The 115,343-nt window shown below is 40.6% G+C and carries 87 protein-coding genes and 1 tRNA gene (1 of these 88 running past the window's edge); 40 read left to right on the forward strand and 48 right to left on the reverse strand.

From position 1 onward, the window contains the following. Positions 1-663, forward strand: a 663-nt coding sequence (locus HNP77_RS00005) for an IS3 family transposase (protein ID WP_184651109.1), incomplete at its 5' end; no start/stop codon positions are given. Positions 664-717: 54 nt separating this feature from the next. Here HNP77_RS00005 and HNP77_RS00010 read toward each other — a convergent pair. After that, a complete protein-coding gene (locus HNP77_RS00010) occupies positions 718-1,260 on the reverse strand; it encodes a hypothetical protein (RefSeq protein ID WP_184651110.1) in 543 nt (180 codons plus the stop codon). A gap of 174 nt (positions 1,261-1,434) precedes the next feature. After that, complete coding sequence (locus HNP77_RS00015) at positions 1,435-2,208, reverse strand: Rpn family recombination-promoting nuclease/putative transposase (protein WP_343042518.1); 774 nt, start codon at positions 2,206-2,208, stop codon at positions 1,435-1,437. A 126-nt stretch (positions 2,209-2,334) separates the two neighbouring features. On the opposite strand from HNP77_RS00015, the gene HNP77_RS00020 reads away from it, so the two are divergent. Next, entirely contained in the window at positions 2,335-2,685 is a 351-nt protein-coding gene (locus HNP77_RS00020) for a heavy-metal-associated domain-containing protein (protein ID WP_184651112.1), read from the forward strand. Positions 2,686-2,826: 141 nt separating this feature from the next. On the opposite strand, the gene HNP77_RS00025 is transcribed toward HNP77_RS00020, so the two are convergent. The 3 genes from HNP77_RS00025 to HNP77_RS00035 all read right to left on the reverse strand — a co-directional run bounded on the left by HNP77_RS00025 (position 2,827) and on the right by HNP77_RS00035 (position 7,469). Beyond that, the gene (locus HNP77_RS00025) at positions 2,827-3,501 is read right to left on the reverse strand and encodes an ATPase domain-containing protein (RefSeq protein ID WP_184651113.1); all 675 of its coding nucleotides are present in this window, start codon (positions 3,499-3,501) and stop codon (positions 2,827-2,829) included. 384 nt (positions 3,502-3,885) lie between these two features. Beyond that, complete coding sequence (gene fusA / locus HNP77_RS00030) at positions 3,886-5,982, reverse strand: elongation factor G (protein WP_184651114.1); 2,097 nt, start codon at positions 5,980-5,982, stop codon at positions 3,886-3,888. Between the two features lie 167 nt (positions 5,983-6,149). Continuing rightward, complete coding sequence (locus tag HNP77_RS00035; RefSeq protein WP_184651115.1) at positions 6,150-7,469, reverse strand: hypothetical protein; 1,320 nt, start codon at positions 7,467-7,469, stop codon at positions 6,150-6,152. A 112-nt stretch (positions 7,470-7,581) separates the two neighbouring features. On the opposite strand from HNP77_RS00035, the gene HNP77_RS00040 reads away from it, so the two are divergent. The 9 genes from HNP77_RS00040 (at position 7,582) to HNP77_RS00080 (ending at position 23,624) form a co-directional block, all read left to right on the forward strand. Further along, on the forward strand, positions 7,582-10,512 hold the full coding sequence (locus HNP77_RS00040) for a glycoside hydrolase family 3 protein (protein ID WP_184651116.1): 2,931 nt from the start codon (positions 7,582-7,584) through the stop codon (positions 10,510-10,512). Between the two features lie 99 nt (positions 10,513-10,611). Continuing rightward, positions 10,612-11,760, forward strand: coding sequence for a glycoside hydrolase family 5 protein (locus HNP77_RS00045; protein ID WP_184651117.1), 1,149 nt, complete (start codon positions 10,612-10,614; stop codon positions 11,758-11,760). Between the two features lie 8 nt (positions 11,761-11,768). Further along, a complete protein-coding gene (locus HNP77_RS00050) occupies positions 11,769-13,112 on the forward strand; it encodes a glycoside hydrolase family 5 protein (RefSeq protein ID WP_184651118.1) in 1,344 nt (447 codons plus the stop codon). A 31-nt stretch (positions 13,113-13,143) separates the two neighbouring features. Continuing rightward, positions 13,144-14,496 carry a glycoside hydrolase family 5 protein gene (locus tag HNP77_RS00055; RefSeq protein WP_184651119.1) on the forward strand — a complete coding sequence of 451 codons (1,353 nt, stop codon included), beginning with the start codon at positions 13,144-13,146 and terminating at the stop codon, positions 14,494-14,496. A 51-nt stretch (positions 14,497-14,547) separates the two neighbouring features. After that, positions 14,548-15,654, forward strand: a complete 1,107-nt coding sequence (locus HNP77_RS00060) for a glycoside hydrolase family 5 protein (protein ID WP_184651120.1) — start codon at positions 14,548-14,550, stop codon at positions 15,652-15,654. 18 nt (positions 15,655-15,672) lie between these two features. Then, positions 15,673-17,814, forward strand: coding sequence for a beta-glucosidase family protein (locus HNP77_RS00065; RefSeq protein WP_184651121.1), 2,142 nt, complete (start codon positions 15,673-15,675; stop codon positions 17,812-17,814). Further along, positions 17,804-20,158, forward strand: a complete 2,355-nt coding sequence (locus HNP77_RS00070; RefSeq protein ID WP_184651122.1) for a glycoside hydrolase family 95 protein — start codon at positions 17,804-17,806, stop codon at positions 20,156-20,158. Before HNP77_RS00065 ends, HNP77_RS00070 begins: the two co-directional genes overlap by 11 nt. Positions 20,159-20,214: 56 nt before the next feature. Next, complete coding sequence (locus HNP77_RS00075; RefSeq protein ID WP_184651123.1) at positions 20,215-22,683, forward strand: glycoside hydrolase family 94 protein; 2,469 nt, start codon at positions 20,215-20,217, stop codon at positions 22,681-22,683. 101 nt (positions 22,684-22,784) lie between these two features. After that, positions 22,785-23,624 (forward strand): alpha/beta hydrolase, encoded by an 840-nt coding sequence (locus tag HNP77_RS00080; protein ID WP_184651124.1) that lies wholly within the window; start codon positions 22,785-22,787, stop codon positions 23,622-23,624. Positions 23,625-23,781: 157 nt separating this feature from the next. Here the strand turns inward: HNP77_RS00080 and HNP77_RS00085 are convergent, their stop codons facing one another. The 8 genes from HNP77_RS00085 to HNP77_RS00120 all read right to left on the reverse strand — a co-directional run bounded on the left by HNP77_RS00085 (position 23,782) and on the right by HNP77_RS00120 (position 34,232). Continuing rightward, positions 23,782-25,155: a citrate/2-methylcitrate synthase gene (locus tag HNP77_RS00085; RefSeq protein WP_184651125.1), complete on the reverse strand. Its 1,374-nt coding sequence runs from the start codon at positions 25,153-25,155 to the stop codon at positions 23,782-23,784. Between the two features lie 237 nt (positions 25,156-25,392). Continuing rightward, a complete protein-coding gene (locus tag HNP77_RS00090; protein WP_246428830.1) occupies positions 25,393-26,259 on the reverse strand; it encodes a M15 family metallopeptidase in 867 nt (288 codons plus the stop codon). Beyond that, positions 26,249-26,584: an STAS domain-containing protein gene (locus HNP77_RS00095; RefSeq protein WP_184651126.1), complete on the reverse strand. Its 336-nt coding sequence runs from the start codon at positions 26,582-26,584 to the stop codon at positions 26,249-26,251. Before HNP77_RS00095 ends, HNP77_RS00090 begins: the two co-directional genes overlap by 11 nt. Continuing rightward, on the reverse strand, positions 26,584-28,767 hold the full coding sequence (locus HNP77_RS00100; RefSeq protein WP_184651127.1) for a PP2C family protein-serine/threonine phosphatase: 2,184 nt from the start codon (positions 28,765-28,767) through the stop codon (positions 26,584-26,586). The genes HNP77_RS00095 and HNP77_RS00100 overlap by 1 nt, the downstream gene beginning before the upstream one ends. 1 nt (position 28,768) lies before the next feature. After that, positions 28,769-30,172 (reverse strand): PP2C family protein-serine/threonine phosphatase, encoded by a 1,404-nt coding sequence (locus HNP77_RS00105; RefSeq protein ID WP_184651128.1) that lies wholly within the window; start codon positions 30,170-30,172, stop codon positions 28,769-28,771. A 93-nt stretch (positions 30,173-30,265) separates the two neighbouring features. Next, positions 30,266-31,405 (reverse strand): molecular chaperone DnaJ, encoded by a 1,140-nt coding sequence (dnaJ, locus tag HNP77_RS00110; protein ID WP_184651129.1) that lies wholly within the window; start codon positions 31,403-31,405, stop codon positions 30,266-30,268. Positions 31,406-31,572: 167 nt separating this feature from the next. After that, positions 31,573-33,528: a molecular chaperone DnaK gene (gene dnaK, locus HNP77_RS00115; RefSeq protein ID WP_184651130.1), complete on the reverse strand. Its 1,956-nt coding sequence runs from the start codon at positions 33,526-33,528 to the stop codon at positions 31,573-31,575. Between the two features lie 74 nt (positions 33,529-33,602). Further along, complete coding sequence (locus HNP77_RS00120) at positions 33,603-34,232, reverse strand: nucleotide exchange factor GrpE (protein WP_184651131.1); 630 nt, start codon at positions 34,230-34,232, stop codon at positions 33,603-33,605. Between the two features lie 134 nt (positions 34,233-34,366). Here HNP77_RS00120 and flgB point away from each other — a divergent pair, with 134 nt between their 5' ends. The 8 genes from flgB (at position 34,367) to fliJ (ending at position 41,446) form a co-directional block, all read left to right on the forward strand. Further along, positions 34,367-34,798 carry a flagellar basal body rod protein FlgB gene (flgB, locus tag HNP77_RS00125; RefSeq protein WP_184651967.1) on the forward strand — a complete coding sequence of 144 codons (432 nt, stop codon included), beginning with the start codon at positions 34,367-34,369 and terminating at the stop codon, positions 34,796-34,798. 38 nt (positions 34,799-34,836) lie between these two features. Beyond that, positions 34,837-35,298 carry a flagellar basal body rod protein FlgC gene (gene flgC, locus HNP77_RS00130; RefSeq protein WP_184651132.1) on the forward strand — a complete coding sequence of 154 codons (462 nt, stop codon included), beginning with the start codon at positions 34,837-34,839 and terminating at the stop codon, positions 35,296-35,298. Between the two features lie 30 nt (positions 35,299-35,328). After that, on the forward strand, positions 35,329-35,667 hold the full coding sequence (fliE, locus tag HNP77_RS00135) for a flagellar hook-basal body complex protein FliE (protein ID WP_184651133.1): 339 nt from the start codon (positions 35,329-35,331) through the stop codon (positions 35,665-35,667). 179 nt (positions 35,668-35,846) lie between these two features. Further along, positions 35,847-37,550 (forward strand): flagellar basal-body MS-ring/collar protein FliF, encoded by a 1,704-nt coding sequence (gene fliF / locus HNP77_RS00140; protein ID WP_184651134.1) that lies wholly within the window; start codon positions 35,847-35,849, stop codon positions 37,548-37,550. Between the two features lie 3 nt (positions 37,551-37,553). After that, complete coding sequence (gene fliG / locus HNP77_RS00145) at positions 37,554-38,618, forward strand: flagellar motor switch protein FliG (protein WP_184651135.1); 1,065 nt, start codon at positions 37,554-37,556, stop codon at positions 38,616-38,618. A gap of 109 nt (positions 38,619-38,727) precedes the next feature. Continuing rightward, complete coding sequence (gene fliH / locus HNP77_RS00150; protein ID WP_184651136.1) at positions 38,728-39,660, forward strand: flagellar assembly protein FliH; 933 nt, start codon at positions 38,728-38,730, stop codon at positions 39,658-39,660. A gap of 2 nt (positions 39,661-39,662) precedes the next feature. Next, positions 39,663-41,018 carry a FliI/YscN family ATPase gene (locus HNP77_RS00155; RefSeq protein ID WP_184651137.1) on the forward strand — a complete coding sequence of 452 codons (1,356 nt, stop codon included), beginning with the start codon at positions 39,663-39,665 and terminating at the stop codon, positions 41,016-41,018. Beyond that, positions 41,015-41,446, forward strand: coding sequence for a flagellar export protein FliJ (gene fliJ / locus HNP77_RS00160; protein ID WP_184651138.1), 432 nt, complete (start codon positions 41,015-41,017; stop codon positions 41,444-41,446). Before HNP77_RS00155 ends, fliJ begins: the two co-directional genes overlap by 4 nt. 259 nt (positions 41,447-41,705) lie before the next feature. Here fliJ and HNP77_RS00165 read toward each other — a convergent pair whose 3' ends face one another. The 3 genes from HNP77_RS00165 to pflB all read right to left on the reverse strand — a co-directional run bounded on the left by HNP77_RS00165 (position 41,706) and on the right by pflB (position 48,032). Then, positions 41,706-43,358, reverse strand: a complete 1,653-nt coding sequence (locus tag HNP77_RS00165) for a nucleoside kinase (RefSeq protein WP_184651139.1) — start codon at positions 43,356-43,358, stop codon at positions 41,706-41,708. 60 nt (positions 43,359-43,418) lie between these two features. Continuing rightward, positions 43,419-45,464 carry a PP2C family protein-serine/threonine phosphatase gene (locus HNP77_RS00170; RefSeq protein WP_184651140.1) on the reverse strand — a complete coding sequence of 682 codons (2,046 nt, stop codon included), beginning with the start codon at positions 45,462-45,464 and terminating at the stop codon, positions 43,419-43,421. A 210-nt stretch (positions 45,465-45,674) separates the two neighbouring features. Further along, the gene (gene pflB, locus HNP77_RS00175; RefSeq protein WP_184651141.1) at positions 45,675-48,032 is read right to left on the reverse strand and encodes a formate C-acetyltransferase; all 2,358 of its coding nucleotides are present in this window, start codon (positions 48,030-48,032) and stop codon (positions 45,675-45,677) included. Positions 48,033-48,284: 252 nt separating this feature from the next. Between pflB and HNP77_RS00180 the strand changes: the two genes are divergently transcribed. From HNP77_RS00180 to HNP77_RS00190, 3 genes are all read left to right on the forward strand, one after another. Further along, a complete protein-coding gene (locus HNP77_RS00180) occupies positions 48,285-49,751 on the forward strand; it encodes a monomeric [FeFe] hydrogenase (protein WP_184651142.1) in 1,467 nt (488 codons plus the stop codon). Between the two features lie 42 nt (positions 49,752-49,793). Continuing rightward, a complete protein-coding gene (locus HNP77_RS00185; protein WP_184651143.1) occupies positions 49,794-51,902 on the forward strand; it encodes a lipase family protein in 2,109 nt (702 codons plus the stop codon). A 506-nt stretch (positions 51,903-52,408) separates the two neighbouring features. Then, positions 52,409-53,221, forward strand: a complete 813-nt coding sequence (locus tag HNP77_RS00190) for an Rpn family recombination-promoting nuclease/putative transposase (protein ID WP_184651144.1) — start codon at positions 52,409-52,411, stop codon at positions 53,219-53,221. A 121-nt stretch (positions 53,222-53,342) separates the two neighbouring features. Here the strand turns inward: HNP77_RS00190 and HNP77_RS00195 are convergent, their stop codons facing one another. Both HNP77_RS00195 and HNP77_RS00200 read right to left on the reverse strand, forming a co-directional pair. Further along, positions 53,343-54,401: a hypothetical protein gene (locus HNP77_RS00195; RefSeq protein WP_184651145.1), complete on the reverse strand. Its 1,059-nt coding sequence runs from the start codon at positions 54,399-54,401 to the stop codon at positions 53,343-53,345. 647 nt (positions 54,402-55,048) lie between these two features. After that, positions 55,049-56,167 (reverse strand): DUF362 domain-containing protein, encoded by a 1,119-nt coding sequence (locus HNP77_RS00200; protein WP_184651146.1) that lies wholly within the window; start codon positions 56,165-56,167, stop codon positions 55,049-55,051. Between the two features lie 110 nt (positions 56,168-56,277). Between HNP77_RS00200 and HNP77_RS00205 the strand changes: the two genes are divergently transcribed. The 15 genes from HNP77_RS00205 to argH all read left to right on the forward strand — a co-directional run bounded on the left by HNP77_RS00205 (position 56,278) and on the right by argH (position 75,015). After that, entirely contained in the window at positions 56,278-57,051 is a 774-nt protein-coding gene (locus tag HNP77_RS00205) for a pseudouridine synthase (RefSeq protein ID WP_184651147.1), read from the forward strand. A gap of 54 nt (positions 57,052-57,105) precedes the next feature. After that, complete coding sequence (locus HNP77_RS00210; protein ID WP_184651148.1) at positions 57,106-58,785, forward strand: formate--tetrahydrofolate ligase; 1,680 nt, start codon at positions 57,106-57,108, stop codon at positions 58,783-58,785. A gap of 36 nt (positions 58,786-58,821) precedes the next feature. Beyond that, complete coding sequence (gene thrH / locus HNP77_RS00215; protein WP_184651968.1) at positions 58,822-59,421, forward strand: bifunctional phosphoserine phosphatase/homoserine phosphotransferase ThrH; 600 nt, start codon at positions 58,822-58,824, stop codon at positions 59,419-59,421. A gap of 13 nt (positions 59,422-59,434) precedes the next feature. After that, positions 59,435-61,030 carry a citramalate synthase gene (gene cimA / locus HNP77_RS00220; RefSeq protein ID WP_184651149.1) on the forward strand — a complete coding sequence of 532 codons (1,596 nt, stop codon included), beginning with the start codon at positions 59,435-59,437 and terminating at the stop codon, positions 61,028-61,030. Between the two features lie 234 nt (positions 61,031-61,264). After that, positions 61,265-61,570, forward strand: a complete 306-nt coding sequence (locus HNP77_RS00225; protein WP_184651150.1) for a hypothetical protein — start codon at positions 61,265-61,267, stop codon at positions 61,568-61,570. Continuing rightward, positions 61,492-62,445: a hypothetical protein gene (locus HNP77_RS00230; RefSeq protein ID WP_184651151.1), complete on the forward strand. Its 954-nt coding sequence runs from the start codon at positions 61,492-61,494 to the stop codon at positions 62,443-62,445. Before HNP77_RS00225 ends, HNP77_RS00230 begins: the two co-directional genes overlap by 79 nt. A gap of 220 nt (positions 62,446-62,665) precedes the next feature. Beyond that, complete coding sequence (locus tag HNP77_RS00235) at positions 62,666-64,771, forward strand: hypothetical protein (RefSeq protein WP_184651152.1); 2,106 nt, start codon at positions 62,666-62,668, stop codon at positions 64,769-64,771. Positions 64,772-64,785: 14 nt separating this feature from the next. Beyond that, on the forward strand, positions 64,786-66,015 hold the full coding sequence (locus tag HNP77_RS00240) for a hypothetical protein (RefSeq protein ID WP_184651153.1): 1,230 nt from the start codon (positions 64,786-64,788) through the stop codon (positions 66,013-66,015). Positions 66,016-66,134: 119 nt separating this feature from the next. After that, entirely contained in the window at positions 66,135-67,826 is a 1,692-nt protein-coding gene (gene ilvD, locus HNP77_RS00245) for a dihydroxy-acid dehydratase (RefSeq protein WP_184651154.1), read from the forward strand. Positions 67,827-68,363: 537 nt separating this feature from the next. After that, entirely contained in the window at positions 68,364-69,233 is an 870-nt protein-coding gene (locus HNP77_RS00250) for a YitT family protein (RefSeq protein ID WP_184651155.1), read from the forward strand. 86 nt (positions 69,234-69,319) lie between these two features. Then, positions 69,320-70,246: a hypothetical protein gene (locus HNP77_RS00255; RefSeq protein WP_184651156.1), complete on the forward strand. Its 927-nt coding sequence runs from the start codon at positions 69,320-69,322 to the stop codon at positions 70,244-70,246. Between the two features lie 2 nt (positions 70,247-70,248). Then, complete coding sequence (locus HNP77_RS00260; protein WP_184651157.1) at positions 70,249-71,259, forward strand: GGDEF domain-containing protein; 1,011 nt, start codon at positions 70,249-70,251, stop codon at positions 71,257-71,259. A gap of 141 nt (positions 71,260-71,400) precedes the next feature. Then, positions 71,401-73,134, forward strand: coding sequence for a biosynthetic-type acetolactate synthase large subunit (ilvB, locus tag HNP77_RS00265; RefSeq protein WP_184651158.1), 1,734 nt, complete (start codon positions 71,401-71,403; stop codon positions 73,132-73,134). A 75-nt stretch (positions 73,135-73,209) separates the two neighbouring features. Continuing rightward, positions 73,210-73,584, forward strand: a complete 375-nt coding sequence (locus HNP77_RS00270) for a metal-dependent transcriptional regulator (protein WP_184651159.1) — start codon at positions 73,210-73,212, stop codon at positions 73,582-73,584. A 3-nt stretch (positions 73,585-73,587) separates the two neighbouring features. Further along, positions 73,588-75,015 (forward strand): argininosuccinate lyase, encoded by a 1,428-nt coding sequence (gene argH / locus HNP77_RS00275; RefSeq protein ID WP_184651160.1) that lies wholly within the window; start codon positions 73,588-73,590, stop codon positions 75,013-75,015. A 116-nt stretch (positions 75,016-75,131) separates the two neighbouring features. On the opposite strand, the gene pflA is transcribed toward argH, so the two are convergent. From pflA to HNP77_RS00315, 8 genes are all read right to left on the reverse strand, one after another. Then, the gene (gene pflA, locus HNP77_RS00280; protein ID WP_184651161.1) at positions 75,132-75,881 is read right to left on the reverse strand and encodes a pyruvate formate-lyase-activating protein; all 750 of its coding nucleotides are present in this window, start codon (positions 75,879-75,881) and stop codon (positions 75,132-75,134) included. 71 nt (positions 75,882-75,952) lie between these two features. Continuing rightward, a complete protein-coding gene (locus HNP77_RS00285; protein WP_184651162.1) occupies positions 75,953-76,960 on the reverse strand; it encodes a TRAP transporter substrate-binding protein in 1,008 nt (335 codons plus the stop codon). A gap of 523 nt (positions 76,961-77,483) precedes the next feature. Further along, positions 77,484-78,695 carry a S1C family serine protease gene (locus tag HNP77_RS00290; RefSeq protein WP_184651163.1) on the reverse strand — a complete coding sequence of 404 codons (1,212 nt, stop codon included), beginning with the start codon at positions 78,693-78,695 and terminating at the stop codon, positions 77,484-77,486. Positions 78,696-78,793: 98 nt separating this feature from the next. After that, positions 78,794-80,416: a PEGA domain-containing protein gene (locus tag HNP77_RS00295; RefSeq protein WP_184651164.1), complete on the reverse strand. Its 1,623-nt coding sequence runs from the start codon at positions 80,414-80,416 to the stop codon at positions 78,794-78,796. 31 nt (positions 80,417-80,447) lie between these two features. Next, entirely contained in the window at positions 80,448-81,158 is a 711-nt protein-coding gene (locus tag HNP77_RS00300) for a JAB domain-containing protein (protein ID WP_184651165.1), read from the reverse strand. Positions 81,159-81,228: 70 nt separating this feature from the next. After that, positions 81,229-82,491: a DNA/RNA non-specific endonuclease gene (locus HNP77_RS00305; protein ID WP_184651166.1), complete on the reverse strand. Its 1,263-nt coding sequence runs from the start codon at positions 82,489-82,491 to the stop codon at positions 81,229-81,231. 14 nt (positions 82,492-82,505) lie between these two features. After that, positions 82,506-83,660: a DNA/RNA non-specific endonuclease gene (locus tag HNP77_RS00310; protein ID WP_184651167.1), complete on the reverse strand. Its 1,155-nt coding sequence runs from the start codon at positions 83,658-83,660 to the stop codon at positions 82,506-82,508. Positions 83,661-84,019: 359 nt separating this feature from the next. Further along, on the reverse strand, positions 84,020-84,880 hold the full coding sequence (locus HNP77_RS00315) for an Rpn family recombination-promoting nuclease/putative transposase (RefSeq protein ID WP_184651168.1): 861 nt from the start codon (positions 84,878-84,880) through the stop codon (positions 84,020-84,022). Between the two features lie 239 nt (positions 84,881-85,119). Between HNP77_RS00315 and HNP77_RS00320 the strand changes: the two genes are divergently transcribed. Then, entirely contained in the window at positions 85,120-87,771 is a 2,652-nt protein-coding gene (locus HNP77_RS00320) for a hypothetical protein (RefSeq protein WP_184651169.1), read from the forward strand. A 96-nt stretch (positions 87,772-87,867) separates the two neighbouring features. Here HNP77_RS00320 and HNP77_RS00325 read toward each other — a convergent pair whose 3' ends face one another. The 11 genes from HNP77_RS00325 to HNP77_RS00375 form a co-directional block, all read right to left on the reverse strand. Then, positions 87,868-88,155, reverse strand: coding sequence for a hypothetical protein (locus tag HNP77_RS00325; protein WP_184651170.1), 288 nt, complete (start codon positions 88,153-88,155; stop codon positions 87,868-87,870). A 34-nt stretch (positions 88,156-88,189) separates the two neighbouring features. After that, positions 88,190-89,077 carry an Rpn family recombination-promoting nuclease/putative transposase gene (locus HNP77_RS00330; protein ID WP_184651171.1) on the reverse strand — a complete coding sequence of 296 codons (888 nt, stop codon included), beginning with the start codon at positions 89,075-89,077 and terminating at the stop codon, positions 88,190-88,192. 396 nt (positions 89,078-89,473) lie between these two features. Next, positions 89,474-90,079, reverse strand: coding sequence for an Rpn family recombination-promoting nuclease/putative transposase (locus HNP77_RS00335; RefSeq protein WP_184651969.1), 606 nt, complete (start codon positions 90,077-90,079; stop codon positions 89,474-89,476). Between the two features lie 13 nt (positions 90,080-90,092). Next, positions 90,093-91,706 (reverse strand): bifunctional metallophosphatase/5'-nucleotidase, encoded by a 1,614-nt coding sequence (locus HNP77_RS00340; RefSeq protein WP_184651172.1) that lies wholly within the window; start codon positions 91,704-91,706, stop codon positions 90,093-90,095. A gap of 23 nt (positions 91,707-91,729) precedes the next feature. Continuing rightward, positions 91,730-93,601 carry a hypothetical protein gene (locus tag HNP77_RS00345; protein WP_184651173.1) on the reverse strand — a complete coding sequence of 624 codons (1,872 nt, stop codon included), beginning with the start codon at positions 93,599-93,601 and terminating at the stop codon, positions 91,730-91,732. Positions 93,602-93,620: 19 nt separating this feature from the next. Then, on the reverse strand, positions 93,621-95,354 hold the full coding sequence (locus tag HNP77_RS00350) for a lamin tail domain-containing protein (RefSeq protein WP_184651174.1): 1,734 nt from the start codon (positions 95,352-95,354) through the stop codon (positions 93,621-93,623). A 12-nt stretch (positions 95,355-95,366) separates the two neighbouring features. Then, positions 95,367-98,288 (reverse strand): carboxypeptidase regulatory-like domain-containing protein, encoded by a 2,922-nt coding sequence (locus HNP77_RS00355; protein ID WP_184651175.1) that lies wholly within the window; start codon positions 98,286-98,288, stop codon positions 95,367-95,369. A 122-nt stretch (positions 98,289-98,410) separates the two neighbouring features. Next, positions 98,411-100,342, reverse strand: a complete 1,932-nt coding sequence (locus HNP77_RS00360; protein WP_184651176.1) for an ABC-F family ATP-binding cassette domain-containing protein — start codon at positions 100,340-100,342, stop codon at positions 98,411-98,413. 2 nt (positions 100,343-100,344) lie between these two features. Then, the gene (locus HNP77_RS00365) at positions 100,345-101,694 is read right to left on the reverse strand and encodes an SH3 domain-containing protein (protein WP_184651177.1); all 1,350 of its coding nucleotides are present in this window, start codon (positions 101,692-101,694) and stop codon (positions 100,345-100,347) included. A 3-nt stretch (positions 101,695-101,697) separates the two neighbouring features. Further along, on the reverse strand, positions 101,698-102,960 hold the full coding sequence (gene fabF, locus HNP77_RS00370; protein ID WP_184651178.1) for a beta-ketoacyl-ACP synthase II: 1,263 nt from the start codon (positions 102,958-102,960) through the stop codon (positions 101,698-101,700). 37 nt (positions 102,961-102,997) lie between these two features. After that, positions 102,998-104,134, reverse strand: coding sequence for an MraY family glycosyltransferase (locus HNP77_RS00375; RefSeq protein ID WP_184651179.1), 1,137 nt, complete (start codon positions 104,132-104,134; stop codon positions 102,998-103,000). Positions 104,135-104,335: 201 nt separating this feature from the next. Between HNP77_RS00375 and HNP77_RS00380 the strand changes: the two genes are divergently transcribed. Together HNP77_RS00380 and HNP77_RS00385 are read left to right on the forward strand one after the other, a co-directional pair. Beyond that, positions 104,336-106,420, forward strand: coding sequence for a methyl-accepting chemotaxis protein (locus tag HNP77_RS00380; RefSeq protein ID WP_184651180.1), 2,085 nt, complete (start codon positions 104,336-104,338; stop codon positions 106,418-106,420). Positions 106,421-106,691: 271 nt separating this feature from the next. Next, entirely contained in the window at positions 106,692-108,776 is a 2,085-nt protein-coding gene (locus HNP77_RS00385; protein ID WP_184651181.1) for a methyl-accepting chemotaxis protein, read from the forward strand. A gap of 246 nt (positions 108,777-109,022) precedes the next feature. Here the strand turns inward: HNP77_RS00385 and HNP77_RS00390 are convergent, their stop codons facing one another. The 11 genes from HNP77_RS00390 to trmD all read right to left on the reverse strand — a co-directional run. Next, positions 109,023-109,751, reverse strand: a complete 729-nt coding sequence (locus HNP77_RS00390) for a hypothetical protein (RefSeq protein ID WP_184651182.1) — start codon at positions 109,749-109,751, stop codon at positions 109,023-109,025. A 21-nt stretch (positions 109,752-109,772) separates the two neighbouring features. Continuing rightward, entirely contained in the window at positions 109,773-110,492 is a 720-nt protein-coding gene (locus tag HNP77_RS00395) for a hypothetical protein (protein ID WP_184651183.1), read from the reverse strand. A gap of 1,063 nt (positions 110,493-111,555) precedes the next feature. Next, positions 111,556-111,641: transfer RNA gene (locus tag HNP77_RS00400), tRNA-Leu, on the reverse strand. Between the two features lie 64 nt (positions 111,642-111,705). Beyond that, positions 111,706-112,218, reverse strand: a complete 513-nt coding sequence (locus tag HNP77_RS00405; protein ID WP_184651184.1) for a hypothetical protein — start codon at positions 112,216-112,218, stop codon at positions 111,706-111,708. A gap of 35 nt (positions 112,219-112,253) precedes the next feature. Beyond that, complete coding sequence (locus HNP77_RS00410; protein WP_184651185.1) at positions 112,254-112,433, reverse strand: hypothetical protein; 180 nt, start codon at positions 112,431-112,433, stop codon at positions 112,254-112,256. 3 nt (positions 112,434-112,436) lie between these two features. After that, positions 112,437-112,796 (reverse strand): YraN family protein, encoded by a 360-nt coding sequence (locus HNP77_RS00415; protein WP_184651186.1) that lies wholly within the window; start codon positions 112,794-112,796, stop codon positions 112,437-112,439. A gap of 14 nt (positions 112,797-112,810) precedes the next feature. Then, entirely contained in the window at positions 112,811-113,089 is a 279-nt protein-coding gene (locus tag HNP77_RS00420) for a phosphohydrolase (protein ID WP_184651187.1), read from the reverse strand. Between the two features lie 11 nt (positions 113,090-113,100). Continuing rightward, positions 113,101-113,355: an EscU/YscU/HrcU family type III secretion system export apparatus switch protein gene (locus HNP77_RS00425; RefSeq protein WP_184651188.1), complete on the reverse strand. Its 255-nt coding sequence runs from the start codon at positions 113,353-113,355 to the stop codon at positions 113,101-113,103. After that, positions 113,355-114,404 carry a hypothetical protein gene (locus HNP77_RS00430; protein ID WP_184651189.1) on the reverse strand — a complete coding sequence of 350 codons (1,050 nt, stop codon included), beginning with the start codon at positions 114,402-114,404 and terminating at the stop codon, positions 113,355-113,357. The genes HNP77_RS00425 and HNP77_RS00430 overlap by 1 nt, the downstream gene beginning before the upstream one ends. A gap of 20 nt (positions 114,405-114,424) precedes the next feature. Beyond that, on the reverse strand, positions 114,425-114,889 hold the full coding sequence (gene rplS / locus HNP77_RS00435; RefSeq protein ID WP_184651190.1) for a 50S ribosomal protein L19: 465 nt from the start codon (positions 114,887-114,889) through the stop codon (positions 114,425-114,427). Position 114,890: 1 nt separating this feature from the next. Then, positions 114,891-115,343, reverse strand: the 3' portion of a protein-coding gene (trmD, locus tag HNP77_RS00440) for a tRNA (guanosine(37)-N1)-methyltransferase TrmD (protein WP_184651191.1). It continues 354 nt past the right edge of the window; 453 of the gene's 807 nt are visible here — the last part of the coding sequence; the start codon falls outside the window, past its right edge — the gene reads right to left on this strand; its stop codon occupies positions 114,891-114,893.

The following is a 115,343-nucleotide window of genomic DNA, read 5'->3' on the forward strand; positions in this document are numbered from 1 at the left end:
AGGGAATTAATTAACCGTGGAAGAGTTGTAAATCATAAACGTGTACAAAGAATTATGCATACTATGAATTTAATGGGAAAAAGAGCAAAAGAAAAGTATCATTCTTACAAAGGAAAAGTTGGTAAAGTAGCTGAGAATATAATTAACAGAGATTTTAATGCAACTGCACCTTTTCAAAAATGGACAACTGATATATCCCAATTTAGTTTTTCTTGGGGTAAATGCTATCTTTCTCCCATTCTTGATATGTATTCAAATGAAATTATCGCTTATGATTTATCATTAAGTCCAAATATGAATCAGATAAAAAGAATGTTAAATAAAGCTTTTGATAAATTTTCAAAAGTCGATGGGCTTATTTTTCATTCTGATCAGGGATGGCAGTATCAACATAGAGCCTTCAGGACAGCCTTGTCTGATCATGGAATTATTCAATCCATGTCCCGGAAAGGCAACTGCTATGATAACTGCATTATGGAAACATTTTTTGGAAGATTAAAAAATGAGTTGTATTATGGACATGAAAAAGATTTTAAATCTTTTTATGAATTTTCAGATGCCATTGATGAATATATAGATTATTATAACAACAAGAGAATTCAGGTTAAAACAAAATGGATGCCTCCTGTAAAATTCAGGGAAGCATCCATTCCTTCTTCCTAGTTCATAATATGTGTCCAGAATTATGGGTACATATCAAAAGCAGTCCTCTTTATTTTAAATAAACTTTACAGCTGTAGGAATAAGTTTGTTAGCACTACTGTTATAAGTCCAAGCTTCAATCATGTAATGTGCTGATGTTTCAATATTAAATACAAAAGCAGTTTTTTGATTTGATGGTCTTCCTGCAGCAAAACTACTACTTTGATATTGTGTAGTACCATCAGACATTTTTGTAATTCTTACAGCACAAAGTCCATTTGTGTCATTAGTTATACTTACAGTAGTAGCATTCGCATCTTTTACTGCAGCAAAGTCCGTTGCACCTGATATATTATTATTAACATAATCAGCAACTGCTTTAACTGACGGAATAATGTCATCATTGTTTTTGTTATCATCATCGATTCCTGAAGCTTTTGAACTAGTATTAAGTTTTCCTGCTAACGCAGTACTTACAGCTGCACAAGATGGAACTTTATCTGTGTCAGAAGTTACAGTTGATGTAATTTCTGTTTTATTTTGATGGAAAAAATATGAATACGCTTGAAATAATTTATAGATTATTTCAAGCGTATCGTCATTTTTAAATAAAGTCAAATTTTACATAAGTCTGTTTTATTTTATAGTTTACATTGATTTTTTATGTATGACTTAGCATAAAAAAAGAGCGCCGTCGCAACGCCGCTCTCGTAAGAAACACAAAATAACGTGTTCTCCAATCTGATTAAAATATAATGCAGAAAGTTGATGTTATCTATCTTCACTCTTGTTTTAATTCAAAACAGGAACCATCTGTGTAATTTTCTTAACTTCTTCAACAGGAAGTTTTAAAATATCTGCAATCTGTTCAACAGTTAATGCTTTTGCATCAAGCATCTTTCGGATGATATCAGCTTTTCCTCTGTTCTCAATTCTCTCTACAACATCGCACATAGTAACACCTCCTTTATTCTTGAAGTTACCTTCATCATAAGCCGTTTCAAAAGAATTGTCACCTGTTAATGCAGTAAACAATTTCATTAATGAATCTGCATGCAGGAGTTCCCCGCTTGTAGGTATGTAATCTTTGTTCAAACGTTTTGTCTGAAAATACTTAGCAACAAATTTAAAATCGCTCTTAAATAGACTTATTGTTTCATCGTCAAGCCAGGCAATATCAAATACGTTAATTTTATAATCACTTACGAACGGTTTTAATTCTTTTGGAACATCAAAACATTCATATAAAGACTTTGGAGCAGTCCATTTTGAATCAGTTCCAAAATATAAAACAAGAGTTGCGACAGGATATCTTTTTGTATTTGATTTATCCAGAAACTCCTGTTTGTATGATGCACCGTCATAGCTAATAATACGTAACGGCATATCAGAATCCTGTCTTGTCTGATTTTCAAAACCTAGAATAGAAATACGGATTTCCCCATTCTTCCAGATTTTAGAAACATCTCGTTCCTGTTCATGAAGCTCACCGTCTGCCTTGACTCGACGTATTGTAATTAAATAGATTTTCGGGGCGGGCCCGAAAAAGACATTTTTTGAACTTATTGGTCATCCCCCTGTTATAGCGGGGGTAGTACTCCTGCTTTCTGACAATAAACCTTTCTCAATAAGGTTAAGTTTTATTGTAAAATTCAACGGGCACGGGTATATTGGTTTTCAGGAGATAAAAAGATGGGAACTTATGTTATATGTGCTGTGCTTGCTGTAATTGTAATATTTGCCGTAAAAAGCGGACTGTCTCATTTTAAGGGTGAGGGAGGATGCTGCGGTGGCGGCGGCGGTTCAATAATAGTTCAGAAAAAACTTAATGGACCTGTAATTCTTAAAAAGAGTTTTATCATAAAGGGAATGAAATGTGATAACTGCAGGATAAGGGCACAGAATGCTCTTAATGAAATAGAAGGGGTTCTTGCAAAAGTGAATCTAAAAAAAGGCCGTGCAGATATATCCTGTGACCGTAAGGTTGATGATGAAGTGATTAAGGCTGCAGTAGAAAAATGCGGTTACAGTGTGTCTGAATAAAAAAAGGACTGTCCTGAAGTGAAAAATGAAGTGCACCCCTAAAGTGATATGTACCCCTTTTACTGGACAAAAGTAAAAGGGGTACATATCAAAGCTGGACAAATAAAGTTCAGTTTTAGAGGTGCATTTTTTATGTCCTTATTATTTTGCAGTAATAAGAAGTGTTTTTGGATCAAGTTTGAGGCTTGCTTCAACATTAGTCAGTTTGCCCATTTTAAGAATGGACATGAGGGTAGTAGAAGCTTTTGAATAAAGATGAATTACTCCTGCAAAGTAAGGAAGAATTGCTTTAGGAGCCTGTTCTTCAAGTTTATCTCCTTCTACAGTAGAAGAAATCCATACCTTTGTTTTTGTTGCTTTTGCATAGCTTGCTACAGCCTGAATGTCTGCTTCTTTTGCCTTTGCAAAGTCAACTCCGTCAATAACAACACCTGATACGGCAATTCCTCCAGCCTTAAGGGCATTAAGGGTGTTTACAACTTTCTCAAGGTTAAAGTTATCCTGATTGAAGTTAAGGATTGTTCTGTTGCGTACAATCTGGTCTTTTGCTTCTGCAGAGATTGTTTTTTTCTTTGAGATTTCATTAAGAATGCCGTCATACCATACGATTACGTTAGATGAATGCTGGTCAAAAGAAACATGTACGAGCTGTTTACCGTTAAGCAGTGTGTCCATTCCAAACTGAACAAGAACAGCTGTTTTTCCAAGACCTTTTTTTGCAGTTATAAGGCCAAGTTCTCCGGCTTTAAGGCCTCCGTTTGTAACTGCATCAAATGCACGAACCGGACTTTTTTCAAATAATTCCTGCTTTGCCATAATTAGTTTCTCCTTGTTTTTGTGATTTTAACTATCACCGGATGAACGGACTGCTCGCTGCCGGTAACATAAGTTTTTAACTTTCGGCAATCTCTAAAAACTAAAAGCCTTTAGAGATTCTCTTACTGATAAGTTTAACACGGTTCTTCTTAAAATACAAATTAAATAGTCGAGTCAAGGCACGCTAACGCTAAAAGCCTTGACAGCGCCGTTTTTCGGTTTTGTAATAAACCTTCAATACGTCGAGTCAAGGCACGCTTACGCTTAAAGCCTTGACAGCGCCGTTTTTCGGTTTTTGTAATAAATCTTCAATAAAAAAGCCGGCTTAAGAAGAACTGCTCCTCAAGCCGGCCTGTAAAAACTGAATTATCTAATCAGTAAAGATTATTTCTGTTCAGCCTTTCTCTTTTCCTGATACTGTTTGATGAGTGTTTCAGAAACATTATTAGGAACTTTTGCATATTTTTCGAATTCCATTGTGAATTCTGCCTTACCCTGTGTTGAAGAGCGGAGAATTGTAGAGAATCCGAACATTTCTGAAAGCGGTACTTCAGCGTTAACTGTAGATGTTCCGTTTTCATCAGTTGAATCAATGATAACACCACGGCGCTGGTTGATAAGACCAAACATGTTACCCTGGAATTCTGTAGGACCTGCAATCTGAACTTTCATGATTGGTTCAAGAATTGCCGGCTTAGCTTTTGCATAACCTTCACGGAATGCACCGATAGCTGCAGTCTGGAAAGCGATATCTGAAGAGTCTACAGGGTGATACTGACCATCGTTGATAGTGCAGCGAACACCTACTACAGGAGCACCGATAAGTGAACCCTTTTCCATAGCTCTCCTGAATCCCTTGTCACAAGAAGGAATGTATTCGTTAGGAATAGCACCACCCTTGATTGAGTCAACGAATTCGTAATCTTTATCAGCGATTGGTTCCATAAATCCGGCAACACGACCGTACTGTCCTGAACCACCAGTCTGCTTTTTGTGTGTGTAGTTGAAGTCTGCACGAGCTGTAATTGACTCGCGGTAAGCTACTTCTGGCTGAGAAACTTCTACTTCACATTTGTATTCACGCTTCATGCGTTCAACGTATACTTCAAGGTGAAGTTCACCCATACCCTTGATGATTGTCTGATTTGATTCAGGATCAACGTAGGTCTGGAATGTAGGGTCTTCTTTTGTAAAGCGGTTAAGAGCTTTAGCCATGTTAGCAGCATCCTGCTTGTTCTTAGGAGTAATAGCCTGAGAAATAACAGGGTTTGGAACGTACATAGAAGTCATGGCAATGTTAAGTCCGCCGCCACAGAATGTATCACCTGAAGCACAGTCAATACCGAAGAGGGCGATGATGTCACCAGGCATACCTTCGTTAATATCTTCCATTGAAGCAGAGTTCATGCGGACAATACGACCAACCTTGAACTTTTTCTGTGCACGTACGTTGAAGAGTTCATCACCCTTACAGATTTTACCCTGATAGATGCGGACATATGTGAGCTGTCCGAACTGACCGTCATCGAGTTTGAATGCAAGAGCAACACATGGTTTGTTTTCAACGTTGAAGAGCTCAACTTCAGCTTCGTTGTTATCACGGTCAAGACCGTAGTTGTGAACTTCAGTTGGATTTGGAAGGTAGCGCTCTACTGCATCGAGAAGCGGCTGGATACCTTTGTTTACGTGAGCTGAACCGAGGAATACACCTACAAACTGTTCAGCAAGAGTTCCCTTACGGATAGCAGCGATGAGCTTGTCTTCAGGAATGTTGTCATATCCGTTCTCAAGGATAAGTTCCATAAGTTCATCATCAAAGTTAGAAGCTGCATCAAGAAGTTCTTCACGGTATTTTTTAGCATCATCTGCAAGGTGTGCAGGGATTTCTGCATAGCGGAGTTCTTCTCCGTTTGGACCGTCGAAGTAAACTGCTTTCATTGAAACAAGGTCAACTACACCTTCAAGTTTATCTTCAAGACCGATAGGAAGTTCCATCATGTGTGAGTTAAGACCGAGTTTTTCACGGAGCTGTCCGCAAACACGGATAGGATTAGCACCCTGGCGGTCACATTTGTTGACGAATGCAACGCGTGGTACATGATAACGCTTAAGCTGGCGGTCTACAGTGATAGACTGAGACTGAACACCTGCAACGGCACAAAGAATCATAATAGCACCGTCAAGAACGCGGAGTGAGCGTTCAACTTCTACTGTGAAGTCTACGTGACCTGGAGTGTCGATAAGGTTGATTGTGATGTCCTTCCACTGAACCTGTGTAGCAGCTGACTGAATTGTGATACCGCGTTCACGTTCCAGGTCCATGTTATCCATTACAGCACCGACACCGTCCTTACCACGTACTTCGTGAATCTGGTGAATCTTGTTACAGTAGAACAAAATACGTTCTGAAGTTGTTGTCTTACCAGAGTCAATGTGGGCACTGATACCGATATTACGTACTTTAGTAATATCAAAAGCCATATTGTTTACCTCTCTAAAAAAGTTTGCGATAGTAATTTGACGAATTATATAGAAAAATGCGCTTAAATTCAACCGTTTTCGTAAAGTTGGAAAAGAAAAGTAAATAATTCAAAGATTTTCAAGGAAATGAAAAAATACTAAAAAAATAATTTTTTTCATGGAATGAATTACAGGTTCAGGGTCAGGGAAAGTTTGCCGGAATACTTTATTCTTTTAGAGGAAAAGGCAAACTGAATGTATGAAGAGAATTTTGTTTTATCTCCATCAGATTTTTCAAAGTCAGCAGAAAATCCTGAAGAAGAAATAAAAGGAAGGGGAGATTTTAAGGAATGGCTTATGGAAAATTTTTGCCGGCTTCCTGCGGTTTTATATTGAAAGGAAAAAGAATTTTTTATCCTGGATATGGGAATACCGGCGGTCAGCCGGTATGACTGTCCCGGGGTAAAATAAAAGCCGGTGCTGATTTTTTTTAAGTAGCAGATTATGGCACATTTCAGGTTTGCTTCGAATAAGGAGAAAGAGGACAGTTTTTTCATTTCCGGGAAAGTTTTTTCAACTACAATTCCTGAATTGAACCAGCAGTGTTTCAGATACACTTTGTACTGAGGATTTATTTTAAGCTGAAATTCAGTGTGCGGCATTAATCCGCCGGCACTTATTAAATCAGCATCGGCTAAAAAGATAACTGTATTCAAAGTGAAGTTTTCCAGCAGCAGGGAATTTGTCAGTCTTAATGATGACCTGATTCCTCCGAAGGGATTTTCGTAAAAAGCGCAGGCTGCAGAACTTCTCCAGACAGGAGCGGTAAAATTAAAAAGAAGTTCTCCTGCTGAATAAAAATCGTATTTATATGGTAGTTTTTTGAAATACCACTGAGAGGTTGTTTTCTGTCCGTGCTTAAAAATTCCTCCGGTAAATCCTGTTTCAAGAGAACCGGTATGGGGCAGTGAAAAAGTTTTGTTTATGTTGAAAAATAATTCTTTTTCCGGAATTACTGCTGCCTGAACTTCCGGAAAGTATTTTGTTTTTACGCCGGGCTCTATTGTGACTGCTGCAGAAAAATCTGCAGGGCTTCCTGTAAAACCTGGAAGGGCAGGAGAAGTCCCCTGTGGCAGCAGAAGGGCACTTTTTAATGGAGAAAGAGACTGGGGAAGAGGTGATTTCAGTCGAGAGCGGGCTGCAGAGTATTTTAGTGTCCCTGCAAATATTTCTGTATTAAATGGAAAACATTTTGTATTCAGGTGAACTTGAGTTCCATACCGGCATTTCTGAAAATCAGTGTTACCGGTAGATAACGTCAGGTCAAGCAGGCTGGTGTTCAGTCTTACTCCTGAGTCATACTTTATTTTTATTTCATCAGAGTTCACAGTTTTAGAAGCAGAAAGGCCAGACCAAATGTTAAGGTTCTGGAAAACTTTTGGCTGTGGAAATGTGTTCTGTGTAAAAATAAAAAATACTGCAGGTAAAAAATAATCATGTAATCTCACATATATATATTTGAACTGAATTTTCAAAAACTACACAATTCAATAAAAAAAATAATGATTTTGTATAAATTTTTATATTGTAAAATCAAAACCGGCATTGTAAAAAGAAATTATGTGCAGGTTCAAATTTAATGATAAAAATCTTGATGATGAAAAGCGGCTTGATGATTTGATGGACAGACTTACAGTTGAGGAAAAAACAGGTTTTATTCCAACCTGGAATCAGGCTGTTGAACGTCTGGGAATTTCTGAATATGGAATAGGAGGAGAAGGTGCCCATGGTTTTGTAAGCAGGGAAGAATGTTCAACAACTTTTCCTCAGACTATTGCTCTGGCTTCTACATGGAACAGGGAGCTTTTAGAAAAAATAGGAAGTATCATTTCTCTGGAAGCAAGGGCTTTTTATAATACTCATGACAGAAAAGGCGGATTGTGTCTATGGTTTCCTACAATAGATATGGAACGTAATCCTATGTGGGGGAGAACGGAAGAAGGTTATGGAGAAGATCCCTATTTGACCGGAGAACTTGCATCTTCAATTATTAGGGGATGTCAGGCAGAAACAGACGGCAGGGTAAAAGCTACATGTGCTCCAAAACATTTTTTCGCAAATAATAATGAAAAGGACAGATGCACATGTTCATGTTCGGTAACTCCAAGAAATATGCATGAATATTTTTTAGAGCCCTTTGAGAGAGTTTTTAAAAAGGCTGCTCCCTATTCAGTTATGACTTCATATAACAGTGTTAATGGAATTCCTATGATACAGAATCCCATGTTAAAAAAAATCATAATAGAAAAATGCGGACTTGGAAAAAGAGGACATGCTGTCTGCGACGGAGGAGATTTTTCTCAGAATGTAGAACTTCATCATTATTATGAAAGTCATGAAAAAACGTTGCAGGCTGCATTTAGAAATGGAGCAGATGCAATGACTGATAATCCTGAACTTGTCTGCAGTACCATAAAATCTGCACTTGATAAAGGAATGATTTCAGAGAAAGAACTTGATGAGCATGTAAGGAATATCCTCAGGGTAAGAATGAAACTGGGGATGTTTGATGAAAACGGATGTGTTTTTGATGATATCGGAAAGGAATGTATCTGCATGCAATCTTCAGCAGAACTTGCATTTCAGTCATGTGCAGAATCTGTAGTACTTTTAAAAAATGAAAAAAGTGGCGACGGAGAAAAACTTCTTCCCCTGAAGCCAAAGAAAAAAATTGCAGTTATCGGAAATATGGCAGATCGTGTTTATGAAGACTGGTATTCAGGAAAAATGCCTTATTCCGTTTCTGTCCTGGATGCCTTGAAAAGAGATTATGACGGTGAAATTCTTTTCTGTGATTCTGATGACAGAATAAATCTTTATACAGAAGATGGAAGACCTCTTGTTCTTGATGAAAGCAGAATTCTTAAAGCTGGAAGAAAAGGAGAAAAGCCTGCTGATTTTAAAATGGAAGACTGGGGATTTGGAGCAGTAACTTTGTTTAATGAAGATTTCCATTGCTGGCTTCAGACTGTTGATGATATGCCTTCTGATCATCAGCCTGATCTGGATGAAATTGAAGCATTCAGAAAAAACGGCGGTAATGGTCGTCTTGAATGTTCTGCAGAAAAGCTTCTAAGCTGGTTTGTTTCCAGTCTCTTTAATTTTATTCCTTCAGGAAATAAAAATGAATATTATATACGCTCATGGAATTCAACTTCTGTCAGATGTAATGGTTCTGAAATAATTGCAGACGGAAGCGAAGACTCTTCTGAAAGTTCAGAAATTTTTATCGTTAAAACAGTGAGTGACGGAATAGAAAAAGCCTGTGCGTCTGCTTCTGAGTGTGATGAAGTTCTGTATATATGCGGTAACAATCCTGTAATCAACGGCAAGGAAGAAGTAGATAGACCGTCTTTGAAAATGCCAGAAAGAATGTCATATATTTTAAAAAAGGTTCATGAAAAAAATAAACAGATAGTACTGCTTGTAGTTTCTTCTTATCCTTACGCAATGGAAGAAGAAGCTGCTTTGTGTAAAAGTGTTTTATGGTGTGCTCATGGTCTTCAGGAGCAGGGGAATGGTATTGCTGCCGTGCTGTGCGGACAGGTAAGCCCTTCAGGACACTTAACATTGTCATGGTATAAAGATGAAAGACAGACTGCATCTCTGGATGATTATGATGTAATTGGTTCCAGACAGACTTACAGATATTTTGACGGAAATGTTTTATTTCCGTTTGGTTATGGTCTTTCTTATTCAGATGTCAGTTACACTAATGGAAAAATATCGTCTGATAAAATTGATTCTGCCGGAATGGAAGTTTCTTTTGATGCAGAAAATACAGGAAATATGAAAGCTGCTTTTGTTCCTCAGCTTTATATTCATGAAAAAAACTGCCGCATAGAATTTGCTGAAAAAAAACTCTGTGGTTTTGAAAAGATTATTCTGCATCCGGGAGAAAAAAGAAGAATCTCTTTTAAGGTGGATTATGCTGATTTTTCTGTCTATGACGTGGAACTTGAGGAAATGATTGTACAGAAAGGACGGGCCGTACTGACTGTAGGAAACTCATGTGAAGATGGACAGATGATTTTTGAAGCTGACGTGGTACCTGATCATGATGAAGAAAAGATAAAGTATCGTAATTTTGCCAGAAAAGTCTGGGCGTGGAATTTTAATGAAGCTTTTTCTTATATTCTGGATGAAAGACGCGGTCATGACATACCTGCCGTATTTTCTTCCGAAAAAAAATGCAGCATTGTTTATAGAAATGTTTTATTTAAAAAGGGGTGCTATGAGTTCAGAGCCTGTATTTCATCTTCTGCAGCATGTTACTTAAATATCTGGCAGCGCGGAAGAAACACTAAACTTTTGAGTCGTATTTCTCTGCCGAATACCGGAGATGTCTGTGCCGTACCAGGAAAAAAAAGAAGAAGAATCTGGACTGAAATTTGTTCTGAAATATTTTTTATGGAAGAGGTTAATGATATTGTTTTTGAAATAGAGGGTGATGCAGGAATTCACTGGTTTAAATTTAATGAAAGAAAGTGATTGCAAATAAAAAAAGTTTTTTATTGAAAATTCTCATGTTTTTTTTTACGGATTATGACTTTAGCATTCACACTGAGAACTTGTTAATGAAGGTATTACATGAAAAACAGATGTTTAAGATTGTTAATGGGAATGCTTATACCTGCTTTTTTTTCCTGCGGAGAGATGAAGCAGCTGACATCTTCTGCGGATACTGTAGATTTTGATATGACCTTTACTGATATTACAGCAACGGATGCCGTAAAAGAAATGGGGAACGGCTGGAATTTAGGAAATACCCTTGAAGCAACCGGCGGAGAAACTGCATGGGGGGCGCCTGTTACTACTTATAAAATGCTTCAGGGGGTTAAAAACTGTGGATTTGACAGTGTCAGAGTTCCGGTAGCATGGTATACGAATGGAGTTACGAGTGTTAATAAGAATAAAGGCAATTACAAGATTACATCTGCATGGATGAATCGTGTTGATGAAATAGTTTCTTATGTCCTTGCCAGTGACATGTACTGCATAATAAACATTCACTGGGACGGTAACTGGTGGGAAGATTTTTATTCTGATAATGAAGAAGAAAGAGAAACTGCTGCAGAAATTTATTCTTCACTGTGGACTCAGATTGCTGAACATTATAAGGATTATCCGGAAAAGCTTATTTTTGAAAATGCCAATGAGGAACTCAAGGGAAATTCTGACTGGCAGTATGAAGTTTCAAATGTAGATATAAACCAGACTTTTGTTGATTTGATTCGTTCATCCGGCGGAAACAACGACAGACGTGTTCTTTTAATAGCCGGGATAAATACGGATATTGATAAAACCTGTGACAGCCGCTTTAAGATGCCTTCTGATACAATAGAAAATCATCTCATGCTTTCAGTTCACTATTATACTCCGTGGACTTACTGCGGAATGTGGGAAGATGCTGACTGGGGATCCGTTCAGTGGGACTGGGGTAGCGAAGAAGATTACGCTCTGATGGAAACTCAGCTTGCAAAGATGGAAAAGTTTACTTCTGCAGGTGTTCCTGTCGTGTTTGGAGAATTCTCTACCTGTGAAAGTGATACTATTGCTCCTCATGTAAAAGACGGCTGGGATAAGTTCCTTCAGAATTTTGTAGATTTGTGCCGGCTTAACGGTCAGATGTGTCCTATGGTCTGGGACATTCAGTGTGCCTATCCCTGGTATGACAGATACAAGTGTAAGTTTAATTCATCTTATCCGGAATTATATACAATCTTTGCCAGACAGTGAGGTAATATATGAAAAAGGTGATTGCGGCAGTATGTATTGCAGGTCTGGTGTGCGCTCAGATTTGTGCAGAAAAATCTTCTCAGAATAAGAATGCTGACTATGATGACTTAAAAGTAAGTTCAAAAAAAGTTCTCGTACAGAAAGCTAAACGGGCTCAGTCTGAAGCCGGAAAATTTGTTTCCGGACTTGGGGCGGGATGGAATCTTGGAAATACTCTTGATGCTTTTAATGATTCTGATTCTGCTTACGGCCAGGGGCTTGAAAGTGAAACCTGCTGGGGACAGCCGAAGACAACGAAAGAAATGATTCAGGCTGTTCATAAAGCCGGGTTTGATATAATTCGTATTCCGGTAACATGGCATAATCACATTTCAGATTCTTCTACAATGAAAATAGATTCTGAATGGATGGCCCGCGTAAAGGAAGTTGTTGATTATGCATATGATGACGGAATGTATGTTATTCTTAATACTCATCATGATAACCTCAGTTATGAAACTACATACTGGAATGGTGATGTAAATGCCGTACGTTCTTATGGATATGATTCAACTGCATACAACGGACGTAAACTTACAGGATACTGTCTTGATGAAAGGGCAGAGGCTGAGTCAGTAAAATTTTTAACGCAGGTATGGAAGCAGATTTCCAGGGAGTTTGCTTCTTATGATGAACGTCTGATTTTTGAAATAATGAATGAACCCAGACAGGCTGGAACTGATCATGAATGGTGGCTTCCTTCTGACTGTGCAGAATGCATTAAGGCAATGAAGATTCTTGAGAAGTATGAGAGTGAAGCATTAAAAGCCATCCGTTCTGTTGACGGAAATGAAAAGCGTTTTGTAATGATTCCCGGAATGCAGGCCAGTGCAGATTTTTTAAGAGATTTTGTTTTGCCGGCAGATGTTATTGAAGAAAAGAGGCTCATACTTTCTGTTCATGCTTATTCACCTTATGGTTTTGCAATGTATGATGGAACAGAACACAGACGTTTTACATCTGATGATGTTTCTTTTATAGATTCAATATTTACGGGCGTTTACAGGGACTTTGTAAAGAACAGGGGAATTCCCGTTATTGTAGGAGAAATGAGCTGTTCTAATAAAGGCAATATTGACGATAGAATTTTGTGGTTTGAGACTTTTACTTCGACTGCATGGAAGTCTTATGGAATGCCGTGTGTGCTTTGGGATAACGGTGCATACGGTATTCAGGAAAATGGAAGCGAACAGCACGGATATTTCAGCAGGACTCGTCTTACATGGTATTTCCCGAGTTTAATAAAGAAGATGCTTATGTGCAGTGGAATAATGCCTGGAGAAATTAAGCAGGATTTTGCTACGATGCCCTGACAGTATGTGAAGAAAAGTTCTGGAGGTTTTTATGAAAAAGATTTTATGCGTGTTCTGCGGAGTTTTAGTTTTATTAACGGCATCCTGCTCATCAGGTGGAAGTTCTTCTGAAAATAAAAGTCCTGAAGATACAAAGCAGGAAACTTCTGAAGATAAAGATAATACTGACAGTAATAATAATTCAGACGAAACTGGGAATGAAACTGATGCTGACTATAATGAAAATTTTACGTATACGTTTAATGCTTCTGCCAGCGTTACGGCAGAGACCTTAAAATCTTTTGCAGATGACATGAAAATCGGATGGAATCTGGGTAATGCTCTTGATGCTTACAGTAACGGTGTCAGTTCAGAAACAGCATGGGGAAATCCTGTTATAACACAGACTTTATTTGATGCAGTTGCAGCATCAGGTTTTAAAACCGTCAGAATTCCTGTAACATGGCTGGGACACACAGGTTCTGCTCCTGAATATACAATTGAGTCTTCATGGCTTAATCGTGTTTATGAAGTTGCCTGTTATGCAAAAAATGCCGGTCTGAAAGCTATAATAAATATTCATCATGACGGGGCTGACAGTGCAAACTGGCTTTCAATAAAAGATGCAGCAGGTGTAATTGTTTCTGACGGTGTATATAATGCCGGTGTTTATAATGAAGAAAAGGATACTGCAATAAAAGAACAGCTTTATGCAATGTGGTATCAGATTGCATCAAAATTTAAGGGAACAGAAGATTATTTGATTTTTGAAACAATGAATGAGATTCATGACGGAGGCTGGGGCTGGGGTGAAAACAGAAATAATTCATCCACGAAACAGTATGAAATATTAAACAGCTGGAATCAGGTCTGTGTCTATGCAATCAGAAATGCAGGTGCAGCAAATTATATTTCATGTCCGGGATATGTTACTAATCCAGACCTTACTGCTGCTGCATTTGAAAAACCTTCTGACGTACTCGAAAATAAGATTATGGTCGCAGTTCATTTTTATGATCCGACAGATTTTACTTTAAATGCAAGCGTCGGCTACTGGGGAAAATCTGCTTCTTCTGCCGGTTATACTGTATCTGCGTGGGGGCAGGAAGACGACATTGATGCAACGTTTCAAAAATTAAAGGAAAAATTTGTTGATAATGATATTCCTGTTGTTATCGGAGAATGCGGCGCTACATATCAGTCTGGATTTGAAACTTACAGGCAGGCGTATATGGAATACATGATTAGTTCTGCAAGAAAACACGGTCTTGTTCCTGTAATCTGGGATAATGGTTCTTCCGGTAGCGGTGCAGAATCTTCAGGATTGTTCAATAGAAGTACCGGTGCAGTTTATTCGCACTGTACAGATCTGGTAAAAGCTGTAGTTTCTGCTGCAGAAGATTGAAAAGGCGGAATTGTCATAGTAAAAAAATTACAGAAATTTCTATCAATTTATATGATTAAAGAAACCGGCATCAGATGTTATGGTAATTCCATGATAAAGTGCCGGTTTTTATTTTTTATGGTAACGGCAGTCTGTTTTGCAGGCTGTGCTTCAGTTAAAAGTTTTCCTGCAGAAACTGCCGAAGTGATGGGTGATGGAATTAATATCGGCAATACCCTTGATGTTATTACAGATAAAGATGGCAATGGAACGGATGAAACAGGCTGGGGAAATCCCGTTATAACCAGAGATTACATAAAGTTTCTGAAAGCTTCCGGATTTAAAACGATACGCCTTCCTGTTACATGGGCTGAACACATGAGCCTTTCTGATGATTATGTTATAGAAGAAAAATGGATGTCCCGTGTATCTGAAGTTGTAGATTGGATTATTCAGGAAAAGATGTATGTGATTATAAATCTTCATCATGACGGAGGCTCAAGCAGAACCAGCTGGATTCAGAATAAGGATGTTCCTTTTGAACAGCGCCTTGACCGGTATAAAAAAGTATGGATGCAGATTGCTGATAACTTTGGCGATGTAAATCATAATCTTATTTTTGAAGCAATGAATGAAGTCGGTTTTGACGGATGGAGTGATGAAAGCTATGTTCAGCTTAATGCAATGAATCAGGCTTTTGTTGATGTCGTGCGTTCAAGCGGAAGAAAGAATTCTGACAGGAAACTGATGATTTCAGGTTACTGGACAGACATTGATGCAAGCTGTGACAGCCGTTTTAAAATGCCGTCTGATACAGCTGCAGACCGTCTTATGCTTAGTGTTCATTATTACACGCCAAGTTCTTTTACTATCTCTATGGATAAAGAAAATCAGTGGTGGTATTCAGATACATGGGGAAATGATTCAGATTTTGCAGAACTTAAATCTAAATTTGAAAAACTTAAATTGAATTATATTGATAAGGGAATACCTGTCGTAATCGGAGAATATGGATGTATAGACACAAAAGATTTTTCCAGTACAGTTCTCTGGTTAAAAAGTGTCCGTAAAATCTGTCATGAGTTTTCAGTCGTTCCTGTATTGTGGGAAAACGGAAAATATGTAAACAGAAAGTTTCCTTTTGGATTTAGAAGTATCTATGCAGAAATGCTAAAATAGAGTGAGGGAAATCATAAAATGAACGATAAAGAAATCAGAGAAATTATAAATGATCTTACGCTTGAAGAAAAAATAAAGATGATTCACGGGGCAGGGCTTTTCAGAACTGAAGGTGTTGAAAGAAAAAAAATTCCTCCCCTGCGTTTTAGTGACGGTCCCCTTGGAGTCCGCAATGAGTTTCCTGATGCAAGCTGGGTTCCTTATGGATATACAGATGATTTTGTAAGTTATCTGCCGTCAGGAACTGCTCTTGCTTCTACATGGAATCCGGAACTTTCTTACAGATGCGGACAGGTTTTAGGTGAAGAAGCACGGGGAAGAGGTAAGGATATGATTCTCGGTCCCGGAATAAACATAATGCGTTCTCCATTATGCGGAAGAAATTTTGAATACATGAGTGAAGATCCTTTTCTTGTATCAAAAATCTGCGTACCTTACATAAGAGGCGTTCAGGAAAATGATGTATCTGTTTGTGTTAAGCATTTTGCAGTTAATAATCAGGAAACTGAACGTCTGGAAGTAAATGTTGAAGTAAGTGAAAGGGCTCTGCATGAAATTTATTTTCCGGCATTTAAAGCTGCTGTTGAGGAAGGTGATGCTTATGCTTTTATGTGTGCATATAACAGATGGGAAGGTCTGCATTGCAGTGCAAATAAAAGGCTTCTGACTCAGATTTTAAAAAGTGACTGGCATTTTGACGGAGTTGTTGTCAGTGACTGGGGAGCCGTTCATGATTCAAAAGGAGCTGCAGAGGCCGGTCTCGATATTGATATGAACGTTACATACGATTTTGATAATTACTGTTTTGCACGTCCTCTCATGGAAGAAGTAAAGAGCGGTCATGTCGATGAAAAAATAATTGATGATAAAGTTGCAAGAATCTTAGGGCTTATGGATAAGATTCATATATTCAGTTCGGAAAGAAAGGAGGGATGCTTTAATACGCCGGAACATCAGAAAGCTGCTCTTGATATTGCCCGGGAATCAGTAATTCTTTTAAAGAATCAGAATTGCAGCGGAAAGAAAATCCTTCCACTGAATAAGAAAGAAATAAAAACAATTGCCGTTATCGGAGAAAATGCAGATATCCTTCAGTCCCATGCCGGGGGAAGTGCAGAAATAAAATCCCTGTATGAGATTACGCCGTTACTTGGAATAACTATGGCTGCAGGGGGAAACATCAGCGTAAAGTATGAAAGGGGGTACAGTCCGGATTCAGCAAAAGCTGATGACTTAAGAGCCAGTGCCCTTAAACTTGCGCAGGAGTGTGATGCAGTAATATATGTGGGAGGATGTGCTCATTATAATCCTAAGTTTCAGATGGGAACTAATGCCATCGGTGTTTCTAAAGATGATGAACCATGCCGCATTGACAGTGAAGGTTTCGACAGGGATGACCTTACTCTTCCTTATGGTCAGGATGTTCTTCTGTGTGAGCTTTTAAAACTGAGGCCAGATACTGTTACTGTAATTTTCAGTGGTAATGCCGTGGATATGAGCAGGTGGATAAACAGCACGGCTGCATTGATTCAGACGACTTATAACGGTATGGAAGGCGGTCGTGCGCTGGCAGAAGTTATTTTCGGCAAAGTGAATCCATCCGGCAAACTTCCGTATACGATTCTGAAACAGCTGGCAGATTGTCCTGCTCATTCTGCTGGAGATTTTCCGGGAGATGTTACGGGAGATGTAAAGACTGTTCATTATCGTGAAGGAATATTTGTCGGATACAGATATTTTGAAACTTTCAGAAAGGAATCAGAATTTTGTTTTGGTCATGGACTTTCATATACGGATTTTGAGTATTCGGATCTGAATGTCATTCAGATGGATTCCCAGAGGATTAAGGCTGTCCTTAATGTTAAAAATACAGGCGCAAGATATGGAAAAGAAACTGTTCAGATATATCTGTCTCCTGTTAATCCAAAAACAGAAAGAAGCATAAAAGAACTGAAGGCCTTTAAGAAAATTGAACTTGAGGCAGGAGAAACAAAAAGAGTTGTTTTTGAAATACATAAAAAAGATTTTGCCCGCTTTGATGAAAACCGGCAGTGCTGGATTACCGACAGCGGAAAGTATGAAATTATGGCAGGCAGTTCCGTAAAGGATATTCGCCTTAAGTCGTCTGTTGAACTTTCTGAAGGATTCTATGAAAAATAAACTTGAACTGAAATTTTCCCGGCCGGCAGAGGAATGGACTTCTGCACTTCCTTTGGGAAACGGAAGGCTGGGCTGTATGGTATTTGGATTGCCTCGGAGAGAACGCATTCAGTTTAATGAAGATACCTTATGGAGCGGCGGACCTGAAAAAAAAGAGAAGGATTGTTTTCTTGATGCCGTATCTGAAGTCCGCTCTTTTGTTAATCAAAAAAAATATTCTCAGGCACAGAAAACTGCTGATGAAAAACTTCTCGGACCCTGGAGCAGTTTTTATGAACCTATGGGAGATTTGTTTCTTGAGTTTCCTGAGTGTCATGAAAGGGCAGAAAACTATTTGCGTAAACTGGATTTAGAAAAAGCTGTCTGTACTGTTTCTTATTCAATTCCTTCAGAAGGTAATAAGAATAAAAGTGCCGTATATACCCGTACGGTTTTTGCAAGTCATCCCCTTGATGCAATAGTGATGAAAATTGAATGTTCAGAAAAAGATTCTGTAAGTTTTAATGCAGAAGTTTCTTCATTGCTGAAGCATGAGGTTTCAGTCAGAGAGGATGATGTAAAAAAAACTCTTGTGCTGAAGGGAAAGGCTCCTGTGTCAGGGCCGAATGTTTTTGGACCGGATGAACCGCCGGTTGTTTATGATGAAAAAAAAGGAATGACTTTTACTTCCTGCATAAGTATCCTGCCGTCAGGAAAAAATTATGAGCTGACTTATGATTCAAAAAAATTGAAAGTAAAAAATGCAGAAAGCGTATTAATCATTCTTACAGCTGCAACTTCTTTTAACGGGTTTTTGAATGAACCTGGTACTAACGGAAAGAACAGTGCCGTACTGTGTTATTCAATGGATGAAAAAGCCTGTGCAGTATCTTATGAAAACATACTAAGGGAGCACTGTCTGGATTTCAGTAATCTCTTTAACAGAGTTGAATTTTATCTTGAAGGAACAGACGGAAATCTTGCATTAAAAAAACTTTCTGATAAATCTTCTCCTGTTTTTTCCAAAGAACTTGCGCCGCTGTTTTTTCAGTTTGGACGTTATCTTATGATATCCTGCTCAAGAAAAAATACTCAGCCTGCGAATCTTCAGGGAATCTGGAATCAGGATATCCGTCCAGCCTGGAACTGCAATTATACGACAAACATAAACTTAGAAATGAATTACTGGCCTGCCGAGTCCTGCAATCTTAGTGAGTGTCATCTTCCTTTGTTTGAATTACTGAAGGAACTTTCTGTTACCGGTCGGGATGTTGCAGAAAAAAGATGGGGCTGCAGGGGATGGGCTGCAAATCATAACTGTGATTTATGGAGAAAGGCAAGTCCTGCTGGAGGAAGTTCAGAGTGGGCGCTGTGGCCTTTTGGCGGAGCATGGCTGTGTACTCATATTTGGGAACATTATATTCATACAATGGATAAAGATTTTCTTGTAGAAATGTTTCCGGTTTTAAAAGGTGCAGTTGAATTTTTAATGGATTTTCTGCAGAAGGAATCAGACGGTACTCTGGTTACGAATCCTTCAATCAGTCCTGAAAATAATTTTTTAGATCCTCAGACAAAACAGAAATGCTGTATTTCAAAAGCAGGCACGATGGATATGTCAATCACCCGTGAACTCTTTACTCAGTTTATTACGGTGTGTGAAATTCTTTGCTGTGATAAAGAATTTGCCTCACAGGTATCGGAAGCATTAAAGAAACTGTTTCCGTATAAACTTACCGGAGACGGCAGGCTCAGGGAATGGGACGAAGATTTTGAAGAAGCAGAAAAAGGTCACCGTCATGTTTCCCATCTGTTTGGAATGTATCCCGGTCATATTCTTTTTGAAAATAAAGATGAAGAATTCAAGACTGCTGCCTTAAAAAGTCTGACAGAAAGACTTTCTAACGGAGGAGGCCATACCGGCTGGAGCTGTGCATGGACTGTGTGTCTTTTTGCACGAATGAAGAAACCTGCTGAAGCAGAAAAATACCTGAATGTGCTTTTTAATAAACTGACTTATAAAAATCTTTTTAATGTATGTCCGCCTTATCAGATTGACGGAAACTTTGGAGGTACGGCGGCTGTTGCAGAGATGCTGGTTCAAAGCGGTTCCTGCTATGACGGGGAGAATACTTATATAGAGCTTTTGCCCTGTCTTCCGGAAAGCTGGAGCAGCGGCTATGTACGGGGGCTGAAAGTAAGGGGAGGTCATTCCGTGGATATTGAATGGCAGGAAGGAAAACTTAAAAAAGCCTTAATAAAGACAAAAGGCAGCGGAAATATGTCAATTTTTTATAAAAATAGAAAAAAAATCTGTAATTTTGGTGAAGATGGTGTAATTTTATTAGATTCTTTTTTAATATAATATTAAGATTAGGGAACCGCATATAATTAAAAAAGGTCTATAAAAGGAGGAAACTTATGAAGTTCGGAAACTTTGATGACGGAGCAAGAGAATATGTAATCTCAACTCCCCGTACACCGTATCCGTGGATCAATTACCTGGGAAATGAAAAGTTTTTTTCATTGATTTCTAATACTGCTGGCGGTTATGCATTTTATACAGATGCACGCCTCAGACGTATTACTCGTTATCGCTATAATGATGTTCCGCTTGATACAAACGGAAGATATTTTTATATAAAAGACGGTGATGTAATCTGGAATCCCGGATGGCAGCCGTGTAAAACAGAACTTGATTCTTATGAGTGCCGTCATGGTTTTGGATATACAAAACTTAATTCTTCAAAAAACAATTTGCGTGCAGAAGTTCTCTATATGGTTCCTAATGGAGTTAACTGCGAAGTAGAACTTGTTACTCTGAAGAATGAAGGCAAGGCAGATAAAAAAATAAGTCTCGTATCCTATGTTGAATGGTGTCTTTATAATGCACAGGATGACTGTACGAATTTCCAGCGCAATTTTTCTACCGGTGAAGTAGAAATCGAAGGAAGCGTTATCTATCATAAGACAGAATATCGCGAGCGCCGCAATCACTTCAGTTTTTACAGCGTAAATGTTCCTGTTGACGGATTTGATTCAGACAGAGAAAGTTTCCTCGGCCTTTACAACGGTTATGACAAACCTCAGACTGTTGTTGAAGGAAAAAGCAGAAATTCTGTAGCAGACGGCTGGTCTCCGGTTGCAAGCCACAGAATCAATGTTGAACTTAAACCGGGAGAAGAGAAGTCATTTGTTTTCATTCTCGGTTATGTTGAAAATCCGGTAGAAAAAAAATGGAGCAGCGAAAAAGCTTCTGACAAACTCCTTCGTACAAATACTGCCGGCGGAATCATCAATAAAGAAAAAGCTTATGAAATCCAGAAACGTTTTGATTCAAAAGAAAAAGTTCTTGCTGAATACGAAACTTTGAGAAAATACTGGGATATGACTCTCAGCAACTTTACCCTCAAGACTGGAGACGAAAAACTTGACCGCATGGCTTTGTGGAATCAGTATCAGTGTGTAGTAACCTATAACTTTGCCCGCAGTGCTTCTTATTTTGAAAGCGGTATCGGTCGTGGAATAGGATTCCGTGATACTTCTCAGGATATGCTTGGGGCAGTTCATCAGCTTCCTAAAGAAAGAATCCGTGAACGTCTTTTTGATGTTGCTTCAACTCAGTTTGAAGACGGAAGTGCATATCATCAGTTCCAGCCTCTTACAAAACGCGGAAATGCAGATATTGGTTCAAACTTTAATGATGATCCTCTCTGGCTTGTTCTTGGTGTGGGCGGTTATATACGTGAAACCGGTGATGTAGATTTCCTTAATCAGCAGGTACCTTTTGACAATAATGAAAAGAATACTGCAACCCTTTTTGAACATCTTAAGAGATCATACCGTTACATAACAAATCACAAGGGACCTCACGGACTTCCATTAATCGGTCGTGCAGACTGGAATGACTGTCTTAACCTTAACTGTTTCTCTACAAATCCTAATGATTCTTTCCAGACCTGTACAAACAAGGAAGGTAAAAATGCAGAATCAGTAATGATTGCCCAGATGTTTGTTTATGTAACTCCTGACTATGCCGCAATGTGCCGCATTCAGGGAGATGAAGAAGAAGCAAAGTTTGCGGAAGAAGCTGCCCGTCAGATGGAAGAGCAGATCTGTAAAACAGGATGGGATGGTGAGTGGTATATCCGTGCTTATGATGATGCCGGTAATAAAATCGGTTCAAAGGAATGTGAGAACGGAAAAATTTACATTGAAACCCAGGGCTTCGGAACTATGGCTAAAATCGGTAAAGATAAAGGCTATCCTGAAAAATCACTGGATTCAGTAAAAAAGTATCTTGATTCACAGTACGGTATCGTAATTCTTTCTCCTGCATATCAGGACTATCATGTAGAGCTTGGTGAAGTTTCTTCATACCCGCCTGGATATAAAGAAAACGGAGGAATTTTCTGCCATAACAATCCGTGGGTTATAATCGGAGAAATTGTTAATAACAGGGCAGACGATGCCTTTGCACATTATAAGAAAATTGCTCCTGCTTATGTTGAAGAATTCAGTGAAGTTCACAGAACTGAACCTTATGTTTATTCACAGATGGTTGCAGGTAAAGAAGCCCGCCGCTTTGGAGAAGCAAAGAACAGCTGGCTTACGGGAACTGCCGCATGGAATATGCTTGCATTAAGTCAGTATATTTCAGGTGTACGTCCTTCTTATGACGGACTTACAGTTGAACCGCGCCTTCCTTCGCATGTAAAAACTGCAGTGATTACAAGAAAATTCCGCGGAGTAGAATATGTAATCAATGTAAAGAACATCAACAATACCGGAAGCGTAAAGATTACTGCGGATGGTGCTGATGTAGAAGGAACACTTGTAAAAGTTAAGCCTGGAGTTTCTAAAGTATCACTTGATGTTACTGTAGGCTGATAAATTTTATATAATAAGGGGGACTTTCTGAATAAAACAGAAGGTCCCTTTTTTACCATGTGCAGATGCATTTTAAAGCCTGCACTGTTAGCGAGGAAAAAATGCTGCATGAAACTATAGAACTGCCTGTAAATTATCGTGGAAAGCTCGAGAATAATAATTTTGTTCCGTATATAAAAACTTACATACTTGATAATTTCGAAGAATTTTCAGAAGGAAGAAAACGTCCTCTTGTTTTAATCTGTCCTGGCGGTGCCTATGAAATGCTTTCTACCAGAGAAGGTGAGGCTGTTGCCCTTAAAATGAATTCCCTGGGATTTCATGCAGTAACCTTGTGGTATTCCCTTAAGCCGATGGAGTTTCCTGCAAGTCTTTTAGATTTGTGTGAAGCAATGAACTGTGTGCGTTCTCATGCCGAAGAATGGAATGTGGATCCTGACAGAATCATAGTTGCCGGTTTCAGTGCCGGCGGTCATCTTGCTGCAAGTCTGGGGGTTTACTGGAACAGAGAACTTCTGAAGGAATATATTCCATATTCAAAGGAAGTGTTAAAACCGAACGCACTTCTTTTGAGTTATCCGGTTATTACTGCCAGTGAGTTTGCCCATAAAGGTTCAATTGAAAATGTCCTGGGCTGTACAAAAAAATACTCTGTAAAAGATGTTCAGCTTGAGGAGCTTGTAACAGAAAATGTTCCTCCTGTATTTATGTGGCATACCTATGAAGATGGCTGCGTACCTCTTGAAAACTCAATGCTGTTTGCACAGGCCTGCCGAAAAAACAACGTGCCGGTGGAGTATCATGTGTTCAGGAGAGGCGGTCATGGGCTTTCGCTTGCAACAAAAGAAACCACCTGGAATAACGGTACCAATCCTGCCGGCATTCAGAAAGAGTGTCAGATATGGCCTGAACTGTTTGCAGCATGGATGGAAACGCTTTGAAAAATAACATACTGACTTTAATTGTAATCGCACTTGTCTGTACTGGTGCAGTACTTATATTTTCACTTTAAAAAAAAGAGGCCTGTTTCAAAAGTTTATCACTGTTTGAAACAGGCTTGTTTTATTTTTGGAATGAAAGCACTGAAATAAAAATATTTTATACTTCTACTCTGTCTTCCATTTTTATGTAAGGGCGTTCTCCCTGTACGTTCTTGTATGCAGGACGGTAAATTCTTCTTCCTGCAACAATCTCTTCTATGCGGTGTGCGCTCCAGCCTGCAATACGGGCAATTGCAAAAAGCGGAGTGAACAGTTCTCTAGGAATGTTAAGCATTGTATATACGAATCCTGAATAGAAGTCTACGTTTGTACAGATGCGTTTTTTGTTTCCGTGAACTTCACAGATGATGTCCGGTACAATGCGTTCGATGGTTTTGTAAAGATTAAACTCTTCCATGCAGCCTTTTTCTTTTGCAAGAAGTTCTGCCTTATCACGGAGAAGTTTTGCCCTCGGATCACTGATTGTATAAACCGCATGTCCCTGTCCGTAAATAAGTCCGGTGTGGTCAAAGGCTTCCTTGCGGCAGATTTTCCTAAGGTAATCAGCAATTTCTTTTTCATTGCTCCAGTCTTTTACATGAGCCTTTATATCGTCCATCATTTCCATAACGCGAATGTTTGCTCCACCATGACGGCGTCCTTTAAGAGAACCAAGGGCTGCTGCAATTGCAGAGTAAGTATCTGTATCTGCAGAAGAAACAACGTGGATGGTAAGGGAAGAGTTGTTACCGCCACCATGTTCTGCATGGAGGATAAGTGCAAGATCAAGAAGTTCTGCTTCAAGTCTGGTATATTTTTTGTCATTGCGGATAAGCTGAAGAAGATTTTCTGCAATTCCAAGTTTTGGATCTGGATTATGAATGTACATACTCTTGCCGTCAACATAGCGGCGCTTTGCCTGATAAGCATAGGCTGCAAGAGAACTGAAGCGGGAAATAAGTTCAACGCACTGGCGGAGAACATTTGCTACGTCACGGTTTTCCGGATCAGGATCAAAGGAATAAGAGGCAAGAACTCCGCTGGCAATTTTATTCATGATGTCGGCAGACGGGGCCTTCATGATAATGTCTTCCGTAAAGTTAGGAGGAAGTGATCTTATTGCTCCGAGATATGTAGTAAATTCATCAAGCTGGCTCTGTGTTGGAAGTTCTCCGAAAAGAAGGAGGTAGGCACACTGCTCAAAGCCAAAGCTTTTTGTTCTTTCTGTATCCTGTACGATGTCTTCTACATTATAACCGCGGTAAATGAGGCGTCCAGGAACAGCTTTTTTAGAGCCGTCCGGTTCAATTTCATAACCCACTACGTCACCGATTCTTGTAAGGCCTACAAGAACTCCGCGTCCGTCTGCATAACGGAGACCGCTTTTTACGTCGTATTTTTCATAAAGTGAAGGATCTATCTGATCATCAAGCTGTGCAATTCTGGTCAGCTTTTCTATGAACTTGTTGTCAAGGTTAATTTCATTTGCCATGGCATACCTCACTTTTGCATATTTATGCGAATCTTTGAATAAAAATTTCTATAATTATACAAATTATGGGATTCTTATTCAATTACCATAAGAAAAAATGTATAAATATAATTTGATTTTTTTTAGAAAATGCACGCTAAACTTTATTAACCGACTGTAAGTCCCGTGCTGATGGATTATTAAAAGTACCTGTCGTGATAAAATTACGGCCGGTTTTTCGTCCCGGCCGGTTTTACATTATTCAGTCAGGTTCCATTCGTTTATAAATTCAAGCATGTACTGCTGGATATTGTTAAACCATTTTTCCTGAAAACGGCAGGCTTTTACACCGATGTATCTGAAATGCCAGCATTCCCACATATAGCCGGTAACGTCTTCGTATTCTCTTGGAAAAGAAAGGGACCAGCCGTATTTAGCTGCATTTTCGTACACCCATTTTCCCATTTTTGTATCACCCCAGTCGTCTGTAATTGAACCGAAGTCTACTGCAACTCCAAGCTGGTGCTGGCTTGTTCCAGGGCGGGCACTGTACCGTTCTGCAAGTTCAACTCCATCCTGTGCAACATAGCGGTTGAACAGACCTGTCTGATAAGTGTAGGAACGGTAGGTGGAACTTACCATGAGTTTTATTCCGTCTGCCAGGGCTGCTTCAGAAAGAACCTTCAGTGCATCATAGGCTTCTTTTCTGAGGCTGAGGTCATTGCGGCTTACATTGAACAGGCTGCACTGCTTTACTGGAATGAGTTCTGCAGGTACGTAATCAGAACCGATGTTATGTTTTTTGTCTATAAGGTAAAAAAGACTGACATCGTTTTCTGGAAAAGTTTTTTCTTCTTCAAGAATTTCATTCAAGTCTGCGATAAAGCTTTCTATTTCTGCATCATCCTTAAACTGAATGTCATTTTTGAAGCGTCCGCTCATTTTTGAATATACGAGTTTTGCTTTTTTTACTTCAGGAGAAACAGCCTTTACCTGAGTAACAGTTTTGTTTTCAGGTAAAGCTTTTGTTTCCGGTACATTTTTTGTGTTTGATTTTGAACATGCACTGAATGGATTCAGCATTAAAAGTGATGCGCCAATGATAAGGACACGGCTACAACGCATCGTTTACCTCCGTAACGGAATGAATTATGTTGAATGTGTCCAGAAATCCGGTTTTTTCCAGAGAATGACGGGCTTCATTTGAAGGATTAAGGATGAATATTTTAGTACCGCATCCTTCACCGTCGTTATGGGCGGCAATAATGACTCCAAGACCTGTAGAATCAAGCTGGCTTACCTGAGACATATCAAGAACAACGTTGGAATCGAGAATATAACTGTAAACTTTTGTTTTCAACTCTGTAATAGTATAGGCATTTACAGCTCCTGAAAGTTCCAGAAGCATGTAGTAAGCACCGACTTTTTCGTTAATGGCAAGCTGATCCATTATTTGCCTCCATGATATTTTATGATAAGGATGGTAACGTCATCATCCAGCTCTTTTGATGTAAAGTGAACAAGGGAATCATATGCAAACTGTGCCATTTTGTTTGCAGGGTATCCGGAGTTTTCCATAAAGTTGGACTGGATGTTTGATTTTCCATATACGTCACCGCGGAGGGATCGGGATTCAATAAGCCCGTCCGTACATGCAAGAATCATGTCCCCTTCAGAAAGCTTAACTTTCTTTACTTTGATAAGAGGGCCGATATCCTGAACGAATCCAAGAATGCGTCCGGCACCCTGAATTTCGATTACGTTATTATAGGTTTTTGTATACATGAAGAGGGCAGGGGCACCGCAGTTGATGTAATAAAGAGTGTCAGACGTAAAGTCTATAAGTCCGAATGTTCCTGCAAAGAATGATCCCTTAGGAAGAGATTCCCTGATGAAGGTATTTACCTTTTCAACGAGAAGCTTGAAGTCTGTGGTTTCAGCAAGGAAGGTACGGATAATGGACTTAAGGATGACCATGTTCATGGAAGCTGCAATACCTTTACCGTTAAGTGCACCGATGATGAAAATATAGCGCTGGTCGTTAAGGCGGATCATATCAACGAATTCACCACCAATGTTATGAGCCGGAACCATAAGGTAGCCTATGTCTGCTTTAGGATTCTTGATGAAGTCCATGTTTTCCTGAATGGAAGTAATGATCTGGTCAGACATGCGGATTTCGCGGTTAACCGTACCGATAACGGCTTCGTTCATAATGTTCTTAAAGTAATATCCTACAACGAAAATGTTTGAATAGAATTTATTAAGAACTTCGTAGTCGTAAACTGAATAAACGTTTCCGTTGCGTTTTTTTCCTAAGGTAAGGACTGCAACAATCTGGCGGCCTTCATTAAGAATGATGAATGCATCAGAATTTGTTTTCGTAAGAATGTCGATAGCGTAGGAACGGATGTTGCTTACGGAAGAATTCTGCATGAGCCACTCCCTGAATACAACAGGATGATTCATATTGAGGAGGGTATCAAATACAGAAGGATCTACTTTTAAAGTAACTGTCGTTCCGTTTGAACTGTAGACTGTCTCAAGTTCGTTTTCAGAACCGTTGTCTGTAAGAAGGGAAACGGAAGATGAATCAAGGTAGCGCTGGAATGTAGAATATACGTGTTCCGTAATTGCCTGAGGTTCATCGTCGTAATCTATTGAAGTAATTGCTTTTTCAAATTCTGCAGAGTAGTTGTTGTCACGTAAAAAATCCCTGGACTGAATGAAGCGGTCAAGATAGTACCAGAAGAATGTGATGATAGAAACTCCGGTTACATAAAGAATCATGAACAGAGGGAGGTTCTGTCTGTAAAGGTCTGACAGAGCAAGGAACAAAAGTCCTCCCAATGCAGCAGGAAGAAGGTATCTGATTCCAATACGAGCTGCGGACTTGATAAAACTTAAAGGCGTCCACAAAGTCTCAAGGCTGCTTCCGTATGAGAACATGATGATTTGAGGAATGAAGGTAAAGGTAAACAGTGAAAAAAGGAGTGGCTGATATTCGCTTGCCCAGTTAATGTAATACCAGGTGATCCATGAAAGCGGAACTCCGATTATCGTAATTATTCTTTTCTGCCTTAAAAGCCTTGCATCTGTATTTTCTGCCTTGATTGCAGCAAGGAGAAGGAAGAAACAAGGAACAGCATAGATGTAGATTGCAGAAAGAAGATCAAACCATGTGTAGTGGAAGGTACGTCTCATTGCACCGCGGAAAATGAATCCTGAACGGAATATGAACCGTTTGTCGTTCATTCCCAGTGAAAGGATGGAACCTTTTGCAAAAAAAACAAGGTAGAAGGCAAGTATGAAGGCTGCCCACCTGAATATATACAGGAATACATTAGGCTTCTGTCTGTTCGTGCGCGGAAAACTTACCATATAAATGGATGCTGATATGCTGTAGCAGGCAAAAAGGAATATAGTAACGCGTCCGAGGAAAAGCGAAAGCTGTGCCGGGCCCCAAAGGCTTAAAGAAATCATTACAGCTGAAAAAAGGAACAGAATACTTAAAAAAAGTGTCAGGTTTACAAGGTCTGTACTGTATTTTGCAAGCTCGATTTTTTTGTCCGTACGGAATGCAAGCCTGAGTGTAAATGCAAATGCGATTAAATTCAGTAAAAGAAAAATCATGTTATCTCTCCACCTTGGCAACCATCATTGTAAGGTCGTCCCTGAGTTTTGCTCCGCCGTTGTATGAATGAATGAGGTCAACGACATCCTTTATGAATTCTTCAGGCTTCTTTGCCGCACTGGCCTTTATTGTGTCCTGATAGAGCTGGGTTGTTCCAAGTTCAACGCCGTCTTTATCCATTACTTCAGAAACACCGTCTGATGCCATGAGAATGACGTCTCCGCGGAAAAGTTTAAGTTCAGAAGGTTCTATATCAGGCAGGTCAATGATACCTACAAGAGAACAGTTTGAAGTCAGAGGCTTAAGTTTGTATCCTGTCGGTGATTTTGAAATTACTACCGGATCAGACATGGAAGCATTTACATATCTGATGACCATTCTTTCTGTATCAACGATTCCGATGAAAACTACAGTATATTTATCCTGAAGTTTCATTCCTTTGATAGCTTTATCTACAGCCTGAATCACCCCGCTGAGGTTTTCCTTGTTGGCGATGTTTTTTACGGTATTCATTACGAGACCCATGACTAAGGCTGCGGCAAGACCTTTACCTGATACGTCCCCGAGCATGAGAAGGGTTTTTGTTTCCGAAACAGGAAGGACTGTATAATAGTCACCGGAAACGTTAACGAGCGGTTTGTAATATGCTGCAATGGAAAGTTTATTGATAAAAGGCATTGACGGCGGAAGGAAGGAGCGCTGTGTTTCTGCCAGCTGGTTCCAGTCTTTAGAGAGGGAAGAAATTTCAGAAAGCTGGGCAATTGTCTTGATACGGCTCTGGAATCTGCAGTATTCCTCGTAAAGGCTTTTGAATATATAGTGGTCAAAAAGTTTCGTATAACGGCAGAATACATAAAGATGCTGCTTGTTGTGTACCAAAAGAAAACCGCGGGCTTTTTTTGAAGTCGTTACGACACCGTAGTTCTCTCCAAGAAAGTAAAGTCCGTCTTTCCATTCTTTGGAATAGTTTCGTTCAAGTTTATCAGTTATGTCTTTTGAACAGGTCAGGCGGTCAGGGCTGTTGTAAAGGATATAGTTCTGTTCCCGGTCAATATAGAGAACGGAGCAGTCTCCTTCTATTTCAAGAACCTGCGATACGATTTCATTAAATTCATCAAGAGAGTAACAGAAACGGAGTTTTTCAATGAAATTTGAAAGAATTTCAGTTTCACCTTCCTCAAGGGAACTTTCTGCAGCTTTTTTTGTAAGGTAAACGGCAGCTATTCGGGAAGTAACCGTTACGATACCGAAAGCGATGCCGATGGTTACCAGAGTTGCCAGCGGAGAGTTTTTAGGTGAATTTCTCCGCAGGACTGGAATTACGCTTATTACAGTAAAAGTGAAGAACGCAATTAATATGACGTTCGTTATGAATACCGAAATTCGTCTTTTTGCCTGATACATTTCTGACCTCAAATTCTTAGTTTGTGTTGTAGAATTATACCATACTATCGGCAAAAAGTATCGTTTAATTGAGTAAAATACTCCGTCGTTAATTTAGTTCTGCAGGCTGTCCAGAGGAATCTTTGAAGGTTCTGTCGTTGCCTTTTCGTAACGGGCATATGCTTCCATGGCAGCTTTCTGTTCAGAAGAAAGTTTTGTAGGCAGCTGTACGATGAACTTAACGTAGAGATCGCCTTTTTTACCGGAATTAGCATAAGGAATGCCTTCATTTCTGACTCTGAGGAGCTTTCCGTTAGTTGTTCCTGCCGGTACTTTTATGGTTATTGCCCTGTCATCAAGTCCTTTTATCGTTATGTCGGTACCGAGAATAGCCTGTGCCACTGATATAGGAACTGCACAGTAAAGGTCATATTCGCTGCGTTCAAAATAGCGGTCCGGCTCAACCTGGATTATTACGATAAGGTCTCCGTTTGTTCCGCCGTTTATGCCGGCATCACCCATTCCGTGAACAATCTTTCTTGCTCCGTCTTCTGTTCCCGGTGGAACTGTAAGGGCAATGGTTGTTGTTTTATTGTAAACTCCGCTTCCGCGGCAGCTTGTACATGGCTTGTCGATTGTAGTTCCTTTGCCGCCGCAGGTAGGACAGGTCTGCTGTACAGAGAAAAATCCTGCACTTCTTCTTACCTGACCTGCACCATGACATGTAGGACAGGTTTTTCTGCTGGAACCTGCTGCTCCTCCTGAACCGTGGCATTCAGGACAGGCTTCTTTATGAGTGAAGCGTATGTCTTTTTTACATCCGTAGGCTGCTTCTTTAAGTGAAATTTCAAGACCTACGCGTAAGCTTGCACCGTCGTTGTCATTACGCCTGTTTCTTGAACTGGAACCGCCGCCTCCGAAGAAACTTTCGAAGATATCGCTGAAACCGCCTGCACCTCCAAAAAGATCGCTGAAATCATGGAATGCGTGAGAATAGCCCTGTCCGCCTCCGGCTCCGCCCATTCCGTCAAGACCAGCAAAACCGTACTGGTCATAAATAGGACGTTTCTGTTCATCAGAGAGGACTTCATAAGCTTCCGTTGCTTCCTTGAATTTTTCTTCAGCTTCTTTATCGCCCGGATTTCTGTCTGGATGATATTTTACTGCAAGCTTGCGGTATGCTTTTTTTATTGTTTCTTTGTCTGCACTTTTATCGATTCCAAGAACTTCGTAATAATCACGTTTAGCGGCCATGATGTTTTCCTAAAAATAGATTTGGGTCGTCCCGAAAACTTCTGCATTTGTATTTCCGGGGTTTCCTGTACACTTTATGGGGTGTAGTTTATCAAAAAACAGCCCCCGCCGCAATTGACGGAGGCTGCATGAGTATTCCTGATTCAGAATATCTTTATTTCTGACGATTATTTGTCATCCTTTACTTCGTATTCTGCATCGTCTGCATTTGCCTTGTTGAAGCCTGATGCACCTGCATTTGAAGAACCTGCTCCTGCGTCAGCTCCTGCACCTGCACCTGGATTTGCTCCCTGTGCACCGCCGTTTGCTGCCTGCTGCTTGTAAAGTTCTTCTGCAATCTTGTAAGAAGCCTGCTTGAGGGCTTCTGATTTAGCTTTGATTGCTTCAATGTCATCACCCTTGAGGGCTTCCTTAAGTTCGTTTGCAGCTGTCTCAACTTTTGCTTTGTCCTCTGCATTTACTTTGTCACCGAGATCCTTGAGGGTCTTTTCTGTCTGGTAAACAAGAGAATCTGCTTCGTTGCGGGCATCGATGGATTCACGCTTCTTCTTATCTGCATCAGCATTTGCTTCTGCGTCTTTTACCATGCGGTTGATCTCTTCTTCGCTGAGACCTGAAGAAGACTGAATCTGAATGTGCTGTTCTTTTCCTGTACCCATGTCTTTTGCAGAAACGTGTACGATACCGTTTGCATCGATGTCGAAGGTAACTTCAATCTGTGGTACTCCACGTGGTGCCGGTGGAATGTCTGTAAGGTCAAAGTTTCCGAGTGTACGGTTCTGGGCAGCCATTTCCCGTTCACCCTGAAGAACGTGGATGCTTACTGCAGTCTGGTTGTCGGCAGCAGTAGAGAATACCTGACTCTTCTTTGTAGGAATTGTAGTATTGCGGTTGATAAGGCGTGTAAATACACCGCCCATTGTTTCGATACCGAGTGAAAGAGGTGTAACGTCAAGAAGAAGAACGTCCTTAACGTCTCCTGCAAGAACACCACCCTGTACGGCTGCACCGATGGCAACTGCTTCATCAGGGTTTACAGAACGGCTTCCTTCCTTTCCGAAGATTGATTTTACGATTTCCTGAACTTTAGGCATACGGCTTGAACCGCCGACGAGAAGAACTTCATCGATTTTGTCTGCTGTGATTTCTGCATCACGCATTGCCTTCTGACAAGGTTCACGGGTTGCTTCAAAGAGGTCATCAGTCATCTGTTCAAACTGAGCGCGTGTAATTGACTTCTGAAGGTGTTTTGGACCTGTTGAGTCAGCTGTGATGAACGGAAGGTTGATTTCTGCAGTTGTCTGGTTTGAAAGGCTGATTTTTGCATTTTCAGCTGCTTCACGGAGACGCTGCATAGCCATAGAGTCACCTGAAAGGTCGATGCCTGTATCTGCCTTGAACTGGTCAATAAGCCAGTTTACGATTCGGCGGTCCCAGTCATCTCCACCAAGGTGTGTGTTACCGTTTGTAGATTTAACTTCAAATACACCGTCGCCAAGTTCAAGGATGGAAATATCAAATGTACCGCCACCAAGGTCATATACTGCGATAGTCTTTTCTGATTTCTGATCTTTGTTGAAACCGAAAGCAAGAGAAGCTGCTGTAGGTTCGTTGATGATGCGCTTTACGTCAAGACCTGCAATTTTACCTGCGTCTTTTGTTGCCTGACGCTGAGCATCGTTAAAGTATGCAGGAACTGTAATAACAGCTTCTGTTACTGGTTCTCCAAGGTAATCTTCTGCAGTTTTCTTCATTTTCTGAAGGATGAATGCACTGATTTCCTGTGGTGAGTATTCCTTTTCTGCTCCGTTTTCCTGAACGCTTACACGAACGTCTGCACCATGGTCTTTAATTGTGTATGGAAGCTTTGTTGCTTCTCCTTCAAGTTCATTGAATCTGTGACCGATAAGGCGCTTTACTGAGTAAACTGTGTTCTTAGGGTTTGTTACCATCTGGTTTTTAGCAGGAAGACCTACGATTCTGTCTCCTTTAGCTGTAAAACCAACGATTGACGGAGTTGTTCTTCCGCCTTCAGAGTTCTGGATTACAACAGGTTCACCGTTTTCCATAACGGCAACACAAGAGTTTGTTGTTCCCAAGTCAATACCAATAATTTTTCCCATTTTATTTATCTCCTATACTTTTATTGTTTAAGTGAGGTAATCCGGAAGTAATACCAGCGGATATCCTCAGCCTGCTATGCCTTAGGTTTAACTACCATGACTTTTGCATGGCGGATAACCCTGTCTTTAAGTTTGTATCCTTTAAGGTAAACTGCTGCCAGCTGTTCTTCTGAAACGTCTCCTTCCTGCATTCCGATAGCTTCGTGGATGTTAGGATCAAAAGCGTCTCCAACGGCACCGTAAGAAACAAGATTGTACTTGTTTTCAAGCATGCTTACCATGCTTTTGCTTATCATTGAAACACCGTCTGCAATTGATTTAGGATCCGTTGCAGTGGCTGCTGCTTCTACCGTACGGTCAAAGTTGTCAAGACTGTCCAGAAGGTCCTTAAGCAGGTTTGTGTTCGCAAAGTCAAAGGCTTCCTGCTTTTCCTGGATCATGCGCTTGCGGTAGTTTTCAAAATCTGCTGCACGGCGTAAAACCTGATCTTTGAGGTCGGCATTTTCTTTTTCCAGCTGCTCCACCTTGTTTTTAAGGGCTGTAACTTCATCTGTTTCAGAAGTTTTTTCTTCAGCGGCTGTTTCATCCTGAGCTGCTGCCCCTTCGGTTTCAGTCTGTGAAGTTTCCTGGTTTTCTGTCTGAGCCTGAGTTGTTTCAGCTTCAGCTTCTGCATTCTCCTGCTCTTTGATTTCTTCATTAGCCATTTTGTCGTATTTTCCTTTATCTTTTGCTGAATAAGATAATAAAAATAAAGTTCAATCGTCAAGAAAATTTGTAAAAAAATTGTTTTATATTGGAAAAAACTAAACAAAAAAGCCAGTCTGCCGATTTTATAGGTATGGGAATGAATGATTTTTTTGGTTCAGTAGAACTTCTCCACCGTTCGATGGATGTTGCAAGCCTTCGTTATCAGGTTACGGCAAATAATATTGCCAACAGTGAGACTCCTAAATACAAGAAGCAGTATGTAAATTTTGAAAGTGAACTTAAGCGGGCATTTGAATCTGAAGAAAATGCAAAAGCTAATCCTTTTAAGCTTACTGTTACGAATCCGCTTCATTTCGGTACTCCGGAAGGAAAAAGCTGGCTTGATGTAGAACCGAGGCGCGTAACAGACTGGAGTACTTCTGTAAAGGCAAACGGTAACAATGTTGATGCAGAAGAAGAAGCTATGACTCTTGTTCAGATTCAGGAACAGTACCGGCTTCTGACTCAGCTTACCAGTTTTCAGTTCAGTCAGCTTGATGTTGCGATGAGAAGCAGCAAATAGCCTGATTTTGTAAAGTTTTCTATAGAGAGGTTGTAAATATGGGACTTTTTACCAGTATAAATATTGCTGCTACAGGAATGAGCGTTCAGCGTCTTAGAAGTGACGTTATTTCAAACAATATTGCAAATGCAACTACAACCCGTACGCAGGAAGGCGGTGCTTATCGCAAGCAGACTGTAATTGTGGAGCCGATTGCAAAGGATAATCCTGTATGGAGAAGTCCGTTTCTTAATGAAGGAATGGATAATGGTCCTGGAAAGGGTGTCCGCGTAAGCAAAATAGTTAAGGATAGTGAGAAAGGCCGTCTGGTTTTTGATCCGGGGCATCCAGATGCAATTCAGTCCGGTCCTCATAAGGGATATGTTGAGTATCCTAACGTAAACATCGTTAACGAAATGGTTAACATGATTGATGCAAACAGGGCGTATGAAGCCAACAGTTCTGTAATTCAGGGAAGTAAGGAAATGTTCAGTGCTGCCCTTGAGATTGCCTCGCGCTAAGTGATACAATCGCTTTAAGAGGGGGAAGTTATGAATATTTCATTTGACATAGATAATATGACTGCTACCAGGGTTGATCATATTGGCGGTACGTCAAAGGTTGTAAAGGATGCCGGCGTTCAGTCAGTGGGAGCAGTTCCTGAGAGAAAAGGTCTTTTTGAAACCTATCTTCTTGATGCAGTCAGCAAGATGAATGACCAGCAGGTTGAAGTATCAGCCCTTCAGAAGCAGATTGTTACAGATCCTGACAGCGTGGATATTCATGATGTAACTATTGCAATGGCAAAGGCCCAGAGTTCACTTTCCCTTGCAAAGTCGGTTATTGACCGCATTGTAACCGGATGGACGGAACTTTCTCAGAACAGATAGTATTTGTATTATTGCCGTGGTTTTCACGGCATTTTTTTTTGTAATGCATCTGATGTTTTTCAGGACGCCGGTGATGCAGGACAATAAAAGCTTTCCCTTAAGACTTTTACCCTTTTCAAATCAGCCTATACGTGATATATTTTCTATTATATAGATAGATTCGTTCTCTGGAGGGGATGATGAACGAACGCTTTAAGCAGTTTACAGCGTCTTTAAGTGATAGATGGTCTAAGTGGACTAAAGTTCAGAAAGGTATAGCCATTGGTATAGTAGTTGCAGTTCTTGCCGCTGTCGTATGGCTTTTTGTAGGTTCTTCTAGGCCTACTACAGTACGTCTTTTTAATGCTCCTGTAACAAGTGAGACTGAACGGAATGCAATTCTCATGCGTCTTTCCAAAGATAATGTTCAGGCCTATGTTTCTTCTGATAACTATATTTCTGTAGATAACGAAAAGATAGCAATGCAGTACCGCAGCATCCTTATTGCAGAAAATCTTGAGCCTAAGGGAATGAATCCTTATGACCTGTTTAACGAAACCAGCTGGTCTCGCAATGATTTTGATGACAAGGTAAAGTGGAAGCGTGCCATGGAGCAGGTTGTAGCCCAGCACCTTAAGAGTTTAAGCGGAATCCGTGATGCTAACGTAACCCTCAGTCTTCCGGAAGATACATATTTTACTGATCAGGCAAAACCTGTAACTGCCAGTGTTATTCTCTATGCAGCCGGTTATGATGATGTACTTACAAATAAAACAAGCATAAAGGGAATTGAACACCTTATAGAAAAAAGCGTTGAAGGGCTTTCAAGAGAAAATATCTCTATTGTAGACGGTGCTACAAATAAAGAAATTAATAATTTTGAAGGAATGGAAGAAACTGACCGTATTACAAATATTGACAAGCAGCAGCGTCTTATCCAGGGGCTTGAAAATGAGTACCGCGGACGCGTCCTTCAGCAGATCAAGCCTATTTTCGGAAAACGTGTTGATTATGTAAACATGAAGATAGACATGGATCTTTCCGAAAAATCATATACTGCAAAGGAATACGGTGGTGTTACCTTAAAGGAAGATAATCAGGATACTCCTTATGACGATTCTGATGTTCGCGAAAAGGTTGCAGTTTCTGAAATAAAGGTTTCTGAAAGTTTTACAGGTACCGGGCTTAATCCGGAAGGACCTTCTGGAGTTGAAGGACAGAATCCTGCGGTTTATGAAGATGCCAGTAACCTGATTGGAAAACAGGAAAAGGTTTCTACCCAGACAAACTATGTTCTCAATGAAAAGAATATAAATGCCAAAGAAAGCCCGATGATTCAGCGTCTGACGGTTTCTGTAAATATTGACGGCACATGGAAAGAAATCCGTGACAAGAGCGGTGAACTTGTTATGGAAGACGGAGCAATTCAGCGTGAATATACGGCTATTTCAGAAGAGCAGCTTAAAGAAATAACCAGACTTGTTCAGGGGGCTGTAGGTTATAATGCAAAAAAAGGGGATGTGGTAACTGTTACTAACATTCCTGTTGATCATACTGATGAATTTGAAAAGGCTGATGCAGCAGAACGTGCCCGTAAGCAGCGTAATAAGACGATTGTACTTATACTTGTTGGTGTAACGGTTGTTCTTGTTGCATTTATTCTCTTTAGAATCATTACCCGCGAAATTGAACGCCGCCGCCGTCTTCGGGAAGAAGAAGAACGCAGAAGACAGCAGGAAGAAAGAGAAAAGGCTTTGTGGGATGCAAAAGAGCAGGGTATGGAAGTTACAATGTCCGTCGAGGAACGCAAACGTGCCGAACTTCAGGAAAATGCCGTTGCTATGGCAAAAGAGCATCCTGAAGATGTTGCAATGCTTATCCGTACATGGCTCATGGAGGAATAATCAATGGCTGATGATAAAACAATAAAACCGGCTGCTTCCAGTAAGAAAAAGGGCGGTATTAAAGATTATAAAAGCTTGACCGGTCGTCAGAAGGCTGCCATATTCCTTGTTGCTTTGGGAAGTGAAGTTTCTGCAGAAGTAATGAAACATCTTCGTGATGATGAAGTTGAACAGATTACTTTTGAGATTGCCAGACTTGATACGATTGATGCAGATTTTAAGGATCAGGTTCTTGAGGAATTCCAGGAACTTATGCAGGCACAGAACTTTATCACTACCGGTGGTATTGATTTTGCCCGCGAACTTCTGGAAAAATCTCTCGGTTCTCAGAAAGCTATTGATATCATTAACAGGCTTACTTCAAGCCTTCAGGTTCGTCCGTTTGATTTTATCCGTCGTACTGACCCGGCACACCTTCTTAACTTCGTTCAGCAGGAATATCCTCAGACGATAGCACTTATTCTTGCTTATCTGGATCCGCAGAAGGCTGCAACCATTCTTCAGAACCTTCCTGCAGAAATTCAGCCGGAAGTATCAAAACGTCTTGCAACAATGGACCGTACTTCTCCTGACGTTCTCCGTGAAGTAGAACGCGTTCTTGAGAAAAAACTTTCTACATTGTCCAGTGAAGACTATACTGCCGCCGGTGGTGTTGATTCCATCGTTGAAATCCTTAACCTTGTTGACCGTTCTTCTGAAAAGGCCATTATTGAAACTCTTGAAGAAGATGATCCGGAACTTGCAGAAGAAATCAAGAAGCGCATGTTCGTATTCGAAGATATCGTTATGCTCGACGACCGTGCCATTCAGAAAGTTCTGCGTGAAGTTGACCAGCAGGAACTTGCAAAGGCCCTTAAGTCTGTTGATACGGAAGTTCAGGATAAGATTTTCCGCAACATGTCAAAGCGTGCCGCAAGTATGCTTAAAGAAGATATGGAATTCATGGGACCTGTACGCTTGAAGGACGTAGAAGAAAGCCAGCAGAAGATTGTAAGCGTTATCAGACGTCTCGAAGACAGTGGAGAAGTTGTCATCGCCCGCGGTGGAGATGATGAAATGATTGTATAGAAAACATTATGTCTGTTCGCAGTAAAGGTAAGCGTTACCGTAAATAAGACCGCGGTCGATGCTCGCCCTGCGGTGGAGATGATGAAATGATTGTATAAAAGGGATTTTTATGGCACAGAGTGTATTCAGAGCAAATCAGATAACTGCAAAAGAAGGCGAAGTAATGCTCAAACTTACAAAGGAGTTTGCCCCTCCTGTTGAAGTTGAAGAAGTTGTTGAACCTGAATACACAGGTCCTACGGCAGATGATCTTCGTCGTGAAGCAGAAGCCTTCAAGAAAAGCTGGGAAGAAGAAAAAGCCCGCATGCTTGCGGATGCACAGGCTCAGGCAGATCAGATAGTAAAAAATGCAGAGGAAGCTGCTTTTGAACAGGTAAAGAGACAGTCGGATCAGGCTGCCATTATAAGAAACTCAGCCCAGGAAGAAGTAAAGACCATTCTTGAAAAGGCAAAGGCTGAAGCCGCAGAAATTATTGCAAAGGCTCATGCTCAGGAAGCTGACATAACTTCTCAGGCAGAAAAAGCAGGTTATAACAGCGGTTCTGAGTCAGGATATACTGCCGGAAAAGCAGAGGCAGACCGTCTTGTTGCAGAAATGCATACTATAATAGATGCAGTTTTACAGCGCAGACAGGAAATTCTTGACGGAACGGAACAGCAGATTGTAGATCTTGTAATTCTTATGACCCGTAAGGTTGTAAAGATAATGAGTGACAGCCAGAAGAGCGTAATTCTTTCTAACGTAGTACAGGCTCTTAAAAAGGTTAAAGGCCGCGGAGACGTTACCCTTCGTGTTAATCTTGCAGATATTAAGCTTACTACCGAACATACTCAGGATTTTATCCGCGAAGTAGAAAATATTCAGAATATTCATATTGTGGAAGACAGCTCTGTAGAAAAGGGCGGCTGTATTGTAGAAACTGATTTCGGTGCCATTGATGCACGTATCTCAAGTCAGCTTGGAGAACTTGAAACTCAGATTCTTAATATTGCTCCAATTAAGACTGTCAGCAAGGCAGAAGTTATAAATCCGGACGCATAATTATGGAAAAATTCTTTGATAAATACACAAAGATTGTACAGCGTACGGAACCGATTAAATATACCGGAACAGTTACTTCTGTAAATTCAAGTTTCATAGAAAGTCTTGGTCCAAGTTCAGTTATTGGTGAAATCTGTACGATTGAAGTAAAAAGTAAAAATACGGAAATTCTTGCAGAAGTTATTTCTCTTGACGGTAAGACTGTCAAACTCATGCCTTTCAGTACCACAGAAGGAATTGAAGTAGGTGCTGCAGTTGTAGGAAGCGGACATCTTCTTGAAGTTCCTGTGGGAGAAGGTCTTATCGGGCGGGTTGTTGATTGTCTTGGCCGGCCTTGTGACGGTAAGGGCGATATTTCCTGCAGTGATTATTATCCGGCTGTGGCTTCAGCACCTGCGTTTCTTACCAGGAAGACTCTTGACAGCAGGGTAAGTACAGGAGTTCGTGCAATAGATGCCCTTCTTACTGTTGCAAAGGGACAGCGTCTGGGAATTTTTGCAGGTTCCGGAGTCGGTAAAAGTACTCTTATGGGAATGATTGCTCGGAATACTGATGCTGACATAAACGTAATAGCACTTATCGGAGAGCGTGGAAGAGAAGTTCCTGAGTTCATTATGAATGACCTTGGTGAAGAAGGATTAAAGCGTTCTGTAGTTGTTGCTGCAACAGGAGATCTGTCGCAGATTGCAAAGATTCGGGCTGCATATGTTGCAACTGCCATTGCCGAATATTTCAGGGATCAGGGAAAAAATGTCATGCTTATGATTGATTCCATTACCCGTTTTGCCCAGGCACAGAGGGATGTGGGTTCTTCTAACGGAGAGCCTCCTCAGCGCCGCGGATATCCGGCAAGTACTTTTAATATGATTCAGAAACTTCTTGAGCGTGCCGGAGCCAATGATAAGGGAACAATTACTGCTTTCTATACGGTTCTGGTAGAAGGCGGAGAAATGGATGAGCCTGTAAGCGACGCTGTGCGCGGTATTCTTGACGGCCATATCATTTTAAGCCGTCAGCTTCAGGAACGCCAGCATTATCCTGCAATTGATGTTCTTCCAAGTATCAGCCGTCTTGCACGTAAAGTTAATGGAAAGAATACCCTTAAGGCGGTTCAGCGTGTTAAAGCCTGGATGGCAACTTATGCCCAGCAGGAAGAAATGATAATAGCCGGTGTCTATCAGAAGGGAAATTCCCCTGAGATAGATGAAGCAATAGAGCATCATCAGGCAATTGAAGAGTTTTTATGTCAGGAAGAGTATGAAGAAAGTTCCATGGAACAGACTTTACAGAAGCTTTCTGTTTTAAGCGGAATAGAAATTCCTCCTGAAGAATACACGTCTCAGCCACAGTTTGCATGAAAAAGTTTGAATTCAGTATGGATAAAATCCTTGACCTGCGTCGTTTTGAACAGAAACAGGCTGAAGGAGAGCTGGGTAAGATTAATTCTCAGATTGCAGCTTTACAGAATCAGCTGAAAGAAATTGCAGCGTCTCATGCCCGGGTAGTTGAACAGGGGCGGGGATGTAAGGATTTTTCTTTTATCAGTCAGAGTCAGCAGTATTTTACATTACTGGATGCAAAAAAAGAAGAACTTTTCAAGCAGATAGCAGAACTTGAAATCATTGCTGATCAGAGACGTCAGGCTGTTAAGGAAGCGATGCAGAAGGTAAAGGTTCTGGAAAAACTCAGGGAAAAAAAGTTTAATCAATGGAAAGAAGATGTTCTGAAGGAAGAAGAGACTGAGGCTGAGGATATCGTTACATCAAGATTTGGTTTTAAGGAGTAAAAAAAAGGGGGCTGTCCAAAAAGTATGAGTCATTGCCGTGCTCGACACCCTGTCATTGCCACACTCGTCACCCTGTCATTGCCGCACTTGATGCGGCAATCTCATGCAGGGGGATTTTCGGGTCGGGCCCGAAAATGACACTAGGATGTAAACTTATTGGTCATCCCCGAAAATGACACTTATAAAAAGTTGTTGACAGCCCGAAAATGACACTTTTTAAACTTATTGGTCATCCCCCTGTGTTCTTTTCATTAATTTTTTAGTAATGGAAAGCGGAACCACCGATAAATTCACGGATTATTGACTGATTCGGTACTGCTGTTGCAGGAAGAGTTGAGAAGAAGTTCAGGAACTGAAGAAGCCTGCTTGCTTCAGAATACTCTTTCTGGTTTGGAGTAACACAGCGGAGCAGCGGTTCTGCGTATACCTTAAGAACGGCAAGTTCGTAATCGAGGGCCGTATTCAGCATTGCATCTGCATTGTTCTGGAACGGGAAGATATGGAGTCTTTCTCCTTTCTGAACGTTATCCCACATTCCGATTGTGTCAGCTGCACTTTTTCCGCGGAACTGAGAGTCACGGACTATTCTTCGGATAAGGCGGTTGTCACTTGTTGCAATGCGGTTGTGGTCGTCAAGATTCAGCTGTGTAAGTGCCGAAAGATAAATCTTAAACTTATATTCAGCAGGAACAAGAGGCGTAAGTTTGTCGTTAAGGCCGTGAATTCCTTCCATTACGAGGATGTCTGACGGTCCGAGATTCATAGTGTCGCCTTTAAAATAGCTGACTCCTTCATGGAAATCATAGGACGGAAGCTTGATTGTCTTTCCTTCAAAAAGATCAACAAGGTTTTCATTCAAAAGTTTTATGTTAAGTGCTTCAAGACATTCGTAATCGTAGTTACCGTTTTCATCTTTAGGCGTTTCAGCTCTGCCGACATAATAGGAGTCAAGACTGATTACTTTTGGTGTGTAGCCGAGGGCCTGCAGCTGAAGTGAAAGCTTTTTACTGGTTGTTGTTTTTCCGGAAGAAGACGGGCCTGCGATAAGAACAACACGGGCGGTCTTTTTTTCCTGAATCTGTGCTGCAATGTCAGAAATGCATTTTACCTGAAGAGTTTCCGTAATATTTATAAAATCAGTAATCTGACGGTCATGAATAAGCTGGTTAAGGGAAGCAGCTGAGGTTACGTTAAGGCGTTTGCCCCATTCCTTGTAACGCTTGTAAATCTGAAAGAGTTTAGGCTGGTCCTTAAATTCTGTAAGGGAATCAGGAGAATCATGTTTAGGGAACCTGAGAAGGAATCCTTCATGATATGGCTTTAATTCAAATACTTTGAGGCATCCTGTTGAGCTGGTAAGAGGTCCGAAGTATACATCAGAGAAATCATCCATGCGGTTGATTTTTATTTTTGCAGGACAGCGGTAGTTAAGCTGCTTGCGGGTTTCTGTAAGGTTGAGCTTTTCCAGCAGTTCACAGGCTTCTTTATATGAAATAAACTCAGTCTCGATAACCTTATCTTCACTGATGATTTTATCCATCTGAGTTTTAAGTGCGCTGATCTGATCTTCACTCAGCGGCTTACCTGTATCAAGGGTGTAATAATAACCGTAGCCCAGACTGTGACCTACAAGAAGTCTTGCAGTAGGGAACAGTTTCTGTGCAGCTGCAGCAAGTACAAAACAGAGGGAACGTCTGTAGATTGCAGAGCCTTCTTTTGTATCAAGAAATACCGGTTCAAGAGTACAACTGATGTCTACAGGTGTATCAAGAGACTGGATTTCGTTGTCAGCTTTTACAGCTATTATTTTTCTGCCGTTACCTCCGAGCCGCTCTAAAATAGTAACGGGACGGATTTCATTTTCAACTTCAATTGAGGAATTATCTGTAAATTTAATAGTTATCTTCTTCATACTTGAAATTATAATCTAGGAATTGTGAGATTTCAAATTTAAGTATGAAGAGTAAGTAAATTAAAGTTTTTTCAGAACAATTATCGTAAGGTCGTCCGTTAAAGGAACATCTTTTGTGTGCTGGTTAAAAAGTTCCAGTAGGGATTCAAGCTGTTCTGCGGCACTTCCTGATCTGCATTTTGCAAAAATATTTTTTACTCCTTCAGCTCCCAGTTCTTCCCCCTGTGCGTTACGGGATTCATACAGACAGTCTGTATAGAGAAGAAGACTGTCTCCTGATTTTACATCAAAGGTAATACCGGAAAAGTCTGTCGGAAGATACGGTATGCCTATAAGGGATCCGCTGCTCTGTTTTTTTGTCTGTGCCGGTACTACTTTTCCTGAGATTCCGGATTTACACAGAAGGGCAGGATGCCCGCCGTTTACATATTCAACTTTACTGCCGTTGATCCGTAAAAGAATTCCTGTAAGGTAATTTTCTATCTGTCCTTTATCGTTTCCGATTTTTGTACTTATCCGTTCCATTACGGAAGTAAGGCTGTCATTCTGTCCGTTTTCAAATTCATTCATAATTATGTTTTTTGAAAGCATTGTTACCAGTCCTGAAGAAATTCCGTGTCCTGAAACGTCAAAGAGACAGCAGCCTTTAAATGTTCTGTCTTTGTGGAAGAAATCGTAAAGATCTCCGGAAACACCGGCCATCGGTCTGAAAGTATAGGCGATTTCCCAGCCGTCAACGGAAGGGGCTTTCTGTGCATAGAAGTTACGCTGAACGCTTATGGCCAGATTCATGTCCTGCTGAGCCCTCTGGTTTATCTGTTCCAGTTCTGCATTTGCTTTTTCAAGATTCTCATTGGACAGAGAAAGTTCCTTTGTTCTGGATTCGACTTTTCTTTCGAGATTTATGTTAAGGTCTTCTGCCTCATTTCTTGCTTTTACGAATCTGCGGGCAAGAATTACAAGAAAGCTCATTATTACGACCATCCAGGAGTAGGTACTTAAGAATGGAAGATCTGCATAGCCTAAGAGGGTGTGCGGTATCATGTCGATTGTCAGACATATGATAAATGGAATGAATCCTATTGTCAGGGAAACAGCTCCGTCTCTTTTTATTACGATTGACCGTATTATTGTAAAAAGGAGGTATGCAATAAAAGGAATCATGAGAATATGAAGAATATTCTGTATATTACGCAGGTCAGTGTAATCTTTCTGAGAGAAAATCAGTACTGCAGGAATTATTATGAGGACATACCTTATTATTTTAAGTATTTTACGTTCTTTTCTGTGAACGTAGGCATTTACGAATTCAATTAAAATGGATGCAAGAATGAACACCATGAAACCGGACATTACTTTCTGAAAACTTATGAAGGTAAACGGCAGAAATGACAGTTCGAAGAGGTCCTGAAGGTACCAGACAGAAAGATAGGCTGCGGCTACAAGGTTAAGGATGGAAAAGTAAAGGTATTCTCTGTCGATGTGCCGGAAAAAGTAAAATATAATTGAGTAAATCCCTATTACAATCATGCAGAGGGCACACATGAGTGTAAGGGTGGAATTAAAAAACTGTTCTGTTTTAGCGGCGCTACGGGCATCTTCAGTAGTTCCGATAAAAATTGATTTAGAAATGGAGCCTTCTCCGTGCGTCCATATTTTAAGTATGAGCTCGTTATTACTGTATTCCTTCAGTGAGGCGGAAGGAATGTGGTAGCACCGGGTTTCGTTCCATGCGCTGAATTCATTTTCTGGCGGCATGACCCCTGCATTACCGATTTGAATTCCGTTTATATAGGCGACGTCTGCCATACAGATTCTGCCTGCATATAGGGAAATATCTTTATTTTTAAGCTCCTTTGGAACCATGAAGTTGTATTTTAGCCATATAAAACCGCTTTTAGCGTCAATAAGCCTGTAAAGGGAAGAAAAATCCTCTTCCGGCAGATTCTGAAAGCCTGAGGCCAGGGCAATGTTTTCGTCCTGCTCTGTTGAATAAAGCCAGCTGTCTGCAGGGTAAAGCCTGAAAGATTCTCCGCTGCTGCATCCCGAAAAAAATAAGCCTGCGGAAATAATGAGAATTGATAAAAATGAGAGTTTAGATTTCATCCGTTTCTCCTGAAAAACTTTATGTAATACTTACTTTAGGAAACTAAAATTTAAATTTCGGTTTCCTAAGGAAAGGATTTTCAGTATAACACGGGTTTTTTACGGGGACAAGAAAAATTATTTAAAATAAAAAAGGGACTGCCCTGTTGTTTTATGGACAGTCCCTTTCAGTATCAGACTTTCATCTGATACTTGTATAAGCGCTTCTTATTACAGAGATGCGTGGCAGGTACGAGCAATAACGTCATCCTGCTGTTCTTTTGTAAGGTTGATGAAGCGAACTGCATAACCAGATACGCGAACTGTGAAGTTTGCATATTCAGGCTTGTCAGGATGAGCCTGGCAGTCCTTAAGCTTTTCAACTCCGAATACGTTAACGTTAAGGTGGTGTGCACCAGCGTGTCCAGATTCTGGACCTACGTCAAAGTATCCGTCAAGAACATTTACAAGGTTATCAATCTGTTCGTTCTTGTCATGTCCGAGAGCGCTTGGGTTGATTGTCTGAGTATTAGAAATACCGTCCAGAGCGTAGTGATATGGAAGCTTAGCAACAGAGTTGAGGGACTTGATGAGACCCTTTGTTTCTGCACCGTAAGATGGGTTAGCACCTGGTGAGAAAGGAGCTCCTGCAGGGCGTCCGTTAGGAAGTGCACCTGTAGCTTTTCCGTATACAACATTTGAAGTAATTGTAAGGATAGAAGTAGAAGGTTCTGCGTTGCGGTATGTAGGGTGCTTGCGGATCATTCCCATGAATGTCTTGAGAAGCCATACTGCAATGTCGTCAGCGCGGTCATCATCCTGTCCGTAGCGTGGGAAGTCACCTTCTACAGTGAAGTCCTTAACCAGTGTAACAGTATCGATAACGTTTCCGGCCTTGTCTTTTACTTCAACCTTTTCGCGGTTAACATGTACTTTTGCATATTTCATTGCAGAAAGTGAGTCTACAACGTGTGAGAATCCTGCGATACCTGTAGCAAATGTGCGTTTGATGTCAGTATCTTCAAGAGCAAGTTCTGCTGCTTCGTAGTAGTACTTGTCATGCATATAGTGAATTGCATTAAGAACATTTACGTATACATCAGCAAGCCATTCAAGCATCTGAACGTATTTCTTTTCTACTTCCTTGTAGTTAGAAGCATCGATTACGTCAGCTGTGATTGGTTCATAGTTAGGTCCAATCTGCATACCTCTCTTAAGGCATTCATCTTTACCACCGTTGAAAGCGTAAAGGAGAGCTTTTGCAAGGTTTGCACGTGCACCGAAGAACTGCATTTCCTTACCAGTCTGTGTAGCTGATACACAGCAGCAGATTGAGTAATCATCTCCCCATACAGGGCGCATTACGTCATCATTTTCGTACTGGATAGAAGATGTATCGATAGAAATCTTTGCACAGTAGCGGCGGAAGTTTTCCGGAAGGCGCTTAGCGTAAAGAACTGTCATGTTAGGTTCTGGTGAAGGACCCATGTTTTCGAGAGTGTGGAGGAAGCGGTAGTCGTTCTTTGTTACCATTGAACGTCCGTCCTGTCCGAGACCACCAACTTCAAGAGTAGCCCAGATAGGGTCTCCTGAGAAGAGCTGGTTGTAAGATTCAATGCGGGCAAAGCGAACCATGCGGCACTTCATTACGAAGTGGTCTACAAGTTCCTGTGCTTCTGCTTCTGTAAGGATTCCTGCCTTGATATCACGTTCGATGTAGATGTCAAGGAATGTAGATACGCGGCCTACAGACATAGCTGCACCGTTCTGTGTCTTGATTGCTGCAAGGTATCCGAAGTAAAGCCACTGGAATGCTTCACGAGCGTTCTTAGCAGGCTGAGAAATGTCAAATCCGTAGAGGGCTGCCATTTCTTTCATTCCCTTAAGAGCGTTGATCTGATCAGTAACTTCTTCACGAAGACGGATAACTTCTTCAGTCATTGTTCCGTCACCGATGTTTGCAAAGTCAGCCTGCTTGTACTTGATGAGCTGGTCGATACCGTAAAGTGCTACACGGCGGTAGTCACCAACGATACGTCCGCGTCCGTATGTATCAGGCAAACCTGTAAGAATGTGTGCAGAACGTACTGCTCTGTGTTCAGGTGTGTAAACATCGAATACACCCTGGTTGTGTGTTTTGTGGTATACAGTAAAGATCTTTTTAAGTTCCGGATCTACATCATAACCGTACATTTCGCATGACTGAACAGCCATGTTGATACCACCATAAGGCATGAAAGCTCTCTTAAGAGGCTTATCTGTCTGAAGACCTACAACTTTTTCAAGTTCTTTTCCTTCCGGACAGATGTATCCTGCTGGGTGAGAGGTAAGACCTGTAACAATGCTTGTGTCCATGTCAAGAACGCCTGTGCGTACTTTTCCGTCTTTACCTACACACTTCTTGTTGTGTTCTTCCTTCTGCAATTTCTGAAGCTCGTCGAAAAGTTTCTTTGTTGCATCTGTAGGGCCTGCGAGGAAGTCCTCATTTCCATCGTAAGGCTTGTAGTTGTTCTGAATGAAGTCACGTACGTTAACTTCTTCCTTCCATAAACGGCCTGCAAATCCGTTCCATTCGTCTCTTTCGATCATAATAAAACCTCTTTATGACTGTTAGATTTTGTACCCGGTACGCGCAGTTTCTCGCTTCTCAGCATTCTACGATGATGAGTCTCACGGACATACAGTGTCCTGTACAAGTTTAACAATAATAATTGACCTGCTTTAAATATATCGCAAGCAATATATTTATTCAACGGCATTGAGGGGAAAGTGCAGGTGTTCACCTTCGGTGAGCGGATTATTGTCACTGACATTAAGAAAATTTTATGCTAAAATCTGAAAATGCTTAATATAAATAATAATACTTCAAACATAAAGACAGAGATTCTTGTACGCATTGCCCGGCTTCAGCTGGAGGGAAGGCTGGAAGAAGGAGTTCATTACATTCCTAAAGAAATGGCTCCTAAAGACAGTAAGCCTATGCGGTGCTGCATTTATCATGACCGTGAACTTTTGAGAATGAGGGTTCTTGCCCGCATGGGACATTCGGTAGAAAACATAGATGAAGATGTTCCTCTGGCCGGATATGCAAAAAAAGCCCTTGAGAGAGAAAAGCCAACCTGGCCTATGCTCACGGTATTAAGGGATGCCTGTAATTCCTGTGTAAGAACACATTATATGGTAACAAATGCCTGCCAGGGCTGTTATGCAAGACCCTGTATGATGAACTGTCCCCGAAAAGCAATTCATATAGAACATCATGCTCATATTGATTCAACTAAATGTGTAAACTGCGGACTCTGCATGAATAACTGTCCGTACCATGCAATAATCAAGATACCTGTTCCATGTGAGGAAGCCTGTCCTGTAGGTGCTATTTCCAAAGATGAAAACGGATACGAAAAAATAGATTACGAAAAGTGCATTTTCTGCGGTAACTGCATGCGGGAATGTCCTTTCGGCGCCATGATGGATAAAAGCCAGCTGGTAGATGTTATTGCCCGCATAATGGAAAAGGATCCTCAGAAAAAAAGACGTATCGTAGCCCTTTATGCACCAAGTATAGCAAGTCAGTTTAAGGCTGTTCCCGGTCAGCTGGAGACTGCCCTTAAGACTCTTGGTTTTGATGATGTTATTGAAGTTGCGGTCGGGGCAGATATATGTGCTTCCAAAGAAGCAAAAGAATTTGAAGAGCGTATGGCCCGCGGAGACAGAATGATGACAACATCCTGCTGTTCTGCCTATGTCCGTGCCGTTCAGATTCATGTACCGGCTTTAAGGGAATGTGTTTCAGAAACACGGAGTCCCATGCATTATACGGCTCAGATTGCAAAAGAAGACGATCCTGACTGCATTACGGTTTTTATAGGTCCGTGTCTTGCAAAGCGTCGTGAAGGTTTTGATGATGAACTTGTAGATTATGTGTTATCTATTGAAGAAATAAATGCATTTTTAATCGCAAAGGGAATTGAAGTTGCTGCTATGGAATCCGGAGAAGAAAAACAGGTTCCTTCTGCCAGCGGAAGAAACTTTGCAAAGAGCGGCGGGGTTCTTGAAGCGGTAAAAATCCGTCTTACGGATCAGACTATTCTTCGTCCTGCAAAAATCAATGGTCTTAATAAAGCCGGAATGAAAACCCTCAATATGTATGGAATGATTAACAGCGGAAAACTTGCTGCTCCTGAGAACAGTCCTAACCTTATAGAAGTAATGGCCTGTGAAGGAGGCTGCATTGCCGGTCCGTGTGCAATTGTTGACGTAAAGAAGGCAGAACTTCAGCTGGATAAATATGTAAAGTCCGGGTCATGATTTTGTATGTTTAACCTTTATAAAAAGAATATATTTTGTTTTTTGTTTACGGCGGCTTTTTTTACTTTAAGCGGAGAAAGTATAAATCTTGAAGTTATCTCTTCTGATTCTCAGCATAAAACTCCTGTTGTGGTAAAAGCAGAATGGAATGAAAAATGGTTTGAGCCGGGAAAAAATTATGAATACAATCATAATCTGGCCCGCATTGCATCAATACTTGCCCAGTGTGCTTATGATGACTGCAGTGACAACAAAAATAATTCCCTTGCATGTATTTATGCTTCGCTGGGAGTTCAGCCGGAAAAAATGGAATTTAATTATGACATTGATTACAGTCTGCCTGTTGTTGGAAACAATCAGTGTGCCTTCAGTTTTGCTTCCTGTAAGTTAAAGAGCCTGCCTTCTTGTCCGGAACTGGTTTTTGTAACTGTAAGGGGAACTCCTGCCAATGCAAATGAATGGATTTCCAATCTTAATGTAAATGATACCGGTCGTTCTGAAGGTGCCGTTCATGAGGGATTTTTTCATGCAACTACTCAGGTTCACAGTGCTCTTGTTTATTATTTGTTAAGAAACAGAATCTCACCTGAAAACTGTATTTTTTTGATTACAGGTCATAGCCGTGGAGCTGCAATTGCAAATCTTTTAGGTGCAAGGCTTGTTGATGAAGGCTGGTTTGCAGCGGAAAGAATTTTCGACTACACCTTTGCTGCTCCAAATGTTTCCAGCGAGGAAAAAACTTCTGACGAAAAATACAATTTTATTTTTAACATAGTAAATGCAGAAGATGTAGTTCCACAGGTTCCGCCGAGAAGGGATATGTGGAAGTATAAAAAATTCGGTGTAACAAAGGTTCTTTCAAGTTACTGGTCCTGTGATGAGCAGACTTATGAAAATAAAATCTATGCCGGTGTTAATTCACTTTTTTATAAGTTTATGAAGAGGGATTATTATCCTTTCAGGCTTGGGAGTTTTATTCCTTCCGTTGTTACCAGAGTTTTAACCGGCATGTATTCGGAAGTAGGTTCTTATTATGGAAGCAAGCTTGGTTTAAGGTCTAGGGCTGAAAAGCTTTTCTGGAATGCCTTTCCACCGATTTCTTCCAACGATGATTTTGATGATGGAAATAATTATTCATCAGATTCTGAAAAGAAAAAAAACGGGAAAAAAGAAAAGGATTCCTTTGCTGCCAGACTTTCAAAAAAATTAAACGAACAGACGAATGGTTTTTTATCGTATTCGGGAGTTGCTTTTGGTGACATGCATATCTGCACGACATATATGTGTTTTCTTCTTGCCCTTGATGAAGAGACAGCTTTTGCCCCGGATACCTGCGGTATGGTAGAAGTAATTATTGACGGAGCTTTTGAGTGTTCCGTGTTTGATGAAAATGGAAAAGTTGTTGCCAGGGTTCTGGATGGTCTTCTTGATTTAAAAAGCGTGTCTTCTCCTGTGGGGGCAATGCAGCTTTTAGGTCATGTTGTTATAGGTTTTCCTTCAAACAGAAATTTTAAGGTTGCAGTTTACAGGGATTCTTTGATTCCAAGTCCGGTATCTTTCTCTGTAGAAAAATATAGTCCTGATGGTTATCTCGAGTTTTCCTCTGAAAAAAAATATGTTTTTCCTTTTAAGAGCCGGGTCTGTGTTTTTGATGCAGGCAGGGATTTGTATGAAAACGGTTTTTCAGAAAGCAGGGCCGTATATTTTAGTGATGCTTCAAGATTGATTGATGAAGGCGGAATAAAGCAGCGTGCTGTTTTTCGCGTGCAGCCGGAAGTATCTGCCGGAAGTCTTCATGGAATTGTAACGGGCGTACATTTTGGAAGCAGGCTTTTTTATATGAGTACCCTTGCAGGTTTTACTTTGATGAGTGATGAAAATAGCGTGGATTTGTATGCAGGTTTTGGTCATGAGCAGACTCTTATAAACAGGTTTCTGATTAATTTTGAATTATATGGAAGAAACATTATCATTCCGGGGCAATTAGATGAGAATCAGAAAAGGTATGAATTTGTTCCTTCCCTGCGGCTTTCTCTTTCGTTAAAACCTTTGCGCCGGACATCTGTATTTTTTGCAGTATCAGCAGATTTTTTTTATGATGAAGATTCTGTTGATCCGGTGTATTCATTTTCCGGCGGAATAAAATTTTAAAAATTGTGGGGCTGTCCAATAAGTATGAGTCATTGCCGTGCTCGACAGTTTGTCATTGCCGCACTTGATGCGGCAATCTCTTGTATTGAAGGGGTAGTACAAACCCTCAAAACGGCGAAGTCAAGGCTTTAAGCGTTAGCGTGCCTTGACTCGACGTATTGTAATTAAATAGATTTTCGGGTCAAACCCGAAAATGACACTTTTTGAACTTATTGTTCATTCCCTAATTCTTTTCAAAATTGTGGTGATTTTGAAACTTCAGTTCAAATATATATATAGGGAACCTCTAAAAATTGCAATTTTTAGAGGTAACTCTGAAAGTGCGACGTTTTAATTTCTGCTATTATCAGAAATTAAAACTCGTCGGAAACTTCGGAAAATCTCCGAAGGCGAGTTTTTCGAAGTTCCCTATATATAGGATTTGTGATGTATATTTTGTGCTGAAGGTATTCAAACAAACTGAACATCGCAGTCTTAAAAAATTCATTTTAAAAACAGGAGCTGCAATGGGACAGTTTTCAAAACCATGGAAAGATCTGACATTTAAGGACAACTTCATTTTCTGCAAGGTCATGAAAAATGAAGAAATCTGTAAGAGGATGCTGGAAATCCTTCTGGGCATTGAAATAAAAAAAATCTGCTACATTGAAACAGAAAAAACGCTGGAAAACTATTATGACTCAAGGGGCATCAGGCTGGATGTTTATGTAAAGGACTGTAACCGGGTGTTTGATATTGAAATCCAGACCGGCAATTATTCTGACCTGCTTTTAAGGTCAAGGTATTATCAGAGTGCCTCTGACGTAGAAAATGTTAAGCGCCGTACTAAATTCAGGAACATAAAGGAAACATACATCGTATTCATCTGTGAAGATGATCCTTTCGGAATGGGACTTCCGGTTTACACTAAGAAAAACAGTTTTGCAGAAACAGACGCTCTGACTTATGATGACAAAAGCCATGCTGTGTTTTATAATTCAAGTGCATGGAGTAAAGTTCAGGATGAAGAAGTAAGGGACGTACTCAGGTTCATCCATGAATCTAAGACAACATCTGCCTTTTCAAGGCTTCTTGAAGAAAACACCGTCCGTGCAAAATCCAGACCTGAAATGGAGGATGAATACATGTATTTTATGGATGTACTTGAAGAAGAAAAAGAAGAAGCCAGAGAAGCTGGACTTTCTGAGGGCATAGCTAAAGGCGAACATAAAAAAGCCCTTGAAACTGCAAAAGAACTTATAAAAGAGGGAATATCACTTCAGACGATTGTAAAATGTACGGGACTTCCGGAAAACGAAATAAAGAATTTATATGATTAATTGCTGCAGATTATGCGGCAGTATGTCAGTGTAAATGAGAGTACTTATAAAAAAAGCTGCCCGGTAAAGGAATAATGTTTCGTTACCGGACAGCTTTTTCTATCAGCAAATTATGCTAATCTTAGAAGCTATATTTAACTCCAAGACCAACAACGTGTGTTGTTTCTTCATCCTGCTTCTGGAATGTGTAGAATGCCTGAACGGAAGCATTGTCAGCAACAGCGATTGTTGCTTCTGGTGTAAAGCTGATGATGTCTTCAACATCTGCACCCTTATCTTTAGCACCTGTAACGAATCCTACGTCAAGACCAACAGAAAGTCCTTCAAGAACATCTCCAAGACCTAATTCTACATATGGATAGAAAGCCAGGTAACCGTTATCTTCTGTAAGATCCTGATATGCTACGATACCGAACTTAACCGGGTCAATGTTGTAAGAAACAGTTTCTGTAAGAACTGTTGATGCAACAGCTTCAGCTTTCTTGTTTACTACACCTGCAATGTCCTTGTCTACGTAGTTAGCTTCTACATAAAGTTCAAGGTTTTCTACAGAGTAGAGAGAGAATCCTGCATAGAGGCTGCCGTTGAATGCATATCCGGCCTGAACTGCAAATGTGTCGTTTCCATATTTTGCAGCTACGCTGAGAGCGTCAAGAGTTGCATGTTTGTCTGTAGGAAGGTTGTTTGTAGAGATGTTTGCTTCTATAACAAGTCCGTCAACAGGGTATACAGAGAAGCGTGCTCCATAGAGTCCGCCAAAGTCATAACCTGCATCTCCTTCTGTTCCTGCTTCTCCACCGTTGTTTTTTCCGGCAGAAACTTTGAGGAGGTTGTCAAAAAGATTTACGTATGCAAAAGCGTAATCGATGTTTCCTGAAACGAACCACACTCCATCGTTAACGCTAAGTGTGTTGTTGTTTGTATAGCGGATTGATGCTCCTGCTTTTTCTTCTGTCCAGTCAAGGGCAATGCGTGTTCTGTCTGGACCAAGGCCAAGATTGTAACCGCCGCCGTTTACTGCTGTTGTCAGTTCGCTTACAGGATCTGCATCAGAACCATCATCAACGATTGTTGATTCAACACCACTTCTGATGTAACCGCTAGCCTTGAACTCTGCAAATGCAGATGTTCCCAAAAGAGCTACAGCTGCTGCTGCCGTAAGAACTTTTAATGCTTTCATTAAAGACTCCTCGTTCTTTTTTTGTTAAGAACTTTTTTTATAAGATAATATTAAGATAACAACCTTTTAATATCCTGTCAATAAAATAATTTACCTATAGGAATAATAGGGATTATCATTTTTAATGACTGATTTTCTCTGTTTTAGTTTTTTTTTGGGAAATTTTGATTTAATGTGAACGGCAGAGGCGCATGACTCCGTTGCGGAAATTTTCACGGACTAATTTTTCAAAATAAACCTTCATTTCTGTGCCTCCTTCTTAAGTCTGAAAAGTGGATGAGTATATGCCGCAGCATACACTGTCATTATGGGGGGATGACCAATAAGTTCAAAAAATGTCATTTTCGGGCTTGAGCCGAAAATCCCCCTGCATGAGATTGCCGCATCAAGTGCGGCAATGACAGGGTGTCGAGCACGGCAATGACAGGGTGTCGAGCACGGCAATGACAGGGTGGTGAGTGTGGTAATGACTCATACTTTTTGGACATCCCCGTCATTATGGATGCTGAATCACACATTCGTAGCAGGTGCGTGCGAATGTGGCGTAGCGTTCAGCATGACACATCCCTTTACGTGATTAGAATATATTTTTATTACCTAGTTTGTCAATAGGAATTTTAGGTAATTTAACTTGTCCGGTTATATTCTTATACTTTTATGATTTCATACTGACGGCTGCCCAAACCTATTTTTTCTCCATGAATAAGAGTCATGTCCCATACACTTTCCGGGGTAGAGTCTTTCCATAAGTCACCGGTCATTTTAATTCCTTTAGCTTTAAAGTCAGCAATTCTGGAAGAAGGGTTACGGACTGCCTGCATGCACAGGTCAGAACATGCCTGATCAAGGGCTACCGGATCAAAACTGCATGCCATTCCGATGTCAGGAACAAGGGGTGCGTCGTTGAATTCATGACAGTCACACCATGGAGATACGTCAAGAATCATGTTTATGTAAAAGCAGGGTCTGTTTTGGACTACAGCCATGGAATATTCAGCCATTTTACAGTCAAGGTCAGAGTTTGCGCAGGAATTCGGATTGTAGATTGCATCAAAATTGCAGGCTCCGATACAGCGCCCGCATCCTTTGCATAAGTCCTGATTTATGAATGCTTTTTTATTCTGATAAGAAATTGCATCACTTCCGCATTCTTTTGAGCAGACACGGCAGCCTTTACAGGCATCCTGATTGACTACAGGTTTTCCGGAATTGTGCTGTTCCATTTTACCGGCGCGGCTTGCACACCCCATGCCGATATTTTTTAAGGTTCCTCCGAAACCTGTTGCTTCATGTCCTTTAAAGTGGGCCAGGGATATAAAAACATCTGCATCCATTATTGCCCGGCCTATTTTTGCAGTCCTGCAGTATTCTCCGTTTTTTACCGGGACTTCAACTTCATCAGTTCCTTTAAGACCGTCTCCGATGATTATCTGACAGCCTGTTGCCATCGGAAAAAATCCGTGTTTGTATGCAACATCCAGATGATCCAGTGCATTTTTTCTGTATCCGGGATAAAGGGTGTTTGAATCCGTAAGAAAAGGTCTGCCTCCCAGTTCTTTTACAAGTTCAGCAACGGCTCTGGCGTAATCAGGACGTAAAAAAGAAAGGTTGCCGTCTTCTCCAAAGTGAAGTTTTATGGCTGTAAATTTTCCGTTAAAATCAATATTTTCGATACCTGCTTTTTTGCAGAGTTTTTTTAATTTTTCTGTAAGTCCGCCGTCTTTTTGAGTTCTGAAGTCAGTAAAATAAACTTTAGATTTTTCCATAGGTTGCATTCCCCTTTTAAATAATAGTAAGCAATTAAAAAGTACACAGCACATTCATTATAGCTGAATAAGGTTTGTATGAAAACCTGAAGTTTTGGTATAATCAGCTCATGGCTAATTTAAAAGAATCAGAAAGACTTGATAAAGTTCTTGCAAATGAAGGTTTTGGAACCCGAAAGGAAGTTAAGCGGATAATTCATTCCGGCGCGGTAGTGGTTAACGGAGAAAGTATTCTGCAGGAAAGTGCCCACGTAAATGTATATAAGGACGAAATTGTTGTAGAGGGTAAAAAACTTGAAACAAAACGTAATTATCATTTTATGATGAATAAGGCTGCAGGCTATGTATGTTCGACAAAAAGTGACAGTCATAAAATTGTTTATGATCTTTTAAGTGATGAAGATGCAAGGCGCTTTGTGGCCACCGGTTCAATCAGTATGGTAGGACGGCTTGATGCAGATACGGAAGGACTGCTTATCCTTACAACTGACGGAAACCTTAATCACAGGCTTACTTCACCTAAGTACAACATTCCTAAAAAATATCAGGTAACGCTAAGGGATTCTGTTGATGGTAAAACACAGGAAGATTATACGGCCCGGGTTGCTGCCGGCATTCATATTGCGGCGGAAGGAAAGGCTCCGGAAGCTGACTGCCGGCCGGCTGTTGTTGAATGGAAAAGTTCTGAAGTCTGTTTCATTACTGTTACCGAAGGAATGTTCCACGAAGTAAAGAGAATTTTTGCAGCTTTAGGAAATGAAGTAATTCATCTTAAGCGGGTACAGATAAACGGACTTGTCCTTGATCCTGCCCTGGCCTCTGGTGAATACAGGGAACTTACAGAAGAAGAACTGTCTGTCCTTGATGTTCAGCCCATTGTATAGAAAAAAAGTCATTAATCTGCTATTCTCTGTGCATCTAAAAGGCAGGGAGCTGTAATGACAGATATAGAAATTGCTCAGAAAAATGTAATGATTCCGGTAACGGAAATTGCATCTAAAATTGGAATTTCAGAAGAGTCACTTGAACTTTATGGAAAGTATAAGGCAAAGGTTTCTTTTGCAAAATTAAAGGCTTTGCAGGCAAAAGCAGCAGATTCCTCCAGTCGCGGAAAACTCATTCTTGTTACAGCTATGACACCGACTGCAGCAGGGGAAGGAAAATCTACTGTTACAATTGCGTTGGGTGACGGCCTTAATAAAATCGGAAAAAAGACTGTAATAGCCTTGAGGGAACCTTCTTTAGGCCCGTGCTTCGGTGTAAAGGGAGGAGCCTGTGGCGGAGGTTATGCCCAGGTTGTTCCGATGGAAGACATAAACCTTCACTTTACCGGAGACATTCATGCAATAACGGCTGCAAACAATCTTATGGCTGCCCTTATTGATAATCATCTTCAGCAGGGAAATGAACTTGGCATTGATCCACGCACGATTTCCTGGAAAAGATGCGTTGATTTAAATGACAGGGCCCTTCGAAATGTAATCATAGGTCTTGGTTCCCGCATTGACGGTGTGCCGAGAGAAAGTCATTTTCAGATTTCCGTTGCTTCAGAAATCATGGCAATTGTATGTCTTTCAAAAACAATTTCTGAATTAAAGGATCGCATAAACCGTATTACAATCGGAGAAACTTATTCAAAACGTCCGGTTACTTTTGGTGAATTAAAATGTACCGGTGCCGTAGCTGCTCTGCTTAAGGATGCAATCAGACCTAATCTTGTTCAGACTCTTGAAAAAAATCCTGCATTCATTCATGGCGGACCTTTTGCAAATATTGCTCATGGATGTAATTCTATAAATGCAACTTTGTGTGCCCTGGCTACAGGAGATTACGTTGTAACGGAAGCAGGTTTTGCTGCAGATCTTGGTGCAGAAAAGTTTATGGATATCAAGTGCCGCTTAAACGGAATTGCTCCAGATGCAGCTGTAATTGTTGCTACCATCAGGGCTTTAAAGATGCACGGCGGTGTTGCAAAGGCAGATCTTGGAATAGAAAATCTTGATGCTCTTCGGGCTGGTTTTGCCAACGTTAAGTGCCATATTGAGAACATGAAAAAGTTTGGCGTAAACGTAGTTGTTGCCGTAAATAAATTCATCTCTGATACGGATGCAGAAATTGAACTTGTAAAAAAACTTGCCCTTGATGCCGGCAGTGAAGCTGTTCTTTGTGAAGGCTGGGGTAAAGGCGGAGATGGAGCGAAAGAGCTTGCCTTAAAGATTGTTGAACTTACTCAAAAGCCGTCTGCTTTTAAACCGCTTTATGACTTGAAGCTTGGGCTTAAAGAAAAAATAGAAACTCTTGCAAAAGAGATTTACAGAGCAGATCATGTTGAATTTGATCCTAAGGCTCTTAAAAAAATTTCGGCTTATTCAGCTGCCGGTTATGGAGAACTTCCTGTGTGCATGGCTAAGACACAGAATTCCATCAGTCATGACAAGTCCATGCTGGGTTCCCCGTCGGGCTATGTATTCCCTGTTCGTGATGTTCAGCTGTACAGCGGGGCTGGATTTGTAGTTGCATTTGCAGGTGATATTGTAGATATGCCTGGACTTCCGAAGGCTCCGTCGGCTCTTAACATAGATGTTGATGATGACGGATTAATCAGCGGACTTTTTTAATATCAGTATAAAAATAATGGAGATAATAAAATGGGTATGAATGTAGTATGTCTTGATCTTGAAGGTGTTCTTGTTCCGGAAATCTGGATTGCGTTTGCAGAAGCTTCAGGTATTCCTGAACTTAAGAGGACTACTCGTGATGAGCCTGATTATGACAAGCTTATGAAGTGGAGAATTGGTATTCTTAAAGAGCATGGTCTTGGGCTTAAAGAAATTCAGGATACAATTGCTAAGATTGATCCTCTTCCAGGGGCAAAAGAGTTTCTTGATGAACTTCGTTCAATTACACAGGTTGTCATTATCAGTGATACTTTTACCCAGTTTGCTTCTCCTCTGATGAAAAAACTGGGCTGGCCTACAATTTTCTGTAACAGTCTTGAAGTTGCAGAAAACGGAGAAATCACGGGATTTAAAATGCGTTGTCCTCAGTCAAAACTTACGACTGTAAAGGCTCTTCAGTCCTGCGGTTTTGATACAATTGCCAGCGGGGACAGTCATAATGACCTTGCAATGATTAAGGCAAGCAAGGCAGGATTTTTGTTTAAGAGTACAGATGCAATAAAGGCTGCTAATCCGGAACTTAAGGCTTTTGAGGAATATCCGGAACTTCTTGCAGCAATAAAAGCAGCATTGTAATTACAGGAGTTGTATGAAAAACGTAGAAATATTGGATTCGACATTACGCGACGGTTCTCAGGGAGAAGGAATTTCTTATTCGGTTCAGGATAAAATTCATATTGTAGAAGCTCTTGATGAACTTGGCGTTAAATATATCGAAGCCGGCAATCCCGGTTCAAATCCAAAAGACATGGAATTCTTTCAGCGGGCAAAAGAACTTAAACTTAAGACTTCTGAGATTGTTGCTTTTGGTTCTACCCGCCGCAGGGACTGTTCCTGTGCAGAAGATGCAAACCTTCAGTCTCTTTTAAGTGCAGAAACAAAAACAGTAGTTATCTTTGGAAAAACCTGGGATTTTCAGGCAACGGAAATTCTTCATGCAAGTCTTGAAGAAAATCTTGAAATGATCAGGGATACCTGTGCTTATCTTACCAGCCGTGGCCGTAACGTTATTTTTGATGCGGAACATTTTTTTACCGGATACAAGGCAAATGCTGAGTATGCCATGAAGGCTCTGGAAGCTGCTGTTGTGGGCGGTGCTACAGTTTTATGTCTTTGCGAAACTAAAGGCGGCGCAATGATAAGTGAATGTGCTGCTGCAGTAAAAGCAGTTACAGAAAAATTCGGTTCTGCCGTTAAGGTTGGAATTCATACTCACAATGATTCCGGGCTTGCCGTTGCCAATTCCCTTGTTGCTGTAGAGAATGGAGCAACTCATGTTCAGGGAGTTCTTCTCGGTTTTGGAGAACGTACCGGTAACGCAAACTTGAGTACCATCATTGCAGACCTTCAGCTTAAGATGGGATACAAATGTATTGAAGACGATAATATCCGTCATCTTACACCGATCTGTAAAAGGGTTGCAGAAATTACAAACATTCCTCTTGATACCGGCATGCCTTATGTCGGTCAGAATGCATTCACCCATAAAGCCGGAATGCATATTGATGCCGTCCTTAAAAACCCTTTTGCCTATGAACATATTGAACCGGAAACTGTAGGAAATGAACGTGTGTTCCTTATGAGTGAAGTTGCCGGCCGCAGCATGATAATAGAAAAGATTCAGAAATTTGATTCAACAATAACAAAGTCTTCTCCTATTGTCAGTGACATCATTAAGCAGGTAAAGGAACTTGAACATCAGGGATATCAGTTTGAAGGTGCTGACGGAAGTTTTGAACTTCTGGTACGAAAGGCAATCGGTAAGTATCAGCCGTTCTTCAAGCTTCATTATTATAAATCTACGGATGAATATCCTCTTATAGAAAAGGGACTTTATTCTTTTGCCCAGATTAAGATTGAAGTTGAAGGAAATACCCGTCTTGCCGCAGGAGAAGGAAATGGTCCTGTAAATGCACTGGACGTTGCCCTTCGCTCTGCCCTTAAGAAATTCTATCCTACTGTAGAACAGATTCATCTTACGGACTATAAGGTTCGTGTTCTTGATTCTAAGAGTGCTACGGCTTCTAAAGTACGTGTTCTTATTGAATCAACAGACGGTTCTTCTACCTGGACTACAATGGGGGTAAGCTGTGACGTTGTCGAAGCTTCATGGCTGGCTCTGGTAGATTCTTTTGAATACAAGCTTATCAAGGATATAGAAAAGAAATATCAGAAACTGATATAAGCCTGATTCTTTTTTTTACTCCCGGCTGTTTCTTAAAAAAGTTACAGACCGGGATTTTTTGTTATAAAAAAACTAATAATACTTTTGATAATAAGTCTCATTTAAGTTGACTTAAATTAACTTTTTACTTAATTATTGAATTAGTGATGTAAGTCAGCAAAACTAGAAGTTTGTAAAACTAGAAGTTTGTAAAACTAGAAGTTTGCAAAACTTACATTGCTAAGGAGATAATTGATGAAAAAGTTTACAATTGCGGCTGCAGCAGCAGTTCTTGCTTTTAGTTCTTCAGCTTTTGCAGAAGTAACATTTAACGCCTACAACAAGTTGTTTTCTGACATGACACTTGTAGAAAAATCAACTTACAAGATTGGCAGTTTAGAAGAGGAAGACGAGTCTAAAGTTTTCCAGGGTGTTTTACAAACCGCATCTATGCAGAAATCCTTACTGATAAGGTTGATGCAATGGTTAAGGCTGATGTTTCTATCGGACACCAGGATGGAAGTGAAGATGACTACGGTCTTAAATGGAATGGTCTTGTAAAGGACTGGTACGTAGAAGTACGCCCTCTTTCTTTCCTTTCTCTTACATATCACTCAGATATTTTTGCAGAAGGATCATACTTCCCGATTTACGATGACAATGTTGCTGCCGGAAACATCGGTTCTTCAGGATTTTCTGTAATATTCCGCCCTGAACAGGTTGCCGGCCTCCGCTTTGGTGTAACTCTTCCATTTACAGAAGAAACTACAAACTGGGTTCTTGTTGACGGAAAAACAAAAGAAGGACTTGAAACAACAGAAGAAAAAATCAATGTCGGTATCGGTGCAATCTATGACTTCGGTCTTGCAGAAATCGGTGCATCAGTACGTGATGTTGCAGACAGTGACGAAAGACTTCTCGGATTTTACATCTATTCAGCAGGTCTTTTCGGACAGGTTGAAGGCGTAAACCTCCGCGCTGGTTTTGCACATGCATGGGATGCAGTTGGTGTTGAAGATCCTGTATGGGCATTGGATGGATACGGTTCAGTTTATGGAGAAAACCTCTGGAACGTTGCTGTAGAAGTAACAGATGTTCTTCCTGTTGCACTTACATTTGAAGCTGCAGGAAATACAAACTCAGAAGATTCATTGTTTGACCTTTACGGAGCAGTTACTGTAGGAATCGGAATCAACGATCAGCTTGATCTTTCTCTTACAGGAAAAATCGGAACAGACCTTAACAGCGACACTGATATTGGTTCAATTTATGCAGCTGAAGCAGCTCTTGATTTTGCATTTACAGAACATGATACTCTTGGTGTAGCAGTTGATGTTGGTTTTACAAGCGGACTTAAGGTAGATACAGGTATTGGTACTGCAGAAGTTGATTATCTTGGCTTCTACTTCCCTGTATACTGGAAACATACATTCTAATTTTGTGATTTAATTTTTTAAGTCATATAAAGTTAGACCCCCGGTGGTATTTACGGTTTGTAATACCAGGCCGGGGATTTTTTTTTCTTTTTTTTCCTCTAAATAATAAAAAATAATCTTTAAAAGTTATATTTAGCCGTTATAATATTGAAGAATAATTAAATTGTCAGATAGAATATGTATAGGTAAGTATTTATTGCATGAACTTTAGGAGGAATTCATGAGAAAATTTTGTTTTATAATGCTTGGACTTGTGCTTACTTTTTTTACTTCCTGTTCTAATCCGGTATCTGAGGAAGAAAGTAGTTTTGTTGTAAGTTTTAATGCCGGTGTTTTAAAAAATGTAATTGATACAAATGAATGGTTCAGTGACTGTACTGATGTGTCCTTCAGAATTGAACTTTTTGTTTTTGATTATGACAATATGAAAGCTGACGAGGGAGGAGAACCTGTTATTGTTCAAAAAGAAATAACTCTTTCTGATATTCAGGCAAAGAAAAATATTAATCTTCCTGTAGAAGGGCTTTCTGAAGGAAAAAGATATTTCGTTTCTTCTAGTTTAATGCTTACATATAAAAAGCCGGGTGCAGATGTTGCTCAGGAATTTACCTGTTACCGTACTAAAACAGAATCTGATGAAGAATCCCTGTATTATGTAAAGCCTGGAAAAAACGTTTTTAATCTTAAACTTGTATCTGATTTTAAACCTGACTTAACTGTATATCCCCAGGGAGACGGTTATGAGATGACACGTTATTATGGGTCTGGAACCACTTATGAAGTAAAAACCGAGGGAACGCTTTATGTTTCTTCTGAATATGCAGATTTTACAGGTGCAGATTATTCTGATCCGGATGAATCTTTTTATGCTGTAACTTTTTTCTGTGAAAGTCCTACCTGTGCAAAGTTTAATGAAAAAGAATACCGTGCATGTCTTGAAGATTTCAGGGCTAAGTTTACTGCAGCTCCGGATGAAATAACTGAAATGTCTTATTCATCCTCCTTAACTCCGTCTTTAGTTAATTCAGATTTTTCATATTCATTTTATATTTTAGGTAAAACTACAATGGGCTCTATCTCTGGAAATTCTGTTTCCAGCGGAAGTAAAACGGTTTCTGATGTAGGTTCTTATTATTCTGGACTGGGGGCATCGTATATTTCTTTGTCAGGAAATTCCGCCTGGACTGAAGGAGAAATAAAAGGTTTTTCTATAAAGGAGTTTGCGGGCGTAACGGTAGAATGTAGTTCTCTGGATGAAAACGGAAAGCTTAATGTAAATCTGCTTGCTAATTCCATGGCTGAGTTTAAGATTACTCAGAAGTATACCGACGGAACGTCTGAAAGTTTTGTAAAAGTTTACAACAAAGATACTGGAACCTGTGGTGATTATACAGTTGCTTCTGAAAGGGTTTCAACTGCATTCCATAAAGTTCTTGGAGAGCAGACACTTAACTTTGTCCTTAATTCTTCCTGCTATGCTTCCTGTGATGTTGATGTATGCTGGACCTGGCCTCAGGTTGCATCTGTATATATTTATCCGGATGCTGATAGTAATATTCTTTATGTTTCTTCTGCTCCTAATTTTCTGTCTGAACTTCGGGAACTTGAGTCTGTTCCGAATTATGCTACGGTAGATAGTTCGGAAACTGAATATCCCGCTTATACTATTACATATGTATGGACTATTCCTGCAATTGAGGGAGTAAGCGACTCTAGTATTGAAATAAACACTTCTGATTCTAATTTAACTTTAGGTGCGATAAGTAATACCATTGCAAATGAATTTGATGTTACCAGCTATAATCTTTCCCGTCTTCCTAATGGAGATTATTATCTGAATGTTGTGCTGGAGTATTTCAATCCGGACGGCTCTGCAGAAGCTCTGCTTGCTAAATACAGAAGCGGCTATAAGGATGATGCTGACAAGCTTGTAGTATCTTCAGATGCCATTACTTTGAATAACGGTACGGTTACCGGCAACGTGGATATTGGCGGCGGATTTAATACTCTTTATATCAGATATATCGATGAAGATGAAGATGAATATAAGAATCTGGAAGATGCGTCAATGACAGGTAATGATAAGTACTATTCTTTGCATGCAGTTTATCAGTCTGGTGATGAATGGCTTGAATATAGTGAAACTGATTATTCTTATGAGTGGTTTATAAACGGAAACCGTGTTTCATCGGATATAAGTTTTTTAATTAACTATGCAAGTACACCTTATCTTGTAGAATCTAATAATGAAGTCGTATGTGTAATCACAAAGAAATCTACGTCGCAAAAGACAACAGTTTCTTCTGTTTTCAGTTTTAGTCATTAATCCGGAGGACCATGATGAAAAGATTCAGAGCTTTTTTATTAAACATATTTAGTGTTGCCTGTGTAAGTATTTTTGTTTCCTGCGGTTTTTCCGTAAAAGACGAAAGTAACATTGAAGGCAGTTATGGAACTGTAGAAGTATCAGTTGGCAACGGGGCCAGATGTGTACGACCTTATGCTGAAGACGGAGTTTCTTACAGCCTCTGGTTTTACAACATGCAGGGAAAAACTGCAGCAGAAATTCTGAAGTCTGTAGAAAGTGCAGACTGTGATAAAAGAGTTTACATTGAATCCGTCTCAACTTCTGTTACCTGTGCTCTTGAAGCCGGTTCCTACTTAGTTTATGTTAAAAGTGGAGAATATGTTTCTGATTCTGGTTATTACTTTTTTCAGGGACATACGGTTTTTAGTATAGGCGCAGGGGAGACAGATTCGTTTTCTGTAAGTGTTTCGCCTGTAAGTACTTCTCTTGACCTGTCAGGAAATGGATATCTTTCTTTAACCATACCTTTTAATCGTGAAGACAGACTGGGTACGGAAGCTGAGAATTATAAGTTTTTGCTGCAGGTAAAGAATCTTGAAACTCTTGAAGTTGCTGCTGAAGAGCAACTTGTTTATAGTACGGAAACTCAAGTTTTTACTTCTTCTTCCAGTATAAGTCTTCCTGCCGGCCTGTATTATTGTTCGATGTATTGTCTGAGTGAAAATGATACCAGAGTCTATGATTTCTTTTTTAAAAATGATTCCTGTGTAGAAATTGTAAAAGGAATGACGACAGTGCTTAATGAAGAACTGATTGTAAAAACGGCGGAACTTAAGCGTTATGTTGATAATTCAAGCGAATATAGCGGTATTTCTAGTGAATACCGGGCCTGTCTGTCAGACTGCATTAAGTATTACGGTACCTGCGGTTATGCAGAGTTTTATATGCCTGAATACGACTCTGGTAATTATGAAGAAAGCGCAATTATAGACGGAACTCTGATTTCTGAAGAATCAGCTTTTACCGTTACCCAGTGTATGGGCGGAAACTCAGGATTTACAGGCGGAATGAGTGTTAATCTGATTATTACAGTAAAAGGAAGGGTTATTACTGTAAAAACGGAAAGTAATGATGGATATGAATATACCGGTCCTGTGTTCATTCTGGAAAATGCCGGAGATATAACGGTTGTAAGCGGGGGTACCGGAAGGGAACTTACAACTACTGCTCTTGAAGACGGAAGTGTTAAATATTCATTCTGACAGCAGGTGTATTGCGTTTTATGCAATATGATGTAAAAATAGTTTCACTTTACGCAATGTAAATGCAAAGGTATAATTCACCTTGAAAATTGTAATTGATTTATATTTCGAGGTGAATTATGGCAAAAAAATCAGATAACGCTTGCTGCGGAACCGCCCGTGCTCCGCACCGCTCTCTTTATTACGCATCAGGATACACTGATGAGGAACTTGCACAGCCTATGGTTGGTATAATCTGTGCAAAAAATGAACTTATTCCTGGACATATTGAACTTGACCGCATAGCAGAAGCTGTAAAGGCCGGTGTACGCATGGCAGGGGGAACTCCTATAGAGTTTCCTGCAATAGGTGTGTGTGACGGTATTGCCATGGGACACGAGGGAATGAAATATTCCCTGGTAACCCGTGAACTTATAGCAGACTCTGTTGAATGTGTTGCCAAGGCTCATCAGTTTGATGCTCTTGTTATGATTCCTAACTGTGACAAGATTGTTCCTGGTATGCTTATGGCTGCAGCCCGCCTTAATCTTCCTACAGTATTTGTTTCCGGCGGTCCTATGATGCCTGGTCATCTGCCTGGTAATGATCCTTCTAATCCATATTCAGGAAAAAATCTTTCCCTTACAGATATGTTTGAAGCTGTCGGTGGTCTTGCTGTAGGTAAGGTAACGGAAGCTCAGCTTAAGGAAATGGAACATCGTGCCTGCCCGGGTTGCGGTGCATGTTCGGGAATGTTTACTGCAAACTCCATGAACTGTCTTACGGAAGTTCTTGGTCTCGGTCTTCCTGGAAACGGAACGATTCCTGCAGTTACAGGTGAACGTATTGCTCTTGCAAAACATGCCGGTATGCAGGTAATGGAAATGTACCGCCGTGGAATTACAGCCCGCTGCATGATGACAAAAGAAAATTTTGAGAATGCCCTTGCTGCAGACATGGCTCTGGGCTGTTCTTCAAATACTATGCTTCATGTTCCTGCAATCATGCATGAAGCAGGACTTGAACTTGATCTTCATGAGGTTAATGAGATTTCTAACCGTACTCCTAATCTCTGCCATCTTGCTCCAGCCGGACATACTTTTATGTGTGAACTGGATGATGCAGGCGGTGTACAGGCTGTTCTTGCAGAACTTGCAAAGAAAAATCTTATCCACACAGATTTGATAACTGCAACCGGTAAAACAATTGCAGAAAACATAAAGGGTGTCGTAAACCGCAATCCTGAAATACTGCGTCCTATAGAAAATCCGTTCAGCGACAACGGCGGCATTGCCGTGCTCTTTGGAAACCTTGCTCCAAATGGAACTGTAGTAAAGCGTTCTGCCTGTGCAAAAGAGCTTATGCTTCATACAGGTCCAGCCCGTGTATTTAATGACGAAAGTGAGGCTATGGAAGCTGTACAGAAAGCACAGATTAAGCCGGGGGATGTTGTAGTTATCCGTTATGAAGGTCCTAAAGGCGGTCCTGGAATGCGTGAAATGCTTGCAGTTACTGCTGCTCTTGCAGGACAGGGGCTTGATAAGCAGGTTGCCCTTATTACAGACGGACGTTTCTCAGGTGCAACCCGCGGAGCTTCTTTAGGCCACTGTTCACCGGAGGCAGCTGTCGGAGGTCCTATTGCACTGGTGGAAGAAGGTGATAAAATTACGCTTGATATAAATAATTACAAGATTCACCTTGATGTAAGTGATGAAGAACTTGCAAAACGCCGTGCCGCATGGAAAGCTCCGGAACCAAAAGTAAAAGAAGGCTACCTGGCAAGATACGCTAAACTTGTAAGCAGTGCCGACAAAGGAGCAATTTTACAGTAAGGCTTACGTAACAAAACCGCGAGTTTCGCAGAGCGAAACTCGACAACCATGCGAAGCATGGTTCAGGTGCAATATTACAGTAAGGCTTACGTAACAAAACCGCGGGGATGACCAAAATGTCATTTTCGGGCTCCGACCCGAAAATCTATTTAATTACAATTACAAGAGATTGCCGCATCAAGTGCGGCAATGACAGGCTGTCGAGTGCGGCAATGACTCATACTTAAAATGTCATTTTCGGGCTCCGACCCGAAAATCTATTTGATTACAATTACAAGAGATTGTCGCATCAAGTGCGGCAATGACAGGCTGTCGAGCACGGCAATGACTCATACTTAAAATGTCATTTTCGGGCTCCGACCCGAAAATCTATTTGATTACAATTACAAGAGATTGCCGCATCAAGTGCGGCAATGACAGGCTGTCGAGCACGGCAATGACAAGCTGTCGAGCACGGCAATGACTCATATTTATTGGACAGCCCCGTTAACCATACTTATTGAAAAAAAGCCGTTAAAGTTCATAATATAGAGCGTAATGAAAAATTCTATATTAAATGACTTGAAACGGCTTTTTCTCGTTATTATAGGCGGACTTGTTCTTGCCGTTGATTTTAACGTTTTTGTATACAGTGCAAATCTTTTTCCGGGCGGTTTTTCCGGACTTGCAGTACTGATTCAGGTTGTATTTCAAAAATATTTTAACATTAACATTCCTTTTTCCGTCCTGGTATATGCCTTCAATGCAGTACCGGTTGTCGTAGGATTTAAATTCATCGGAAAGAAATTTACGATATTCAGTGTAATCATGATTGTTGTTTCCGGTTTCTTTACGGATATTCTGCGGGGAGTAGAGGCACTGCATGTAACTCAGGACATACTTTTGTGTTCCGTGTTCGGAGGAATGCTCTGTGCAGTTTCTATATGCCTGTGTCTTTTTGCAGAAAGCTCTTCCGGGGGAACGGATTTTATAGCCATTTATGTAAGTGAACGTACCGGAAAGTCTGCCTGGAACTGGATTCTGGCCTTTAATTCCCTTATTCTCCTTACGGCCGGTTTTTTAATGGGATGGGATAAAGCCCTGTATTCAATAATTTTTCAGTATGTTTCTACAGTTACCATAAACCTGCTGTATAAAAAGTATTCCAAAACAACGCTTCTTATAATTACGGACAAACCGGATGAAATCTTTGAGGTTATCCTGTTCCTTACAAATCATACTGCAACGGTTTTTGAAGGCAAGGGACAGTTCAGCGGAAATAAACACTATCTTTTGTATTGCGTAGTATCATCTTCGGAAAGCGGCAGTCTCGAAAGGGCAATCCGCATAAAGGATCAGAATGCCTTCATAAACGTAATAAAGTCTAAAGAAATAGTGGGCCGGTTTTTCAGGACTATGCCTGATTAAAAATTTTAGAAAACATGTGTTTTTTTTAGACAATTACTGTGATTTTTCAAGACAGCTGTGGAGATTTTTGATATAATTAAAACTGTATGAAAAGGATAACGACTGTAATTGCTTTATCCATAGCGTTCATGGCTCAAAGTCTGCATGGAGTTCAGTCCACGGCTTTGGCTGATGAAGAGATTTCAGTACTTAATATTCACCTCTCAGAACTGGAACAGACGGTTCGTGGTCTCAGTGACGAAAAAACTTATGAACTTGTCCTTGCAGATGATTTTATTCCTTCAGATGTAACTCCTGCCATGATTCAGGCTCTTCATGAGTATTTTGAAACTAATACGGCCAACACGCTTACAGGTCCGATTGAGTATATTTTCTTTTCAGGACTTCAGTCTCCCCGCAGTTTTTATGAATTGAAAAAGCATATAGAAAATTCTAAAGATAAATATGTCTGCATTGATATAGGTGATTCCAGCTATGCAGTAAATGCTTCGACATATGCAACCCTTCCTCTGCCGGAAAACTGCTTTGCGGGGCACGAGAATATTTACTGGGCTTATTTCGGAAATTTTATACGGGAAGACGTTCCTGAGAATGTATGCCGCAACTGTCCTAATCTCCGTATTGTCTTTATGTGGGGAGAGGGAGTTTTGAAGAGCGGTGCCTTTGAAAATGTTTCGCCTGATGCTGTTATTGCAGGGGTTTACGGTGAATCAAAAAAACTTTCTGATTACATCCGGTCTAAGGGATATGCTAAGCGTAATACGTGGGATTACGAAGCCTTTGATTCAGACTATGACTATACAGATGTAGAAAAAAATCTTTATTCTTCAGAAGTTTATGCTTCCGGAAGAACATTCCGCGACTCAGATTTAGAGACTGTGTTTGGAAATTATTCAGATTATTATTCTGACAATCAGGAGTATGCCGGGGAAGCTGAACCTGATTCATATTATGATGAAAACGAAGTTGTCCGCTCCCTGAATGATCTGCTTCAGTTCTATGGAGAAGAGTAAAAATGAGCAGACTGGTAGACTGGGCTACAAAAGAAAAAAATAAACTCTTCATGCTTTTATGTCTTGCAGTACATGTCTTTTACGTAATCGTCTTTGCTTTCTTTCAGTGCTGGATTCCCTGCGGAATAAATCTGCTCAGCGTGTCAGTGTATCTGTGGCTTTCTTTTTTTAAGCGTCCTATAACAGAAGGATCGATAATAATAGCCTATTTTGAAATAAACATTTATTCAGTTTCCTGTTCACTTTTTACAGGCGGAGAATTTGGATTTCTGTTTTTTGTAGTGGGAACTCTGTCCCTTATTTTTTATCTTGTTCCGTCTTACAGAAGGTTTTACTGGCTGTTCCATATTGTCGGACTCTTTTCTTCTGTTTTTATCGTTACTTTATGGTGGTTTCGGTTTACATTCTATCCTGAAATTTACAGGAAGCTTCAGAATTACAGTTTTACTTTTTCAATCCTGAACATGTGTTTTATTTCGCTGGCGATATTCATTACTTCATATTTTTTTATGAGGGACATGAGAAAGACCAGAGAGCGTCTTGATTACAACGTAAATCACGATCTTCTTACCGGATTATACAACAGGCGGTATGTTGAGGAATACATTGCATCCCATAATATTAATTTTGCCATCGGAATGCTTGATATAGATGATTTCAAGCATATTAACGATATGTACGGCCATCATCTTGGTGACGTTGTTCTTAAAACCGTCAGTGATGCTTTTGTAAATCATTTGGAGGAAGGTCAGCTGGCTGTAAGATGGGGTGGAGAAGAATTCATTCTCCTGTTTCCGGATTATACGGTGCCTCAGGCTCAGGATAAAATAAATGAAATATGCAGGATAATCAGTTCTTCCGCAATAAATGAAGACGGTGCAAAAATATATGTTACCCTTACGGCAGGGGTTTGCGACGGTAATAGTCTTAATTTTGAGGAAGCCGTACGGAATGCAGACAATCTTCTCTATTACGGTAAGCGGCATGGTAAAAACCAGGTTGTTGCTACGTGATTCTATTTTTAGATACATCGTTGAAACGCTGAGTTAAATTCATTATTATAGCACCATGGGAAATCTCCTATAAAAACCGGCATTTGTAAAAAGTTTTTAGTTTTATAATGCCCGCAAATATATTTTTTTATCGAGGAACTAATGAAAATTTCAGGATCACAGGTTGTTATTGAGTGTTTGATTGAGCAGGGTGTTGACACTGTATTCGGTTACCCTGGAGGAAACATTCTTAATATTTATGATGCACTTTATAAAAATTCAGATAGAATCAGACATATTCTGACTGCACATGAACAGGCTGCTGCTCATGCTGCTGACGGTTATGCCCGCTCAACAGGAAAAGTCGGTGTATGTATGGCAACATCTGGTCCTGGTGCAACAAATCTTGTAACAGGTATTGCAACTGCATATATGGATTCTTCTCCAATCGTAGCAATTACATGTAATGTTGCAACTCCGCTTCTTGGAAAAGACACATTCCAGGAAATCGACATTACCGGTGTTACTCTTCCAATAACTAAACATAACTTCATGGTAAAGAATGTAAATGAACTTGCATCTACTATCCGTGAGGCATTTGCAATTGCTTCCAGCGGAAGACCGGGTCCTGTTCTTATTGATATTCCTAAAGAAATTACGGCTGCAGAGGTTGAATTTGAGCCTGTTTCTAAGTCTGAGGGAATGGAAAAGGCCCTTACAGCTTCTCATGCTAACCTTAAGAGGGTTTTCTCTGTATCAGTTCCGACTGATGAAGAAATCAAGGCCGCTGCCGAACTTATTAATGCAAGCCAGAGACCTGTAATTTATGCAGGCGGCGGTGTCGTAATAAGCGGTGCAGAAAAAGAACTTCTTGCTTTTGCAGAAAAGGCAGAAATTCCTGTAAGTGAAAGCCTTATGGCTCGTGCTGCATTCCCGTCAGATCATCCTTTGTGTACATGGATGGTAGGTATGCACGGTACAAAAGCAAGCAATATGGCTATTACGGAAAGTGACCTTATTATTGCTTTAGGTTCACGTTTCTCTGACCGTGTAATCGGGGATCCTTCAAAATTCGGACTTAATGCAAAGGTATTCCATATTGATATTGATCCTGCAGAAATCAACAAGAATATTCCTACAGACGGTTCTCTTGTAGGAGACATTAAAGAAATCCTTAACCGGCTCATTCCTCTCATTAAAGAAACAAAGAGACCGGACTGGATGGAACGCATTCAGACATGGAAGAGTGAGGTTCCTTCAACTTATAACCGTCAGCCTGAAAACTCTGTAAACCCTAAGTTCATCTGTGAATGTATAAATAAGGTTGCAGGGGATGATACATTTATTACCACTGAAGTCGGACAGCATCAGATGTGGACGGCACAGTTCTATCCGTTTAAGAAACCACGTACTTTTGTTACTTCCGGCGGTCTCGGAACAATGGGCTTCGGAACAGGTGCTGCAATGGGTATTCAGATCGGTAATCCGAAGGCCCGCGTCGTTCATATTGCAGGAGACGGTTCGTTCCGTATGAACTGTAATGAACTTGCAACTATTCAGCATTACAATCTTCCTGTTGTAATTGTTGTTGTAAATAACGGTGCCCTTGGAAATGTTCGCATGTGGCAGAGGCTTTTCTACGGAAAGAGATTCAGCCAGACTACCCTGGATTTTGGTCCTGACTGGTGCAAGCTTGCAGAAGCTTATGGTATTAAAGGCTATAAGGCTTCAAATGCTGCTGAATTTGAAAAGGTATTTACTCAGGCATTTAAGAGTGAGGAACCGGCTGTTATTGATGTAACAGTTGATATTGATGAAATGGTTCTTCCGATGGTTCCTGGTGGAAAACCTATTTATGATATGATTATGTCTTTAAGCAAGGACGTAATGAGCTGAAAAAAGAAAGCATGATAAAAAGTACTCCCCCGTACTTTTTATCATTTGTAGTTGCAGGCTTTATAAGGAGGATGTATGGCAGAAATTCATGAATCAGGCGAAGATTACCTCGAAGCAATCCTTCGTCTCCATAAAGAATTTGGTATTGCCCGTTCAGTAGATGTTGCAAAAAAGCTTAATGTTTCTAAACCGAGCGTAAGTCGTGCAATGGGTATTCTTGAAGATAACGGCTATGTTACGGTAAATGAAATAGGAGCTCTTGAACTTACTGAAAAAGGTAAGAAAAAGGCTGTTGAGGTTTATGAACGTCATGTTCTTCTCACAAAGTTTCTGGTTAAGATTACCGGTGTCAGCGAGGAACAGGCAGAAGAAAATGCCTGCAAGATTGAGCATGACATTGATGATGATGTAAAGAAAGGCATTCAGACCTGGATGGAAAAGAACGCATAGATTATGGCAGAAAAAAAACACGGTACCATTACCAACGACAATCATGCAGCTTTATGGCACGGACGTTTTGCAGAAGGTCCGGATGCAGCTGCCGTAGAATTTGAAACTTCGATTCACGTTGATGAAAGAATGGCATTGGACGATATTCATGGTTCAATTGCACATGCACAGATGCTTGGAGAACAAGGAATTATTTCTAAAAAAGAATCCGAGCAGATTATAAAAGGCTTGAAGTCAATAGAAAAGGATCTGGAAAACGGTTCCCTTCAGATTGATTACAGCGCAGAGGATATTCATTCTTTTGTGGAGGCAACTCTTACAGACAGAATCGGTGAACCTGGCAAAAAGCTTCATACTGGACGAAGCCGCAATGACCAGATAGCTCTTGATGAACGTCTTTATCTTCGCCGTGTGATTCCTCTTTTACAGAATGAGATAATTACAACTGTTGAAGCACTGGTAAAGATTGCTTCAGAACATAAAAATACTCTTCTTACGGGGTATACCCACATGCAGCATGCCCAGCCTGGAACTCTTGCACAGCATCTTCTTGCCTGGAGTTTTATGCTTAAGCGTGACTGGCAGAGGCTTGAGGATTCCCTTAAGCGTATTTCTCTTTCTCCTTTGGGAAGCGGTGCCCTGCAGACAAGTACGCTCTGTCTTAACAGAGAGAGAGTTGCCGATGTTCTCGGTTTTGAGGGAGTAACGGAAAATTCTCTTGATACTGTAAGTGACCGTGATTACTGCATTGAGTTTACTTCTGATTTTGCCATGCTTCAGAGCCATTTAAGCCGCATGTGTGAAGAAATTGTTCTCTGGTCTACTACGGAATTTGCTTTTGTTGACCTTAGTGAAAAGTGGTCTACTGGAAGTTCCATCATGCCTCAGAAGAAGAATCCTGATTTTGCTGAACTTATCCGCGGAAGAACAGGAAAAGTTTACGGGGATCTGATGAATCTTCTTACGATGGTAAAAGGTCTTCCTCTTGCCTATGACCGGGACCTTCAGGAAGACAAGGAGCCTCTTTTTGATGCCCTTGATACGGTAGAAGCAAATCTTAAAGTATTTACTGCAATGGTTTCGACTGCAAAGTGGAATACGGCAAACCTTGAAAAGAGTGTGGAAGGAGGTTTTGCAAATGCTACTGATGTTGCAGAATATCTTGTAAGCAAGGGGCTGCCTTTTAGAACTGCTCATGGCGTTGCTGCAAGTGCAGTTCGTCTTGCTATAGATGCAGGCTTGGACAAAATAGAAGATCTCTGTATTGAAGAGCTTAAGCAGTGTTCTCCTCTTATTGAAGAAGACATATATGAAAAGATTTCTCCGAGGGAGTGCATGAATAACAGAACTGTTACCGGAGGTCCTTCTCCAAAAAGTACTGCTGTTCAGATAAAGGGACTTTTAAAGTGGAGTTCTAAAGCCAGAAAGTAAACTGCCTGTTAAGTGGTTGAAATATTAGTAATAAGTTAAAGCCTGCTTTTGGATCTTTTGGATGCAGAAGCAGGCTTTTTTTATGAAAAAGTTTCAGGATTTAGAGAAAAACAGAATCAGGATTCTTTCCAGGCGGTATAGGAATCACATTCAAGAATCTGTTTTGCCTGAGCAACGCTTTCTTCTGTAGGGGACGGGGTATCTTTGAGAGGGTAGTCGATTCCCATTGTCTTGTATTTCATTATACCCAGACCGTGATATGGAAGAACTTCTACACGTTTTACGTTATGAAGGGTGCGTATAAAATCTCGTGTTTTTGTAAGGTATTCAACAGAATCTGTAATGCCCGGAGTAAGTACCTGACGGATCCAGATAGGCTTGTTTATTTTATCAAGATAGAGGAACATCTTTCTTATGTTTGCCATTGAATGACCTGTGAGTTTGATATGTTCTTCTTCATCTATATGCTTGATGTCCATAAGGAGAATGTCTGTAAGTTCCATGAGTTTTTTGAATTTTTCAAACCATTCTCCTTCTTCCGTGAAGCAGCCGCCGCTTGTATCGATGCAGGTGTTTATTCCTTTTTCTTTTGCTTTTGAAAACAGTTCCAGAAGAAAATCCAGCTGAAACAGAGGTTCTCCTCCGCTTACGGTGATGCCTCCTTTTTTGCCCCAGTAGGAACGGCAGGAAAGGGCTTCTTTTATAAGTGTATCCGTATCATAAAGTTTACCTTTAGACATGTCCCAGGTATCAGGATTGTGGCAGAATTTGCATCTCAACGGGCATCCTGCAAAAAATATAATAAAACGTGACCCCGGTCCGTCCGCACAGCCAAAACTCTCAAGCTGATGAATGTATCCCTGCATAAATGTATTCTCCCAATAAAAAATCAACTGATATGTTGTATGACAATTCTGAAGTCTTTATTATAGAGGTTTTAGTTTACTGACTCAAGAATCTGTTTGTAAAGTTCTGGATACTCTTCTGAACTTTTCTGTATGAAGTCACTGCAGGCGTTTTTCCAGGGAGTTTTATCTGACACTCTTGTTACGGAAACTCCTTTTTCTGTAAGTATCCGGATGGTTTCAGCTTCACTGTCTTTTTCTATCTGCCGGCAGAAATCCTGGGCATACTGACCTGCCTGAATAAAAATCTTCTGCTGTTCTTCAGAAAGGGAATCCCAGCAGGAAGCAGAGATTACCGTTTGAACGGCACCTATCATATGGGCATCAAGAATGACATAGGGTGCGCAGATATAGAAATTATCTGCGTAATAATTTGAAAGCGGCTGGTCGGCTAACTGAATTTCTCCGGAGGCAAAAGCTCTTGCAAGTCTGTTGAAGTTCATGTAAACCGGTTCTGCTTCCAGGGAATTTGCGATGCCTGTGAGAATTGTTCCTGAGACACGCATTTTTTTTCCGCGGATGGATTTTACCGAATAAACCGGTTTGGAAGAAATAAAATGCCTGAAACCTTCTTCTGCAAAGAAAAGACCCTTTATTCCGGTATTTTTTTCATAGGCTTCGTTTAATATTTCCTGTGCGGCCCGGCTTTGTGTAAATTTCCAGAAATGTTCGTTGTTTTCAAATGTGTAGGGAATGGAAAGCAGTGCTGATTTTTTTGCTCCATAAGCAGAGAGATTTGCACCCACTCTTGCAAGATGAATGTAGCTGTCTGCCGTCATAAGGGACTGCAGTACGTGTTTTTCGTCTCCAAGTATTCCGTTGTATTTAATATTGATTATGATTTTGTTTTTTGAAAGTTCCTCAACTTTCTGCTTGAAAGCATGATCCATCTGTCCGCAGATAGAATCTTCGGCATTTACTTCTGCCATTACAAGAGTAAGTTCACTCGCTGCCTGTTTTTTTTTAGGTGTACAGCTTGAAAGAAGAAAAAGAACTGTAAAAATCAGGACCGTAATTTTATTTAGATAGTTCCGAAACATACGTTCTCCTGAATTAAAGAAAATACTTCAATCTTATTTAATTATAGCATTAAGTTCAAAAAATGTCATTTTCGGGCTGTCAACAACTTTTTATAAGTGTCATTTTCGGGCGCGACCCGAAAATCCATTTAATTACAATGCAAGAGATTGCCGCATCAAGTGCGGCAATGACAGGGTGTCAACAACTTTTTATAAGTGTCATTTTCGGGCGCGACCCGAAAATCCATTTAATTACAATACGTCGAGTCAAGGCACGCTAACGCTTAAAGCCTTGACTTCGCCGTTTTGAGGGTTTGTACTACCCCCTCAATACGTCGAGTCAAGGCACGCTAACGCTTAAAGCCTTGACACAGCCGTTTTTAGGTTTTGTATTAAACCCTAAATACAAGAGATTGCCGTGTCGAGCACGGCAATGACAAACTGTCGAGCACGGCAATGACACATACTTAGTCGAGTGCGGCAATGACACATACTTATTGGACAGCCCCGACTTTCTGTTTTTTTTTCTTCTGTCAACAGCTTTTTATTCTTCTTCAAGAGTAACTGTAAGGACTTTTGATTCGTTGTTTCTCCATACCGTTACCTTTACTTTATCACCAGGCACCTTGTCTTCAAGAGCACTGTAATAATCTGCAAGCTTTGTTACCGTTATGTTGTCAATTGCCGTGATTATGTCACCGCCCAGATATATTGTCTGATAATTAAAGGAACTGCCGTAACGTACTGCCTGGGTTCCTCCTTTAAGACCGGCTGCTTCTGCCTTGCTGTTTTCTGCAACCCTGCTGACAATCATTCCTGTAGAAAGGCGGCTTTTTGAGTGTGCAGCGATTCTTCCCGTGTTCTGAACCAGAGAAACTTTTATAGTACCTCTGTTTACTTTTCCGTATTTTATGAGATCGTTTACTACTCTTTTTGCCGTGCTTACAGGAACTGCAAAACCTACTCCGCTGGAACTTCCGCTGGAAGAGTAGATTACTGTATTAATGCCTATCATGTTACCGGAACTGTCAAGAAGCGGTCCTCCAGAGTTTCCCGGGTTTATGGCAGCATCTGTCTGAATCATATTGCGGATTATTACATCATCTTCCTGTATAGGACGTCCAAGACCTGATATGATTCCGGTTGTCATTGTGCGTTCAAGAGCAAAAGGATTTCCTATGGCAATGACTTTCTGACCGACTTTAAGGCCGGAGTTTTCTCCGAAGGCAATTGTCTTAAGTTCAACACTGTCATCCGGATCAAATTTAAGAACTGCAATATCGCTTTCTTTATCCTGTCCGATTATGCGTCCGTCGTAAGAGGTTCCGTCTGCAAGAGAAATCGTTATGGTCGAGGCATTTTTTATTACATGGTAATTTGTTACTACATAACCCCGGACATCAATAATTGAACCGGAGCCTGAACCGCTGGAAGTAATGACAGGTTCGTAAAACCAGTTGTATCCCATAGTCTGGGTTGTAATGTTGACAACAGCTTCGTTGCATTTTTCGTATACAAGAATATTCTGAAGCTCGTCTTTTGTATATCCGGCAGTATCACTTACAGGAATCTGTGATACGGCATTTGTCATCGGAAAGGATTCATTTTCCGTAAGATAGTCTTCTGCTTTTGCCTGAACAGAGGGCTTTTCTTTATCTGCAGCAGATATTTTTACTGAATAGTAGGCAAGTGCAGCTCCTGCTGCAGCACATAAAAGACCTGTAAGAAAAACCTGATGTCCTGAATACAATTTCATGTCGTTCTGGCTCCGTTCTGTTTTAATCTGAATGTATTTAGTTACAGGAACCTCATAAACAATAGAAATCCTGAGGTTCCTGTGAGCTCCATTTTAATTTAGTTTATCATGAACGTAAAGCCGAGCTTTGCATAAACATAAGATTCTGTTTCCGGATAAAGAATCATGCCTCCGTTAAAGTTGAGGAGGGTACTGCTTGCACCGAGATATGTGTTGAAGGCAAATCCTGCATCAAAGGCTCTTTTGTTGTCCCGAAGGTTTTCTGAGAACAGGATGGTATTATCATCGCTGTCCTTGTATTCAAAACTGCAGCTTCCGAATGTACTCTGAATGGCTCCGTAAATACCGGCTGTATAGGTTTTAGTGGTTTTTGCGATTGTAATTCCGTTTTTCCAGAGTTTCTCGTCCTGTTTTCCTTCTGAATCAGTAATGGAGACCGGCTTGAAAATTAAATTGGAATTTGCTCCGATATAAAGTCCGTTAAAGTCAAATCCTGCCATAATTCCAATTCCGATACCGTTACCGCAGTCTGCTCCGAAAGGTTCAAAAACAGGAATGTTGGAAGAGGCCAGCCTGAAGGTTGCTCCATAATTAAAGCTTGAGTCTGCCGTGATTTCAATTTTGTCCTGAAGTTTTGCACTGAAACTTAAACCGAAAGAGTTTGTCTCTTTTATGAAACTCTGGAATTTAAGTCCAAGCTCAACATGCTCTCCGCCTGCAGACAGGAAGATGTCCAGCGGAACTGCATAAAAAGATTCATTCTGTTCCGTTACAGGACCATGGAAATATGCTCCTGAAGAAAATCCCGCAAGAATTGTAAGGTCAGGGTATGGAAGAGGAAGGCTGAATGCTCCTAAACCTGAACCGTCATTTGTCATTGTAAGGGCAGGGTAAGAAATTGATGAATCTACTTTAAATGTGCAGGATGCAGATTTTCCGCCGGCATAGAGAACTGCCGTATATGTTCCGTCATAGACGATGTAGCCTTCGTCATCAGAACCATCCCATGTGTATGCGTAATCCCATGTTGTAAATGAGAACTGTTTTTCTGCATAAACGTTACCTTCGCTGTCTTTAATTACGAGGCTGCCGTTTTCCGGAGCAGTAACGCTGAACTGAATGTCAATTTTTCCGAGGGCCCCCTTGTTTTCCGGATTAAAGACTTTTTTTGAAGGAGAAATAGACGTAATGTTGAATTCTGCTTTTTTCAGTTCTATATTAAAAGTTTTTGTTTCCCTTCTTGAAATATAGAAAGTCTGCGTGTATTTTTCGTATCCGAATTTGGCTGCAGAAATCGTGTGGCTTCCTTCGTCAATTTCAATCCGGTTTCCGGAAAAGCTGGAACCGTCCATATAAATATCTGCACCGTTTACGGAACAGGAAACATTAACCCAGGCAGAAATACTTTCAAGATCAAGAATGAAGCTTTTTGTTTCGCCTTTATTTACATAGAAGGTTAATTCTTTTGCCGCATAGTGGGTCTTTGTGATTCTAAGGGTGTGCCGGCCTGCTGAAACTTTTTGAGAATACATCGGGGTGGAACCGGCATATTTACCGTCTATGTAAACTGATGCTCCATATACATTAGTGTCAACTTTTACAAAAGAATCGGAAGACGTCTGGTTTTCGAGAACCAGAGGTTTCACTTTTGCTGCATTTTGAGAATTAATGGATACTGATGAGAAAATCATCAGCAGGGTAATAAATGTTTTTATACGCATGGTTTAATTTTACCTTAAAACTAAAATAAAATCAGCAGTCTGTAAGCTTTTCCAGTTTTGTTCCTTCTTCAAGGAGGTCGTTTTCTAAAAAACTGAAATAACCTTCCCTGGAAATTATAATGTGGTCAAGGAACTTTATTCCCAGTACGAGGGCGGCTTCCTGAAGTACCTGTGTTGACTGGAAGTCCGCCTTGCTTGGCCTGCAGGTACCGCCGGGATGATTGTGGCAGCATATTATTGCCGAAGCATGTTCAGCAACAGCCTGGGCAAATACTTCCCTGGAGTGAACGATGGTTTTGTTTACGGTTCCTGTGGATACTGTCCGGATGCTCAGGATTTCTCTTGAGCCGTTCAGTGTTACCGTAATGAAATGTTCTACCGGGTCAAGGGTGTAATGCTGCAGATACTGAATCAGGTCAGAGGAGCGGGTAATTACATTTTTTAAATGCCTGAATCTTCTTTTTCCGAATTCAACTACCGCTGCTATCGTAAGGGCGCGGCTTATTCCTATTCCTGTAATTTCAATAAGGTTTTGAAGCAGGGAATCTTCGTTTGAAGCGTTAATAACCTGCAGGACTTTTGCAGATAATTTTTCTACAGGGCAGTTTCTCGTTCCCTTTCCAAGTATGAGCATAAGAAGTTCTTCGTCTGACGGAAAGGACATTCCGTTGGCAAGAGTAAGTTCCCTGATCTGCGGTTTTGCAAGTTCCGTTGTGGCAGTGTTTTCTGTTGCAGTGAGCATGATATCCTCCTGCTATATAAATTTCACTGTTTTTTTAAAATCACCACAATTTTTGAATTTTTTTTTGTATTTAATGGGAACAGGTAATAACAAGTTTTGTAATCTCTGGACAGGAAGAGGATTTGTCGTAACCTGAAAGTGCCCAAAGAGTGCAGTTTTGAGAAACAGTTATTGATGAATTATTTGCAGTGGTTTCAATATTAGCGCCTGCTTCATTTTTTTGTTCAATCATTTCCGGAATATAAGGATAATAACCTGATTCATCGGGGGAAGAGGAAGTGTCGAATTCTTCAAAAGAGTAGTATATTCTGACCCAGTTGTTTTCAGGATATGTAGACAGGCGGATTTTTGAACCGGCAGGTATTTCTGCAGAATCTATGAGTTCTTCTTCTCCTGAATAGAATTTTACCGGCATAGGGTAGTAAACGCTGTACAGGTCATTTTTATCTATAGCCGTAGAGTCTGTCAGGGATTCAATTACATTTTCAACTGAGTCAGGAATTTCTGAAAAAAAATCAAAGCCGGTTTCTTCTTCAAGGCTGTCGATGGATACTCTGTAATTGTCCCAGGTGTTTTCAAGGCAGGAAGGATTGTTTGGAATTTTTACAGCTATTGTCCTTGTGTTTTTCGTTATGCGGTCTATATCATCCGTTCCTTCTGTAAGTACAAGAATTACTTTCCAGGTGTACGAGGGAATGTTTATGCCGTTCCATTCCGTACGGAATATTCCGTTTCTGTTTGCAGCTCCTGTTCCTGACGGGCCTGAGATTATGTAAAGTTCTTTGCCGCTTTTTGCAAGATTTCTGCAGTAGCTTTCAAGACTTGCCCATGTGCCGCCGTTATTCTGATTTGTCTGGGGAACCATGTTTGCCATGGTAAAGGTTTCTTCATTGACCTGTGCATCAGAGGTTCTGTCTGCTGAAGGGCACATGTGTCCTCTGTCATAGCCTGAGCCTTTGTAGGAAGAGGCCGTGTTTTTATTGAATGTGTCAGGAATGTTTTCTTCTTCATGAAAAGAATCTGCATCGTTTCTTCCTGAACTTCCCATATCTGAGGAACACAGGTGCCAGCTTACCCAGTTAGGATTTCTTGTTGAATTATTATAGCTTAATGCAAAGGTATTTTTTATAACAAGATAGTTGTCTTTCTGCTCAGGATTCTGTTCCGCAGAAGACGGATTGCCCATGTAAAGGGCTGTATTTTCTTTTTGACCGGTTTCCGTATTCTGTTTTTTTGAATCAGGAGAATTCTGTGAGCAGGAATAAAAGCCGGTCATAAAAATCAGTGAAAGAGAAAAAAATAAAAATACCTTCTGATTCACTGATTTTTTCATGGTCTGATTCCTTATTATTCTGAATATTTTTTTTCTTCGAGAGCATTTTCTACGGTATCAGGAAGAGCTGCAAAGAAGTCGTAGCCGGTAATTTTTTCAATTTCATCGATGGTACAGATGTATGACTTCCAGTCAGAACCTACGTTATGTCTGTTTGGAATCTTTACGGCAATTACAGTGGTGTTTTCTGCCGTAATGCGGGTGCGGTCATTTTCTCCGCTTTTGAAGGCTATGATGATTTTCCAGGTTGAAGTTGGAACTTTTATGCATATTCCGTCTGTAGGAGTTGTTTTGCCGGAAAGGTATGTAACTTCATCTCCGTTTTTATCTGTTGCTTTTAAGTCGTCTTTATAATATGGACCAGAGAAAATATAAGCTTCATTTGCACCACTGGAAACAAGGGTTCTTTCGTAGTTTTCTAATGTTGCCCAGACTTTCTGATTATTGTTGGCTGTCTGTGGAACTATGTTTGTTGTATAGAATGTGCCCTTTGAATCTTCATCGTTACTGTTTCTGTCAGCATTAGGACACATATGACCTCTGTCAAAGTTACCGTTTGTGTAGTCGGTATGTCTTACTTTGTAAAATTCGTCAGGAAGTTTCGGGTTCTGCATGAAATCTCCGTCGTAGCGTCCGCTTCCTAAATCGGTAGAACACAGGTGCCATCCAACCCAGTTTGGATTGTGAGTCTCGTTATTGAACGAAACGGTGTAAGTGGCTTCTTCAAGAAGGTAGTTGGTAAGATAGTCTGCGGCATTTGAATCTGTCGTTGCATTGCTCGGGTTGCCAAAATAAAGGGCGGTGTTTTCTGTTCCCGAAATAGAATAGCTTGCTGAATATCTTTTAGAAAGGTTACCGGCAGCATCCTGGGCAACGACATATACGGTATGGTTTGCGGTTATAGTACATGATGAAGCTTTTGTTGTTATACTGCTTGTCGGATATTTATTTACATTTAATCGTGAATTATCGAGTATATAGTAGAAAGATACACCTTTGGTTTCACAGCTGAAGTTTATTTCTGTTCCTGCGTCTATAACTCCTGCTTCAGGATAAAATGTAATTTCTCCTATTTCTACAGTTTCATCGGATGTGTCTTTGCATGATGTAAATATGGATGTAGAAATCAAAATTAAAGCTGTAGAAAATAGTAGTGTTATCTTTTTCATGTTCATTACCTCTTACATAAAGCTTCGGCTGCAGATGCATGTTTTAGATTGCGGTTGCATAAGATTAATTTTTTTGCCGAGAGTAAAATTATATACCTGTATTATGAATTTGCAATAAAAAAATCTTAAGTATTTTTTAATATTTATTAGAAGAGATAAATTCAGGAAAGAAGATGTTAAGGGAATATAAAAAAAGGGATGTCCAATAAGTTCAAAAAATGTCATTTTCGGGCTCCGACCCGAAAATCTATTTAATTACAATACAAGAGATTGCCGTGTCGAGCACGGCAATGACTTATACTTATTGGTCATCCCCTTTTTGGTATAACAGGGCTTTTAATTCAGATCTTGCAGGAAAATTATTTTATGTTTTTGATGTCGTTTTCTGACAGGCCTGTACATTTGATAACTGTCTGCAGGGAAACCCCTTCCCGCAGGAGTTTACCGGCTGTTTCAACAGCGTTCTGACGGGCACCTTCAGCTCTGCCAGTTTCCCTTCCTTCAGCAAGTCCCTGGGTCCTGCCAGCTTCCCTTCCTTCAGCAAGGCCGGCTTCGCGGGCATATTCCTTTTCTTCTTCAAGTATGTCCATAAAATACATGTATTCATCCTCCATCTCGGGTCTGGATTTTGCACGGAGGGTGTTTTCTTCAAGAAGTTTTGAGAAAGAAGAAGTGGCTTTGGATTCATAAATAAAACGCAGTACGTCCCTTAGTTCTTCGTCCTGAACCCTGCTCCATGCACTTGAATTATAAAATACGGCATGGGTTTTGTCATCATAAATCAGTGCGTCTGTTTCTGTAAAACGGTTCTTCTTCGTGTATACGGGCAGTCCCATTCCGAAAGGATCCTCTTCACAGATGAAGACGATGTAGGTTTCCTTAAGGTTCCTGAATTTAGTGCGGCGCCTTACGGTTGCTACGTCACAGGCTCCCTGATAGTAGCGGGCCCTCAGCAGCAGGTCATCATAGTTGCCGGTCTGGATTTCTATGTCAAAGATTCTGTCGGAATCCTTAACGTAGACATCAAGCCTGATTCCCCTGGATTCGTAATAGTTTTCGATGGTCTTTTCTGATTCAATGTATTCAATTTTTTCGACTTTAATTTTAAGAAGAATCTCAAGCATCTTTCTGCAGATTTCTTCATTTTTCATAACCTTGCAGAAGATAAAGTTGTCCTTAAAAGTCAGGTCCTTCCATGGTCTGGTGAATTGTCCGTTCATGATTTTTACAGCTCCTTTTTTATATATTTTTACATATATATATTTTCACTGAATTTTCAAAATCACCACAAATACAGTCTTCTTTTGCAGTTTTTTCATGGTGAATCTAAAATTTATCTGCAGTATAAAATTGCATGAATGTTAAAAAAAATTAATTGCAAATATCTGACTATGGTATATAATTGATATTCCGCCCTTGATTGAGGGCAGATAAAAGAAAATAAAAAGGGGGATGTGTAATGAAAATTAACACAAATGGTCTTTTTAGAACTTTGTTGCTTGCGGCAGCCTCTATTGTCGCATTAGGATCATGTTCTGGAGGAGGCGGAGGAAGCTCATCCGTTCATATTGAACCGGTTACATTCAGCATTGAAAGTGGCAGAATTCCACAGAATCAGACTGTAAAACTCTCAACAGAGACTGAAGACGCTGATATCGGATGGTCATATACTGAATTTACAGAAAGCGATTGGGATGAAGCTATTTTGAATGCAAATTCAGAAATTACAATAACAGATGACTGTACAGTTTATGCAGTTGCATATATAGGTTCTAACCACTCGGTTATTACATCTGCAACTTACACTGTATGTCCTGTACCGACAAGTGTAAAATTCTATATTGGTGAAGAAGAAGTTACCGAAACTACAAAACTTGTTGCATCCGGTACAAAAGTAACTCTTGGCGGTTCAACTTCTGCTGCAACTGATGCAGAAGGAAATGTTGAAGTTCCTGAAATTTATTATTCTATAACAGCAACTGCAAATCTTACAGAAGCTGACTGTACTGAAGAAAACAAATATACAGCAGGTACAGAAATTGAGATTACAGGAAAGACAACCATTTATGCAATTGCAAAGGGTGTAAACGGAGTTTCTCCTGCTTCAAGCATTACATTTACAGTTCCTGTAGTTGCCCTTACAGATCTTCCTGTTGAAAACGATGTGATTGTAATATCAAACGGAAAGACAACAAAGAATGATGTAACTTCAACTGTCGTAATGGGAACAGGAGACAAGAGCGGAGCATACGGATATAAAAATGCTGTAATCGATTCTACCCTGGCAGGCTTTGCATCAACAGATGATATGATGCGCCTTACTGTAAAAAAGAATAAGGCCGGTCAGTACCTTTTCATTACAGACGGAAAGTATCTTACTACAACAGCAAAAGAAATTCTTACTCTGGAATCTAGTCCATCTATATATTCATTATGGACGATTACAGAAGGAGAAGATGGCATTTTCTATATTGACAATGCAAACCTTTATTCAAACGGAACTCAAATGAGTCTTGAGTATTATAAGAGTAAGTTTACTTCTTACACGAAAGGAACTTCGAGTGCATATCAATTCTATTTCTGGAAGGATACAAGCGTTGTTGCTGACAAAACTGTACTTCCTGACAGTGTAAATACACTCGCAGACGTAACATTCTCTGGAGATACGGACGGCAGCGTTGTTGCAGGTTTGTATATCTATGCTGAATGTGATTCTTACGGAGCAGATTTTTATTATTCAACATCTGCAGAAGTAACCAGTGAAAACTATACAGAGGCTACAAAAGCAGATGGTGGAGAAATTATAATTCCATCTGATGCTGAAGGAAACGTAACAGTTTATGCACTGGCTGTTTTAGGAACTGGTGATAATGCAATGTTCTCAAAACCTGTTACAAAAACATTTACAGTAACAGAAGATACTAATACATATCTTACAAAAGTTGATTCAATTGCTGCCGGTGATGTAGTTTCAATTTTCTATCCGGAAGACAGATATACTCTCGGAAATGCGGCTTCAGATACAGGGCTTGCAGGTTCGGCTGCTACAATGTCCGGAAAAGGACTTGTTAAGACAGATGTACTTGTTGAATGGACTGTAGCAAAAGAAGGTGACAATTTTGTCTTTGTAAACGGAGGAAAATTCCTTACTGCAACAAGTGACGGAAGTTTAACTTTAGATGCATATTCAAAATATGCACTGTGGTCACTTGAAGATGTTACAGGCAGTGATACAAAGAAGATTAAGAGTGTTTATTCTGTATACGGAACAAATAATCGTTATCTAGAATATTACGATGGTGTCTATAAGATTTATACAATCAGTGGCAGTGAAACTCTTTATGAATTTAACTTCTACAAGGAAGCCGGGGCTGCAGCAGAAAATGTTACGTTTTCTGTACTTGATGTTGAATTCAGTGCAGACGGAGTCGTAAATACAGGTACAAAAATTGAACTTTCAACGGCTACATCTGATGCAGAAATCTACTGGCAGTTTATTGCTTCCGGTGCAGAAACTGCTGCTATGACGGCTGCAACTTATGCAACTGCCGGAACAAAGTATGCTGAGGATTCTGTACCGGCAATTACAGCTGCAGGCACATTGTATGCTATTGCTGTGAAAGATGGTTCAACTTCAAGTATTACAAGTGCTGCGTATACAATTGCGGTTATGGAAAAAATAACATCTGATGACTACTCAACAGGTGTTGAGACTACTAATAATTCAAAGAAAGATTCAACTATAGAGGGGAACTATTACACAGCAACACTTGCAATGGGAACAAATACGAATAATAATCCAATATATTATTCGTCATCTCCTTGTATAAAATTTTATGTAAACAATACTCTTTCTATAAAATCTAACGGTGAAAAGAAAATAAATGGAATTCAGATTGTTACAGCTGGAAATTCAAATGATGGGACAATGTCTTTGAGTACAACCGAAGGTACATTGGTTTCTGATTCTGATAATAACCTTACTTGGACTTTGGAAAAAGGAACGACAGAATCAATAACCTTTGTTTGTACAAGAAAAGAAGGTTCTACAAGTACAAAAAATCCACAGTATTGGATAAAAGAGATAACCATAACCTACGCCGCTGATTAACATTCTTTCAGTTGCAGTAAGTGCTGCAGCTGACTGTTAAAGGCAAAAAGGACGTGTTCAAATGAACACGTCCTTTTTTTGTCCATAAGGAAACTTCTACTTAACTTTCAAGATTTCTTCTTCCGAAAGCCCCGTACATTCCTCTATAATTTGTACGGAAACATTTTTCTGCATCAGTTTCCTTGCCGTTTCAATCCTGGCATTCCGTGTTCCTTCGCTAAGTCCAGCTGCATGTCCCCGGCGTTCAGCTTCTTCCGTCTTTACCTGTATGTCCGTTTCGTAGTCATATTCGTTGAATACCATGCTTATCACCTCCGAAGCCTTGCGGCGCAGGTAATCGGGAAGAAGGTTCTGCTTCTGCGCCTTAAGTACTGCCCTTGTCATGAAGTCGGATGCTTTTTCTTCTGCAAGGCAATCTCTATTTAATTTTCAAGATTTCCTCTTCCGAAAGTCCTGAAATCTGTGAAACCTGTTCTACAGATAAAGAAAGCCTGAGGGCATTTCTCGCCGTTTCAATCCTGGCATTCCGTGTTCCCTCTTCCAGTCCGGCTGCATGTCCCCGGCGTTCAGCTTCTTCCGTCTTTACCTGTATGTCCGTTTCGTAGTCATATTCGTTGAATACCATGCTTATCACCTCCGAAGCCTTGCGGCGCAGGTAATCGGGAAGAAGGTTCTGCTTCTGCGCCTTAAGTACTGCCCTTGTCATGAAGTCGGATGCTCCGCTGCTTTTTTCTTCTTCTACAAGGCTGATGAATTTTACATAATTATCCAGCGGCTTGCAAGAAGAAAAGTCCAGCGTACATTCCGGATGCTTTATGTTGAACACCTTTACGTTAAGCTCAAGGGGAACTTCACTTCCTGCCTTTTTATCAATGAAGGAATCTGACAGCCTGAGTATTTTCTGCGGAGGATAGTTCCTGCTTCCGTTGTAGATGACGTAGAACTCCGGTGAAGGAATCATCTTTCGTTCCGTTGAAAACTTAAGCCTTGAATCCACAATCCTTTCATAGATGCGGGAACAATAAATCAGAAAGCGCAGGGGCATGTTTTCGTTTACTGAAGACTGGTGCTCCAGCAGGACGACAAGCTTTCCGTTGACGAGCATGGATATGTCGTTGCAGAAAGACTTGTAGATTACCTGCTCAATCTTTACGTCTTCAAGAACCGTATCTTCAGGCGAAAGTGAATTTCCTGAAATGCAGTTGTACAGTTCAATAAAGTTTTTCTTTCCAACAACTGCATCTTTTGAAAAATAGTCTACGAAGAGACTGTCCTTAACCGTTCGGTTTTCATTTTCTTTTTCCATACATATATATTTGCACTGAATTTTCAAAATCTGCACAAATATGCATGAAAACAAAAATCCCTTTCGGGGAAAGCTTTTGACCTTCTCCCGCATAAATAATGATTTATTATGAAAATATTTAGCCTTGCTATATATTTTAACGAACTTATGTTAAGGGAATATAAAAAAAGGGGATGTCCAATAAGTATGAGTCATTGCCGTGCTCGACACGGCAATCTCTTGTATTGAGGGGGTAGTACAAACCCTCAAAACGGCGAAGTCAAGGCTTTAAGCGTTAGCGTGCCTTGACTCGACGTATTGTAATTAAATAGATTTTCGGGTCTAGCCCGAAAATGACAGTTTTTGAACTTATTGGTCATCTATAGCAGGGCTTTTAATTCAGATCTTGCAAGAAAATTATTTTATGTTTTTGATGTCGTTTTCTGACAAGCCTGTACATTTGATAACTGTCTGCAGGGAAACCCCTTCCCGCAGGAGTTTACCGGCTGTTTCAACGGCTTTTTGACGGGCACCTTCTGCCCTTCCTTCAGCAAGGCCGGCTTCACGGGCATATTCCTTTTCTTCTTCAAGTATGTCCATAAAATACATGTATTCATCCTCCATCTCGGGTCTGGATTTTGCACGGAGGGTGTTTTCCTCAAGAAGTTTTGAGAAAGAAGAAGTTGCTTTGGATTCATAAATAAAACGCAGTACGTCCCTTAGTTCTTCGTCCTGAATCTTGCTCCATGCACTTGAATTATAAAATACGGCATGGGTTTTGTCATCATAAATCAGGGCGTCTGTTTCTGTAAAACGGTTTTTCTTCGTGTACACGGGCAGTCCCATTCCGAAAGGATCCTCTTCACAGATGAAAACGATGTAGGTTTCCTTAAGGTTCCTGAATTTAGTGCGGCGCCTTACGGTTGCAACGTCACAGGCTCCTTGATAGTAGCGGGCCCTCAGCAGCAGGTCATCATAAAAAAAAAGACCGTATCCTGTTACGGATACGGTCCCTGCTGTCAGTTATAAACTGAGTTTATTCAGCTATGAGTACCTGAGGAATTTCGCTCCAGCTTTTGCGTACTGTTCCCCAGTTTTTGAGCTGGTCAATTACAGCGTCACGGAAAGGAATGTATGTGTTGTTTGCAGAAATTGAGCCTGCTTTAATACCTTCAGAGATAACGGTGTATTTATCACCGCCTTCTGCCATAAAGTCATTTACAACACAAGTATATGTTTCGTTATCCTGTACAGTGCGTCCGTCATCAAGAACAATTCTTGTTACACGGGAACCTTCCGGCATTCTTGAAGTGTAATATACTTTTCCGCCTGCAAACTGACCGGCACGGAAACCTACGCTGTTAATTCCGTGGTCAACAATTTTCTTAAGGTCTTTTCCTTTAAGAGTAAGAACAACACCTGTATTATCAAAAGGAATGAGTTCCCACATGTCATTTACTGTAAGTGTTCCGGCTTTTACAGTCTTGCGGAGTCCGCCGCCGTTTGTAACGGCAAAGTCTGTTTTGTACGCAGCCTTCATTGCAGAAGCAATTGTATAACCAAGAGGTGTAACATTTGGAACAGTTTCTTCATGGCTCAGTTCATTTTCTACAAGACAGATTTTTTCTCCCAGCGCTGCCCCATATTTTGCTTTGTATTCAGCGATAAGAGAAAGAATTTCAGGATCTTCTGTAATTGCATCCTTGTTTTTGAATACTTCAATTACATTTCCTTTTGCACTCTTAAGTCCTGCTTCATTGAATGTAAGTTTAATCTGGCTGATTGCACGACCGTAGTTATAAGCCTGAACAACAGGTTTTCCGTTGAGTGTGCCGTTTACATATTCGTGGCTGTGACCGGTTATGATTGCATCCACTCCTTTGAGTTTTGCAACATCTTCGAGTTCAAATTTGTCAGAAACATCATTGCTTGCAGAAACTGGAGTTTTTGTAAGACGGTTTTCGTGACTTCCGATGTGACTGAGAACAATGACAGCTTCAGGAGCATAGCTGGCTTCTACCTTGCGGAGAACCTTGCGGATGCATTCAGCAGGATCGAGGAATTCAAAGTTTTCGATTCTTTTTTTACTTGCAGTGAAGACTGTGTCTTTTGTTGCTGCACCGATGATGCAGATAAGATGTCCGCCTACATAGCAGAGTTCGTATTCTTTGCACCATTCAGGAATTTTACCGGTTCTTTTATCAATGAGATTGCAGGCGATAAAATTAAAGCCGCCGTCTTTTTCCCACTGCTGGAACATCTGGTCTCCCCAGTCAAATTCATGGTTGCCGATTGTACTTGTAACTACTCCGACCTTCTTGAAAAAATCGCTCATGATTTTTCCCTGACTGAGGTTAGAAAGGGCACTTCCCTGATAGTTATCTCCGGCTGTGACAAAAATGCTTTCCGGGTTTGCGAGCTGAAGTTCTTTTATTACTTCGCTGAGTTTTGCTCCGCCAGGATTTTTTCCGGCAAGGTCTTCTTCAATTGTTCCGTGAATATCGTTTACTGCAAAGATGCTGACATACTTTGATTTTCCGTTTTCAAGAAACTGCGATGCAGAGTTTGTTGTTCCGTATGAAGGAATTTTTTCTGCAAACACGCTCATGCTGAGAAGTGCAGCTGTAAAAAATGTAATTATCTTTTTCATTTAGTTTCTCCTTAGTCCGTGTTTTAGTCCAGTTTGATTCTTCCGTTGAGGGTGAAGCTTGAGATGCGTTCATCGTTGTAACGTGAATATGAAGGGGATGTTACATATTCGGCAGAGATTTCAAGCTGTTTAACAGGTGTAAAGGTTACTCCGGCACGAAGCTGTGTAAAATCCATGAATTCCTGTTCAGGAAGATTTGCATAGTCATCCCATTCGGTAAGTTCTGAATTCTTGTAGTAATGAGCTTTTCCAAAGAGAGTAACCGGAATGCTTGTTACGTCTTCAAGAGGAACACTAACTCCTGCTTCAAATCCAATGCCGTTTACTTTTGAATCATACATGAATGCTTCTGCACCGGCTGTAAGGTTTACAATGTCGTAAGCGATAAAGTACTGCGGGTTGAATTCAAGTTTTGCTTTTGCAATTGCTGCTGACTTAAGGTTTGCAATGTAATAGTCAGAGTCAACTGTGTATCCGTAAAAACGGTCTTCTGTTGTATTGTAGGTTTCGTGGCTGAAGTATGCGCTCTTAAGCTGTCCTTCTGCAGAGAGTTTTAATCCGAAGGCACGGGCTGCGGCTTTTGCTGCAAAGGACCATGCACTCTGGTAGTCATCATCTTCTACATCGCGGTCTTTATAGTTAAGGAACATTCCTTCAACAGATGCGTCAAAAGAAACAAATCCTGCTCTTTCGAATGATGCAAATGCGTCTACTGCAAAGTTTTTGTTAGAAACCAGGGCATCGCTGTAGATTCCGTCGATTCCTGCAAAAACATTTGCACTTAATGCTTCCAGGAACAGGTTGTAGCGAACGCCAGCCTTAAATGCAAGTTCTCCTTCAAGACCTTCATAATAATCAAGGGCCATTGTGTCATAGTTTTCTGCAGTCTGTTTTTCTCCGCCTGCAAGACCTGCTGCAAAGTTTGCCTGAAGTCCTTTTATAAGTCCTTTCTTGAGCGAAACGTCAACTGCTGCTCCCCCTTCTGTCTGTCCTGCAAGATAAGAAGTAATGTTCTGTCCTACAGTAAGGCGTTTGCCAAGGAAATCAATTCTAGTATCTGCTACGCCGCCAATGTTTGTTACTTTAATGTAAGCTGAAGAAACTGCATCAAGAGCTTCTGCTGAAGAGCCTGAACCTTTTGCAACTTTTGAGAATTCTTTCTTTGCTTTCATTTTAAGCTGCGCAGTTTTTTTGAGGCTGTCGCTGTATGTCTGATAGTCAATCTGATTTACATCAGAGGTTCCTAAAGAAGAATACTCAACCTGGTCAATTGCAGATGAGATTGTGTATTTAAGATCCTGATAAAGAGCTTCTGCATCTGCCCATTTTGTTGAATCCCAGATAACGTCTTTAGCATTTTCTACAGTTGATCCCTTGATGAACTGATAGCGGCCTGTTGATGAGCCGTATGCTGTTGCAGGCCATGGGGTTCCGTCTGTAAATCCAAGGGCTGCCGGTGAAGGAAGTCCGTATTTTTTCCAGTTTGCTTCGTACCAGTCAATCATCGGCTGGATGAGGGAGTAATGGTTTGTATTGCTGGTTTCTGAATAGCTTGAAGTACCGGTGATTGCATCATTAAGAAGGTTAAGGTCAATGCCAAGACCGACTTCATATCCGATTCCGGAACGGTCTTCAATACCGTCTTCTTTTTCTACAGACCATTCGCTGGCTTTGCTGAATCCGCCTTTGATTGTTACATCAAGGTCTGCATTGTATTCACTGGAAAGACCAGGAATTTCTGAAACTGTTTCGTTTTTGTCAATGTTGAACAGTCCTGATGAGAATGTAACGTCTGCTGAAAATTCAGGATGAAGCGCTGTACTGCTTTCCTGTGCTGCAGCCGGAAGTGCAAGCAGTGCACCTGCGGCAAAAATTGCTAATCTTGTTTTTTTCATATTTTATCCTGCCTTCCTTTTATTTTTTATAGAATGTAAATTCAAATGCATTACCGGTACCGGTTCCGTAGGTTGTGAATTTTTCCGGGTAGTATTCAAGGGCCTGAACAACTCCGGAATTGTTTACGGCAGCTTTATTGTTGATGACGTAAGTTCCGTTAGACTGTTTTTCCAGTGACCAGAGAGAGTAGTCACTTGGAGAGCTTTCAAACGTAAGTCCGGAGTCTTTTGATTTACTTGTAAGGAACTTGTTGTTGAAGGTGAATGTATAGTAACCTTCATTATCTATTGTTACACACACTGCTGCCATTCCGCTTTCGTACGGAATAGGTTCATCAACAAGTGATACACAGCTCAATACACCTGAATTATTGGTTGAACCCATAATTACTTTATTATTTTTCTGAACAATAAGTACTACATCATTATCAGATATTGAATCTGTCTCGATATAGTTTCCTGCTACAATAGAGTTCATGTTATAAGGAGTAATTATGGTTTTGATTTTATAATCTGTATAGCTTGTACCGTCTGCACTGAATACACGGAGTGTAAGCTTACCGGTAGTATCATCTTTTGAAGCAGAAAAATCAATTTCTGTTTCTCCAGATATGATGTTTGATTTCTGTTGCTTTCCGTTTATTACAAGTCTGATATTTCCTCCGTCAGAACTTACAGCAGGACTCTGTACAAGACTTGCATCATCAGAATAAAAGTTAATGGTTATAGAGTTTGTTCCTATTGTTGTTTTGAAAAAATCCTGAGAGTTTTCAAAATTAAAATAGGTGAGGGTTGTTTCTCCAATACTTGTATATGAAGTAGAATTTACTCTCAGTTCTCTGTAACCTGCCGTATTAGATACATCAGCTTTTGATTCTGTAGAAGAAGTTGTAAGCCATTCACTTTCTTTAAATGAAGTATAACGGGTAAACCCTGGTTTTCGCTGCATCTGTTTAGAAAGTCCCCATGTAAGTCCGCTTCCTTCTCCGTCTTCAGGTCCAAGAGCATCAAGAACTTCTCCGTTACAGGTAAGTGTAAATCCGTCCTGTCCGCTGAAAGAGATTATTCCGTTAAAGGAAGCATCACTTATAACGTAAGCAGATGAAGTAAACCATGAACATCTCTGGCTGTAGATAACCAGTGCCTGTCCAGCAGGAAGTGTTATGCCTTCAAGTGGTACGCTTTGGTCCAAGTCTGAGCGGCGAACACCGTTAAGCCATACGTGGCGGTTTAAGTATACGTCAGATAAATCAAGTGTCTGAGAAGAGGCATTTGAAATTTCAAGGAACTGGTTGTTTTCTGACTTATAGCTGAAAGAAGAAGCATTGTAATATTCTGTAAAGAAAAGAGCTCCGGATTTTCTCGTTATCGAAGAACCTTTCTTTTTCAGTATTACTGAATATGTAATGCTTTCGTCTTTTGAAGAAACTGTAACGAGAGTCGGATTATAAGAAAAATCAGTAGTATCTGTAATACACTGTGCTCCTCCTGATACAGAAATCTTCGGTGTCAGAGTTTTACGGTTTGCAGAGCTTTCGTATAAATCAGACGGAACGGTAACAGTAATTGTTTTTGTTTCATCATTTATAGAGCCTGTAAGTGTGCTGGTCAGTACATCAGAATTAGCAGATTTAAGAAATGAAAATTCCGTGATGCGGGCCTGAGTGTATTCATCTTCATCAGAACATGAAATCATTACAGCCGGTACTGCACATAAAAGAAGGGCCGCAAATAATCTGTTTAACTTTTTCATTGCTTCACCTCCTTATTCTATAGTAAATACATCCGGGATTCTGACTAAGTCAGGATCATGGTCAGAAAGATTTACGTGGTTATTGCGCGTAAACATTGAATTGATATGGGGAATAAAACAGTAATCTTTCCATGTTTCATCGTTCTTGTCTGTTTTGTCAGCAAGGGAGAAACCTACCTTGTCCCACAGAGCTTTTGTTACAAAGATGTGGTCAATTTCCTGGAGGTTGCCCTGGAATGTATATGAGAACTGTTCAACGTAAGGCATTGTTTCTTCTACAATGCTCCACATTATCTGATTACCGATTTCGCCTTTAAGAATGCGCTGAGGCGTAGAATATGCAAAGTCATTCATGTCTCCGCCGACAATAACTTTTGCATTTTCATCAATTCCGAGAATTGAGTTTACAAAGTCATAAACGGTTCTTGCCTGTCCGTCACGTTTAACTTCACTGAGAAGGAGTGGCGGCTGGATGTTTCCGTACAGAGGGAAGTCTCCGCGTTTTGAACCCAGGTGGCATCCTACAACAAAGAAGTTCTGGTCAGATGGAGTACCGTCTGCGTTGTTTATTACAAACTCTCCGATTATAGGACGGCGGCTGTTGTTAAAATAGCTTGAATGAATGTAGCACGGGCTTTGCGTAAGGTGAGGATTTCCGTCCGTTCCTTTGTATACGCCTGCTTCTGCTTCTGCAAGGGCCCAGCCCTGAGCATGGTGATTTGCCGTCTGTACCGGCCATTCACTTTCATCAAGTAATGCTGAACAGGTAGAATAGTCGCGGTTTCCGTTGCTGTCCAGACTGCCTCCGTGAGTATTAAAGTAATCGTTTGATGGAAGTCCGCTGTGCTTTGCTGTTACGCGTTCAGTATTGTACATGATTCCTACGCGGATATTAACGCCAGGTTTTCCGCCTGAGTCCTGTTCGTGGGGATCAACGCACATAAAGTCGTATTGCGGTCCGTTATATTTTTTTATTACGTCAATGATTCCGGAGAAGTTTCTTACTGCAGTAACGACACCGTCTTTTTCCGCCCAGGAATTATCCTGATTGTCATAATGAATTGTAGTTGAAGTATCATCACCCATTTCAACAATAACAAGTACATCCGGATAAAGAAGATTGTTCTTTATGACGAGAGCAACATTTTCCTGCTTGCTGTTTGATGAACCCTGAGCTTCATAGTTTTCAATGTTGAATGCAGCTACAGTAAGGCTGTTAAGGTTTGTGTTTCCTTTTGTAGTGGAAGACTCACTGGTCCATTTTGGTGTAAACAGTTCATTAGCATCAAAGGAAGCTGCTTTTGATCCTGTTCTCCATGGAACAGATTTTGTGGTCTTTACTGACTTTGAAGTTGCAGTGCCGTTTCCTGAAGTTTCTGCTGCTACAGCTGAATTTGCCGCATAATACCAGGAATCTGTAATGTCAAAATTCCATTTCTGGTTAGGAACTGTGTTGCCTGTTACGCTTGTAATGACTGCAGTGTCACTTCTTGTATAGTAAGGAGTAGAACTGGTCTGTGCATTTGAAGAACCGGTTACATAGCAGGCAGCTTCATTATTAAGCGGATGTGCCATGTAAAGACCGTCTACCGTATAATCCATTACACCGCGGAAAACTCTTGCACCTGTTGAATCAATAAGATAGTCACCGATCTGTGTAATAGGGTAGAAGGTTGTCCAGTCAACAGCCTGATAGTCTACAAAGAGAACTTCTTCGTTAAAGTCCTGTACTCCGGTTGTTTCGTTTTCCCAGATAACGTTGCCCTGCCACTTTTCGTTGAATGTACGCGGATAACCGTTGATGGAATTTGAATTGTCAGGTGTCAGTCCCCCGTCTGCAAGAACGGAAGTAAGGTTATAGTAAGTTGCTCCTACAACAAGAGGATCTTCAATTCTGATTACCATGCTTTCTACGCTTTCAAGAACGCTGATGGCATCCTTCATAGGAGCGCTTTCGTCGCTGTCTGCCTTTATTACGCGGGCTTCCCTGTAGCCGTCTGTTTCATGTCCTGAAAGCCAGCTGTTTTTTTTGGCAGATGAATATGTAAGTAAAACTCCGTCCGGATAAGCGGCAGTAAGGTTCACATTGTTTTCTGTCTTGTGAAAAACAGTTACTGCATTGATTTCCGTACGGGTAAGGGTTCCGTCTGAAGAGCCGTAGCGGTCAAGGGTTCTTGTTTCTTCTACAACACCGCTTACAACCACAACATCTCCTGCCTGAAGATCTGTAGGAATTCCCTCTTTCCAGTGGGTTTCTTCAGTAGCATCATAGGCATCATCATGAGTATTGATGAAAATACCGTTTGATTTGTTTCCTGAAAGATCTTTGTCTTCCGGAAGGGCTTCAAGGAAGAATCCGTCGTAGCTGAGCCACTGAGGAACAGTAGAACCGTCCTGATCTGTTGTATCATATTTAAAATGTGGTGCACGGTGGCATACCATTGTTACAACACCAGTTACTGTTACGCTTTCGTCTTTCATAGGGCTTTCAAGGGAACTTCCCTGTATATCCGAGATAGTAACCGAATCTCCCTTAACTGCTATGAAGTCTGCATTATAGACAGTTCCTGCTTTTGCTGCTTTTGCAATATTAAGCGTACTGCCGGATGAAACTTCCGAAGCATTTTCATATGTCGGAATGATTGTATAGCCGGACTTCTTTGCTTTTAACGAAACAGAACCTTTTCCGAGTCCGCTTAAGGTATAGGTTCCGTTGGAAGATGTGGTTGCAGTAACTGAAGAAAGGCCTTCTACTGTGATTTCAACACCTTCCAGAGGCGTACCGTCTTCTTTTGCAGTAATCGTTCCTTTTACGGTATAGCGGCCTGTTTTACTGTTTCCGTCCAGTAAGGAACAGGAAGCAAGGGTCGCAAGCATAACTGCAGGCAAGAAAAACAGCACGCATCTTCGCAATGATGAATGAAGCTTTTTCATGCTCTCTCCTATTTTTTTTGTGTCAGACAGCATAAATATGCTGAGAGGCGTATCTTCCATTATGCCATGGTTTGAATGAATAGGAAAGAAAAATTTTAACTAATTTGTAAGAATTTTTATCCTTAAGCCAGTGATTCCCATTTTTCTGTAAGTTCATCAATCTGAGAAGCAAGTTCTGTAATCTGTTTCTGCACGGCTTTTGCTTTTTCTCCATTGGAGTAGACTTCCGGAGAGGCAAGCTGGTTTTCGAGAACAGATTTTTTTTCTTCAAGTTCAGTTATCTGGGATTCGATTTTTTCAAGTTCCTTTTCGGCTTTACGTTTCTGGGCTTCAAGTTTTTTCTGTTCTTCCCAGCTGCGTTTTGTTTCGCTTACAGGACTTTCTGTAACAGTCTGCGATGTCTGTTTTTTTGATGAAGAAGTTTCTGCCGCAGGTATCTCTCCTGCTTCTTCTGCTTCCATACGCTGCATGTAATATTTGTAGTCCCCAGGGAACAGACGGTATTTACCGCCTTTAAGTTCCAGAACTTTTGTCGAAAGATCTTCTATAAAGCCACGGTCATGGCTTACAAAAATAACTGTACCGCCAAAACACTTAAGGGCGTCAAGGAGAACATCTTTTGAATGCATGTCCAGATGGTTTGTAGGTTCATCAAGAATAAGAAGGTTTACAGGCCGTAAAAGAAGTTCCAGCAGGGCAATACGGCTTTTTTCTCCTCCTGAAAGAACGTTTATGCTTTTGTAAACATCGTCCCCTCTGAAAAGGAATGCTCCCAGCATGTCTCTTATTTTAGGTACAAGTTCAAGGGGACACCGGCTTTCCATATAATCAAGAATAGTCTGGGTTCCTGAAATTTTTTCTGCACTGTCCTGACTGAAATAACCGATCTGTACTCCGGAACCTGTTTTTACTTCTCCGGTAAAATCTTTGTCTTCCCCGCAGAGTATTCTTAGAAGTGTAGATTTTCCTTCTCCGTTGCGGCCGCATACTACAAGCCGTTCGTTTTTTTCTATTACAAGGTCAAGGTTGTGAAGTACATCTCCTGATCCGTAGTTTTTGCAGATGCCGTTAAGCGTAAGTACAATCTGTCCTGAATGGGGCGCCTGGGGAAAAGAAAAATGAATTTTTTTAAGATTTTCAGGAATGACGATTTCGTTTTCCAGAAGCTTGTCCAGCATTTTCTGTCTTTCCTGTGCCTGTGCAGCTTTTGTGGCTTTTGCACCGAACCTGTTGATGAAGTCCTGAAGATGCTGTATTTCTGCCTGCTGCTTTTCATATTCAGCAATAAGGGTGTTCAGTTCTATTTCACGAACCTGTTCGTAATGGGTAAAGTTTCCAGGATAACGTTTAAGGTCACCGCCAAAAAGTTCGTATACTTCATTTATTGTATGGTCAAGAAAGTATCTGTCATGGCTTACAAGAAGAAAGCCGCCTTTAAAGTCATCAAGAAATTTTTCAAGCCAGTTGCGGGCTTCGATATCAAGATAGTTTGTAGGTTCGTCAAGAAGAAGAATGTCCGGTCCGCTCATAAGGCATTTGGCAAGGGCTATCCTCATCTGCCATCCGCCGGAAAATTCCTGGGTCTGTTTGGAGAAGTCCTCCCTGTTAAATCCCAGACCAAGAAGAATCTGTTCTGCAAGAGCTTCCCTCCGGTACCAGCCGCTTTCTTCAAGTTTCTGGAGCAGGGCAGAGTGCTCTTCGGCAAGCCTTACGTTGTCCGGGGCTTTTGCCATCTGTTCTCCCAGAGAGTCTATTTTTTCCTGAAGTTCATATCCCCATAAAAATGCTTTGTCTGCTTCTTCTTTCAGAGTGCAGCCTGAGTGAACAAGTCCGCTTTGAGGAAGGTAGGCAACTCTGGCATCTTTTTGAGCAATGCGTTCGCCTGAGTCCGGTTCTACAAGCCCTGCCATTATTTTAATAAGAGTAGATTTTCCTGCACCGTTAGCTCCTGTAAGGGCAGCCTTTGTTCCCGTTGCAAGATTAACAGAGACATCCTTAAGAATGTCCCTGTTGCCAAAAGAAAGTGAAACTTTAGAAAATTGAACGAATGCCATATTTAGTTCTGGAAGAATAAAATCAACGGGTTGGACGGAATGCTTATTTTTGCACTGTCATAAAGCGAAGTTTCTGATTTTGTAACGTTTGCTACAGTAAGGCGAAGTCCATTAGATTCCCGCTTCACAAGGAACGTAAGTTCTTTTTCCATTCCGTTGAAAGTCAGTGTCATTACACAGTCGTATGAACGTTTAAGCGACTGAGGTACAAAATATTTAAATGAAACAGTACCGCTTCCTTCTGCTTCGGAAGTGATGTATGCCGGAACCAGCAGGTCATAGCCGTTCCATGTAAACTCATTGTTAGCTTCAAAAGAAAGAGTTCCGTAACTTGTACTGCGGAAGTCCGGACCTGCACCGCGGATAGTCTTAAAGAGATTTGTACGGCGGGTACGCTCGTCTGCAATGAGGGCAGTTATTCTGATTCCTGCATCAAGGGTTGTAAAGTTGTAGCTGCGTGGAGTACCTTTTTCGTTAGTGTACTGAACAACGATAGATTTTGCATTTCTTACGGTTACCTGGAAAGGTGAATTGTTGAATCTGTAAACGTTGTTACTTGTTTTTGTAACTCCTTCAAATGGGGAAGAAACTGTAATCCCCGGAAGGTTGAGTTCAACATTGCCGGAGTCAAGTCCCGTGTCAAAACCGTAGTTAGGCTGCATTCCGTCAAGGTTGATGTCTCCGCTCTTTATCATTGCCGAGTAGTATTCAGGGTACCATTTTGATTCGAGCATTCCGTCCAGAATGTCGTCTGTTTCCTGAACATGGGCTTCTTCTGCACCGTCACCAAGAGAACCGTCTGCATTCATTGTAAACAGCCTCAGGTTGTGGCTGAAGCACCAGCCTTTTGTTCCTTCTGAAGTAAGGACTGCAAGCCATTTTCCTTCAAGTTTCTGTGAACCTGTGGTTGGTGCAACACCTTTTCCTTCGTATAGAACACGGAGTATTTCATCTTTTCTTAAACGGTAAACCTGTTTTGATGTGTTAAGGGCAGCTTCCCTTATCGGAAGACCGTCCAAAATACATTTTGCATACTGATGTTTATAGTTCTTGTATTTTTTTGCAGTTACGGAAGCTTTTTTCTTAGATTCAGGCTCGGATATCTTCCACAGTGGAATCTCGATTTTTGTTTTTGAACCAGGTACACCGATTACGTATACATTGTTTATGTGGGACTTTAAGTAAACGGGAACTATGGTTCCGTCTGCAACTGCTATTTTTTCTCCTTTGTTTTCTTCATGAATGTTCCATAAGACTACACTGTAGCCCATTATTTCTGAGGAACAGGAAGTCAGAGCGAGAAAAACTGAAGCAAGCAGAGCCGAAACTGAAAGTAAGAAAGCTTTTTTCATTTATTAGTCCTGATATTTTTTTATGATGATACAGCCGTTGTGTCCTCCAAAACCGAGGGAAGCACTGGCTGCTGCATTTATTTCTGCACTTACTCCTACATTTGGAGTGTAGTTAAGGTCACAGCCCCCTTCAACATCCTGATTATCCAGGTTAATTGTAGGAGGAACAAAACTGTCCTGAATTGCCTTTACGCAGAACATTGCTTCAATAGCGCCTGCAGCACCTACAAGATGTCCAGTCTCGCTTTTTGTTGAAGAGATGTGGAGCTTTTTTGCATGCTCACCGAATGCAATTTTGAGCATTGCAGTTTCTCCGCAGTCATTGGCATGGGTAGAAGTTCCGTGGGCATTGTAGTACTGGATGTCTTCCGGTTTCATTCCTGCATCGGCAAGAGCTTCCGTTACAGCAAGGGCTGCACCGCTTCCGTCTTTGAGGGGAGCAGTAATATGGAAGGCATCGTTACTGGAACCGAAACCTGCTACTTCCGCATAGATTTTTGCTCCGCGGGCTTTTGCGTGTTCAAGTTCTTCAAGAATGAAGATTGCAGAACCTTCAGACAGCACGAAACCGTTGCGGTCTTTATCAAAAGGACGGCTTGCCTTCTGAGGTTCATCATTGTGACCTCTTGAAAGTGCCTGAAGAACTTCAAAGCTGGCAATTGAAAATTCCGTTATGGCAGCTTCCGTTCCTCCGGAAATACATACGTCACATCTTCCGCTTCTGATAACGTCAGTTGCAAGACCGAGGGCATCTGTTCCTGATGCACATGCCGTACCTAAAGTCCAGCTGAATCCCTGGAGTCCGTAGTAAATGCTTACGTTTGCCGCAGCTTCGTTGCTTATCATGAGAGGAGTTGTAAGAGGTGGAAGACGGGAAGGTCCTGCAGCAGGATCATCAAGTTTTCTGAAACCTTCTGAGGTTGCGTCTATTCCGCCGATACAGCATCCTAAAAGTACGCCGGTTTTCTGTTTCTGAAGTTCTTCTTTTGTGTATCCTGAATCTGCAATAGCCTGTGCAGCTGCTGTAAGGGCAAATTTTGTAAACCGCGCCATTTTTCTTGTAGCACGGCTTGAAATTCCGTATTTTTCCGTATCAAGATTCTTTACTTCCCCTGCAATCTGAACTTCAAGACGGGAAGGGTCAAAGAGGGTAACTCTTCCGATTCCGCTTTTTCCGTTTTTAACTGAATTCCAGGCTTCGTCAACAGTATTTCCTACAGGAGACACAACTCCCATTCCTGTAATTACAACTCTTCTTCTTTCCATAATATAATAACTCCGTAAAATAAAAATGAATCTAAGGTCAGCGGATTTTGAAGAATATTCCAAGAACCGCGATAGAAATCATAATCTGAATCAGCATGAACTTAATCAGAACCTGTGTAGGCGACCATCCGTGGTTTTTTCTCATGTGGTCGTGAAGAGGAAACCTGATGTTTGTAAGGATGCTTATGTGGAGGAATCTCTTGAGGGCGACTTTCAGAAGTCCAAGTCCTCCGTTTATACAGATGATTGTTGATGTAGCAAGGAACATGAGCGGGTTTCCGCTGAGAAGGACGCATACTCCCGTAAAGAAGCCAAGTGCCCGTGAACCTGCATCTCCCATAAGGACTGAACTAGGATAAGAATTATGCCAGAGATATCCCATTACGACTCCGGCAAAACTGAAGCACATTACAGAAAGATGTGCTCCCAGGTGAAGTCCCAGTTTTTCTTTACCGTTAAAATAAGGCCCCAGATGGTCTCCGTCAAAAATTACCTGAGGTACGTGAAGGCTTGCGGCAATATTTGCATGACCAAGCAGTATATAGAAGATAGTTCCCATTATAAGCAGGCCTATGAGTACGAGGGAAGAACTTAAGCCGTCAACTCCGTCGGTGCAGTTAGTTGTATTTACAGAAACCCACAGGAGGATTATGGTAATGATTACGTAAAGCCATGCAGGAACGGCAACCGGAGATTTTATGAAGGGAAACCAGAAATGAATCTGTCCGTCTGGAGAAGACTGCTTTAAGGCATGTGCCATTATGATTGCCATTGCCGTAACGATTACAAAATCAAGAAAAGCCTTTATGTATTCTCCCCAGCCTTTTTCACTGCGGTCATCAAGATATCCCGTGAGCATCATGCACCAGGTAAGGAAAAGAATTCCGCCTGTAAGGTAGTTCAGTGGAATCAGGAGGAAACTGAGTATTACGAATACCGTTACAAAGAAAACTCCCGCTCCAGTAGGTTTGCCTTTGGAGACTTCCTTGGACAGTGTAAAATCTCTGCCTCTGTCACTAGGAAGATATTTGTAAAAAAGAGGAAGCAGATATCTTACAGACAGAAAACCTGCATATAAAGCGATTACAATCAGGACAGAATACATTCTGAAAAGTCTTAGCGGTGTGTTCTGAAATGCATCGGTACCAAAAAAAATTCCCAAATAGTAAAGCATTTTTATTTTCCTAAAGTTCAAGTGTAGCAGAAAACGCATATATTTGGAAGTGGCGCTTCTTCAGGCCCTGCTGCCCTGCCGGGATCATTGCGATTGTTAAATTACAGTTAAGCAGTTTTTTAATTTTTGAAGTAAAAAAAACGCTGACTTATAATGAAGAAAATCTAATGCTATTTAAAAAGAATCTGATGGAGGCTAAGCATGGTTGAAAATCATAAGAAAGGCATAAAAATCGCAACTAAACTTGTCAGTCTTATTGCCGGAGTAATTCTGCTCAGTTGTGTTATTGTTGCAGTAGTAAGTCTTTCTGTTTTTTCTACAAGACAGATTGCCGCTACTGAAAAGCAGCTGGAGCATTCGGCTGAAGGTGCCATGTCTGTAATGGAAGACTGGGCTCTTACCCTTCACGGATATGCAACTATATCTTCCCTTAATACGGAAATCATTCAGGCTGTCCGGGAGGGCAGGATTGATGTATTGAAAAAAGAGATTGAGGAATATGAAACTTCCCTTGATTACGATTATGTGGCTTTTGTAAACGAAGAAGGCGAGGTTATTGTCGGTGGAGAAAACGGCTTTTTCCCCGGAGAGAATCTCAGAAAGAATTTTGCTGTAGAAAAAGCACTTTATGGACTTGAAGCCAGAGCATTTGAAAGAAATTTCGGTGGAACTGAAGGATATTCGTTACTTTATGCTTCTTCAATTGAATATGAAGGAGATGTTATAGGTGCTGCTGTTTTTGCCTATGAGCTTACATCGGATGATTTTATAAAAGTAATGAAAAGCAGCTATGATGTTGAATGTACAGTATTCTCAGGGGATACCCGCGTAAAATCCACGATTCCTAATGTGGAGGGAACTGTTCTGGACAATAAAAAAATCCTGGATTCCGTTCTTTATAATGGAAATACATATACGGGAGAAAACCAGATTGGTGGAGAAGATTATTATTCTGTTTACGCTCCGTTAAAAAATGACGACGGCAGTATAAAAGGAATGCTTTTTATAGCAAAAAGTCTGGCTGACATTACTTCAATCAAGACTCAGACAGTAAAAATTATCGTTCCCTTAATTGTCGGGGTAAGCGCAGTTCTCATGACCCTGAGCTATCTTTTTGTAAGGTGGTTCATGAAGCGGATTGAGAATGTTTCGGTACAGCTTGAAGAAATGGCAACGGGGGAAGCGGATCTTACTAAACGTATTACCCTTAAAGTTGTTGATGAAATCGGTATGCTCGTCATTAACTTTAATAAATTCTGCGACAAACTCCAGACAATCATCGGAGAGACAAAAAAATCCAAGGAAGAACTTAAGGTTGCCGGCGACAATACGAACATCAGCATTCAGGATACTGCAAGTGCAATAACCCAGATTATTGCAAACATAGAAAGCATTTCACGGCAGATTTCCACCCAGTCACAGAGTGTTCAGCAGACGGCAGGGGCTGTAGATGAAATTTCTTCCAACATTGAATCCCTTAACCGCATGATAGAAAACCAGTCTGCAGGCGTTACCCAGGCATCAGCAGCAGTAGAAGAAATGATCGGAAACATAACCTCCGTAAATAATTCCGTAGAAAAAATGGCGGACTCTTTTGTTGAGCTTGAAAGCAATGCAAACACCGGATTTACAAAACAGAATGATGTAAATGAACGCATCCTTCAGATAGAGCAGCAGAGTCAGATGCTTCAGGAAGCAAATGCGGCAATCTCAAGCATAGCAGAACAGACTAACCTTCTTGCCATGAACGCAGCAATTGAGGCAGCTCATGCAGGAGAAGCGGGAAAGGGTTTTGCGGTAGTTGCAGACGAAATTCGAAAGCTTTCAGAAACTTCATCGGCACAGTCAAAGACAATCGGAAACCAGCTTAATGCCATAAAATCTTCTATTGGAGAAGTAGTTTCCGCATCCAATGAATCCCAGAGTTCCTTCTCTATTGTTTCTAAAAAGATTCAGGAAACAAATCAGCTCGTCATGCAGATTAAGGGGGCTATGGAAGAACAGAATGAAGGTTCAAAGCAGATTACTGATGCCCTCAAGACGATGAATGACAGTACGGAAGAAGTAAGGAGCGCATCTGTAGAAATGGCAAACGGAAATAAAATGATTCTTGAAGAAGTGCACCGTCTTCAGTCAGCTTCAGTTGCAATGAAGGATGGTATGGATGAGATGTCTTCCGGGGCAAAGAAAATCAATGATACCGGAGCAAATCTTGCAGAAATGTCCCGTCAGATTACTTCTGCAATCGGAAAAATAGGTTCTCAGATTGATTTGTTCAGGACATGAAGTTTTTGACAGTTCCTGAAGTCCTATAAACTAAAAAAAACTCTGTTAAGTACACCTCCGGAAGTTGGACGAATATAGTTCAATCTCAGGAGGTGTTTTTTTTTATTGAAATATTTAAATCTCGTACTATACTTAAAGTATAGGATAAAATTTACAGATTCTTACCATAATAAATGTGCTGTGTAGAGGATTTGTATATAGCTGCGTATTTTTAATGTTATTAGACCTTTTCATAATTTCGGTTTTATGTTGTTAGCATCAGGAGGAAAATATGGTTGATGAACATAAAAAGGGCATAAAAATTTCTGTAAAACTCGTTTCTCTTATTGCAGGAGTAATCTTAATCAGTTGCATCAGCGTAGCAACAGTCAGTCTTACTGTTTTTTCCAAACGGCAGACAGAGGCTACGGAGAAACAGCTGGAGCATTCTGCCAGCGGTGCCATGCGTGTTATGGATGACTGGCTTGTAACTCTTAACGGCTATGCATCAATAGCTTCTCTGAATGCAGATGTTGTAAGGGCCTTCAGGACCAGTGATTCCGGTGCTCTGGAAACGGAAATAGCCGGCTATACGGAAACTCTTGATTATGACAGCATGGCTTTTGTTGATACATCAGGAACTGTTCTTGCCGGAGGTGAAGACGGCTGGAGGGCAGGAACTGATCTTTCTTCTGCCTATGTTGTAAAAAAAGCTCTTGGAGGCCAACCGGCCCACGCATTCGAAAAAGATATGGGGGGACTTTCAAAATTTGCCGCTGTTTATGCTTATCCGGTAGTTGATGAAGGTGAAATTCTCGGAGCAAGTATATTTTCCTACGATTTGACAAATGGTGATTTCTTAGATCTGATGCAGGCCAGTTATGATGTTGAATGTACAATTTTTTCAGGAGATACCCGAGCAAAGTCCACGATTCCTAATGTGGAGGGAACTGTTCTTGCTAATAAAAAAATCCTTGATATTGTTCTATATAACGGTGGTATATATACTGGAGAAAATAAAATTGACGGAAACGATTATTATTCAATATATGCTCCGTTAAGAAATGATGATGACAGTATTGTGGGAATGCTTTTTATTGCAAAAAGTCTTGAGGAGATTTCTCAGGTAAGGAATCAGACCCTTAAAATTGTAATTCCTATTATATTCGTACTCAGTATTATTCTTTTGTTCGTAAGCTATCTTTTTGTAAGATGGCTTATGTGGCGAATTTCGAATGTAACGAAACAGCTTGAAGAAATGGCTACAGGAGAAGCGGACCTTACTAAGCGGGTTACTCTTCGGGTTGTTGATGAAATCGGTATGCTCGTCATTAACTTTAATAAATTCTGCGACAAACTCCAGTCAATCATCGGAGAGACAAAAAAATCCAAGAATGAACTTAAGGTCGCCGGCGACAATACGAACATCAGCATTCAGGATACTGCAAGTGCAATTACTCAGATTATTGCAAATATCGAAAGCATTTCCCAGCAGATTTCTACTCAGTCACAGAGTGTTCAGCAGACGGCAGGGGCTGTAGATGAAATTTCTTCCAACATTGATTCCCTTAACCGCATGATAGAAAATCAGTCTGCGGGAGTTACTCAGGCATCGGCAGCAGTAGAAGAGATGATCGGAAACATAACCTCCGTAAATAATTCCGTAGAAAAAATGGCGGAGTCTTTTGTTGAGCTTGAAAGCAATGCAAACACCGGATTTACAAAACAGAATGATGTAAATGAACGCATCCTTCAGATAGAGCAGCAGAGTCAGATGCTTCAGGAAGCAAATGCGGCAATCTCAAGCATAGCAGAACAGACTAACCTTCTTGCCATGAACGCAGCAATTGAGGCAGCTCATGCAGGAGAAGCAGGAAAGGGTTTTGCGGTAGTTGCAGACGAAATCCGAAAGCTTTCAGAAACTTCATCGGCACAGTCAAAGACAATCGGAAACCAGCTTAATAATATTAAGTCTTCCATAGGTGAGGTAGTTACAGCATCCAATGAATCCCAGAGTTCCTTCTCCATTGTTTCTAAAAAGATTCAGGAAACAGATCAGCTCGTCATGCAGATTAAAGCAGCCATGGAGGAACAGAATCAGGGTTCAAAGCAGATTACTGATGCCCTCAAGACGATGAATGACAGTACGGAAGAAGTAAGGAATGCATCTGTAGAAATGGCAAACGGAAATAAAATGATTCTTGAAGAAGTCCAGAGTCTGCAGAGTTCATCCCTCGAAATGAAAAACGGTATGGAAGAGATGTCTTCCGGGGCAAAGAAAATTAATGATACCGGAGCAAATCTTGCAGAAATGTCCCACCAGATTACTTCTGTAATTGAAAAAATCGGTTCTCAGATAGATCTTTTCAGGACATAAAAAGATAAGTACTGTAAAAGAAAGGGGCTGTCCAAAAAGTTCAAAAAGTGTCATTTTCGGGTTCGACCCGAAAATCTATTTAATTACAATACGTCGAGTCAAGGCACGCTAACGCTTAAAGCCTTGACACAGCCGTTTTTAGGTTTTGTATTAAACCCTAAATACAAGAGATTGCCGCATCAAGTGCGGCAATGACAGGCTGTCGAGCACGGCAATGACTCATACTTATTGGACAGCCCCTTTTTTTCAGTTTATTCCGAATGATGTTGTGGAAGAAATATCAGTCTGTTTGAATAACGTATCATAGTTGTAGTATTCCAGCATGAGGGAAGCGAGAATATCCTTCTGCTCATCAGTAAGTTCCCGGGAGAATGAAGGATTAAGGCGGATTGATTTATCAAAAGTATCAATTACTGCATAAAGTTCATCCAGAACAGTTACTTTTGCACCGCAGGTTGCCCCCAGCATAAGGCTGTATGTTTTTCCCTTTGAATTCTTATAAGTGTTAACTTTCGTAATTACAACAGGAATTATCTGACTGTCTTGAAGTATAATGCCGTCATCCTGTGCAGATAAATAGAATATTGTATCGTTTTTACCGGTCTCTATAGTAAAGTTTTCATCAAAGAAATTGGTGCTTGAAAATTCATCCTCATCCACCCAGCCGTCAATTCTTCTGTAGATGGAAGTAGAAAATACTTCATTACCGTCTCTGCTGAAAGTTCCCTTTTGAGAAATCGTTCCGCTTTTTTTTCCTACACCGAAAACTGTTTTCTGGCTTATATCTCTTTTTACGGAAGACATAGAAAGTTCATACCCGTTCCACTGAAGGATTTTTCCAAAACTTTTTGAAGTTACGGGAATTACTGTAAAGTCATCTGTTCCTTCAACGTATGCCGTGTTTTTAAAACTGATGCAGCTGACGGATAAAATGGAAAATGCTGCTGCAAAAAGAATTCCTGTTAATTTTTTCATGATGTATGCTCCTGATGTTTTTTATTTTACTTCGATGTAAAGATCGTTGTGTTTTTTATATAAGCTGAATGAAAATTCTCTGTCAGCAGACGGTATGATTTTTATGTACCGGTATCCGCGTATTTTTTCAGTCGTGTAATAAACGTCTGTAGAATCTGTATCCTCTCCATTTTTTAAGGTGAGGGCAGAAAGCAGTGTAAAACCGTTCTCCGGATAATATGAACCGTAAATAAAGAAGGTGCATGGGGAATCGAAATCTGCTGAAGAAGAAATCTTCATATTGTCTTCAAATTTGCCTGAAATGCCCTTTAAGTCATATACGGCAGCGTTATCGATTTTATCTGGTTCTGGAAGTCCGTCTGAGAACGTGATGTACAGATCATTGTTAATTTTTGAGATGAGTGGAACCAGAGGCTGTTGTGAGTTTGTCGTAACTGCATAATAACGGAATTTTTTTACCTTGTAGTCGCACATAAGGGTGTCAGTATCACCCTGTTTCTTTAAGAATCCAGTTGCGGTATTTTTCCAGATTCCGTTCTGGTAGCCGTAGACAGTTATGCCGAAATATGTTGATGATGAAATATTTCTAACTTTTATTCCATCATTACCTTTTCCTGGGATTGCCTGTGAATCAAACACGAAGGCTTCTCCTTTTGTAAACTCTGGAAGTTCCTGAGCCTGTAGTGATGCTGTAAAAGCTGTTGAAAATAATGCAGCAATAACTAGAAATAACCTTTTCATGGTATGCCTCCACAAAATCTCCTTAAAGAGACTGAAAGTACTCTGAATAATAGTTATATGCGTATATTTGGTCAAGTTTTTTTAAGTTTGTGTATAAAAAGAGTTTGTGCATTAAAAAAAGGGGCTGTCCAATAAGTATGAGTCATTGCCACACTCGCCACCCTGTCATTGCCGCACTTGATGCGGCAATCTCTTGTATTGTAATTAAATAGATTTTCGGGTCGAACCCGAAAATGACACTTTTTGAACTTATTGAACATCTCTTACCTTGCCGAGCATGAACTTTGGCAGAGCCAAAGTTGTCGAGTTTTGACATTGCAAAACTCGCTTTAAAGTTTATGTATAAAAAGAGTTGGTGCATAAAAAAAAAGGGGATGATCAATAAGTATGAGTCATTGCCACACTCGCCACCCTGTCATTGCCGCACTTGCTGCGGCAATCTCTTGTATTGTAATTAAATAGATTTTCGGGTCGAACCCGAAAATGACACTTTTTGAACTTATTGGACATCCCCTTACCTTGCCGAGCATGAACTTTGGCTGAGCCAAAGTTGACGAGTTTTGACATTGCAAAACTCGCCCTAAAGTTTATGTATAAAAAGAGTTGGTGCATAAAAAAAAAGGGGATGATCAATAAGTATGAGTCATTGCCACACTCGTCACCCTGTCATTGCCGCACTCGCCACCCTGTCATTGCCGCACTTGATGCGGCAATCTCTTGTATTGTAATTAAATAGATTTTCGGGTCGAACCCGAAAATGACACTTTTTGAACTTATTGGACATCCCCCTTTCCTTGCCGAGCACTAACTTTGGCTGAGCCAAAGTTGACGAGTTTTGACATTGCAAAACTCGCTTTAAAGTTTATGTATAAAAAGAGTTGGTGCATTTAAAATTAAAAAAGGTACTCTCATTAAAGAGTACCTTACCTTGCCGAGCACTAACTTTGGCTGAGCCAAAGTTGACGAGTTTTGACATTGCAAAACTCGCCCTAAAGTTTATGTATAAAAAGAGTTGGTGCATTTAAAATTAAAAAAGGTACCCTTATTAAAGAGTACCTTTCCTTGCCGAGCACCGGACTTGAACCGGCACAGCTGTTACCAGCCGAGGGATTTTAAGTCCCTTGTGTCTACCAATTCCACCAGCTCGGCGAGTTGTGGAATTATATTAAAAAAATGCTATGATTGTCAATGTTGGCTCAAATCTTTAAAAACCTTATTTAACCTGGGAGTAGAGTTCAGCCATCTGGTTTCTCCATTCACCTTTTGTTTCCCTGTTTTCCCATTCGATTATCTTTTTTATGGTAAAATGCTTCATGTCATGAATGTTCGGAAAATTAACGATTCCGAAGCGTCCCTGCCCGATATACGTAAGGCGGTCTCCCTCGGCAAGAGTTTCCTGCTGGTTTAATTCCTTCAGTACGCAGTCAAAGTGTACAGGCTTCTGGGTTGTTCTGTCCATGAGAGCGGTGGAAAGATCGGTAATTACCTGTCCGCATTTATCACATACGCACTGGTTTTCATTTTTAAATGTCTTTATGGCTTCTTCGTTAGCACGAATCTGTTCAAGGCTTACTGTATCTATACGGCGCGGCTCATGTCTCTGATGACGGTCGTTTTTATCCTTTCGGCGGCTGTCATCAAAACGGCGCTCTTCATTTCGTTTATCATCATTGCGCCTGGAATTCTTATTATTGAAATGCCTGTTGTTTCTTTTATCTTTATTCATGCTTTCATTATAGCAATAAAATTCAGTATTGAAAATCAGTGAATGAGAAAATCTCCTGCAGTAAGAGTATTCCCCCGGTTTCCTACAATGTGCTTGCTCATGATTACAGCAATTCTGTCTATGGCATTGTTGACATAGTTTTTGTCCTGGATTTTACTTTGAAGTTCCAGCACTTTTTCAGAAAGAGGTGCACTCGTAATAGTTTTTTTTGACATCTGTTACTCCGTAAAAGCATTCGCTATGTGATATACCGGATCCAGAACCGGAACATCTAGCGCAAGTACATCAAAATGAATGTACCTGTTACTATATTCTCGATGTTTTTGGAGGTAACATTTAGCAGTTTTGATTATCTTTTGTCTTTTTATTAAATTAAGTTCATGGGCAAGGGTTTCAATTGTACCGCCGGGCAGGGATTTGACTTCAAAAAAAGTAAGGTGTTCACCTTTTTCTGCGATGATGTCAATTTCTCCTGATCTGGTACGGAAATTTCTTGTGAGTATGGTATATCCCGCTTTTATAAGATAAGCACAGGCTCTGTTTTCTCCGTCAGTACCTTTCTGTCTGGTTGATGTCAATACTGTTACGTTTCCTAAGCCTGTTCCAGTTCTTCAAGTTCGTCAACTTCTTCCAGTTCCTCAAGTTCTGCAGGTTCTTCATTAGCAGTACTGTTTTTAGAGTTGATGTCCTCCGGAGGAAGTTCATGTCCTTCTGACAGAAGAAAGGGAACTGCCCATCTTTTTATACATGCCAGATGATAGTGTTTTGCCGGTTTTCTTGCGCCCAGGAACATATTTACTCCGTCATCAAAGTAAACGTCTGCACTGAAGCGTGAACCTAAATGTATTGTTGTAATGTCAATTTTATTCATAATCAGCCTTTTTAAGATTCCATTTTTTTTATCATGGCGAATATTACTGCAACGGCACGCCAGGTTTCTTCCGGAATACAGTCTCCGATTTCCTGCAGGGAAAGAATACTTTCTGTAAAAGCATCCTTTACTACGGGAATTTTGTTTTCTTCTGCGATGCTGATCATTTTTTCTGCCAGCAGACCTTTTGCCTTTGCCTGAATCACCGGAGCTTCTCTGTCAGGAGGATATTTGAGGGCAACTGCACTGAAAGTATTGTTTTTCATCAGACTGATTCTTCGAAGGAAAGGGGGATTTCATCATTTAGAAAAAATCCTTCTGTAAAAGCAGAGGTGGAATAGATTACTGACACAGAATCATCGTTCATGCCGGAACGAAGTAATTCTCCAAGCCGCTTTTCCTCAAAAGGAATACGAGAGGTCAAAAGCGGCGGTAATGTACAGAACCGCATTTCCCTAACCTTGCTTAACTTATAATATACCACAAAATAATAATTTGTCACATCTTTTTTTTTGTTTTGAGATGAATTTTCAGAATTGAACTTTACGTCAACACATATTTTTTCTGTAGTTTTCAGAATATTATTGTATTGAATCCGGATGTTTCCCCGGGCATTTTTTTCGTTAAGATTATATTCGTATGGAAGGACAAGCCATTGTACCGGACCGTCGTTTTTTTTGTGGTTAAAAAAAGCAAGCAGGCCTTCATTTTGGGGCAGGGGAGATGAGTAGAGTTTATCTATTATACTGCCGTCAGATTGGGAATAACTGCTTTCAGATTCTTTTTGATTGTCTTCTGAATTGAAATCCAGCTCCATAAGGAACCGCTTTACGTTTTCTTCTGTGGCAGGAATTCCTTTTTCTTCAAGAACTGCTGCAATTTCTGCTGCTTTTCGTTCTTTTCCGGGAAATTTTTTAGAAATTACTGAAGCTTTTGAAATTATTTTTGGATCGATTTTTACGCCGAGATTCTGCAGAAGGGCTACCAGTTTTACAGCTGAGTCATCCGGAGAAATTCCCTGTGCCGCTAAAAAACTTTCTATGCGCGAAAACTGCTGCAGGGGGGCATTCTGTTCTGCCGGAATCAGAAGTATTTTACCGTCCCGGGAAGTTTTTATTATTGCTGTGAATGAGTCTCCCTGCTTCAGGGGAATGTCGCTTTTTACCGAAATTCTGCTGCCGGCAAGGCTTACAGTATAGTTTTGAGGTGAATTTTCTGCGATAACCCGTACAAAAACAGAACTGCCCTCATGAACTTCTGACTGAACATTGTTCACGAGGGCAAGGTTCTGTGTTTGAATTGAAATGTAATTCAAAACTTTATCAGGCGCAAAAATTATTTTGCGTTTGCTTCTTTTGTTGCGTTTGCTTCTTTTGCAGCTTCTTTAATAGCCTTTTCTTCTGCATCTGCAGCAGCGTAAGCAGCCTTGTTAGCTGCAAATTCTGCATTTGCTTTTGCACCAAGAAGTTCCTTGATTTTAGCAGCCTTACCGATCTTATCACGTACGTAGTAGATCTTTGAGCGGCGTACTTTACCAGGACGTACAAGTTCAACTTTTACGATGCGCGGGCTGTGAAGCGGGAATACGCGTTCTACGCCAACACCATAGCTTTCCTTGCGAACTGTGAAAGTCTTACCGATACCCTTGTTTTTCATGCAGAGTACGAGACCTTCAAAAATCTGGATACGCTTTGTTTTACCTTCGATAATTTCAAAGTGTACTTTTACAGTATCACCAACTTTGAAGCTTTCTGCGTTCTGTTTAGTCTGTTTTGCTTCAATGGTTTTAATAATGTCCATGCTATTTCTCCTGATTGCTGCGTTGTAACCTTCGCAACAGTCTGTTTTTCTTACGGTCATTTTTATATGTCGTATAGCCCGTAAGTTCTTCAATCATTTTTTCTGCTTCTTCAGTAAGAGTACCCGTCAGCCTTGCAGTCTGAATAAGATCAGGTCTGTTTCTCAAGGTTTTTTCCAGGCTCTTTCTAAGACGCCACTTTCGGATTTCTTCATGGTTGCCGCTTCTAAGTATAGAAGGAACTTCCAGGCCTCTGTACACTTCCGGTCTCGTGTACTGGGGATATTCCAAAAGGTTGCCGTTGAAACTTTCTTCATTCAGTGATTCTTCTGTGATGACGCCTTCAACAAGACGATAGATTGCATCTACCATTACTGTTGCGGCAAGCTCTCCACTGGACATTACATAATCCCCGATGGACAGTTCTTCATCAACATAAGTGTCAATGATGCGCTG

The sequence above is a fragment of the Treponema rectale genome (genome assembly GCF_014202035.1).
In the GTDB taxonomy this organism is placed as follows: Bacteria; Spirochaetota; Spirochaetia; order Treponematales; family Treponemataceae; genus Treponema_D; species Treponema_D rectale.

Bases quoted from the DNA above. Each gene is read 5' to 3' on its own strand.
- HNP77_RS00020 (WP_184651112.1), top strand. From the start codon at position 2,335: ATGGGAACTTATGTTATATGTGCTGTGCTTGCTGTAATTGTAATATTT.
- HNP77_RS00025 (WP_184651113.1), bottom strand. From the start codon at position 3,501: ATGGCAAAGCAGGAATTATTTGAAAAAAGTCCGGTTCGTGCATTTGAT.
- fusA (WP_184651114.1), bottom strand. From the start codon at position 5,982: ATGGCTTTTGATATTACTAAAGTACGTAATATCGGTATCAGTGCCCAC.
- HNP77_RS00040 (WP_184651116.1), top strand. From the start codon at position 7,582: ATGTGCAGGTTCAAATTTAATGATAAAAATCTTGATGATGAAAAGCGG.
- HNP77_RS00045 (WP_184651117.1), top strand. From the start codon at position 10,612: ATGAAAAACAGATGTTTAAGATTGTTAATGGGAATGCTTATACCTGCT.
- HNP77_RS00050 (WP_184651118.1), top strand. From the start codon at position 11,769: ATGAAAAAGGTGATTGCGGCAGTATGTATTGCAGGTCTGGTGTGCGCT.
- HNP77_RS00055 (WP_184651119.1), top strand. From the start codon at position 13,144: ATGAAAAAGATTTTATGCGTGTTCTGCGGAGTTTTAGTTTTATTAACG.
- HNP77_RS00060 (WP_184651120.1), top strand. From the start codon at position 14,548: ATGATTAAAGAAACCGGCATCAGATGTTATGGTAATTCCATGATAAAG.
- HNP77_RS00065 (WP_184651121.1), top strand. From the start codon at position 15,673: ATGAACGATAAAGAAATCAGAGAAATTATAAATGATCTTACGCTTGAA.
- HNP77_RS00070 (WP_184651122.1), top strand. From the start codon at position 17,804: ATGAAAAATAAACTTGAACTGAAATTTTCCCGGCCGGCAGAGGAATGG.
- HNP77_RS00075 (WP_184651123.1), top strand. From the start codon at position 20,215: ATGAAGTTCGGAAACTTTGATGACGGAGCAAGAGAATATGTAATCTCA.
- HNP77_RS00080 (WP_184651124.1), top strand. From the start codon at position 22,785: ATGCTGCATGAAACTATAGAACTGCCTGTAAATTATCGTGGAAAGCTC.
- HNP77_RS00085 (WP_184651125.1), bottom strand. From the start codon at position 25,155: ATGGCAAATGAAATTAACCTTGACAACAAGTTCATAGAAAAGCTGACC.
- HNP77_RS00090 (WP_246428830.1), bottom strand. From the start codon at position 26,259: ATGCGTTGTAGCCGTGTCCTTATCATTGGCGCATCACTTTTAATGCTG.
- HNP77_RS00095 (WP_184651126.1), bottom strand. From the start codon at position 26,584: ATGGATCAGCTTGCCATTAACGAAAAAGTCGGTGCTTACTACATGCTT.
- HNP77_RS00100 (WP_184651127.1), bottom strand. From the start codon at position 28,767: ATGATTTTTCTTTTACTGAATTTAATCGCATTTGCATTTACACTCAGG.
- HNP77_RS00105 (WP_184651128.1), bottom strand. From the start codon at position 30,172: ATGTATCAGGCAAAAAGACGAATTTCGGTATTCATAACGAACGTCATA.
- dnaJ (WP_184651129.1), bottom strand. From the start codon at position 31,405: ATGGCCGCTAAACGTGATTATTACGAAGTTCTTGGAATCGATAAAAGT.
- dnaK (WP_184651130.1), bottom strand. From the start codon at position 33,528: ATGGGAAAAATTATTGGTATTGACTTGGGAACAACAAACTCTTGTGTT.
- HNP77_RS00120 (WP_184651131.1), bottom strand. From the start codon at position 34,232: ATGGCTAATGAAGAAATCAAAGAGCAGGAGAATGCAGAAGCTGAAGCT.
- flgB (WP_184651967.1), top strand. From the start codon at position 34,367: ATGGGAATGAATGATTTTTTTGGTTCAGTAGAACTTCTCCACCGTTCG.
- flgC (WP_184651132.1), top strand. From the start codon at position 34,837: ATGGGACTTTTTACCAGTATAAATATTGCTGCTACAGGAATGAGCGTT.
- fliE (WP_184651133.1), top strand. From the start codon at position 35,329: ATGAATATTTCATTTGACATAGATAATATGACTGCTACCAGGGTTGAT.
- fliF (WP_184651134.1), top strand. From the start codon at position 35,847: ATGAACGAACGCTTTAAGCAGTTTACAGCGTCTTTAAGTGATAGATGG.
- fliG (WP_184651135.1), top strand. From the start codon at position 37,554: ATGGCTGATGATAAAACAATAAAACCGGCTGCTTCCAGTAAGAAAAAG.
- fliH (WP_184651136.1), top strand. From the start codon at position 38,728: ATGGCACAGAGTGTATTCAGAGCAAATCAGATAACTGCAAAAGAAGGC.
- HNP77_RS00155 (WP_184651137.1), top strand. From the start codon at position 39,663: ATGGAAAAATTCTTTGATAAATACACAAAGATTGTACAGCGTACGGAA.
- fliJ (WP_184651138.1), top strand. From the start codon at position 41,015: ATGAAAAAGTTTGAATTCAGTATGGATAAAATCCTTGACCTGCGTCGT.
- HNP77_RS00165 (WP_184651139.1), bottom strand. From the start codon at position 43,358: ATGAAGAAGATAACTATTAAATTTACAGATAATTCCTCAATTGAAGTT.
- HNP77_RS00170 (WP_184651140.1), bottom strand. From the start codon at position 45,464: ATGAAATCTAAACTCTCATTTTTATCAATTCTCATTATTTCCGCAGGC.
- pflB (WP_184651141.1), bottom strand. From the start codon at position 48,032: ATGATCGAAAGAGACGAATGGAACGGATTTGCAGGCCGTTTATGGAAG.
- HNP77_RS00180 (WP_184651142.1), top strand. From the start codon at position 48,285: ATGCTTAATATAAATAATAATACTTCAAACATAAAGACAGAGATTCTT.
- HNP77_RS00190 (WP_184651144.1), top strand. From the start codon at position 52,409: ATGGGACAGTTTTCAAAACCATGGAAAGATCTGACATTTAAGGACAAC.
- HNP77_RS00195 (WP_184651145.1), bottom strand. From the start codon at position 54,401: ATGAAAGCATTAAAAGTTCTTACGGCAGCAGCAGCTGTAGCTCTTTTG.
- HNP77_RS00200 (WP_184651146.1), bottom strand. From the start codon at position 56,167: ATGGAAAAATCTAAAGTTTATTTTACTGACTTCAGAACTCAAAAAGAC.
- HNP77_RS00205 (WP_184651147.1), top strand. From the start codon at position 56,278: ATGGCTAATTTAAAAGAATCAGAAAGACTTGATAAAGTTCTTGCAAAT.
- HNP77_RS00210 (WP_184651148.1), top strand. From the start codon at position 57,106: ATGACAGATATAGAAATTGCTCAGAAAAATGTAATGATTCCGGTAACG.
- thrH (WP_184651968.1), top strand. From the start codon at position 58,822: ATGAATGTAGTATGTCTTGATCTTGAAGGTGTTCTTGTTCCGGAAATC.
- cimA (WP_184651149.1), top strand. From the start codon at position 59,435: ATGAAAAACGTAGAAATATTGGATTCGACATTACGCGACGGTTCTCAG.
- HNP77_RS00225 (WP_184651150.1), top strand. From the start codon at position 61,265: ATGAAAAAGTTTACAATTGCGGCTGCAGCAGCAGTTCTTGCTTTTAGT.
- HNP77_RS00230 (WP_184651151.1), top strand. From the start codon at position 61,492: ATGGTTAAGGCTGATGTTTCTATCGGACACCAGGATGGAAGTGAAGAT.
- HNP77_RS00235 (WP_184651152.1), top strand. From the start codon at position 62,666: ATGAGAAAATTTTGTTTTATAATGCTTGGACTTGTGCTTACTTTTTTT.
- HNP77_RS00240 (WP_184651153.1), top strand. From the start codon at position 64,786: ATGAAAAGATTCAGAGCTTTTTTATTAAACATATTTAGTGTTGCCTGT.
- ilvD (WP_184651154.1), top strand. From the start codon at position 66,135: ATGGCAAAAAAATCAGATAACGCTTGCTGCGGAACCGCCCGTGCTCCG.
- HNP77_RS00250 (WP_184651155.1), top strand. From the start codon at position 68,364: ATGAAAAATTCTATATTAAATGACTTGAAACGGCTTTTTCTCGTTATT.
- HNP77_RS00255 (WP_184651156.1), top strand. From the start codon at position 69,320: ATGAAAAGGATAACGACTGTAATTGCTTTATCCATAGCGTTCATGGCT.
- HNP77_RS00260 (WP_184651157.1), top strand. From the start codon at position 70,249: ATGAGCAGACTGGTAGACTGGGCTACAAAAGAAAAAAATAAACTCTTC.
- ilvB (WP_184651158.1), top strand. From the start codon at position 71,401: ATGAAAATTTCAGGATCACAGGTTGTTATTGAGTGTTTGATTGAGCAG.
- HNP77_RS00270 (WP_184651159.1), top strand. From the start codon at position 73,210: ATGGCAGAAATTCATGAATCAGGCGAAGATTACCTCGAAGCAATCCTT.
- argH (WP_184651160.1), top strand. From the start codon at position 73,588: ATGGCAGAAAAAAAACACGGTACCATTACCAACGACAATCATGCAGCT.
- pflA (WP_184651161.1), bottom strand. From the start codon at position 75,881: ATGCAGGGATACATTCATCAGCTTGAGAGTTTTGGCTGTGCGGACGGA.
- HNP77_RS00285 (WP_184651162.1), bottom strand. From the start codon at position 76,960: ATGTTTCGGAACTATCTAAATAAAATTACGGTCCTGATTTTTACAGTT.
- HNP77_RS00290 (WP_184651163.1), bottom strand. From the start codon at position 78,695: ATGAAATTGTATTCAGGACATCAGGTTTTTCTTACAGGTCTTTTATGT.
- HNP77_RS00295 (WP_184651164.1), bottom strand. From the start codon at position 80,416: ATGCGTATAAAAACATTTATTACCCTGCTGATGATTTTCTCATCAGTA.
- HNP77_RS00300 (WP_184651165.1), bottom strand. From the start codon at position 81,158: ATGCTCACTGCAACAGAAAACACTGCCACAACGGAACTTGCAAAACCG.
- HNP77_RS00305 (WP_184651166.1), bottom strand. From the start codon at position 82,491: ATGAAAAAATCAGTGAATCAGAAGGTATTTTTATTTTTTTCTCTTTCA.
- HNP77_RS00310 (WP_184651167.1), bottom strand. From the start codon at position 83,660: ATGAAAAAGATAACACTACTATTTTCTACAGCTTTAATTTTGATTTCT.
- HNP77_RS00315 (WP_184651168.1), bottom strand. From the start codon at position 84,880: ATGAACGGACAATTCACCAGACCATGGAAGGACCTGACTTTTAAGGAC.
- HNP77_RS00320 (WP_184651169.1), top strand. From the start codon at position 85,120: ATGAAAATTAACACAAATGGTCTTTTTAGAACTTTGTTGCTTGCGGCA.
- HNP77_RS00325 (WP_184651170.1), bottom strand. From the start codon at position 88,155: ATGACAAGGGCAGTACTTAAGGCGCAGAAGCAGAACCTTCTTCCCGAT.
- HNP77_RS00330 (WP_184651171.1), bottom strand. From the start codon at position 89,077: ATGGAAAAAGAAAATGAAAACCGAACGGTTAAGGACAGTCTCTTCGTA.
- HNP77_RS00340 (WP_184651172.1), bottom strand. From the start codon at position 91,706: ATGAAAAAGATAATTACATTTTTTACAGCTGCACTTCTCAGCATGAGC.
- HNP77_RS00345 (WP_184651173.1), bottom strand. From the start codon at position 93,601: ATGAAAAAAACAAGATTAGCAATTTTTGCCGCAGGTGCACTGCTTGCA.
- HNP77_RS00350 (WP_184651174.1), bottom strand. From the start codon at position 95,354: ATGAAAAAGTTAAACAGATTATTTGCGGCCCTTCTTTTATGTGCAGTA.
- HNP77_RS00355 (WP_184651175.1), bottom strand. From the start codon at position 98,288: ATGAAAAAGCTTCATTCATCATTGCGAAGATGCGTGCTGTTTTTCTTG.
- HNP77_RS00360 (WP_184651176.1), bottom strand. From the start codon at position 100,342: ATGGCATTCGTTCAATTTTCTAAAGTTTCACTTTCTTTTGGCAACAGG.
- HNP77_RS00365 (WP_184651177.1), bottom strand. From the start codon at position 101,694: ATGAAAAAAGCTTTCTTACTTTCAGTTTCGGCTCTGCTTGCTTCAGTT.
- fabF (WP_184651178.1), bottom strand. From the start codon at position 102,960: ATGGAAAGAAGAAGAGTTGTAATTACAGGAATGGGAGTTGTGTCTCCT.
- HNP77_RS00375 (WP_184651179.1), bottom strand. From the start codon at position 104,134: ATGCTTTACTATTTGGGAATTTTTTTTGGTACCGATGCATTTCAGAAC.
- HNP77_RS00380 (WP_184651180.1), top strand. From the start codon at position 104,336: ATGGTTGAAAATCATAAGAAAGGCATAAAAATCGCAACTAAACTTGTC.
- HNP77_RS00385 (WP_184651181.1), top strand. From the start codon at position 106,692: ATGGTTGATGAACATAAAAAGGGCATAAAAATTTCTGTAAAACTCGTT.
- HNP77_RS00390 (WP_184651182.1), bottom strand. From the start codon at position 109,751: ATGAAAAAATTAACAGGAATTCTTTTTGCAGCAGCATTTTCCATTTTA.
- HNP77_RS00395 (WP_184651183.1), bottom strand. From the start codon at position 110,492: ATGAAAAGGTTATTTCTAGTTATTGCTGCATTATTTTCAACAGCTTTT.
- HNP77_RS00405 (WP_184651184.1), bottom strand. From the start codon at position 112,218: ATGAATAAAGATAAAAGAAACAACAGGCATTTCAATAATAAGAATTCC.
- HNP77_RS00410 (WP_184651185.1), bottom strand. From the start codon at position 112,433: ATGTCAAAAAAAACTATTACGAGTGCACCTCTTTCTGAAAAAGTGCTG.
- HNP77_RS00420 (WP_184651187.1), bottom strand. From the start codon at position 113,089: ATGAATAAAATTGACATTACAACAATACATTTAGGTTCACGCTTCAGT.
- HNP77_RS00425 (WP_184651188.1), bottom strand. From the start codon at position 113,355: ATGAAAAACAATACTTTCAGTGCAGTTGCCCTCAAATATCCTCCTGAC.
- rplS (WP_184651190.1), bottom strand. From the start codon at position 114,889: ATGGACATTATTAAAACCATTGAAGCAAAACAGACTAAACAGAACGCA.